Origin of the sequence: Streptomyces sp. NPDC051684 (assembly GCF_044453445.1) — a bacterium.
Classification (GTDB): domain Bacteria; phylum Actinomycetota; class Actinomycetes; order Streptomycetales; family Streptomycetaceae; genus Streptomyces.
In genome coordinates this window covers 328,747-438,711 of record NZ_JBITCS010000001.1, presented here as the reverse complement: position 1 = coordinate 438,711, position 109,965 = coordinate 328,747, and the positions used below count along the sequence as shown (strand labels likewise).

The following is a 109,965-nucleotide window of genomic DNA, read 5'->3' as shown; positions in this document are numbered from 1 at the left end:
CCCTTGCGGAGGGCGGTCATCAACTCTGAACGGCGGCCGTCCGCCTGGGCTTTCACTGTGTAGCTCTTCGAGTGCTTCTGCGGCCCGACCAGCCAGCGGACGCGGTAGGGCTTCGGGCGGTCGCGGCGGGTCTCGATGCTGTAGATGCGTACGTCGTATGTGAAAGACATGGCTCTCCGGACATGCGAAGGGGCCCGCCCCTGGAGGGGCGGGCCCGTGGCGGCGGGTGCTACTAGGCGGCGCGTTCCTCGCAGTTCGCCCACCAGGCGTCCAGGTCGGCTCGGCTGACGCGGAGTTGGCCGTTGGGGATCTTGTGGATGCGGGGGGCTTGGCCGCGGGCGCGCATGCGGTAGAAGGCGGCGCGGCTCATGTCGATCTCTTCGAGGACTTCAGCGAGCTTCAGCTTCTGGGGGCGGGCCATTTCGCTCCTCAGGGAGGTGGGGTCTGGCTGGGAAAAGTTCGGTGCACATTGCGTTGAGTCGCGACTCATCGGCACTCAGCGGCTCTCAGAGCGGCTTTGAGCGTCGATGAGTCGCGACTCAGGCAAATGTGGGTGGAGGTTGTTCAGCGTTCGGCGCGCACGGTGATGCCGTTGTAGGTGATCACCTGTCGGCCGTAGCCGTCGCGGGGTCGGGAGCGGTTGAGCTGGGGGACGACGGAGAGGAGGTTGCGGCCGAACATCTGCTTCGTGCCGGGGCGGACGCCGTTGTCGTCGGCCCAGTCCCGCCAGACCGCCCACAGCGTCTCTACGGGCACGCTGCACGTGGCTCCGGTCGAGCAGCACTCGCGCACGAACGCGGAGGTGGGGGAGGCGGTGTCCTGCATGGTCGCGACGGCGTCCCGGCTGGATGTGGGCTGGGTGATGCGGCCGGTGCGTTCCAGGCGGGCCAGTCCTTCCAGGGCCCAGTTGAGGATGCCGGGCATCTCGTTGGCGAGGCGGTCCATGAGGGTGGTGTCTTCCTTGCCGAGCCAGGAGACCGTCATGTTGAGGACGATGAAGCGGCGGGCGATGACGCCGGATGAGTCCCCGAAGTGCGGGAGTTCGTTGGTCAGGATGACCAGCCGGGTGGGGAGCTTGCCGGTCCACACGTCGCGGTACTTGCGGTCGATGTCGATGGTGTCCTCACCGGAGATGGTCAGCAGCCGCTCGACCACGGCGGTGCTGTCGTTGCCGGACAGTCGGGCGTCCGCGATGACTGCCAGCGGCTTGCCCAGCAGCGTGGACAGGCCGAAGTTCGTGCCCAGCCCCGCCAGCGTGGGCCCGGCCAGGTTCTCGCGGCCGACCAGCTCTTTGAGGACGCGTGCGATGGTGCCCTTTCCGGAGCGGGAGGGGCCGACCATGAGCAGGATCTTCTGTTGGTCGGTGCGGCCGGACAGGACGTAGCCGAACCACTCCTGAAGGGCTGCGATGGCCTGCGGGTCGTCGGGCCAGATCTGGTGCAGGAACGCTTCCCAGCTCGGCGCGGTCGCGTTCGGGTGGTAGGGGAAGGGGACGGAGACCAGGTTGAAGAAGCCGGGCCCGTGCGGCAGAAGCGCGCGGTCGCGGATGCGTAGCAGCCCGTTCTCGCAGGCCACGATCGGGCTGTCGTCGTGGTCTTCGGCGTCGGCGCCGATCCAGGCCGGCGCGTCGGTCTCGGTGGGCAGCAGCGTGATGGCTCCCATGGCGTCGAGCAGGTTGCCGATCTTCTGCTTCGTGGGCGCCCAGGGGCGTTCCTCGGTCTTGCCGTCCTTGCCGGGCGCCCGGAACACCACGTGCTCAAGCCGCTCGTACATGGCGGCCTTCATCTGTGCCTCGTCGACCTCGCGCCAGCACGAGCCGTTCCAGCGCATCCATGAGGCGCGCCAGCGGCGGCACACGAGCTGGCCGTTCTCCCGCTGCCAGTCCGGCAAGAGGCGGCGGGCGACGGCGAGCGGGTTGGACGGCGGGGGAAGTTCCTCCGTGTCGATGTTCTCGGTCATGCGGCGGCCCTTCCTTCCTCGTGTGGGGCGGGGGTTCCGGTGCAGGTGGAGCGGTGCAGGTTCCACAGGTCGACGAGTCGGGCGACCTGCCGGGCGCCCACCGCGCTGTCGGCGTAACCGCAGCCACAGGCACAGGCCGCGGTGGGGGCGTGGCTGTAGCGCTTGGACCAGCGGGCCCCGTCGTAGTGGTCGCGGTAGACGGGCGGGGCGTAGATGCGGATCCCGGGCCGGTCCGGGGTGGGGTCGTCCGCGTCGTGGCTGGGCTGGGCGCGCCGGAAGCGGTCAGGGCGAAGGGCAGTGACGACGCCCTGACAGGCGGCGCCTTTCGGCTCGCCCACGCACGTCGTGTCCACAGGCTGTGTGGCGTCCTGCGGCTGGTTCGGGGTGGGGATGCTCTTCAGTGGGGGATGGGGTTGGGGGTTCATGCCGCATCCCGCCTTGCGGGGTTGTGGGCGACGGACCAGTCCAGTGCGCTGCGCAGGGTCGAGCGGCACTGGGAGGACGGCAGTCCCGTCGACTCCCCCGCCTCCTGAAGAGCCTGCTCGACCACGTGCCGGGGGAGGTCGCCCCACGCGACGAACCGTCCCAGAGCGCGCGCCGCCCGGAACAACGCCGCCTCCCGGCAGCCCTGTTGAGCCGACGCAACGTTCCGCGTCTCGTTAGCGAGCGCTACATCCGCATAACCCCTGGATTGCCCCGGTACAGCCGTAGAAGGGGCCTGAGAGGGCTTGGAGGTGGGCTGCAGGATGCTTTGGAGCCAGGAGGGCAGTGGGGCTGCCTGAGGGGCGCTGAGCGCTTCGTAGGGTCCGGCGGGGAGGGTGCTGCCTGCCGCGACGACGTAGCCGCCCCATGCCCGGGTGTCGATCAACTTACCGATGGTGCCTGCGGTGTTGGTCATCCGGGCATCCGACGGGGCGGTGAAGTACAGGTGCCTTCCGCCGCTTGCGGTCCGCACTCGGTAGGTGTCGGGGACGGCGTGCCCGGAGCGCTCGCAGAGCGCACGGAAGGTTGCCGCGCCGTCAGGCGCGTCCGAAGTGCCTTTGTGTTTGGACAGGTCGAGATCGACCACGAGCAGCCCGGATGGCCCGGTCGCGATACCGATGTTGAACGGTGCGTGCGTCCAGGCGGCGCGGATGCGGTCGGGGTCGGTAGTGGCTCGCTGCTCCCACTTCAGATGGCCGCTCGCGCATGCTCCGGTGTGGTCGCAGGTGCGCTCGCCGTGCAGGGCCGGGCGCTTCGTGCCGGGGAACAGCGGGAAGACGTGCCAGCCGTGTTCGGCCGCGGTGAGGGCGGCGGCGAGCATCGGTAAGCACTCAGGGGAGACGGAGGGGATGGATTGCGTCATGCTGGTTGTCTCCAGTCCTGTTGCCGGGTGCTGGTGGACAAGGGCGGCCCCGCGTCATTGGCGTGAGGTGGGGGCCGCCCTTGGCGTAGCTAGCCGTGGAAGTGGTTGCGCTTGATCACTGCCTTGCGGATGTTGACCGTGGTCCCGCCGCGCGATGCCCCGAGCACCTGAACGGCGATGAACCCGCCGAACACGACGGCGGCCAGGATGATGAGTTGCTGGATGAGGGCGGCGAGTGCGGCGATGAACGTGGTGAGCAGCAGCAGGCCGCCGCAGACCGCGAGGAAGCCGACGCCTCCGAGGGCGACGTTCACCGCGGCCCGCGACACGGCCGGCTTGGTCGCGACCGGTTCGGGCTGGACGGGGTTGATGGCGTAGCCGGTGACCGCGCGACCGTCGGGCAGGACGATGGTCTGCACGGTGGGGATGTGCCCCGGCTGAACCGCGATGGGAGCGGTCTGGACGGGCTGTATCGGGGCGGGCTGGTGGACGATGACGGGCGCCTGCACGGCGGTGTGGTGAGCCTGTTCGGGCAGCATGTGGAATCCCTTCCGGTGCTCGGTTGGGGAGGTGGAAGCACACCCTTGCCGGTGCGCTCTGGAGGGGGTTTCAGGGGGTGTGAGCTGGGCGCCTCCCCGCCTCCCCGAAACAATGTTTGTCCTGATCAGGGCGGGGAGACGGGCCCGGGGAGGCGGTTGGGGAGTTCTCCCCGCCTCCCCGGCGCAGGGGCAGGTTTCTCCCCGCTACTCGGCGGCGGAAGCGGAACCGTCGTTGTCGCGGTTGGCGAGGGCGCGGGCCACGTCGTCGCGGCGGACGACCATGACGCCGTGGGACTTCTTGGGCTCCTCGCCGTGCTCTTCGAGCAGCCGCTTCAACTTGCCGTTGTTCCAGTCGCCGTAGGCGGCGGTGTCGAGCGCGTGCAGGAGCTTCAGCACCTCATCAGTGCGCAGCCGGGGCGCGTCGCCGATGACCGTGGCCACGTCCGCGAGGTTGTCGCGGTCCTCGGTGCGGTCGATGACGCGCAGGGTGGTGACGCCACTGCGCAGGGCCTTGGCCCGGGCGGCGATCTCCTTGGCAGGGTTGTCGTCGATGAAGTGCGTGCGCACCGTGATGAACGACTGGCCCTTGGGCAGGTCGATGCCATCGGAGGCGACCACCAGCGTGCCCTTGTCCAGGCCCTGGCGGAGCAGGTGTGGGGCGGCACCGTCGTCCACGGCCTTGTCACCGAGGGCCATGCGCGACTGGGTGTCGGTGCCCAGCACGAGAGAGGCGCGGGTGTGGGCGCCCTCGCGGACCAGCTTGGGAAGGTTCTGGTCGGTGGGGTCCTGCGTGCCCTGCCACATCAGCACGTCGACCGCCCGACCCTGGTTGTGAATCTTGCGCACCGCCATGAAGTAGCGGGAAGTAGCCTTGGCCCCGCCGTACGGGCGCTTGCTGTCGTCGACGACCGGGCACATGAACGCCACCTGCGCTTCGTCGACGTTGACGATGAGCGGCGGGAACGTCGCGGTCGGGTCGTCGCGGCGCACCTCGATCCGCCGGTTCATCTCCTCAACGGCGTCCTCGACCATCTCGGTCGCCTGGATCACGTGGTCATCGGACGGGCCCTCGATCAGCACCTGCGCGATGCCGTCGAACATGCTCCAGTCACCCACGCCCTTCAGGTCGGCGATCCAGAACTGCACCGACCGGTCGAGTGCGAGCCACAGGGCGAGTGCGCGCAGGGCGGCGGTCTTGCCCTGGTTCGAGCGGCCAGTGATGAGCAGGTGGCGCTGGTAGACGCTCAGTTCGGCGGCATCGCCGCGCAGGTCCTGGCCCCACGGGGCCTTGCCGGTCTTGTAGTTGGCGGTCATCGTCTCGTCGGTGACCAGCGGAGAGGGGCCGATCGGCTCATCGAGCGCGCCACTGTCGGCGATCCACAGGCGGACCGTGCGGGCCGCCTCGGGGATCGTGATGAACACCTCGTGCTCATGTCGGGTCAGGTTCTCGGCGAGCTTCTTGCGGCGCCCCTGCACCTCGTTGGTCGCCACTCCGGAGGGAAGTGTCACGTCGACCTCGACACCGCATCCGGCGATCCGGATCGGCCCGAGCATGGAAGCGCCGGCGTCTCCCATGTCCTTGATGGCGTTCTTCAGCGGGGAAACCCCCAGGTCGCGCAGGGCCTTGACCACGATCGACGGCGTGATCGGCTCACCCTCCGCGCTGCGGACGTTGTCCGGCAGTGCCCAGTACGGGGCCGCCTGTGCCCGCCGCCCGACCTCCCACAGCCCGAGCAGGGCGAGCAGCGGGCCGATCGTGATGAGCGGGCCCCAGGTGACCTGCACGATCGTGATGAGCAGGCGGATGAAGTTGATGACCGCCATCAGCGGCGTGACCACGTCGTCGACTTCCTTCGTGGCCACCGCCATAGCGATACCGAGTGCGAGCAGTCCGCCGATGCCGAGACCGACGCCGGCGGCGGCGCCCTTGGCCGCGTCGATCGGTGAGGTGAGGAGGTCCATGCGGCGGCGGTGGCGGGCCTCGCGGTAGCGCTGCCCTCGCTCTTCCCACTCGGCCGCGACCTCGTAGTTCCCGGCAGCCTCAGCAGCGCGGAGCATGCGTTCGTAGCGGGCGGCGGTGCGGCCGTCCCAGGTGCGGCGGGCCACGATCCGGGCGCCGCCGAGGACGTAGGTGGTGTGGCGGACGCCGATCCGGCCGGCGGTGCGGGCGTTGTCGACCGTGGTGACCTTGCGCACTGCACGGCCGGAGCGCACCCACCGGGGCACCGGACGCGGCTCGGGAACCACCTTCAGGGTGGTGACGTTGGCGGTGGTGTCGGGGTTCTTGTGCAGGTGAACGACGTTGTCACTCATGCGTGTTGACTCCAGACAGCCCAGATGAGGGCACGACGGGGCGGGGCCCGCCGCGCGGCGGACCCCGGAAGAAGAGGGGTGGGGTTAGAGCAGGCCGGTGGCGAGGCGTTCGGTGTCGTACGCCTCGCGCTCGTGGTCCTTCAGGGCCCGCTCGAACTCGCGGGCGTCACGGCGGGACTGGCGTTCCACGCCGTAGGCGGCGCGCAGGTCCCGCACGATCACGTCCCGGACGCCCCGGCGGGAGAACTGCATGGCGTGCGTCAGCTCGTGCACGAGGGTGGTGGCGATGTCCTCGCGGGTGCGGTGCTGCTCGCTGTTGACCAGGACCAGAACCGCCCCGTCAGCGCGGGGGATGGCGAGTCCGGCGGCGTCGCGTGCGTGCCGCAGGCTCTCCCTGCGGGCCTTATCGATCCGGCGGCGGTCGGTGCAGCCGGACAGCTCGACCTCGGCCTGAACACTCAGCTCCGCAAATCCCTTGGCGTTCGTGAGGGTGATCTCTACGGCGGGCATCCGGCCGTTCACGGTCCGGCTGACCTGCCGCATCGCGTGCGGGGTGAGCTGTTTGGTGTCGCGTTCCAGGTCGCGGCGGCCCCGGAGCTGGTGCGTGGTGATGGTGTGCTTCACAGCGTCTCCGATCACGAATCGCCGCAGCTCACGCGGCAAGAGAAGTGGGGTTGTCGTGGCAGGGCACGCACATGCCGAGCGAGACCGGGATGACGTATCCGGCCTCGCGTCGACACTTGGGGCAGGTGCGGCGGGCGGTGTTCGCCCGGTCCAGGGCCGCCCACCGCGCCGGCGTCATCGGACGGACCGGCACGGCCTGGTCGATGCGGTAGAGGTAGGCGACCAGCGGGCCCCGACGACGCCGGGGCCGCTCCAACTGGGCCGCCACGTCCTGACCTCCCGGGCGCAGGCCGCGCGCCCTGAGCTGTCGGCGTGTGGCCAGCCCGTCGGGTGCGAGACGCCACCGGTAGACGGGGAGGGTGGCCATCAGGCGACCATCCGCTTCCAGGCGGCCCGCAGGCGGACCTCGGAGGCGGAGTGGCCGGCGGCGCGGAAGCGCAGCGCCATCTCCCGGTACGACAGGGCCGGATGCTCGCTGGTGCGGATCTCCTCCACGAGGACGTCCAGGACGTCATCCGACAGAGCCGGGGCCGCCTCCAGGGCGGGGGCGCCGGTCGGCTCGCTCGGGCCCCACACGGGCAGTTCCCAGCGGGTCGTGACGTCGGCCGTGACGGGGCTCGTCACGCTGGTCAGCGCCCTACCCGTCTCCTCACCCTGGCGGGCACTTTCCAGCGTTGACCAGGCTCCGGCGAGGGTGCGGGCGGTGGTGGCTTGGACGCGGGCGACGCGGGCCCCTGCCGCCGTCACGGCTGTCAGGCGGGTCTCTTCGGTGGCCGCTTCCGCTCGTAGCCGGGCGCGGGCCACGGCCGCATCGTCGCGGGCCTCTTGCTGGATGCCTTTGATGGCAGTCAGGGCGTTGTCGGTGAGGGCGGTGCGCTCCCACAGGCTGTGGACCAGCCACAGGGCCTTGGCGGCGATGGGCAGCCAGGCCACGGCCAGCCATGCGCCGGCCGCATGGTCGACGGTCAGTGCGTGCGCGACCAGGACCCCAGTGGCCAGCAGGCCGAAGGACCAGCCGACCGCGGTGACGGCGCGGTTGTGGTCGCCCTGTGCGGCGAGACGGCGTTCGTAGGCGAGGGTGGCCAGCCATCCTCCGTCGATGCCGAGACCGACGACCAGCGCGACCGGCCATGGCACGGCGGTGCCGAGCCACATCATGACCACGGCCAGGGTGAGCACCATCGACACCGTCGTCATGGCGACGGCGGGCAGTGCGGTCTTGGCCTTCACAGTGCACCTCCGGCGGTGAGCAGGGCGGCGAGGATGAGCAGCGCGCCGCCGGTGGCGGTCAGGTCGACCGCGCGGCGCAGGCAGGTGAACTTGGCGACCGCCAGGCGGGACAGTCCGGCGATGTCGGCGGCCAGGTCCCGCTCGACCGCCGTGGTGATCTCGGCGGCGGTGAGCGTGGCCCACAGCGGGAAGCCGTGCCGGCCGCTCAGGTTGGGACGGACCGAGCGCAGCAGCAGCCCGGCCGCGCCGACCAGCAGCGCCATCCCGGCACCGCCGACGATGCAGGCGGCGGGGTTGAGCGGCAGGTCCCGGGCGACCGTCCATGTCCCGGCGAGGACCGCGCCGACGAACGCCAGGAGCAGCGCCGTCTTCGCGTCCGTGCGGGCGATCTCGGCCTTGACCTCGGTGTGCGCGGCGGTCAGGTTCGCTTCGGTGGCGCTCATGCGGCACCCCCGGACACGCCCTGTTCGGCGGTGCGGTTGATCAGCGCGACGCGCGCGGCCAGCGCCCGACGGCGGGCCCGGCGGATACGCCGGACGTCCAGCTCACTCGGCGTGCGGTCCAGGGTGACGATGTACGCGTCCAGCAGGTCGACGTCCGCGAGGATCACGGGCATCTCAATGTCGATGGCGTCCAGTTCCGCGCTCGTGGGCTCCATGGAGTCGAAGCACTCGGCGGCGGTAACAGCTTCCTGAACAGTGACGATGTGGTTCATGGGTCGTGTTCTCCCTAGCAGGTGGCAACGGCCCGAACAGCGGCCCCGGTGTTCCAGCACCGGGGCCGCGCGCCGTTGAAGTCGGTAGATCCGGCTCCCCTCAACCCCGCCCGTACGGGCCCGCCCCGCAGGGCGCCCGGACGGACGGAGGAGGCAACCGGCGCGGCGATAGCCACCGCGCAGCGATCGAAGATGGTGACCGGTTGGCCGTGACGCTCGATCGCGCTCACGGTCCGGAGGGTGAAGCGGCGCCGCCGTACCGGTCGATCACGGCCGCGCCCATCGCTTTCGTCGACTCACTTCCACTCCTTCAAGCCGGTGAACAGGGGATACGCACTGCAAGGGGGACTGCGTCCCCACACTCCGGCCGTTGCTCGCGGTCACCGGGCCACCTCGCCAGTCGGGCCGAAGCCCTGTCCCCTGGCCTTTAGCGGGATTGCAGCGTCCCCGCCCTATGCGTACGTGCAGGTCAAACAGGTTGCGCATGTCAGTCGAAGACCGTTTCGGCCTTGCTGATACGTCTCAGCATGTACTAGCACGTGACATTGCGCAAGGGTGTCGCGCAATGAACGTGCTAGGTCGTGCTAGTGGGTACGCTCGATGACGTGACGATCGCTGAGGACGACCCCAGACAGCCGTACGAACAGGCAGCCGAGACCCTGCGACGTGAGATCAGGGACGGAGTTATCAAGGCCGGCCACAAGGTGGGTTCCGTAAGGGACTTGGCGAGTCGCTTCAACATCTCGCCTACCACCGTGCAAAAGGCCCTCGGCGTCCTTCGTGACGAAGGGCTCCTGACGACCACCGGGCGAGGCAACTACGCCCGGGACCCGAAGCAGGTGGCCCAGGCCGGAAAGTCCGGCAGCGGTCCGGATCTCTCCGAAGTCCTGCTCAAGCTCGAACATGTCACCTCCCAGCTCTCGGAACTTCGCGACCGAGTCGAGAGGCTGGAAGCCAGTCACTCCGGTCGCGCTGACAAGAACTAGTAGGCCCGATTCCGCGCCGGTTGACAGTGGACAGGGGTTAACACCCCCTCTGTGTTACCTGTTAACTCCCCACGTCAGCGGTGCTATTGGGCAATCATGGGAGTCCGCTGCACCGACTGTTGGGGGACGCGATGGAGACCGCGCTTAAAGCCGCTCGCCGCGCTCGCGGGTGGACACAGGCTCAGCTGATGGACGCGATGGAGGACGCTGCCCTGCGGATCGGGATCGAACTTCCATCGCGGGCCAGCCTGAAGACGCAGATTTCCATGTTCGAGAACGGGCGCCGGCCACCGGGGCCCGAGTACCAGGCTCTCTTCTGCGAGGTCTACGAAGCGACCCGCAAGGATCTGGGATTCGCCTTGGAGGTCGCGCCCTCCCAGCTTGACGCCTTGCCGAAGTTGCCCATGCCGCAGGGGCCAGCGCCTACGGCGAACTCGGGGGTTCTCGACTACCTCAAGTCCGTATTCGTGCAGCACTCTCAAGCGGAACCGCTGGTCGGCCCGCGGTTCCTCGTTCCGCCAGTGCTGAGCCAAGTGCCGCTCATTGAGCAGTTATGCAGGGACGCCACGGGCCCCATGCGGGGCGACGTGCTTCGCGTCGGCTTGCGGTACGCGGAGTTTCTGGGGTGGCTCTACCAAGACTCCGGCGACTCGCAAGAGGCGATGCGCTGGACGAACCGGGCCCTGGACTACGGATACGAACTCGATGAACCGACCCTGAACGCGTACGTCCTTCAACGGCGAGCCAATATTGCGACGGAGGCGGGCCATGCGGGGTACGCCCAAGGTCTGGCCAACGCGGCGTTGAAGTACGCGGGCAAGATCCCCGGTCAAGTCGAAGCGGTCGCCTTACGCGCCCGGGCGAACGCCTTCGCCGTGTTGGGCAACGAAAGCGAGGCCACCCGAGCGCTCGATGAAGCCCGAGCGCTTGCTGACCGGGGCCCTGACGACGATGAGGGCTTGGCCTCTTACGTCTCCGTCTCGTACATCGACATGGAGGCAGCAAACTGTGCCATCGCGCTCAACCAGCCAGAAGACGCAGTGAAGACGCTGGAGGACAGCCTCACGAGGTGGCCCGCTCAGCAGCAGCGCGACCGCGGCTTGTGCCTTGCTCGGTTGGCCACGGCGTACGCACAGAACCAGGATCTAGAGGGCGCTGTCAGTGCAGCAACGCAGGCCGTGGGCATTGCTCAGGCAACAGGGTCGGCCCGGATCTTGGCGGAGCTGACCCGTCTGCAAACGCACCTGGAACCGTTCCGGAAGCTCGTGGAGATTGCGGAACTCAACCGGGCCGTGGGCAGTATGAAGGGGACCTGACCAGATGAAGGAGAACCGTGAACCTGCTTCCCGCGATCACAACCACTGACGTTCAGGAACAGGAACCCCAAGTCGCCATACTCCCGATCGGTTCGTACGAGCAGCACGGGGCCCACCTGCCGCTCATCACGGACACGGCCATCGCGTGCATCATCGCCCGCGAGATTGCCGCCGCCTACCCGGTTCTTCAGCTCCCGCCCGTGACAATCGCGTGCAGCCACGAACACGGCACCTGGCCGGGCACGGTGAGCATCAGCGCTCAGACCCTTCACGCCGTGGTCAACGACATCGCAGCATCACTCCAAGCCTCCGGCGTCCGTAAGCTCGTGCTTGTCAACGCCCACGGTGGGAACTACGTCCTCTCGAACATCGTCCAGGAGGCGAACCTCACCGAGCCGCGCATGACGCTCTTCCCGCAGGGGCGCGAGTGGAACCGCGCTCGCGAGGGCGCCGGCCTCGTTTCCGATGCGCATGGCGACATGCACGCGGGTGAGATCGAGACCTCCATCCTGCTCCATGCGGAACCGGATTTCGTTCGCGACGGATACGAGACCGCGGACCACGACGGTGGTGAGCGCCGCTTCCTCCTGACGCACGGCATGAAGGCGTACACCGAAACCGGGGTCATCGGCTTCCCTTCGTACGCCTCGGCGGACAAGGGGAAGGCCGTTCTCGCGAGCCTTGTCGACGACTTCGCGGAGCACCTCCGAGCGCTGGGAGAGTGACTCCGAACTGCCCTCTTCAAGGGCGGATTCCCCCAGGTGTCCCCCGAGGGCTCCCTAGCTGCCCACAGTCGCAGGTCAGATGGGGCAAGATCAGCCCGCTGTAAATCTGCCGGCTCAGCCTTCCCAGGTTCGAATCCTGGCGCCGCCACACTTGGGAAAGACCCCTCCGAACTGCGGAAACGCAGGGCGGAGGGGTCTTCTGCATGTGCGAGCGCGAATTCCGGGCGAGGGCGGAACGGGTGACGTGCGTCACGCGGGGCTCGGGCGAGTCCCGGATCCGGCCCTCGACTTGTTCGAGGGGCAAAGCCAGGTCGGTCATCCTCGCCTCCAGGGGGACGTGTCATCGGCAGCCGCATCACCTTGCCCCCACATGTGGCGATCCCGCACAGCCCGCCCGCACGCCCTTGTGTGACGGGTGGGACGACCATAAGGTGAGCCGCCTTGTGGGCTACGGGGTTCCGGCCCGGGGAGCGGGCGTGGAGGCGGCCGGCGTGGGCGCTGCGGGCAGCCGCGAGTGACGGTGCGCGGCAGCGCGTGGCGCGGCACATCGCAGAGAGCAGCGGCAAGAAGAGGCGGGGCGGCATGCGCGTTGGGCTGGTGACCATGCCTTGGCACCCGATCGACCTGCCCTCCCTCCAGGTGGGCCTGTTGCACCAACTGCTGCGGGACGTCCGCCCGGCGGACGACGTGCGCGAGTTCCACGGCTCCCTGCGCTGGGCGGAACTGTTGCTCGAACGCTCGGGCGGCCGACTGAGCCCCAGCGACTACGAGGCGATCGGCAGCGACTCGATCTTCCACGGGATCGGCGACTGGGTGTTCTCCGGAGTCCTCTACGACGACGAGGACTGGGGCGCCGCACAACTGCGGTCGTACGCGCGCGAGCGCGGTGTGCCGGGTGACACCCTGGACCTGGCCTTCGAGATGCGCCGGCACGCCGCCGCGTACATCGAGAGCTGCGCGACCGAGGTGCTGGCGCACGATCCCGACCTCGTCGGGTTCACGAGCACGTTCATGCAGAACGTGCCGTCCCTCGCCCTCGCCAAGGAGCTCAAGCTCCGGCGGCCGGAGCTGACCGTCGTCTTCGGCGGCAGCAACTGCGAAGGCCCCATGGGCCACGCCCTGCACCGCAACCACCCCTACGTGGACCATGTCGTGCGCGGCGAAGGCGAGTACGCCTTCCCGGCCCTCCTCGCCCACCTGGATGCCGGCACGCCCCCTGACGACGTTCCGGGCCTCTGCTGGCGGGACGGCGGCGTATCGCGGGCCAACACCGAACCCCACCGCACCGTGGCTCCGGCCCACATACCGTCTCCCGATTACGACCAGTGGCAGGCGGAGATCGAGGCGTCGTCGGTTCTCCAGTACGTGTATCCCAAGCTGGTTGTCGAGGGCGCCCGCGGCTGCTGGTGGGGCGAGAAGCACCACTGCACCTTCTGCGGGCTCAACGGCAGCACCATGGCGTTTCGCGCCAAGCCCGGCGAGCGGCTGTGGAGCGAGATCGAACGCCTCGTGCGCCGCCACCGCATCCTCGACGTCGTCACCGTCGACAACATCATCGACATGGCGTACTTCAAGGACTTCCTGCCGCTCGCCGCCGACAGCGGCTGGGACCTGCGGATCCACTACGAAGTGAAGTCCAACCTCAACCGGGAGCAGATCGCCCAGCTCGCCGCCGCGGGCGTCGTCCTCATCCAGCCCGGCATCGAAAGCCTCAGCAACCGCGTCCTCGACCTGATGGACAAGGGCGTCACCGGCGCCCGCAACATCCGCACGCTGCGCGAGTTCGACAACCACGAGATCACCTGCACCTGGAACTACCTCTACGGGTTCCCCGGCGAGACCGTGCGGGACTACGCGCGCGTGCTCGACCAAATGCCCGCCCTCGTGCACCTCCAGCCGCCCAGCGGCGCCTTCCGCATCCAGCTGGAGCGCTTCAGCCCGCACTTCACCGACCCCGCCCTGGGCTTCGGCAAGCGGCGCCCCGCCGACATGTACCAGCACGTGTACGAGCTGCCCGAGGCCGAACTCACCGACCTGGTCTACCTCTTCGACACCGAGGACGCCGGCATCGTCGGCGACACCGAGGACCGGTTGCAGCGGGCCGTGACCCAATGGCGCGCGCAGCACGCCACGTCGACCCTCGTCATGGAGCAGGCGGGCGAGGACGAGAACACGCTCCTCGTACGGGACCGCCGTGAGGGCTGGCCGCGCCGCACCTACTGGTTCAACGGCTGGGAGGCTGTTGCCCTGCGTCTCCTGGAGGAGGGCGGCAGCGAAGCCGCCCTGCAACGCAAACTCGCCGCGGCGGGGCACGACGTACCGGCCGAGGAGCTGGGGGAGTGGGTCGCGCAGGCCGTCACGTTCGGCCTCCTCTTCCGCGACACCCACACCTACGTGTCCCTGCCCACGCGTACCGCGCCGATCCGCGTCGGGAACGCGCCATCGAGCACCTCCGCCCCGGCGGCCTCTGGATGACCGAGCTCCCCGCCCTCGTCCCGCACCGCGTCATCGGCACCCGCGTCCGCGTGACCGAGCCGCTGCCCCTGCACGGCGACGGCCGCACCACCACGCGCGCGGTCCAGTTCCTGCGCGAGTGCCAGGCCTCGGGTCTGCACACCCACTGGGAAGCGAACACGGCGAACACGGCGGACACGGTCGACCGTCATACGTATGACCTCCGCACCCTGCACCACCTCCCGCCGCCGTCCCAACAGGCGGACGAACCAACCGAGTTGACGGCCTGGCGCGCCGCGCACGCCTACGGGATGCTCTATCACCGCCGCGGCCCGGGGTTCGTCACGGTCATGGACCGCCGGGAGCGCCCCGCCTCGGCGCGGTTCACGCTCGACCATCCCGACCTGCTCGCCGCCTTCGACACGCTGAGCGATGCCACACGGCTCGACACGCTCGCTCCCGCCCACCAAGAGGCGGCCCACCACCTGACGGAGGAGGGGCTCGCGCTGATCGTGGACGGGTGGGCGGTGGCGCTGCCCCCACGCATGCGCCGTTGGCCCGTGCCGTGCATGGGGATCTGACGCCGCGTCGCACCGCAAGAAACCCCCTCGGGGGTCCTCCCTGAGGGGGTTTCATCGTGTGCCCGCGACGATCACGACGCAGACTGAACCCATGCCGACGACATCCCGCCGCCGAAATTGCCCCGAATGCCGCCGCGACATCGCGGTCGTGGCGGGCCGCTTCGCCCGCCACGATCCTCCCGGCTCCCGCGACGCGGGCGAGCTGGTCTCCTGCCCCGGCTCACGCCGCCCCGCCCAGCTGGGCGCCGTCCAGGACGCACTCGACGGGTACGTGGTCCCGCACGTACCGGGCCAGATGCCGCTGTTCTGACTCGGACACGCGGGCGGCTCGCCCATCCGCGACCCGGCTCAGTTGCCCGCGACCGACTTCACCGCCACCACGACCGGCGTGGAACCGGAGATCAGCTCCAGCGTCAGCCCCGCCGTGGCAGGCGTGTCCACCAGTTCCGCGAGGACCGCCGCCACGTCGTCGCGCGGCACGGGCCCGCGCCCGGTCGAGGCCTCCAGGCGGACGAGCCCGGACCCCGCGTCGTTCGTCAGCTGACCGGGCCGCAGGATCGTCCAGTCGAGGCCGGTACGACGCCGTACGTCGTCGTCGGCCGCGCCCTTGGCACGCAGGTACACGTCGAAGACGTCGTCGCCCTGGTGTGCGGCGTCCGCCGCCATCGCCGACACCACGATGTAGCGGCGCACCTTGGCCCGCTCCGCGGCGTCCGCGAACAGCACGGCGGCGTCCCGGTCCACGGTGTCCTTTCGGCCGGCGCCGCTGCCCGGCCCCGCGCCCGCCGCGAAAACGGCCGCGTCCGCACCCTGAAGATGCGCCGCGACCTCCTCCACGGACGCGGACTCCAGGTCGCACAGAACGGGTTCCGCACCGGCGGCGCGCAGGGCGTCACCTTGCTCCGACCTGCGGATGATGCCCGCGACCTCGTCCCCGCGCGCGGAGAGCAGCCGCTCGAGCCGCAGCGCGATCTGACCATGACCCCCAGCGATGACAATGCGCATGCCTTCGACGGTACGCCCGAGGCGGACGGTTCACCGTGCAACCAAGCGTGCCCCGGCAGCGACCACCCGTTCGCTACCGGCGCTCAAGCGGGGCCGCCGCCCCCGTACTTGGCCGCCCGCCCCTGCCGCGGCAGATCGAGCGCGACCGCGACGGCCGAGTCGCAGTACTCCCGCACCGCGCTGGTCCGCGCCACGACACGGCCCCGGTGCACCACGATCCGGCTGTACGCGAGGGAGAGCGCCCCCGCGAGCCGGTCGCCCCGCACCGCGAGCAGCTCCGCGGGAAACCCCGCCTCCACGCGCACCTCCGGCAGTCCGAGCGCCGCCCTGGCCGTCGAACCGACCGCCTCGTAGGCGTCCTCCGGGCGCATCCCGTGGAGCGAAGCCAACAAGTAGGCGGCCTCCAACGGATCGCCGCGCCCCACCGGGTTCGACACGTCGCGCAGCGCGCCGCTGCCCGCCGCGACCGGAACCCCGGCCGCCCGCAGCAGCCGCACCGGCGCGACAGCCCGCTCGTCCGCCCCCGCGCACCCGCCCTGGGGCAGACACGTCACCGTCACCCCGGCGGCCGCGAGCCGGTCCACGACGGGCCCCGCCACGTCCTCCGGAAGCCGGGAGAGCCCGCCCAGCGGCCCGAGGGCGACACCCGCGCGCAGCCCGCCGACCGCCGCCGCGAGCCTCCCGAGCCGCGCCGGATCGGCCCCGTCCGTGTGCAGGTCGACAGGGCACCCGTGTTCGGCGGCGACCTCAAGCACCGCCTCCACGTAGCCCGTTGGGTCGGGGTCCAGGTCGGGGCAGCCGCCCACTACGGAGGCGCCCATTTTGACGGCGTCCCGCAACATGGCGAGCCCGTCGGCCCCGGCGAGCCCGGTCAGCAGCCGGGGCATCGCCACGGTTCGCAGATCCGCGAGCCCCACCAGCGAACGCCGCGCCTGGAGCACCGCCTCCATCGAGCCGAGCCCCTCCATGTCGCCGATCCGCACATGGGTGCGCAGGGCGGTGGCCCCGTGGCCGAGCTGCAGCAGGGTGCCCTCGGTGGCCCGGCGCTGGATGTCCTCCGGGGCGTACGGGACGGGGCCCTCGCAGTCGGCCGACAGGGCCGTGTCGCCGTGCGCGTGCGGCTCCACGGGGGCCGGGAGCAGGAGCCAGCCGGTGAGGTCCAGGCGCGAGCCGTGCGCGGTGAGGCTGCCGGCCGTGCCGACCGCCTCGATGCGCCCGCCGCCGAGCCGCACGTCCACGACCCTGCCGTCGGCGAGCCGGGCTCCGCTCAGCAGCAGCCCGGAGTCCTCGGGCACGCCGGGTGACGGTGGCTGCTGCGAGGGGCTGTGGGGCATCGCGCTCCTGAGGGCTCGGCGAGGACTCGGGGGACCCGTGACGCGTCACAAGATCATGCAGGGTGCGTCGAGCCTAGGACCGCGACAAGGCCGCTTCGAGGACCGCCGAAATAGTCGTACTGGTGGGGTCCGAGGGGCTCATGTGCCCCACGCGGGAAGGCGGCAGGCTTCCCGGCCGACGGGGGCGCGAAACGGATTTGGGCGATCGGCGCGCGACCGTGTAATGTCTTCATCGCTCGCCCCAATAGCTCAGTCGGTAGAGCGTCTCCATGGTAAGGAGAAGGTCTGCGGTTCGATTCCGCATTGGGGCTCTGGTGCAGACGTCGTTCGCGTCGCTTGCATCACAGCGGTGTAGCTCAGTCGGTAGAGCAAGCGGCTCATAATCGCTGTGTCACCGGTTCAAGTCCGGTCACCGCTACTGACAGTAGCCGATTCTGGGGTCGGTCCTTCGATCGGCTACTCTTCTATGCGTTAAACCTTTTGTCCCATCCGTTCGTCAAGGAGTGCACTCACGTGGCTGCCACCGACGTCCGCCCGAAGATCACGCTGGCCTGCGTGGAGTGCAAGGAGCGGAACTACATCACCAAGAAGAACCGGCGTAACAACCCGGACCGTCTTGAGATGAAGAAGCACTGCCCGCGTTGCAACGCGCACACCGCGCACCGCGAGACGCGATAAATCAGGCTCGTACACGAGGCCGTCCCCACTTCGGGGGCGGCCTCGTGTCGTTTCGTAGATCAGGCAGACCGAGAACACTTCCAGGAGGTGCCGAGCCCATGGCGCTCGACCAGTCCTTCGTGGGGCGGACCTATCCGCCCACCGCCCCGTACGAGGTCGGCCGGGAGAAGATCCGTGAGTTCGCGGAGGCGGTGGGGGACGCGAATCCCGCCTACCTCGACCGCGCCGCCGCCGAGGAGCTCGGGCACCCCGATGTGATCGCCCCGCCGACTTTTGTGTTCGCGATCACGTTCCAGGCCGCGGGCGAGGTGATCCACGACCCGGAGCTGGGTCTGGACTACAGCCGTGTCGTGCACGGCGACCAGAAGTTCGCCTACTCGCGTCCGGTGCGGGCCGGTGACCGGCTGACCGTGACCTCGACCATCGAGGGCATCAAGTCGCTCGCGGGCAACGACATCATCGACGTGCGGGGCGAGGTGCACGACGAGGCCGGTGAGCACGTCGTGACCGCTTGGACCAAGCTCGTCTCGCGCGCCGCTGAGGAGGCCTGATCGTCATGGCGACGACCATCAAGTACGCCGACGTCGAGGTCGGCACCGAGCTGCCCGCGCAGACCTTCCCTGTGACACGTGCCACTCTCGTGCAGTACGCCGGGGCCTCCGGGGACTTCAACCCGATCCACTGGAACGAGAAGTTCGCGCTCGAGGTCGGCCTGCCGGACGTGATCGCGCACGGCATGTTCACGATGGCCGAGGCGATCCGTGTCGTCACCGACTGGACCGGCGACCCGGCCGCGGTCGTCGAGTACGGCGTCCGCTTCACCAAGCCGGTCGTCGTGCCGAACGACGACAAGGGCGCCGAGATAGAGGTCGGCGCCAAGGTCGCGGCCAAGCTCGACGACAACCGCGTACGGGTCGACCTGATCGCGACGAGCGCGGGGCAGAAGGTCCTCGGGATGTCGCGGGCGGTCGTTCAGCTGGTCTGAGCGCTGTCTGCGCAATCGCCGCCTACGTAGCTGTGTGTAAGGGGCGCCCTCCATGGTGGGGCGCCCCTTACGTGTGCCGGATGCCTGCCGGTCCGCGAAAGGGTTGACGTAGGTAGTGATTGGCCACTAACTTGGCCGCATGGTCAGGATGAGTGCGGAGGAGCGGCGCGAGAGCGTCATCCGCGCGGCGGTCACGGAGTTCGCCCGCGGCGGCTACAACGGCACGTCCACCGAGGCGATCGCCAAGCGGGTCGGTGTCTCGCAGCCGTATCTCTTCCGTCTCTTCCCGGGCAAGCGGGCCATCTTTCTCGCGGCCGCCCAGCGCTGCTGTCAGGACATCACCAAGGTCTTCCAGCGGGCGTCCGAGGGCGCCGAGGGGGAGGAGGCGGTGCAGTGCATGGGGGGCGCGTACCAGGCGCTGATCGCCGAGGACCCCGAGAAGCTGCTCATGCAGATGCAGATCTACGTCGCCGTGGCCGCCGCCGAATCGGCGGGGGACCGGGAGTTCGGGGAGTCGCTGCGGGCCTCCTGGATGGAGATGTACGACGTGGCCAACCTGGCGATGGGGGCGGACGCCGGCGAGACGACGCAGTTCCTCGCCTCCGGGATGCTCATCAACGTCCTGGTGTCCATGGGCTTCAAGCCGGACCACCGGGTCTGGGTCGGGTTCCATGAGGCGACGCAGTCGCAGGCCGCCGAGAAGGAGTGAGTACGCGTGGCGCAGGGGTGTTTTTTTACCCGCACAAGTTAGTCATCAATAACTAACCAAGCGATCGCTGGGGGAAGCAATGGCACGGACAGCAGCAACACCAGCACCAGCACAGCGCGGAGGAGCCATCTGGGCCCTCCTCATCACCAGCGTCGCCGGATTCATGGCGGCCCTCGACAACCTCGTCGTCACCACGGCCCTGCCGTCCATCCGCCAGGACCTCGGCGGGGCGCTCGACGACCTGGAGTGGACGGTCAGCGCCTACACGCTCACCTTCGCCGTCCTGCTGATGTTCGGCGCGGCGCTGGGGGACCGCTTCGGCCGCAGGCGGCTCTTCCAGGTCGGGCTCGCGATCTTCACCGTGGCCTCCGCCGCCGCGGCCATGGCCCCCGGCATCGACTCGCTGATCGCCGCCCGCGCCGTGCAGGGCGTCGGCGCCGCGATCATGATGCCGCTCACCCTGACCCTGCTCACCGCGGCCGTCCCGGCGGCCAAGCGCGGTCTGGCGTACGGCATTTGGGGCGCGGTCAACGGGCTGGCGGTCGCCTCCGGGCCGCTCATCGGCGGCAGCCTGACCGAGCACGTCTCCTGGCACTGGATCTTCTGGCTGAACGTTCCGCTGGGACTCGCCCTGCTGCCGCTCGCCCGGCTGCGCCTGAAGGAGTCGTACGGAGCGGGCGCCCGGCTCGACATCGTGGGCACGCTGCTCGCCAGCGGCGGTCTGTTCGGCATCGTGTACGGCCTGGTGCGCGGGCCCGTCGTCGGCTGGACCGACACTCTCGTGCTGACCGGCCTGTTCGCGGGCACGGCGCTGCTCGTCGGGTTCGTACGCCACGGGATCCGCAACGAGCACTCCATGCTGCCCATGCGGCTCTTCCGCTCCCGCGCCTTCGCCGGGATCAACGCCGCGAGCCTGCTGATGTTCCTCGGCATGTTCGGTTCGATCTTCCTGCTCAGCCAGTTCCTCCAGGGCGTGCTCGGCTACTCGCCGACGGAGGCGGGCCTGCGGATGCTGCCCTGGACCGGCATGCCGATGCTCGTCGCGCCGATCGCCGGGATCCTCTCGGACCGCATCGGTGGCCGGCCCGTCGTCGCGGCGGGTCTCTTCCTCCAGGCCGTCGGGCTCGGCTGGTTCGCCGCCGTGGTCTCCGCCGACGTCTCGTACGCCGCCCAGCTGCCGGCCCTGATCGTCAGCGGCATCGGCATGGCCCTCTACTTCGCCCCGGCCGCCAACCTGGTCATGTCCAGCGTCCTGCCGCAGGAGCAGGGCATCGCCTCCGGCGCCAACAACGCGCTGCGCGAGGTCGGCGGTGCGCTCGGCATCGCGATCATGTCGTCGGTCTTCTCGGCGCAGGGCGGCTACGACTCCGCGCAGCGCTTCGTGGACGGGATCGAGCCCGCGCTGTGGGTGGGCGCCGGGATCGTGGCCGTGGCCGGTGTCGCCGCCCTGTTCATCCCGCGGGCGGGTCGCAAGGGGCCCGTCCCGCGGGACCCTGAGCCTGCTCCGGTCCTGGAAAACGCCTGATCACCGCAGCCCACCCAGGAGGAACGCCATGCCGACCCTGCCCTGGACCACCCCGAACACCCCACCCGCGCGCGTGGAGGCCCATGTCTTCGCCTCCCGCTTCGAGACCCGCACGTTGTGGGGCTCGCTCAGGTTCTTCGCCCGTACGCCCGCCATCTGGCGACAGGTGGGGCGGGCGCCGGGCGCCTACGGAGCGACCCTGAAGGCGGCGCCCCTGCGGCGCACCTTCTGGACCCTGTCCGTCTGGGAGTCGCCCAAGGCGCTGCGGGACTTCGCGGCCGGCGCGCCGCACGGGGGGATCTCCGCGGGCCTGCGGGGCCAGATGAAGGACTCGACCTTCCTCACCTGGAAGGCGTCGACCGACGAGCTGCCGCTCCACTGGACGGACGTCCTGTCGCGCTTCGAGTGAGCCCGGCCACGGCAGCAACGGCCCCGTCCGAGCGGCGGGGCCGTTCTCGTACCCTTGAGCGCGTGCAGGAACTCCACGACGCCCCTCTCGCCCCCCTGACCACCTTCCGGCTCGGCGGGCCCGCCACCCGGCTGCTCACCGCGACCACCGACGCCGAGGTGATCGACGCGGTGCGCGAGGCCGACGACGCAGGTACGCCGCTGCTGATCATCGGCGGCGGCAGCAACCTCGTCATCGGCGACAAGGGCTTCGCCGGCACCGCTCTGCGCATCGCCACCAAGGGCTTCGAACTCGACGGTACGAAGCTGGAGCTGGCGGCCGGCGAGGTTTGGACCGACGCCGTCGAACGCACCGTCGAAGCAGGGCTCGCGGGCGTCGAGTGCCTCGCCGGGATCCCCGGCTCCGCGGGCGCGACGCCGATCCAGAACGTGGGGGCGTACGGCCAGGAGGTCTCCGCCACGATCACCGAGGTCGTCGCCTACGACCGCACGGCCGGCGAGACCGTCACGATCCCGAACGCCGAGTGCGCCTTCTCGTACCGGCACAGCCGCTTCAAGGCCGACCCCGACCGATACGTAGTGCTGCGCGTGCGGTTCGAGCTGGAGGACGCGGGCGGCCTCAGCGCCCCCCTGAAGTACCCGGAGACCGCGCGCGCCCTCGGCGTCGAGGCGGGCGAGCGCGTCTCCGCCGTCCTCGCGCGCGAGACCGTCCTGAAGCTGCGCGGCGGCAAGGGCATGGTGCTCGACCCGGAGGACCGCGACACCTGGTCGGCGGGCTCGTTCTTCACCAACCCGATCCTCACGGACGAGGAGTTCGCGGCCTTCCACGCGCGCGTGGTCGAGCGTCTGGGCGCGGACGCGAAGGCCCCCGCGTTCCCCGCCGGTGAGGGTCTCACCAAGACCTCGGCGGCCTGGCTCATCGACAAGGCGGGCTTCACCAAGGGCTACGGGACCGGCCCCGCCCGCATCTCCACCAAGCACACCCTCGCCCTGACCAACCGCGGCGAGGCCACCACTGAGGACCTGCTCGCGCTCGCCCGCGAGGTCGTCGCCGGGGTCAGGGACGTCTTCGGGGTGACGCTGGTCAACGAGCCGGTGACGGTGGGCGTCAGCCTCTGAGGCGGGCTGCCCCGGTCGGCGGGCGCCCCCGGTCAGTAGGCGACGCCGACCCCCTGCTTCACCGTCGCCGGGTCGTCCACCGCCGCCAGCATCGCGTGCGCTACGTCCGCGCGGCCGGCGAAGCGCCCCGAGCGCGGGAAGCCGCCCACGACGGTGCGGTACGAGCCGGTCAGCGGCTTGTCCTGGAGCCGGGGCGGCCGCACGGACGTCCAGTCGGTCGCGCTGTGCGCCAACTCCGCCTCCATATTGGCCAGGTCGACGTAGACGGGCTTCAGGATCCGGTCGATCATGCCGATCATCGCGCGGTCGACGAGCGGCGAGTCGGCGGGCTGCGGCCCCACCGGGCCCGCGCTGACCACCACCAGGCGGCGCACGCCCTCCGCCTCCATCGCCTTCAGGACCGACCGCGTCAGCTCGGCGGCGATCCCCGCGTCCGCGCGCTTGCGGGCGCCGAGCCCGGACAGCACGGCGTCCCGGCCCGCGACTGCCGGGCGCAGCGACTCGGGGTCCGTCAGGTCGGCCCGGAACACCTCCAGGCCCTCACCGGTCACCGTGAACCGCGCGGGATCGCGGACCACCGCCGTGACCTGGTGCCCGGCCGCCAGGGCCTGCTTGACGATCTCCTGCCCGATCCCGCCCGTCGCACCGAAAACCGTGAGCTTCATGGCGTACCTCCAGGCACGTATCTCGTAGTGGGTGAGTGCTCACTCACCCCTCTGTCCCTTAGGGTGAGTGAGCACTCACCCCCGCGTCAAGCATGGTTGGAGCCCACATGGACCAGAAGCCGGCCCGTGTCCGCATCGTCGACGCGGCCCACGAACTCATGCTGAGCATCGGTCTCACTCGCACCACCACCAAGGAGATCGCCAAGGCCGCGGGCTGCTCCGAAGCGGCGCTCTACAAGTACTTCGCCAACAAGGAGGAGCTCTTCGTGACGGTGCTGGGCGAGCGCCTCCCGAAGCTGGGCTCCCTGCTCGGACGTCTCCTCGAGGAGGGCGCGGGGGACCCCGGCCGGACGGTCGAGCAGAACCTCACCGACATCGCCCACGAAGCGGCCCTCTTCTATGAGCAGACGTTCCCGATGGCCGCGTCCCTGTACGCGGAGCCCAAGCTCAAGCGCCGCCACGAAGAGGTGATGCGCGAACTGGGCACAGGACCGCACAAGCCGATCCAGGGACTGGACGCCTACTTGCGGGCCGAACAACAGGCCGGCCGCATCGGCCCCGAAGCCGACACCTACGCGGCCGCCTCACTCCTGCTGGGCGCGTGCTCGCAGCGAGCCTTCGCCTACGAGATGTCCCCGGACGGCAGGCCGCCGCAGCCGGTGGACGAGTTCGCGGCCCACATCGCACGCACCCTGCTCGTCGGGATCGCCTGAGCCTTCCCGCCCCTCGGACGGTCGGCACTCAAGCGGCCAGCCATTCCTCGATGCCGCCCAGGAGCTTCTCCTTGGTGTCGTGCGGGGCCGCGGAGCCGCGTACCGACTGGCGGGCCAGTTCGGCCAGTTCGGCGTCGGAGAAGCCGTGGTGGCGGCGCGCGATGTCGTACTGGGCGGCCAGCCGCGAGCCGAACAGGAGCGGGTCGTCGGCGCCCAGCGCCATCGGCACCCCGGCCTCGTACAGCGTGCGCAGCGGTACGTCCTCGGGCTTCTCGTAGACGCCGAGGGCGACGTTCGAGGCGGGGCACACCTCGCAGGTCACGCCCCCGTCCGCGAGGCGCTTCAGCAGCCGCGGGTCCTCGGCCGCCCGCACGCCGTGGCCGACCCGCGTGGCGTCCAGGTCGTCGAGGCAGTCGCGCACGGACGAGGGCCCGGTCAGCTCGCCCCCGTGCGGCGCGCTCAGCAGTCCACCCTCGCGCGCGATGTGGAAGGCCCGGTCGAAGTCCCGCGCCATGCCCCGGCGTTCGTCGTTGGAGAGCCCGAAACCGACGATGCCCCGGTCCGCGTACCGCACCGCGAGCCGCGCCAGCGTGCGGGCGTCCAGTGGATGCTTCATGCGGTTCGCCGCGACCAGCACGCGCATCCCGAGCCCGGTCTCGCGCGAGGCGCTGTCGACGGCGTCGAGGATGACCTCCAGGGCCGGGATGAGGCCGCCCAGCATCGGCGCGTACGACGTCGGGTCGACCTGGATCTCCAGCCAGCCGCCGCCGTCCGCGATGTCCTCCTCCGCGGCCTCCCGAACCAGCCGCTGGATGTCCTCGGGCTCCCGCAGACAGGAACGCGCCGCATCGTAGAGCCGCTGGAAGCGGAACCAGCCGCGCTCGTCCGTGGCCCGCAGCTTCGGCGGCTCGGCCCCGGTCAGCGCCTCGGGGAGCCGCACCCCGTACTTGTCGGCGAGTTCCAGCAGGGTCGTGGGCCGCATCGACCCGGTGAAGTGCAGATGCAGGTGGGCCTTGGGCAATTGACGTACATCACGTCCTACACGCTCCATCCCAAGATCCTGCCGTACACACCTGTCGTACCGGTAGCGCCTTTCCACCTTCGGGGCCCTGCCCGAACGAACAAGCGGGCCGCCTCCGTAAGGAGACGGCCCGCTTGCACACGCTTACGAAGAAGCTCAGTCGCGCGCCTCGGCGAGCAGCTTCTGGATGCGCGAGACGCCCTCGACGAGGTCCTCGTCACCGAGCGCGTACGACAGACGCAGGTAACCCGGCGTACCGAAGGCCTCGCCCGGCACCACCGCGACCTCGGCCTCCTCCAGGATGAGCGCGGCGAGCTCGACGGAGCTCTGCGGACGCTTGCCCCGGATCTCCTTGCCGAGCAGGCTCTTCACCGACGGGTACGCGTAGAACGCGCCCTCGGGCTCCGGGCACACGAAGCCGTCGATCTCGTTGAGCATCCGCACGATCGTCTTGCGACGCCGGTCGAAGGCCTCACGCATCTTCTCCACGGCCGTCAGGTCACCGGACACGGCGGCGAGCGCGGCCGCCTGCGCCACGTTGGAGACGTTCGAAGTCGCGTGCGACTGCAGGTTCGTCGCGGCCTTCACGACGTCCTTCGGCCCGACGATCCACCCGACACGCCAGCCGGTCATCGCGTACGTCTTCGCCACGCCGTTGACCACGATGCACTTGTCGCGCAGCTCGGGCAGGAGCGCGGGCAGCGACGTGAACTTCGCGTCCCCGTAGACGAGGTGCTCGTAGATCTCGTCCGTCATCACCCACAGGCCGTGCTCCACGGCCCAGCGGCCGATGGCCTCGGCGTCGGCCTCGCTGTAGACGGCACCCGTCGGGTTCGAGGGCGACACGAACAGGACGACCTTGGTGCGCTCGGTGCGCGCGGCCTCCAGCTGCTCCACGGAGACGCGGTAGCCGGTCGTCTCGTCGGCGACGACCTCCACCGGCACGCCGCCCGCGAGGCGGATCGACTCCGGGTACGTGGTCCAGTACGGGGCCGGGACGATGACCTCGTCGCCCGGGTCGAGGATCGCGGCGAACGCCTCGTAGATGGCCTGCTTGCCGCCGTTCGTCACCAGGATCTGCGAGGCGTCGACCTCGTAGCCGGAGTCGCGCAGCGTCTTCGCGGCGATCGCGGCCTTCAGCTCGGGCAGACCGCCGGCCGGGGTGTAGCGGTGGAACTTCGGGTTCTTGCACGCCTCGATGGCCGCTTCGACCACGTAGTCCGGCGTCGGGAAGTCGGGCTCACCGGCGCCGAAGCCGATCACCGGGCGCCCGGCGGCCTTGAGGGCCTTGGCCTTGGCGTCGACGGCGAGGGTCGCGGACTCGGAGATCGAGCCGACCCGGGCCGACACCCGGCGCTCGGTGGGAGAGGAACCTGCGGACGGAGAAGGAGTTGCAGCGCTCATGACCCCATCGTTCCAGACCGGAAAGCCGCCGGGCACACGGGTTTCGAAGAGCGAGAAACCGCTATTGATCCACTTGTTGATCCACTTGCGGATGTTGCTCGTTCGACGGAGGGCTCCGGAACACGTACACTCACTGCTCGTTGGCCTTCAACGGCCGCGCCTTCCGACTGCACTCCGTGCGTCCGGGCGGATGCGGTACGTTGGGGGAGACAAAGGGTCGTAGCTCAATTGGTAGAGCACTGGTCTCCAAAACCAGCGGTTGGGGGTTCAAGTCCCTCCGGCCCTGCTACACACTCCTTCGCCAGGATGTGTGCGCATGTACGTACTGCATAGCACCGCCGTGCGGCTCCACCGGGCGCGGCACGGCCACGACCCGGAATCAGGTGAGGACGAGTGACGGACGCCGTGGGCTCCATCGACAAGCCTGATGCTGAGGCGCCGGAGTCCAAGAAGGCCCGCAAGGGCGGAAAGCGCGGCAAGAAGGGCCCCTTCGGCCGTCTCGCGCTCTTCTACCGCCAGATCGTCGCGGAACTCCGCAAGGTCGTCTGGCCGACTCGCAGTCAGCTCTCGACGTACACCACAGTGGTGATTGTGTTCGTCGTCATCATGATCGGTCTTGTCACCGTGATTGACTATGGCTTCAACCACCTTGTCAAGTACGTATTCGGCTGAGCCGAAAAGCGGAGGGCGCCGTGTCCGGCGCCCCTTTCGCGCGTTCCACCCCTATGTATCCAGGAAGAAGCAGCCACAGTGTCTGACCCGAACCTGAACGAGGCGATCGAGCCGGTCGAGTCCGCTGAGGACGAGCTCGACATCGTCGAGGCGGCGGACGCCGAGGACCCGGACCAGGCAGAGGCTGCCGACATCGCCGCCGGCGAGCCCGCCGAGGAAGCCGCGGTCGAGACCGTGGTGGACGCCGACGCCGAGGCCGAGGAGGCCCAGGCGGAGGACGCCCCGGCCGAGGCCGAGGAAGCCGCCGAGACGGTCGAGGCCGTCGACGAGGAGCCGGTCGACCCGATCGCCGCGCTCCGTGACGAGCTGCGGTTCCTGCCGGGTGACTGGTACGTCATCCACACCTACGCGGGCTACGAGAAGCGCGTGAAGGCCAACCTGGAGCAGCGCGCCGTCTCGCTCAACGTCGAGGAATTCATCTACCAGGCTGAAGTCCCCGAGGAAGAGATCGTCCAGATCAAGAACGGCGAGCGCAAGAACGTCCGGCAGAACAAGCTGCCCGGTTACGTGCTCGTCCGCATGGACCTGACGAACGAGTCCTGGGGTGTTGTCCGCAACACGCCCGGCGTCACCGGCTTCGTGGGCAACGCCTACGACCCGTACCCGCTGACTCTGGACGAGATCGTCAAGATGCTCGCCCCGGAGGCCGAGGAGAAGGCCGCCAAGGAGGCCGCCGAGGCCGAGGGCAAGCCGGCTCCGGCCCGCAAGGTCACCGTCGAGGTCCTGGACTTCGAGGTCGGCGACTCGGTCACCGTCACCGACGGCCCGTTCGCGACGCTGCAGGCGACGATCAACGAGATCAACGCCGACTCGAAGAAGGTCAAGGGCCTCGTCGAGATCTTCGGTCGCGAGACCCCGGTCGAGCTGAGCTTCGACCAGATCCAGAAGAACTAGCCCTCACGGGCCCGAAGGTTCCTTCTGGGCACACGCTTCCGAACAGGTCAGACGGGCTGCAAAGCCTGTCTGACCTGCTCGGTTTTTAGCCGCGCATGGATACCCGTTATCGTTGTGCGGTATGCCTCCATCCGGATGATCTGGACGATCATCGATCAGCCTTGATCAGGATGGCGGCCGAACACTCTCACTAAGACCCGGAGAGAGAGCACATGCCTCCCAAGAAGAAGAAGGTCACGGGGCTCATCAAGCTCCAGATCCAGGCCGGCGCCGCCAACCCGGCCCCGCCTGTCGGCCCCGCGCTGGGCCAGCACGGCGTGAACATCATGGAGTTCTGCAAGGCCTACAACGCCGCGACCGAGTCGCAGCGCGGTTGGGTCATCCCGGTGGAGATCACGGTCTACGAGGACCGTTCCTTCACCTTCATCACCAAGACCCCGCCGGCCGCGAAGATGATCCTCAAGGCCGCTGGTGTCGAGAAGGGCTCCGGCGAGCCGCACAAGACCAAGGTCGCCAAGATCACCGAGGCGCAGGTCCGCGAGATCGCCACGACCAAGATGCCCGACCTCAACGCCAATGACCTGGACGCCGCGTCCAAGATCATCGCCGGCACCGCCCGTTCCATGGGCGTCACGGTCGAGGGCTGACCTCCACCTCGCAGATCCATCCGTGGCAGGGCCTGCTCGGCCCGCACCACGACTCCTCTAGAACTCAGGAGAAGCAAGTGAGCAAGCGCAGCAAGTCTCTCCGCGCTGCGGACGCCAAGGTCGACGGGGCCAAGCTCTACGCCCCGCTCGAGGCCGTCCGTCTCGCCAAGGAGACCTCCACCTCGAAGTTCGACGGCACCGTCGAGGTCGCCTTCCGCCTGGGCGTTGACCCGCGCAAGGCCGACCAGATGGTCCGTGGCACCGTGAACCTGCCGCACGGCACCGGCAAGACCGCCCGGGTCCTGGTCTTCGCGACCGGTGACCGTGCTGCGGCCGCGGAAGCCGCGGGCGCCGACATCGTCGGCTCCGACGAGCTCATCGCCGAGATCGCCAAGGGCGACCGCCTGAACGAGTTCGACGCCGTTGTCGCCACCCCGGACCTCATGGGCAAGGTCGGCCGCCTCGGCCGCGTGCTCGGTCCGCGTGGCCTCATGCCGAACCCGAAGACCGGCACCGTGACCCCGGACGTGGTCAAGGCCGTGAACGAGATCAAGGGCGGCAAGATCGAGTTCCGCGTCGACAAGCACGCGAACCTGCACTTCATCATCGGCAAGGTGTCCTTCGACGACGCCAAGCTGGTGGAGAACTACGGCGCGGCCCTGGAGGAGATCCTCCGCCTGAAGCCGTCCGCCGCCAAGGGTCGCTACATCAAGAAGGCCGCCATCAGCACCACGATGGGCCCCGGCATTCAGCTCGACTCCAACCGCACCCGGAACCTCCTCGTCGAGGAGGACCCGGCCGCGGTCTGAGCCTCACCGGCTCGCTGACTCACGTCGGCATCGGGCCCCGCACCTTTCGAGGTGCGGGGCCCGTTCCCTTTTTCCGGTCCCTACGAGGCCGTGACTGAGCTAGCTTCGCGGGGAACCGAGGCGACCGACTGGGGGAGTGGATGCGGCGGTACGCGCGCATGGTGGTGACCCTGGCCTTCGTGGGCGTTCTGCTGACCGCCTGCGGCGGGACGGGGGAGCACGAGGCCCGCGAGGCGCGACAGGCGCTGCGCACGGCCCGGCAGAAGGTCGTCGCGGCGGGCTCGGCCCACGTGGACGCGACGATGGTCACCGGGAAGCGGCTGACTTCGCGCAGCACGGGCCCGCTCGGCTGGTCCCACGGCGTCCAGGGCACCTTGACCGTACGCATCACGGGCGGCGAACTCGCGGCATCCACCAGGGAGTTGGGCGGCGACCCGTCCGAGACGCGCTTCCTGCCGGACGCCGGCTACACCCGCATGAGCGACCGGTTCGCCGATCTCCAGGGCGGCCGGCACTGGATCCGCCGCCCGTACGACACCTGCAGCGACCTCACCCCGGCGGACACGCTGAAGGCGCTCATCCGCGCCGAGGACGTCCACAGCGTGGGGCGGGAGACCGTGCGCGGCCAGCGGGCCACGCACTACCGGGGGACCTCCGGCCGCCAGCACATCGACGTATGGCTCGACGACCGGCACCTCCTGGTGCGGCGCACCCAGCGCGCGGGCGACTTCACCGGCACCGTGAACTACCGAGACTACGGCGTCCCCGCCGCTGCCGAGCGCCCGGCGAAGCGCGACACCGTCGACTTCGCCGACGTCACGGACGCCGGATGAAGCTGTGGGCGGGCTGTCCGAGCCGTCCGCTATCGTGCGGACAGATCAAGACGCACCAAGGGGTGGGAATCAAGATGACTGTTTCCGTACGACGAGTGGTCGGCGCCGCAGCCGTCACCGCGCTGCTGTGTTCGGCCGTCGCCGCCTGTGGTGGCGGGGACGACAAGGGCGACAAGGCCTCCGGGTCGGGCTCCCAGTCGGTCGCGCAGGCCGTCACGGCCGCGTACAAGAAGACCTCCGCGGCCAAGTCCGCCAAGGTCGAGATGACCATGAAGACGCCGACGGCGGCTCAGGGCGGCGGCGACATGAAGATGTCCGGCACCCTGGGCTGGGACCCGACCGTCATGGATATGACGATGTCGGGCTCCGCGCTCTCGGCCGGCGGCCCGGACGCGCCCAAGAACGTCCGGATGCTCATGCAGGACAACGTGATGTACATGGACATGGGCGCCAACGCGGCCAAGTCCATGGACGGCAAGCGCTGGATGAAGATGGACCTCGCCGCCATGGCGAAGAAGTCCGGCGACGAGAAGATGGCGCGCCAGATGACCGGCAGCCTGGACAGCATGAACCAGGACCCGGCCCAGCAGATCGCCGTTCTCCTGGACTCGCCCAACCTGAAGCACCTCGGCTCGGCCACCGTGGACGGCGCCGAGACGGAGCACTACAAGGGCAAGCTGACGGTCGACGAGATGATGGCGAAGAACGACTCGCTGAAGGTCCTCAGCAAGTCCGACCGCGACCAGCTGCTCAAGAACGTCAAGAAGGCCGGCATCAAGACGTACGACACCGAGCTGTGGATCAACAAGGACGATCTGCCGGTCCGGCTCGACGTCACGATGGACAGCTCGCAGGGCGCCATCCAGATGTCGGAGAAGTTCTCCGACTACGGCGCCGCGGTGAAGGCCGATGTGCCGCCCGCGAGCCAGACCTTCGACATGATGCAGATGCTCAAGGAGCTCGGCGGGGCCTCCTCCGGCGCCGGGAGCAGCGCCGGTTCCTCCGGTCTTGACAGCGGCGTCTGAGCGGATTTGCTCGACACGCCTCCTTTCACGTAATCTTCCACAGAAGCCAAAGACCGCTGGTCGTTGCCGTGCGCTCGCAAGAGAGTTCGGTGGCCGAAGGATCCGCTGAAACTGCGGACGACCCGCGCAGGTGACTGTGGAAGTGCTCCTGGACCCCCTCGGGGATCCGGTCGAGCTCACGCCCCGTGCGCCTGCGCCGGGGCGTTTCGTTTTCCCAGCCTCCTTGCGAGCGGTCCTCATCACCCGGAAGGAGGCTGACGCTCTATGCCGACGCCCGACAAGGCTGCCGCCGTAGCCGAGCTCACGGACAAGTTCCGCAGCTCGAGCGCCGCCGTGCTGACCGAGTACCGGGGTCTCACCGTGGCCCAGCTCAAGCAGCTGCGCCGTTCGCTCGGTGAGAACTCCGAGTACGCCGTGGTGAAGAACACGCTGACCAAGATCGCGGCCAACGAGGCCGGGATCAACACGCTCGACGACCTGTTCAACGGTCCGACGGCGGTTGCCTTCGTCACCGGTGACCCGGTGGAGTCGGCGAAGGGTCTTCGTGACTTCGCCAAGGACAACCCGAACCTCGTCATCAAGGGCGGTGTCCTTGACGGCAAGGCGCTGTCCGCCGACGAGATCAAGAAGCTTGCGGACCTCGAGTCCCGCGAGGTTCTGCTCTCCAAGCTGGCCGGTGCCTTCAAGGCGAAGCAGTCGCAGGCTGCCTCCGTCTTCAACGCGCTGCCGACGAAGCTCGTCCGCACCCTGGACGCGCTCCGCGCCAAGCAGGACGAGCAGGGCGGTGCCGAGTAACTCGGCTCGCTTTTTGATCCTCGCCGCCTGAGAGGGCGGCAGGGATCGCAGCGGGCCGCACGTCTACGACGTAATGCCGACAGGCATACGCCCGCCTCACCCAGTACATCCGGCACCTGCCGATTTAGTGGAAGGACCGCCATCATGGCGAAGCTCACCCAGGACGAGCTGCTTGCGCAGTTCGAGGAGATGACCCTCATCGAGCTCTCCGAGTTCGTGAAGGCCTTCGAGGACAAGTTCGACGTCGAGGCTGCCGCTGCCGCCCCGGTCGTCGTCGCCGGTGGTGCCGCTGGTGGCGCCGCCGCCGAGGCCGCCGAGGAGCAGGACGAGTTCGACGTCATCCTCACCGGCGCCGGTGACAAGAAGATCCAGGTCATCAAGGTCGTGCGCGAGCTCACCTCCCTGGGCCTCAAGGAGGCCAAGGACCTCGTCGACGGCACCCCGAAGCCGGTCCTCGAGAAGGTCGCCAAGGACGCTGCCGAGAAGGCCAAGGAGCAGCTCGAGGGCGCCGGCGCGGCCGTCGAGGTCAAGTAAGACCTCTTCGAGTCTGTCGACTCTCCCTGAGGCGAAACTGCTCCCCCGGGAGCTGTAACGCCGAGGTACCGAAGGGCGATCACCCAGTTGGGTGGTCGCCCTTCGGCGTTGTCCGGATCGCAGGCCGAGGGTGCCTTGCGCTGTCGGGCGCGCAGAGTATGGTGATCTTCGTTGTGCCTGGCGCCACCCCTGTTCGGCCAAGAGGGGGCCTTGACGAACAGCACGCAGCGCGCAATTCTCAGGACGCGTCGTCACAACGATCCGGATCCGAGGCATGGATCGACGGCGAAGAGGGCAGTAAGGATGTGCGCTCAGCGCACAGGGAACGCCGCAGACGGTGAACGGTTGAGAACAACGAGGGTCTCAAAAAACCCGCACTGGACATCAGTGGGCCTTCTGGCTACACTGTCCCTTTGCGCTGCCTGTTAGCTGCTCCCTGCCCGTCACCAGGGGCATGCCCTCGCCTCAGCACCGTGGATTGAACCGGCTCTGACCTGGCCATACGCCAGATCAGTGGCTCTGTCCCGGGTATGGCTTGGGACCGGTACGCGCGTAGTGAGTCCGAGCCCTCGGAAGGACCCCCTCTTGGCCGCCTCGCGCAACGCCTCGATCGCGAATACGAACAACGGCGCCAGCACCGCCCCGCTGCGCATCTCCTTTGCAAAGATCAAGGAGCCTCTCGAGGTTCCGAACCTGCTCGCGCTGCAGACCGAGAGCTTTGACTGGCTGCTCGGCAACACCGCTTGGCAGAGTCGGGTCGAGGAGGCTCTGGAGTCGGGTCACGACGTCCCCACGAAGTCCGGTCTGGAGGAGATCTTCGAGGAGATCTCCCCGATCGAGGACTTCTCCGGGTCGATGTCCCTGACCTTCCGCGACCACCGCTTCGAACCGCCGAAGAACTCCATCGACGAGTGCAAGGAGCGCGACTTCACGTACGCGGCTCCGCTCTTCGTCACCGCCGAATTCACCAACAACGAGACCGGCGAGATCAAGTCCCAGACGGTCTTCATGGGCGACTTCCCGCTCATGACGAACAAGGGCACCTTCGTCATCAACGGCACCGAGCGTGTCGTTGTCTCCCAGCTGGTCCGCTCGCCGGGTGTCTACTTCGACTCCTCCATCGACAAGACGTCCGACAAGGACATCTTCTCCGCCAAGATCATCCCGTCCCGGGGTGCCTGGCTGGAGATGGAGATCGACAAGCGCGACATGGTCGGTGTCCGCATCGACCGCAAGCGCAAGCAGTCCGTCACCGTTCTCCTGAAGGCTCTCGGTTGGACGACCGAGCAGATCCTCGAGGAGTTCGGCGAGTACGAGTCCATGCGCGCCACCCTGGAGAAGGACCACACCCAGGGCCAGGACGACGCGCTGCTCGACATCTACCGCAAGCTGCGTCCGGGCGAGCCGCCCACGCGCGAGGCCGCGCAGACGCTGCTCGAGAACCTCTACTTCAACCCGAAGCGCTACGACCTCGCGAAGGTCGGCCGCTACAAGGTGAACAAGAAGCTCGGTGCCGAGGAGCCGCTGGACGCCGGCGTGCTCACGACCGACGACATCATCGCCTCCATCAAGTACCTCGTGAAGCTGCACGCGGGCGAGACGGAGACGGTGGGCGAGTCGGGCCGGGAGATCGTCGTCGAGACCGACGACATCGACCACTTCGGCAACCGTCGTATCCGTAACGTCGGCGAGCTCATCCAGAACCAGGTCCGTACGGGTCTCGCCCGCATGGAGCGCGTCGTGCGCGAGCGCATGACGACCCAGGACGTCGAGGCGATCACGCCGCAGACCCTGATCAACATTCGCCCGGTCGTGGCGTCGATCAAGGAGTTCTTCGGTACCTCGCAGCTGTCCCAGTTCATGGACCAGAACAACCCGCTGTCGGGGCTGACGCACAAGCGTCGTCTGAACGCCCTCGGCCCGGGTGGTCTGTCCCGTGAGCGGGCGGGCTTCGAGGTCCGAGACGTGCACCCCTCGCACTACGGCCGCATGTGCCCGATTGAGACCCCTGAAGGTCCCAACATTGGTCTCATCGGCTCGCTCGCCTCGTACGGCCGGATCAACCCCTTCGGCTTCATCGAGACGCCGTACCGCAAGGTCGTCGAGGGCGTCGTCACCGACGACGTCGACTACCTGACGGCCGACGAGGAGGACCGCTTCGTCATCGCGCAGGCCAACGCGCCGCTGACGGACGAACTCCACTTCGCCGAGGCCCGCGTCCTGGTCCGCCGTCGTGGCGGAGAGGTCGACTACGTCCCCGGTGACGACGTCGACTACATGGACGTCTCGCCGCGCCAGATGGTGTCGGTCGCGACCGCGATGATTCCGTTCCTCGAGCACGACGACGCCAACCGTGCCCTCATGGGCGCGAACATGATGCGTCAGGCCGTGCCGCTGATTAAGTCCGAGGCGCCGCTCGTCGGCACCGGCATGGAGTACCGCTGCGCCACCGACGCCGGCGACGTGCTCAAGGCCGACAAGGACGGTGTGGTCCAGGAGGTCTCCGCGGACTACATCACCACCGCCAACGACGACGGCACGTACAGCACGTACCGCCTGCACAAGTTCTCCCGCTCGAACCAGGGCACTTCTGTCAACCAGAAGGTCGTCGTGGACGAGGGCGCGCGGATCATCACCGGCCAGGTGCTGGCCGACGGTCCCGCGACCGAAGAGGGCGAGATGGCCCTCGGCAAGAACCTGCTCGTGGCGTTCATGCCGTGGGAGGGTCACAACTACGAGGACGCGATCATCCTGTCGCAGCGCCTCGTGCAGGACGACGTCCTCTCCTCGATCCACATCGAGGAGCACGAGGTCGACGCCCGTGACACCAAGCTCGGCCCGGAGGAGATCACCCGGGACATCCCGAACGTCTCCGAGGAGGTCCTCGCCGACCTCGACGAGCGCGGCATCATCCGTATCGGTGCCGAGGTCGTCGCCGGCGACATCCTCGTCGGCAAGGTCACGCCCAAGGGTGAGACCGAGCTGACGCCGGAGGAGCGCCTGCTCCGCGCGATCTTCGGTGAGAAGGCGCGCGAGGTCCGTGACACCTCCCTGAAGGTGCCGCACGGTGAGATCGGCAAGGTCATCGGCGTCCGCGTCTTCGACCGTGAAGAGGGCGACGAGCTGCCGCCGGGCGTGAACCAGCTGGTTCGTGTCTACGTGGCGCAGAAGCGCAAGATCACCGATGGTGACAAGCTCGCCGGCCGGCACGGCAACAAGGGCGTCATCTCGAAGATCAACCCGATCGAGGACATGCCGTTCCTGGAGGACGGCACCCCGGTCGACATCATCCTCAACCCGCTGGGTGTGCCGTCCCGAATGAACCCGGGACAGGTCCTGGAGATCCACCTCGGCTGGCTCGCCAGCCAGGGCTGGGACGTCTCCGGTCTGAGCGACCAGTGGGCCCAGAGCCTGCAGTCGATCGGCGCCGACCAGGTCGAGCCGCGTACGAACGTCGCGACCCCGGTCTTCGACGGTGCGCGTGAGGACGAGCTCGCGGGTCTGCTCGAGAACGCCCGGCCGAACCGCGACGGCGACCGCATGGTCCTCCCGTCCGGCAAGGCGCGGCTGTTCGACGGCCGCTCCGGTGAGCCGTTCCCGGACCCGATCTCCGTCGGGTACATGTACATCCTCAAGCTGCACCACCTGGTCGACGACAAGCTGCACGCCCGGTCGACCGGTCCGTACTCGATGATCACCCAGCAGCCGCTGGGTGGTAAGGCTCAGTTCGGTGGTCAGCGCTTCGGTGAGATGGAGGTGTGGGCGCTGGAGGCGTACGGCGCCGCTTACGCCCTCCAGGAGCTGCTGACGATCAAGTCCGACGATGTCACCGGCCGAGTGAAGGTCTACGAGGCCATCGTCAAGGGCGAGAACATCCCCGAGCCCGGCATTCCCGAGTCCTTCAAGGTGCTCATCAAGGAAATGCAGTCCCTGTGCCTCAACGTGGAGGTGCTGTCCTCGGACGGCATGTCCATCGAGATGCGCGACACCGACGAGGACGTCTTCCGCGCAGCGGAGGAGCTCGGCATCGACCTGTCGCGGCGCGAGCCGAGCAGCGTCGAAGAGGTCTGACGGGAGTCGTCGGCCTGGGGTCCTCTCACCGAGAGGCCCCCGGCCGGCACCCCTCGACCCCCGTTTCAGACCACAGACTTACAACCCTGAGAGGGATTGACGCATAGTGCTCGACGTCAACTTCTTCGATGAGCTCCGGATCGGTCTGGCCACCGCTGACGACATCCGTCAGTGGAGCCATGGCGAGGTCAAGAAGCCCGAGACCATCAACTACCGCACCCTCAAGCCGGAAAAGGACGGGCTCTTCTGCGAGAAGATCTTCGGTCCGACCCGGGACTGGGAGTGCTACTGCGGCAAGTACAAGCGTGTCCGCTTCAAGGGCATCATCTGCGAGCGCTGTGGCGTCGAGGTCACGCGCGCCAAGGTGCGCCGTGAGCGGATGGGCCACATCGAGCTCGCCGCTCCCGTCACCCACATCTGGTACTTCAAGGGCGTACCGTCGCGTCTGGGCTACCTGCTCGACCTCGCCCCGAAGGACCTCGAGAAGGTCATCTACTTCGCGGCGTACATGATCACGTTCGTCGACGAAGAGCGCCGTACCCGCGACCTGCCCTCCCTCGAGGCGCACGTCCAGGTCGAGCGTCAGCAGATCGAGAACCGTCGCGACTCCGACCTGGAGGCCCGCGCCAAGAAGCTCGAGACCGACCTGGCCGAGCTCGAGGCCGAGGGTGCCAAGGCCGACGTGCGCCGCAAGGTGCGCGAGGGTGCCGAGCGCGAGATGAAGCAGCTGCGCGACCGTGCGCAGCGCGAGATCGACCGCCTGGACGAGGTCTGGTCGCGCTTCAAGAACCTCAAGGTCCAGGACCTCGAGGGCGACGAGCTGCTCTACCGCGAGCTCCGTGACCGCTTCGGCACGTACTTCGACGGTTCGATGGGTGCCGCGGCGCTGCAGAAGCGCCTCGAGACCTTCGACCTCGAGGAGGAGGCCGAGCGTCTCCGCGAGATCATCCGTACCGGCAAGGGCCAGAAGAAGACCCGTGCGCTCAAGCGCCTCAAGGTCGTCTCCGCGTTCCTGCAGACCAGCAACAGCCCCAAGGGCATGGTGCTCGACTGCGTGCCGGTCATCCCGCCGGACCTGCGTCCGATGGTGCAGCTGGACGGTGGCCGCTTCGCGACCTCCGACCTGAACGACCTGTACCGCCGCGTCATCAACCGCAACAACCGCCTGAAGCGCCTTCTCGACCTCGGTGCGCCCGAGATCATCGTGAACAACGAGAAGCGCATGCTCCAGGAGGCCGTGGACGCCCTCTTCGACAACGGTCGTCGTGGTCGCCCGGTGACCGGCCCGGGTAACCGCCCGCTGAAGTCCCTGAGCGACATGCTCAAGGGCAAGCAGGGTCGTTTCCGTCAGAACCTTCTCGGTAAGCGTGTGGACTACTCCGCGCGTTCCGTGATCGTCGTCGGTCCGCAGCTGAAGCTGCACCAGTGCGGTCTGCCGAAGGCCATGGCGCTGGAGCTCTTCAAGCCGTTCGTGATGAAGCGTCTGGTCGACCTGAACCACGCGCAGAACATCAAGAGCGCCAAGCGCATGGTGGAGCGCGGCCGCACGGTCGTGTACGACGTCCTCGAAGAGGTCATCGCCGAGCACCCGGTTCTGCTGAACCGTGCTCCCACCCTGCACCGCCTCGGCATCCAGGCCTTCGAGCCGCAGCTGGTCGAGGGCAAGGCCATTCAGATCCACCCGCTCGTCTGCACCGCGTTCAACGCGGACTTCGACGGTGACCAGATGGCCGTGCACCTGCCGCTGTCCGCGGAGGCGCAGGCCGAGGCCCGCATCCTGATGCTGTCCTCGAACAACATCCTCAAGCCCGCCGACGGCCGTCCGGTGACGATGCCGACCCAGGACATGGTCCTCGGTCTGTTCTTCCTCACCACCGACGGTGAGCTCCGTGACGTCAAGGGCGAGGGCCGTGCGTTCGGCTCCACGGCCGAGGCGACCATGGCGTTCGACGCCGGCGAGCTGGCGCTCCAGTCGGCCGTCGACATCCGCTTCCCGGTGGGCACCATGCCGCCGCGCGGCTGGACCCCGCCGCCCGTCGAGGAGGGTGAGCCCGAGTACCAGCCGGGTGACTCCTTCCGCCTGCGGACGACCCTGGGCCGCGCGCTCTTCAACGAGCTGCTGCCCGAGGACTACCCGTTCGTCGACTACTCGGTCGGCAAGAAGCAGCTCGGCGAGATCGTCAACGACCTCGCGGAGCGCTACCCCAAGGTCATCGTGGCGGCGACGCTCGACAACCTGAAGGCGGCCGGCTTCTACTGGGGTACCCGCTCGGGTGTCACTGTGGCCATCTCCGACGTCGTCGTTCCCGAGGCGAAGAAGGAGATCGTCGCCGGGTACGAGGCTCAGGACGAGAAGGTCCAGAAGCAGTACGAGCGCGGTCTCATCACGAAGGAAGAGCGCACTCAGGAGCTCATCGCGATCTGGACCAAGGCGACCAACGAGGTCTCCGAGGCGATGAACGCGAACTTCCCGAAGACCAACCCCATCTTCATGATGGTTGACTCGGGTGCCCGAGGAAACATGATGCAGATGCGTCAGATCGCGGGTATGCGTGGTCTGGTGTCGAACGCCAAGAACGAGACGATCCCGCGCCCGATCAAGGCTTCGTTCCGCGAAGGCCTCTCGGTGCTCGAGTACTTCATCTCGACTCACGGTGCTCGTAAGGGTCTCGCCGACACCGCCCTGCGTACCGCCGACTCGGGTTACCTGACCCGTCGTCTGGTGGACGTCTCGCAGGACGTCATCATTCGCGAGGAGGACTGCGGCACCGACCGTGGCCTCAAGCTCCAGATCGCGGAGCGCGGCGCCGACGGCGTCCTGCGCAAGACCGAGGACGTCGAGACCAGCGTCTACGCCCGCATGCTCGCCGAGGACATCGTCGTCGACGGCAAGGTCATCGCGCCGGCCAACGTCGACCTGGGTGACGTGCTCATCGACGCCCTCGTCGCCCACGGCGTCGAGATCGTCAAGACCCGCTCGGTGCTCACCTGTGAGTCCGCGGTCGGCACCTGTGCCTTCTGCTACGGCCGCTCGCTCGCCACCGGCAAGCTGGTCGACATCGGTGAGGCGGTCGGCATCATCGCCGCCCAGTCCATCGGTGAGCCCGGTACCCAGCTGACGATGCGTACCTTCCACACCGGTGGTGTGGCAGGTGACGACATCACCCAGGGTCTGCCCCGTGTCGTCGAGCTCTTCGAGGCTCGTACGCCGAAGGGTGTCGCCCCGATCTCCGAGGCCGCGGGCCGTGTCCGCATCGAGGAGACCGAGAAGACCAAGAAGCTCGTCGTCACCCCGGACGACGGCAGCGACGAGACGGCGTTCCCGATCTCGAAGCGTGCCCGTCTCCTGGTGGGCGAGGGCGACCACGTCGAGGTCGGCCAGAAGCTGACCGTGGGTGCCACCAACCCGCACGACGTGCTGCGCATCCTCGGCCAGCGTGCGGTTCAGGTGCACCTGGTCGGCGAGGTCCAGAAGGTCTACAACTCGCAGGGTGTGTCGATCCACGACAAGCACATCGAGATCATCATCCGGCAGATGCTGCGCCGCGTGACGATCATCGAGTCGGGCGACGCCGAGCTGCTGCCCGGCGAGCTGGTCGAGCGCTCGAAGTTCGAGGGCGAGAACCGTCGTGTGGTCACCGAGGGCGGTCACCCCGCCTCCGGCCGTCCGCAGCTGATGGGTATCACCAAGGCCTCGCTGGCGACGGAGTCCTGGCTGTCGGCCGCCTCCTTCCAGGAGACGACCCGAGTCCTGACGGATGCGGCGATCAACGCCAAGTCCGACAGCCTCATCGGCCTCAAGGAGAACGTCATCATCGGTAAGCTCATCCCGGCCGGTACGGGTCTGTCCCGCTACCGCAACATCCGGGTGGAGCCCACCGAGGAGGCCAAGGCCGCGATGTACTCGGCCGTCGGCTACGACGACATCGACTACTCGCCGTTCGGCACCGGCTCCGGCCAGGCCGTTCCGCTGGAGGACTACGACTACGGTCCGTACAACCAGTAAGCGAGTCGCTTGAGTTGAAGGGCGGTCACCCCTCGGGGTGGCCGCCCTTCGGCATGTTCAGCGACCTTTCTCCAGGTACGCCTGGAGGTGATGGATCCGGGTGTGCATGTCCGGGTGCGAGTCGAGGAGCCGTGTCATCACGCCCTGCTTCTCGAAGCGGGTTCCGGACGTGGTCGCCGCCCCGGCGACGGCCTCGTCGGCGTGCTCCCGCTGCAGTACGGCCATCAGCTGGCTCGCGAACCCGAGGCTCGCCGCGTGTTCGTCCGCCCGCAGTTCCGCGCGCCGGGACAGGGCCGCTGCCAGGTACGGAGTGGCCAGCGGAAGGAACACGAGCCCGTACGTGACCGTGGTCAGTGTGATGAGTACGGCGGCCGCCAGAGCGACGACCGCTGCCGTGGCGCCCGGGGAGAGTCGGTGGACTCGGGACGCCAGCAGTCGCAGCAGTTGCCAGGTGGCGCGCCCGGGCAGCGCGTACCAGAAGACGAGCAGTGTGGCCCAGGCATGCCCCCGGGTGTGGTGGCCCAGCTCGTGGGCCAGCACGCCGGCCAGCTGGGCGGGCGGCAGAGCGGCGAGCGAATGGCTGGTCACGCCCACGATGTGCCCGGCGGCCGCGGCCGCGTTGACCATGTGGCTCTCCTCGACCCACAACTGGTAGGCGCCGCCGTCCACACCCGCTCGGGCGGTCACCTCACGCCAGACCGACCGCAGAGTCCGGTCCTCGTCCGGGGTGGGATGACGAAGCTCGAAGAGCCGGCGCGCGATCAGCCGCTCGAAGGGCCGGTGGAAGACGAGTGCTCCGCTCACTGCCCAGCAGCCGAGTGGTATCCACCAGGGCGGCCCCCCGAGCTGATCGACGGCGTACGACGCCACGAAGACCACGGTCAGACTCGCTGCCATGTGCGGGAGGTGGAGTGCAACGGTGGCCAGTGCGGCGGCGTCGGCTCCACGCTGACGTGCCCTGATGTGGATGCGGCCGGTGCGGTGGGGGAGATCCTCGCGCGGCCTTGGACCGGATGTGCCGGTCGGGGGGCGGTTCTCGGGTTCTGTCGGTTCGTACGGCAGGTCCATGGCTGATTCCTCCAGGTTGTCCAGGTCGTCAGACCTTCGGTGGCCTCCGGCGAGGGCAAGGCCGTCCGCTCAGGCGAACAACAGCGATCCGGTGAGCAGGACCGCCGCGCAGGCGAAGACGGCCACGCCGGCCCGGATCCAGAAGTGCTTGCGGGTGGCGATGCGGCTCGTCTCCGCGAGGGAGAGCAGCAAGCCGTGCGCGGGGTCGTGCCCGGTGTCCGCGAGTGCGGTGGTGAGTTGGGCCGTCCGGACCGCGTGGTGGACGTCGCCGAAGTAGGTCAGGGGCTGGCCCGGTGACCAGCTCTTGCCGTAGCGCGGCATGACGGCCAGGAGCAGACAGAGAAGCGCGGCGACGAGCATGATTGCTCCCGACCACCGCAACAGGGTGGCCGACGGCCCCAGCGCACCGGGTGTCCACGGATGGTCGGTCAGCAGTGTGCTCATGCCTCCGGCCGCGATGCCGAGCGCTCCGACCAGGACCGCCGCCTTGGTGTCGGCCCGGGCGATCTCGGCGCGCAGGTCGGTCAGGAGCTGGACGCCTGCCTGCAGCCGTGGGTCCTCAGGGGCGGGAGCAGGGGTCATTCGCCGGGCTCCTGTTCCTTGCGCAGGCGAGGGGCCGGCAGGCCTGCGGGAGCGGACCCGTCCGACAGCCCGGGGGACGGCGGTGGTTCGTCGTCGGTGGGGTCCGCAGCACCGCGCAGGATCGTCGTCATCCGCTCGATGATCAGGCGGCGGGGCTCCTCGAGCTCGAAGCTCTCCAGCTTCTCGCTGTTCAGGACATGGTCGATCAGATGGAGCTGGTGGGTGACGACCTCACGCTGCTCGTCCTTCAAGTGGTTCAGGACGGATCCCGTCTCGTCGGGGTGGGCCACGAGGTGCAGAGCAAGTGCGGTGGTGCCTCCTTGCGCCAACTGGTTCTCGTAGAACTTGATCTTCTCGGCCTGGCGTTCTGCTTCGTACTTCTCACGCAGCAGGGCAGCCTCGTGCTCGGGCCCCGCGGCCTCCGCCTCGTGCCGGGCCGTGCGCAGGCGGGCCTGGTGGGAGCGTGCGTCGGCGTCGCGGCGGAGCCGCACGGTGCAGGTGACGTCCAGGCCTTGTGCCTGTCCGACCGGGGAGGCTTCGTCCACCACGCGCTGCATGGCGCGCTCCGCCTCGGCACTCGCCTCCACGGGGTGGTCGCGGCTGACGGTCTGCATGCGGGGCAGCAGTCGGCGAGTCACGAAACCGGGTACGTCGCGCTCCTGGCTCCGCACGAATGCCTCTGGATCCAAGACCCGCCAAGTGATGTCGGCGGTGACCTCGAACTCGAAGCTGTCGACCTGGCTGGGCAGCGGAACGCGCAACTGGAAAGCGTGAGGGTCGGTGTTCACCTCGTACAGAGCCACATAGCGCCGCACGCTGAAGGGGCGCGCGGGCGGACGGAACGTCTCGTAGGTGCCTTTGCGGGTGATGAAGACGAGGGCGTGGTCGGCCTGGCCGATGAATCGGCGACTGCCGAGGCGGAACAGCGGCAGCTGCCAGACCCGCTGTACGGGGTCGGCATCGGCTTCGTCGTGAGTGTCCGGGTGCTGCCGTTCCTGGTGCAGCCAGTGGAGTTCTTCCGGCGGGGTGCTGGTCATGACGGGCCTCCTGGGCGCGTCGGGATCCTCGACAGGGGAAGGGGCGTGAACGTCACGCCGCGGTGAGGCTTGCTTCCAGGCGGAGGCCCGCGGGGGAGCGTTCGCCATCGGAGTTGCGCACCGTGCGCAGCAGGTGGCTGATGCGTCGGTAGTCGTTGTCGTTGCCGACCAGGCGGGGCAGGAGGGAGGCGAGCGCGGACTCGGCCCACGGTTTGTCGTCGGCGATGAGCACCCAGCTGCCCAGCACATGCAGGGCTTGCGCTGTGCGGTCGCGGTCGTTCAACACAGCCCGCCAGAACGTGGTGAGGGCGTGGGTGACTGCGGCGTCCCCGGATTCCGTTGCGCGCGCGTACCAGTCGAGGACGAAAGGACGGTCGCTGCCCTCGGTCGTCTGCCCGCAGGCCCGGAGGAAGGCGAACACCGCGTGGGCGCGGACCTTCTTGTCGTCCAGACGATCGGCCAGGGCGGTCAACACGGGACCCTCGACCGCCAGGAGCAACAGCTGCAGGGCGTCGGCGAGTTGGCTGGCCTCCTCCTTCGTGTCCTCCTCGTCCGTGTCGGCCAGGTCGCCGTCCTCGTAGACCTGCTGGTGAATGGCATCGAGAAGGGCTTTCAAAGCGTCCTCGTGATACAGGGGCCCCAGCAGGCCGTACGTGCGGATGGCAGTCCAGCGCCGGCCCTTGCGCTCACCGGTGCACCAGCCGTGGAGGATCTGGGGGATGGTCGGCACGCCCAGCAACTGGGCCATGGTGAGGGCGTTGGCCGCGGTCAGCCAGGCGTTGGCGTCGTTGGAGTCGGCCCACGGCTCGACGAGGTGGGCCATGACGGCCGTCAGGTCGGCGGTCGCGAGCTGCGCGGCCGCGGAGGCCGCTCGGGTCCGCACCAGCGGGCGGCGGTCCTGGGCGAGATGCCGGATCCACTCCGCGAGGGCGGGGCGGGCGGAGGGGTGGAGATTCCAGACCTGTGTCAGCAGGGTGTTCGCCGTGTCCTTGTCGCGGAACTCGGCGACGAACTGGCCTTGGAGCGGGCCCCACTCGGTGACCACCGTGGTCACGGAACCCACCGCCTCTGCCAGGCGGATGCGTTCCTCCCGAGGGCTTCCGAAGACGGGGATGCACGGTGCCACACGGGGCTCCTCGATCGCGTGCAGCAGGACGAACAGGTCGTCGCTCAGCTCGGCGGTGACCGCGTACGGCGCCTTGTCGAAGACGGCTATGGAGACGAGGAACGCCTTGTCGCGCAGAATCGGCTTCTCCTCGGTGAGCCATCGGGAGACCCGCTCGGCCAGTGCCTGCTCCCCGAACGCCGCGAGCTGCTCCTCGTCCGTTTCACCGCGGTGCAGAGCGACGAGATGCTGTGCGAACTGCTTGATCTCGCCCGGAGAGGGCCGACGAGCGAGGAACTCCCGGACCGGCGGGCGTCCGCACACCGTGTCCCAGCCGGCCGGGCCGATGGCCGGGACGACATGCGCGTGCAGGATGTCCTCGGCGCCCGGCGGCTCCCAGCGTTCGCACGGGACGCCGTTCAGGGCCGCGGAGGGGTCCACCGTGACCACCAGGTACGCGTCCGTGCGCTCCAGTTGCTCCCGCAAGGCATGGAGATGGGTTTCGTGCAGCGGGCGGTTCCTGCTGACAGTCAGGTCGCGTGCGACGTATCCGCCTGCTGCCTCCACGTGCTCGGGCAGCGCAGCGAAGGCGATGCCCGGCGCGAGGGAGCGCAACCCGGCGACGCCCAGCTGGTGCAGCAGCATCACGGCGGCGGCACGACGGCCCGTTTCCCGTCCGCCGACGAGGAGGACGACCCGGTCGGTCCGTAGGCGGGCCAGGGCCTTGCGGAAGGCAGGGGGCTCGCGGAAGACGTCGGCCAGTTCCACGACGTGTGCCTGCGGGATCGGTCCCGATCGCTGACGCGGGGCCTGGACATCCGAGCGGCCGCCGATGTGGAGGATCGTGTCTCCGACGTGCACGCCGCCGCTTTGGCCGAACTGATCTCCGCCGACCAGGGTGGAGATGAAGTCGGGGCCGTGCGTGATGAGTGCCTGGCGCGCGGCCCATGCCTTCTGGCGCTGCTGTTCCGGGGACTCCGCCGATTCTTCCTGCTGCTTCTGCTCGCCATCCTGCGCGTTGTCCGCCGCGGCGGTCGTCTCGGCCGGGCTCACCGGGACTCGCCCCGTTCGCGGTCGCCGAACGTGAAGGTCATGTTGCCGTGGTTGGTGCCGCCCGCCTGCCCGTACTGATTGCCGCCGATCAGCGTCTGGCCGTGCGGGGGGTCGGGTACAGGGGACGCGGCGCTGGAGACGGCGGTGTCCTCGGATGTACCCGGCTGCCCGTGCAGCCAGGCCACCGTCGGCCCCTCCTTCGTCTCCACTGTGATGCGGTGGAAGTCGTCCGGCCGTACGCCCAGCGGTCCGTGCCGTACCACGCCCTGGTAGATGCCGTCGGACACGCACAGGACACTCGCGTCCTCGTTCTGTTTGAGTGCGGCGCGCAGCGGGTCCGAGTTCAGCAGCCGCACGGCGTGGTTGAGGTCCGAACCCACCCAGCCGTCCAGGTCGTCGATGGCGACGTACCCGGCGGAGACGACGATGCGCAGGCGCATCTGCGCGCTCGCCGCCATCAACCGGTTCTTGCTGTGCAGCAGGGCGGGTGTCTCGGTCAGCAGCATCTTCACCATGGACGGCACCGAGGCCTGTGCGTCCACCAGCTCCATGACGGAGTCGCCACGGTCGGCCCGCAGACGGGCGGACTCGTGGATGCCGGCAGCGAGCAGCGTGGAGTCCACGACCTCGTACAGGAGCCTCCGCAGGATCCCCTGCTCCACGTCGTCCCGGGTGCCGAACTGTTCGATGTCGAAGAGCAGGATGGTGCGGTGCATGGGGTCGGTCATGGTCTGCCTCTCGCCGGTCGCCGTCGTGTAGGCAGCACGATGGCGCGGCGGGGCGATGCGGCCGAGGACCGATGACACGGACGAACTGTGACCACGTGCACAGAGTGGAAGGGAAGGTCAGGCGTGCTGCTCGCCGACGATGCGGCGCAACACCTCCGGCCGCAGAACGACGATGCGGCGGCGCTCCGTGACCACCACGCGTTTGTCCCGTAATTCCTTCAGGAGCCGGGCCACCGCTTCGCGGGAGGAACCGACGGAGCCCGCGAACTCCTGCTGACTGAGCCGGACCGTGAGCTCGATGCCGTCGGTGGTGCGGTGGCCGTGTGTGCGGACGAGTTCCAGAAGGAGTACGGCCAGCCGTTCGCGCACCGTCAGAGCCGCCCATTCCAGCCGACGTCGGTCGGTCGCGCGCTGCCGGTCGGTGGTCAGGCTCAGCAGACGGAGCGCGACCTGCGGGTTGCCGCCGAGGAAAGCGGTGAAGCGCGCCTTGTCCAGTACCACGGCCTCGACAGGCTCCAAGGTGGATACCGTCGCCGAGCGATGCCGACCACTGAGGGCCGCGCCCTCGCCGATGATGTCTCCGGGGCCGCGCAGCGCCAGGAGCGCTTCGTAGCCGTTCGCCGCGATGGCCGTGACCTTGGTCCAGCCGTGCAGCAGGAGCAGAACGTGGGTGGACGGCTCTTCCTGGTGCATGAGCACGCTGCGCGCCGGATAGCGCATGAGGCGCCCTGCCTCCAGCAGAGCCGCGCGGTCCCCCTTCTCCAGCCGTGCCAGGAACGGCACGCCGTCATCGAAACCGTCGTCGTCCCATGCGCGCGTACGCCCCGCCGACATCCACCGCCCCCGTGATCACCATGTTGGATTCGCAACCAGTCAACGTACTTGAGGCCCGGCGCGCGGAGACTGGCAACAATCAGCCGTAGTGGGAGCGACCTGGGAACCGGTGGCGGATAATCGGCGTTGAAGCATTATTGAGGGCAGCAGGCTTGTGCAGAGGCGTCCGGGGGAGTGGTCTCGTGTCGAATCCGTCGTGGCAGCCGGTCCCGTGGCCGGGCCAGCAGGGTCATCAGCCGTCGATGCTGGCCGCGCATGCGGACCGGGAGCGCGCCGTCGATGTGCTGCGCGCCGGGTTCGCCGAGGGGCGGCTGCAGCAGAGCGAGTACGAGCGGCGGATCGAGCGGGCCTACCAGGCGCGCACGGTGGGGGAGCTGACCATGCTGGTCGCCGATCTGCCGCAGGGGCCGGCGCCGCAGCAGCAGCCGATGATGGGCGTGCCGCGGACGTTCCTGCCGCCGCCGCCCGCCACGAACGGGAAGGCGATCGGCGCCCTGGTCTGCGGTGTCGGCACGTTCTTCAGCGCGGGGGCCTCGGCGATTCCCGCGGTCATCCTCGGTCACATGGCCCGCAAGGAGATCCGGGAGCGGGGCGAGACCGGCGACGGGATGGCGGTCGCGGGGCTGGTGATCGGGTGGCTCGCGGTGGCGTTCTGGACCCTGCTCATCGTCGGGATGGTCGTCGCGGGGGTCAGTAACGGCTAGCGAGGCGCCCGGCGTGTCCTGGCTCCGGGGTATTTGTTTTGACCACAGCGTATGAGATAGGTACGCTCAGACCTTGTGCCTGGGGTGTGCCTGGGCTCGTGTGCGTGTCAACAGCCGCACGGCGAGTTCGATCATGGCCACCGCAATCTGCCGCCTTCCCGCCTTCGGCGGGGGTCTGCAGTATTCGACACACCCGACCGCGTGGGTCGGGAAACGTTCCAGGTTAGCTTTACTACTCGGCACACAGAAACCGGAGAAGTAGTGCCTACGATCCAGCAGCTGGTCCGGAAGGGCCGGCAGGACAAGGTCGAGAAGAACAAGACGCCCGCACTCGAGGGTTCGCCCCAGCGCCGTGGCGTCTGCACGCGTGTGTTCACGACCACCCCGAAGAAGCCGAACTCGGCCCTCCGTAAGGTCGCGCGTGTGCGTCTGACCAGCGGTATCGAGGTCACGGCCTACATTCCGGGTGAGGGACACAACCTGCAGGAGCACTCCATCGTGCTCGTGCGCGGCGGCCGTGTGAAGGACCTGCCCGGTGTTCGTTACAAGATCATCCGCGGCTCGCTTGACACTCAGGGTGTCAAGAACCGCAAGCAGGCCCGCAGCCGCTACGGCGCCAAGAAGGAGAAGTAAGAATGCCTCGTAAGGGCCCCGCCCCGAAGCGCCCGGTCATCATCGACCCGGTCTACGGTTCTCCTCTGGTGACCTCCCTCATCAACAAGGTGCTGCTGAACGGCAAGCGCTCCACCGCTGAGCGCATTGTGTACGGCGCCATGGAGGGCCTGCGTGAGAAGACCAGCAACGACCCGGTCATCACGCTGAAGCGCGCGCTTGAGAACATCAAGCCGACCCTCGAGGTCAAGTCCCGCCGTGTCGGTGGCGCGACCTACCAGGTTCCGGTTGAGGTCAAGCCCGGCCGCGCCAACACCCTCGCGCTCCGCTGGCTCGTCGGCTACTCCCGCGCTCGCCGCGAGAAGACGATGACCGAGCGTCTGACGAACGAGCTGCTCGACGCCTCCAACGGCCTCGGTGCTGCCGTCAAGAAGCGCGAGGACACGCACAAGATGGCCGAGTCCAACAAGGCCTTCGCGCACTACCGCTGGTAGTCGCAACCCACATCGAGACCGAGAGAAGACTGAAGCCTTATGGCTACCACTTCGCTTGACCTGGCCAAGGTGCGCAACATTGGCATCATGGCCCACATCGACGCGGGCAAGACGACCACCACCGAGCGGATCCTGTTCTACACCGGCGTTTCGTACAAGATCGGTGAGGTCCACGACGGCGCCGCCACGATGGACTGGATGGAGCAGGAGCAGGAGCGTGGCATCACGATCACGTCCGCTGCCACCACCTGCCACTGGCCGCTCGAGGACAACGACTACACGATCAACATCATCGACACCCCGGGGCACGTCGACTTCACCGTTGAGGTGGAGCGCTCCCTGCGTGTGCTCGATGGTGCCGTGACGGTGTTCGACGGTGTCGCCGGTGTCGAGCCGCAGTCCGAGACGGTGTGGCGTCAGGCCGACCGTTACGGCGTGCCGCGCATCTGCTTCGTCAACAAGCTGGACCGTACCGGCGCCGAGTTCCACCGCTGCGTGGACATGATCTCGGACCGCCTGGGCGCCCAGCCGCTCGTCATGCAGCTCCCCATCGGGGCCGAGGCCGACTTCCAGGGTGTCGTCGACCTCGTCACGATGAAGGCGTACGTCTGGTCGGCCGAGGCCGCCAAGGGCGAGGCCTACGACACCGTCGAGATCCCCGACACGCACAAGGAGGCTGCGGACGAGTACCGCGGCAAGCTCCTTGAGGCCGTCGCGGAGAACGACGAGGACATGATGGAGCTGTACCTGGAGGGCACCGAGCCCACCGAGGAGCAGCTGTACGCCGCGATCCGTCGCATCACCATCGCGTCCGGCAAGTCCGCCGACACCACGGTCACCCCGGTGTTCTGCGGTACCGCGTTCAAGAACAAGGGCGTTCAGCCCCTGCTCGACGCGGTCGTGCGCTACCTGCCGACCCCCCTTGACGTCGACTCCATCGAGGGTCACGACGTGAAGGACCCGGAGAAGGTCATCGCGCGCAAGCCGTCCGAGGACGAGCCGCTCGCGGCCCTCGCGTTCAAGATCGCGAGCGACCCGCACCTGGGCAAGCTCACCTTCATCCGGGTTTACTCGGGTCGCCTGGAGGCCGGCACCGCGGTGCTGAACTCCGTCAAGGGCAAGAAGGAGCGCATCGGCAAGATCTACCGCATGCACGCGAACAAGCGTGAGGAGATCGCGTCGGTGGGCGCCGGTGACATCGTCGCCGTCATGGGCCTGAAGCAGACCACCACCGGTGAGACGCTGTCCGACGACAAGAACCCGGTCATCCTGGAGTCCATGGACTTCCCGGCGCCGGTCATTCAGGTCGCCATCGAGCCCAAGTCCAAGGGTGACCAGGAGAAGCTGGGTGTCGCCATCCAGCGTCTCGCGGAGGAGGACCCCTCCTTCCAGGTGCACTCGGACGAGGAGACCGGCCAGACCATCATCGGTGGTATGGGTGAGCTCCACCTCGACGTCCTTGTCGACCGCATGAAGCGGGAGTTCAAGGTCGAGGCCAACGTCGGCAAGCCGCAGGTCGCGTACCGCGAGACCATCCGCAAGACGGTCGAGAAGGTCGACTTCACGCACAAGAAGCAGACTGGTGGTACCGGCCAGTTCGCCAAGGTGCAGATCTCGATCGAGCCGATCGAGGGTGGCGACGCGAGCTACGAGTTCGTGAACAAGGTCACCGGTGGTCGTATCCCGAAGGAGTACATCCCTTCGGTCGACGCCGGCTGCCAGGAGGCCATGCAGTTCGGCATCCTCGCCGGTTACGAGATGACCGGTGTCCGCATCACGCTGCTCGACGGTGCCTTCCACGAGGTCGACTCCTCCGAGCTCGCCTTCAAGATCGCCGGTTCGCAGGCGTTCAAGGAGGCCGCGCGCAAGGCCGGTCCCGTGCTCCTCGAGCCGATGATGGCCGTCGAGGTCACCACGCCCGAGGACTACATGGGCGAGGTCATCGGTGACATCAACTCCCGCCGTGGCCAGGTTCAGGCCATGGAGGAGCGGATGGGCGCCCGCCTCGTCAAGGGCCTGGTCCCGCTCTCGGAGATGTTCGGCTACGTCGGCGACCTCCGCAGCAAGACGTCGGGTCGCGCGAGCTACTCGATGCAGTTCGACTCCTACGCCGAGGTTCCGCGGAACGTCGCCGAGGAGATCATCGCGAAGGCCAAGGGCGAGTAACTCACTAGAGTTCACGCTTTAGGCTTGACTCCGGAGCTCTTGGGGCAATTCGCGGCAACAGCCGCGAATTGCCCCGGGAACCCGGCTTTCCAGCAAAGATCACCTGGCGCCGATGAAGCAAGGCGTACAGAACCACTCCACAGGAGGACCCAGTGGCGAAGGCGAAGTTCGAGCGGACTAAGCCGCACGTCAACATCGGCACCATCGGTCACATTGACCACGGTAAGACGACCCTCACGGCCGCCATTACCAAGGTGCTGCACGACGCGTACCCCGACCTGAACGAGGCCTCGGCCTTCGACCAGATCGACAAGGCTCCTGAGGAGCGCCAGCGCGGTATCACGATCTCCATCGCGCACGTCGAGTACCAGACCGAGGCGCGTCACTACGCCCACGTCGACTGCCCCGGTCACGCGGACTACATCAAGAACATGATCACGGGTGCCGCGCAGATGGACGGCGCCATCCTCGTGGTCGCCGCCACCGACGGCCCGATGCCGCAGACCAAGGAGCACGTGCTCCTGGCCCGCCAGGTCGGCGTTCCGTACATCGTCGTCGCCCTGAACAAGGCCGACATGGTGGACGACGAGGAGATCCTGGAGCTCGTCGAGCTCGAGGTCCGTGAGCTCCTCTCCGAGTACGAGTTCCCGGGCGACGACGTTCCGGTCGTCAAGGTCTCGGCGCTCAAGGCGCTCGAGGGCGACAAGGAGTGGGGCGACTCCGTCCTCAAGCTCATGCACGCCGTCGACGAGGCCATCCCGGCCCCGGAGCGCGACGTCGACAAGCCGTTCCTGATGCCGATCGAGGACGTCTTCACGATCACCGGTCGTGGCACGGTCGTCACCGGTCGTATCGAGCGTGGTGTCCTCAAGGTCAACGAGACCGTCGACATCATCGGCATCAAGACCGAGAAGACCACCACCACGGTCACCGGCATCGAGATGTTCCGCAAGCTGCTCGACGAGGGCCAGGCCGGTGAGAACGTCGGTCTCCTCCTCCGTGGCATCAAGCGCGAGGACGTCGAGCGCGGCCAGGTCATCATCAAGCCCGGTTCGGTCACGCCGCACACCGAGTTCGAGGCCCAGGCCTACATCCTGTCCAAGGACGAGGGTGGCCGCCACACGCCGTTCTTCAACAACTACCGTCCGCAGTTCTACTTCCGTACGACGGACGTGACGGGCGTTGTGACCCTCCCCGAGGGCACCGAGATGGTCATGCCGGGCGACAACACCGAGATGTCCGTCCAGCTCATCCAGCCGGTCGCCATGGAAGAGGGCCTGAAGTTCGCCATCCGTGAGGGTGGCCGGACCGTGGGCGCCGGCCAGGTCACGAAGATCAACAAGTAAGTCTCGCTTACCTGTTGGGCTTTGGTGCCTGGTAGCTCATAGAGCTCCTGAGAGGGCCCGTACGACTTCGGTCGTACGGGCCCTTTCGCATGCGCCGGGGGCGTCAGTGCGGGGTGCGCCGGAGAGCGTCCCCGGGGCCGGTTAGCCAGTTGAAGTGGTCGACCAGACGGCCGACCAGGATCGAGTCACGGACCAACAGGCCCATTTCGATGTTCGCGGCGAGGGCGCGATCGGTGAGGTTGGCGCTGCCGAGAAGGGCGGTGTGCCGGTCCGCGGCAAGGGCTTTTGCGTGGACCACGCCAACGCCCGTCGGGCGCTGCCATAGACGTACGAATTCCCCACGGAGCTGTCGGAAGGCGGTGGGTGCCGACGTCGAGGCCTCCAGCACGAGGTCAATACGGACGTGACGCTCGGCTGCTTGCTGGAGCGCCGCCACGACGTCGACAACTCCGAGCGCGGCGAAGCTGGAGACGAGCAGCGAGTCGTGTGCGGCATTTATGACGTCGATGACCACCGTGCTGGTCAGCCGTGTGGGTACGGAGGGGCTTGTCGGGCCGCTGACCACCAGCTCCAGGGACGGTTGTGTCGGTCCGCTGTGGTGGGTGGCAGCCGCGCTGCGCAGAGCCAGCGCCATGGCTCTTCCTGCCAGACCCGGTTGGTCGTTGCGCCAGGCTGCCACCAGAGTTTCCAGTTCATGGGTCAGGCCGGCCGCGGGACGGGTGTGAAGAGCGTCAAGGATTTGGTCGTCCGGGCCGTGGGCTTGCTCCAGTATGCGAGCCCACGCCTCCAGCCGACTGGCCGGCAAGCGTCCAGCGAGGCGTGCGAGCACACCTGGGAGAGAGGAGATCACGACAGAAACGCGCCCCGGTCCCCGGCCAAAGTCTCCACGAGCAGTGCCCGGTCCAGGTAATGGTTGCCGCGTTCGCACGATGTCTCAGCGGCGAACAGACAGGCGTGGCACGCAGCTCCGTGCAGTCGGCCATGGACTCGCGGATCGTGTTCCGAACACATGGGGTCCGAGCTACAGAGGCGGGCTTCCGAGAGAGCTTGGGAGATCATCGGACCGAGGCGCTCCTTGCGCCCCAAGGAGACGAGGCCACCGAGGGTGCCCTCGCTGTCGGGCGCTGCCGTGTAGAGCAGGATGCCTGCCATCGGGTTCTTGCCCGGACGGGCGTAGATGCGTTCCGCTATGCCCGAGGCGCCGTAGCCGCATTCCAGAGCGAATTGCCGGATGAGGGTGTGGGAAAAAGTGTGCAGGAGAACGTAGCGGATGCCGGGCCACTGGGGCTCGATGCCGCGGGCGAGGCACCAACGGCGGTGGGCGTCCTTCAGTTCCTTCTCGCGTGCCGTGACCTCAGGACGCTTTTCCCAAGCCGAGACTCGGTCTTCCTTGAAGGCGAGGAAGACGCCTTCGCCGCGCAGCTCGGCGCAGGGGACCCAGGCAGGCGCTTCCCTGCTGAGCGGAGCTGCCTGCTGAGTGGAGGGGTCGTCGTCTTGAGGAAGCCACTCGGGGGCGTCGATGCGTGTGAAGCCGGTGAGCGCCGAGACTTCGCGGAGCCGGTTGACCAGGACCACCTTGTCCAGCCAGGCCCGGGCGCTGTCCGGTACACGCTCTGTCAGGGTGGTGAAATCGGGCAGCTCATACCGATGGTGGGCGGTGAAAGCCTGCCATTCCGGCGTGGTGAGGTCGAAGTCGTCGTCCGAGTCGTCGGTGGGCGCAGCGGACGATTCTCCCTCGGCGAGGATTGCCTTCCACACGGCCTCCACTCCGTAGGCTTCCAGGTCGGGCCAGCAAGCCTGGGTGGGGAGCAGCATCTTCGCGGCCTCCGGCGGCACAGCGGCCAGCAGCTGGAGGGCCCGCCAGTGTTCGCGCACGGCTTGTGCGAGGGGCTCGTCAGCTCGGGGCAGGCTGAAGACACGCAGCTGTGAAGCGAACCAACTGTTGGTGGCGCCGAGGGCGATGGTGCGGACGGCTTCACCGCATTTCTCGAAGGTGCCCAGGTGGGGGTGGTGGCCACGGCATGCGGGGAGTTCGCGCTCGCCCCGGCGGCCCATGGCCTCCGCCATCGAGCGTGCGTTGACGTTCTTGCAGGTGCACTGGACGAGGACGTTGGCGGCTTCGCCCGTGGTGCCGCGCTCGACGAGCGTCAGAGTGTTGCAGGAGTCAGGGGCCGGTGCTCCTCGGTGGACGAAGTACTGCCAAGGGAAGTCGTCCATGTGGCCGTCCGGGCAGGCGACGAGGAAACGTGCCGGAACAGCTGTGGGCCGACGCCGTCCGGTGCCGAAGCAGTTGTGGACGTAGCGCGTGTTCTCCGGACGGAAGTAGTGCTCCTCCAGTTCGAAGAGGCCGGAGGAAGCAGGGGCGAGTTGGTTGCACTGCTCGCGTGAGCAGCGTAGCCAGCGGGGGAAGAGCGCCACAGGGACGCCCACTCTGGACCATTCGCCGAAGGGGTCGGTGGTTTCTTGAAGATGCGGAGGGGTGCGCAGGGCCGACACCTGGGGGCCGAGGCGGCGGCGGACCGCAGCGAGCAGTCGATCCTCCGTCAGGGTTCTGGCCTTTTCCAGCTCCCAGTGGTCGAGGCCGAGCACCATCGTGGAGAGGTTCGGCAGGTCGGTGATCGAGCCGACGCCGTAGGTGTGCAGCAGTTGGCTGGGCCGCAGCTCGCCCACGCGCAAAGGCCCGTTCTCCATCACGGTCACGGCATCTCCTGGTCGGTCGTGTCCGACGCGTCGGGCTGGGCGCGGGGGACGAAGGGCGGTTCGCTGGTGGGGTCCTGGCTCAGGTCGCCGACGAACATCAGGCGGACGGGCGGTTCGACCTCACGAAGGGACGTGGGGGTGGTGGTGAGCTGCCAACGGGAGCCGTCAGGTTCGCGCAGGAGCGGGGTCACATCTCCTTGGCGGCGGGGCGCTCGGTAACCGAGGACGGCTCCGGGGGCCTTTCGGCGGCGTTCCCAGTAGTCGAGCCGCTGGTTGAGATGGGCGCCGAGGTCCTGGCCGACACGGCGGTCGTCGGTCACGGTCTCGGCCCGGCGCTGCAGGTAGCGCACGACGTGGTCGGCCAGTTCGCCCCGAGTGTCGAAGAACTGGGCTCCTCGGTTGGCGTTGTACTCCTGTTTGAGGTCCCGGACCAGTGTGGCGAGGACTCCTGTGAGGCCACGGTCCACGGCCCGTTGGGCGAAGGGGGTGACCGAGAGCGCCTCCACGTGTTGGTAGAGGGTGGCGTGGAAGGACTCGAACGTCTCGTAGTGCGACAGGTCCCGGGGCCTGGCCCAGTTGAGCACGGTGAAGACCAGGCCAGGTGCCTGGCGGCCGACGCGGCTGGTGGCCTGGATGTACTCGGCTGTCGACTTGGGTTGGTTGTTGACGACCATGGCACCGAGGCGGGAGACGTCTACCCCTACGGCGATCATGTTCGTGGCGAGGAGGACATCGATGGGCCGTGGGTCTCCCTTCTTCCGCTCGGTGTGCGGTAGTTCGAGCTTTTCGAGGATGTCCGGGATGGCGTCGGACGACATACGGGACGTGAGCTCGGCAGGCTCTCCCAGGAAGCGCACGGCGAGGTTGCGGCGGTCGACGCGGGTCAGGCGAGTGGACACGTCGTCCTCGACGAGACGCCGCATGCCGCCGAGGTCGCGCAGGCTGTTGAAGTAGCCGACGAGTGTCATGTACGGATCGGTCAGCGGGCTCTGTCCGTAGCGCTTGTGCAGGAGTTGGGCGGCCGCGAGCTGGGCGACGTACACGCGGATCGCGACCGATTTGGTGCGGACGCCTTGTGCGCAGATGCCGACATAGCGACGTCCCGGTTTCCTGTCTGTGGGGCGTCGGCGCGCGAAGAAGTTGTCGTCCACGGTGAGGCCGGGGGGCGGGAAGACGGCGGTACGGCGGGCGAAGAGGTCGTTGATCTGGCGCTCGGCGCGGCGGACGGTCGCGGTGGAGGCGATGACCTTGGGACGTACGGTCCGGCCCGGTTCGATGTCCCAGGTGGCAAGTCGGTCGATCGCCGCCTCGTACAGGCCCGTGAGTGATCCGAGTGGGCCGGAGATGAGATGGAGCTCGTCCTGGACGATCAGGTCGGGTGGACGGACGCGAGATGCGTCGACCGTGCGAGCCGCAGGGTGGTTCCCATGTGCCGGATGGCTGAGCCGCTCCCATTCGCTGTCCACGGCGTCGGCCGTGACGTAGCCGTGGCGAGTGCAGCGGCGTGCGACCTGGCCAAAGAGTGTCTGAGTCTCGCCCTTCCAGGGGAGTTGAGCGAACTTGTCCACGGTGGCGATGACAAGGCCGGGTGGGAACCGGTAGATCTCTTCGTCGACGACCAGGACGGGCAGGCCACGCTCGTCTGGCTGTGCGCCGAAGTGCCCTTCGCCGAAGGGGCAGGAGAATAGGTCGGGGCATGTGATGAACGTGCGGCGCAGCGTGGTGTCGACGGTGATGTCCCGACCGGAGTCCAGCTTGGTGCCGCACCAGGGGCAACTCGTGAGCTGGTGCGGCGAACCGGTGCGCATCCGCCGTCCACGGCCTTTGCCCTTGCGGCGCTCCTTCAGCCAGTCGCCTGCTTGTTCTGTCGTGTTGGGGGTCACCCCGCCGCCGACCCACAGGCCGATGCGGAACGGGGTTTCTCCCCACAAGGCGGGGTCGCCGCGGCGGATGTGCTCGCAGGCACAGATGAGCGCCGTCGCGCGTTGGAACTGCTGGATGGTGAGGAGCCGCAGGGTGTACCGCATGAGCACGGCCATGCCGTGTTCGGCGTCCAGATCTCCCAGATCGGGCAGTCGGCGCCTTATGGCCAGAGTGAAGGCGGTGAGGCCCAGATAGGCCTCGGTTTTGCCGCCACCGGTGGGGAACCACAGCAGATCCGTGAGTGCGTCCTCGCTGTCGGAGCGCTCTGGGTGGGCAGGGTCGGCCAGGGACGGAAGGTTCAGCAGCAGGAAGGCGAGCTGGAAGGGGCGCCAACTGCGGTTCTTGGGCTTGTCGAAGTCTTCGAATGCCTGCTCAAGGGGCAGATCGGGGTCATGGCGCCGGGCGGCCGCCGCGAGGGTGTGCACGCGCTGATACCACATCGCCTCGTTGGCAAACCGGAAGGACTCCAGGACGGGCCCGTCCCGCAGGAGATCGATGCCGGCGGCGATCCGGTCTGCCGTGGCGTCGGCCTGGGTCAGGTTCTGGCGGGCTTCCTGCTGGAAGGCGTCCAGTCGGGCGGCGGGGTCGGACGAGGCCTCGCCGGTGCGCTCGATCCATGCGCGGTAGCCGTCGACGAGTGGGAGCAGGGCCGTGCGGAGGTCGTCCGCGGCAAGTCCGGCCAGGGCCTTCATGTCCAGGACGAGGTCTCGGAGTTCGACGAGGTCCGCGTCGTCCTCCTGACTCGGGTCGGGCACGTCGGTGTGCGGGATCTCGTACGTGGGAGCGGCCGTCGTGGTGACGCGGACCGCGCGGAGTGCGTCCGCCTCGCTCGCCTCGGCGTGGACTCCGGTGCCATGTCCGACGGCGAACTCGGGGTGGAAGCGGTGCGTCATGGCGAGCGCGCGGCGTTCCCGGCGCTCGTCGGGATCCGCCCCCGTGCCGTGCGGAGCGGTCCGGGGCAGGAACGGGGCGGTGTTCGGCTCGCCGCTGACGGACATCCCGACCTGGAACATCCAGGCGCCGGCGCCGCCCCTGTCCTCCTGCCCATTGACGAGGAACAGGGAGACCAGCCAGTCGCCTTGGTGCCGACGGGCCCGTCCCCGTACGACGATGCCGGGGAACTCGGTGGGCAGGACTTGGCGGGGTTCGATCAGCCCGTCCTCCAGGAGCTTGATCATCACCGGCTCGGGAGCATGGTGGATCCGGTGCTGGACGCTGCCGCCGGAATGCTCGGGGTCCTTGGAGTGCCCCACCTCGTAGTGAGCCCAGTCGCAGGCGACGTACAGGGTGTCGACCTGCCCGTCGAGTCGCACGGTGAGTCCGAGTGACGAGGGCTGGAGGCTGGGCACGTTCGGCCCGTCGGGGTCGGGGTCGCCCTCTTCGGGGGCGGGCACCGCGGCAAGGGCCGCCTCGTCCGCCGTGGCGGGATCGACGGGCATGCCCGTCAGGCGGACGCGCCCCTCGTGTGTGGCGCCTCCCGGGGCCAGCCGACCGATGATGTAGTGGTCGACCGGGCTGCCGGTGAGCTCCTCGTCGTCGCCGCCGATGGGGCCGAGGAGATCCGTGACCACCAACTGGGCGAGCTCGTCGCGCAGTTGCTGTCCGGTCGGCATGTCGAGGATCTGCGCGGCGTGGGAGCTGTCCGCACTGTCCGTGGGCTGGGGCGTGCTCTCGTTCGGGCTCACGATGCACACGATAAGGCGGCCCACTGACACAGGGCAGGAGCTTTGGCCCTTGGTGCGTGTGCGCACGCTCCAAGGGCCGTGAATGGAGGCCGGAATGTGGACTACCGGTTTCATGCCGCAGGCATTCTCGCTACCCTGTGTCGCCGGTCACATGCAGGGAGATGCGGGGGAAGCGATCGATGCGGGAGCCGTCGGCTCAAGGCGAGCGGGGTGAGGGGCGCGCGTTATCGCCGCGGTCCGGGACTTACGGGGTGCCGCTCGCAGGGGCGGGGGCCGGTTCGCAGTCCGGGCGGGAGCACCCGCGGGTGGACGGGGTGCCGCAACAGGTGCGCCCCTACGGCACGGTGGAGCCGTGGGAGTTGGGTGACCGGAACCACCAGGGCGACTTCGGCGAGACGTTTATCCGGACTCTGGCGGTCGCCGCCGATCTCGACATCGCGGAGAAGGCGCATCGTGACCGGCGCGGTGTGGACTGGGAGATCACGTTTCCGGGGCGGGACGGTCGATACAAGCAGCCTCGCATCGTCGTACAGGTCAAGTGCTGGGCTCCGTCGGAGCAGGCCCTGGCAGCCGATGCCCCGGCCTGGAGCTATCGCCTGGAGCGGCACAACCTCAATCTTCTGGCGGGCCGCGACTGGTACGACCCCCGGTTCCTGTTCCTCGTCGTCGTGCCGAGGGACGTCGAGGAGTGGACGCGCATCGATGATGGCGGCATGCTGCTGCGGTACGGCGCGTACTGGGCCTGTTTCCACGACCGGGAGCCGCTGGAGATCGAGTACAAGGGCCAGCTGGACACGGTCCATGTCCCGAAGGACCAGCTGCTGACCATCGCGTCGTTGCGCGAACTCTTCGATCCGGCGTTCCGTGACCAGTTGGGGGAGTCGTGACCGTCATCTCCGACGCGGAGTTCGACCGCGCCGCCGAGCTCACTCCGCGCCATCTGTTGCGCTACCTGCGGGGCCGTGGCTGGTCCGCGATGCGCGGGTACGGTCGGGGCGAGTTGTGGGGACTCGTCGCGCAGGAGGCCGGTCCGGACGCGGAGCCGGACTACGAGGTGATGGTCCCGCTCGACCGGGGGCCGCGAGACTACGCGGACCGGGTCGCTGACTTGCTTGCGACTCTTTCCATGGTCGAAGGGCGCGTCCCGGCCGACGTGCTGCGCGAGATGACGCTGCCACCCGCCGACTGGCAGTATCTGCGCCTGCTTCCCGACGGGCCACCGGGCACGGCGCCGTTGGTGGAACTGGTGCCGGCGCTGTCCGGCCTGAAGGAGTTGATGACCGCTGCCGCCGCGGCCGAGTACGCGCCCGAGCCGCGGCCGGTTCAGCCGGCGCAGAAGCCGCAGCGGGTGAAGGACTTCGTGGCGTCGGTGAGGCTGGACCAGACGCGGGTGGGCAGTTACGTGATCGCCGCGCACACGCCGATTCCGGAGGTGACGCAGGGGCAACCCGCCCAGGAGCCACTGCCCTTCGACGACACCGGAGACGGCAGCGCCTCCGAGCCCTTCGCGCGTCGCGTCTCCAGGAGGCTCTACGCGGGAGTGTTCTCCGCACAGCGGGCCGCGGAGACGTCGTTGCGGCAGGATTCACTGGAGGCCTTCTCCCGGTATGCGGGCGCCGGTGCCCTGACGGCGAATCTCTGCGAGGCGCTGGCCCGGATCGGTGGGGACGATACGCGGCCGTACGAGCTGAGCTTCGACTGGACGGCCGAACTGCCGATGGATCAGCGCACTCCACCGGTGGCCATCGGTCGCGAGTTGCTGCCGGTTCTGATCGAAGGGGCCAGGGACCTGCGCGATCGTCTGGGACAGTCCGACGTCGTGCTCCGCGGGACGGTGGTCCGGCTCCATCGCGAGCGGGGGGAGGGCCCTGGCGAGGCCACGGTGCAGGGGTACGTGACGGAGGACTTCGAGTCGACCACTCGGCGAGTACGCATGCAGTTGGGTGCCGAGGACTACGCCAAGGCGGGTTTCGCGCACAGCGAGAACCACGAGGTGTTCGTCCGGGGGGATCTGGTGCGGCACGGGCGGGTTACGCGCATGGAGGCCGTCACTTCGTTCACCGTGCGGCACGTGTACGGCTGAGGCACGCGCCGCGGAGCGCCTCAGCCGGGTCCGCGCAGCCGCTGTTCCAGGTCGGGTACGGCGTGCCAGACGAAGGCCTTGCCCATGCGGTGCTTGATGAGCAGCCCTCGCTCCTCCAGGTCGGTCAGGTCGCGGCGCGCGGTCTCGTACACCACGTTGTGGGACGTCCTGTGGGACTGGGCGGTCACGTCCGCGTCCGGGTGCTTGAGTACGTGACTGAGCAGTGCGCTCTGCCGGTGATTGAACGCCATCGCAGGGTCGGTCAGGCGGTGTTGGAGGTCGCGGGTCTCCTGGGACTTGCGGGCCAGGTACTCGTGAAGGCGGGTGATGGACCGCCGCAGAACGTCGAGTTGGTGGATGTGGAAGTACGTCAGGTCTCCCGCGTCGTCCTCGGTGTAGAGGTAGGCGCGTGCGTACCGGGCAGGTGCCTGTTTGAGGATTGGGGAGATCGCCACGAACTCGGTGAGCCAGTACCCCTGGTTCAGCATCGACCAGTAGAAGAGGGCGCGGGCCGTGCGGCCGTTGCCGTCCTCGAAGGGGTGGTCGTAGCCGAGCATGAAGTGCAGGGTGATGGCGCGCAGGACCGGCGGCACGAAGGTGTCGTCGAGCTCTCCGTTGGCGAACGCGCACAGCCGTTCCATACGCTCGGGCAGTTGCTCGGCGGGCGGCGGGGTGTGCAGCGAGAGGCCGGTGTCGGCGAATACTCCGATGCGTTCTTCGTGAGGCAGCTGGAAGCGCCCCGCGGAGTCCGGGTTGTCCAGTGTCCCCTCCGTCACCACACGGTGGATCTCGCGGACGAGGTCGGGAGTCAGCCTCTCGCGGCGCAGGTCTCCGATCATCCGCATCGCCGCGTAGTTGTTGACGATCATGCGCTCGTCGCGGGTGCGCGGGCTGCGGCCGGCGCGAAGCATCTCTTTGGCGACGCGGCGGGTGGTCGAAGCGCCTTCCAGCTGGCTGGAGTTGATCGCCTCCTCGATGAGGGAACTGATCAGGTACTCGTCCCGGCTCGCGGGGTTCACGGACGGGGCGCTGGCCGCGATCTTGCCGCTGGCATCACGGGTGACGTCCTCCAGTGCCTTGAGAACGATGTCCGGGAGCGCGTAGGCGAAGGGCCGGCCGTCGATGTCGGTGAGGGGAAGCTGGCGGAGCATGCCCTGCCGGGCGAGCTTGATCTTGGCCCACCACTCTTCGAGGGTCAGCCCGTCCGGGGGCGTCTTGAAGCGGACCCGGTCCCAGGGCAGGTAGGGGTCGGCGGGGCCGTCGCCGGGGCTCGTCGGGAGGATCAGTCGCATCTTGGCGGAGTCGTACGTCGAGAGTCGCTGCCAGACGTGGTTGACGTCGGGCGGGGGAGCGGGACGCTTCATGGGATCCGCCTGCCTACTAGCGCTGGATGCGATCTACCAGTCACCTACTATTTTCTCCCAGATTAGTAGATGGGGTGGCTGATGTCTTTTCCGTAGCCGGCCCGCCCTCCGGCATCTACTACCGATCTACTCATTACTGCTGGATTAGTAGATCCTTGGTGAGATGGCGTACGAAATGCTCGGCGATCCAAGGGCCGCAGGCCACGCTCTCGCCCTGGACGACCACTCGGCCGTCCAGCAGTGATGCCGCGGCGAGGGCGGCCAGGGTGGCGTGCCGGGGGCCGAGGACGGGAGCGAGCCGGTCGTGGAGTCCCAGCAGCTGGGCCGCGCCGCGCCGGATCACCTCGCTGTCGACGTGCCAGTCGGGGTCCTCCTCGCAGAGCTCGATCAAGCCTCGCAGGAGTTCGCCGGTCTCCTCCGGTTCCCACGCGTCGGGGTGGCTGTGCAGGAGGGCGAGGCTGCCGTCGATGCCTTCGGGGCATGGCGCGGTTCCGCGCGCGGCCGGTGGGAGGGCGGCGGACACGTCGGTCAGCGAGGTGGTGAGGGGCGGCTGGTCCAGAACGCCGTAGAAGAGAACGCGGGTCATGGCGGCCAGTCCCAGGCCGGCGATCTCGCTGAACGGCTTGGGGGTCCAGTCGGACTCCTCGCAGGCCCGCTGGGCCAAGGACTCGAACCGGTTCAGCGCGTGCGTCGTCATGTTGGCCCGCGGCGCCCGGGGGTGCTTCTGCGCCCCCTCCGCCGCGGCTCTGGTCGCCTGCCATACGAGGTTGTAGACCTGGCCGAGCGACCGGGCGCCGGCTACCCGGTACGCCGCGTCCTTGAGCCGGTTCTGCTGGTTCTCGGGGATGTCCGGGAGGTTGAGCTCGACGAGGCGGTGGTCGAAGTAGCGCAGGGCCTCCTCGGCGATCAGCTCTGTGGCGAGGACGAGAAGGTCCTCCTGGCGCCCTGTGGTGAGGGCGGCGGGCGCGAGCGCGGCGGTCAGGCGGGTGTCCATCAGTTCGGCGGCGGTGCCCATGCTGGTGCCGTACGGGGCGTAGAACCGGGCCCGTCGCGGGTAGTAGCCGTCGCCGAGTGCCGGGGTGGGCAGGGTGTCGAGGTCGCCCCCGGCTTCCTGGACGGCCTCCTCGAAGGAGGCCGGTTCCCAGACGAAGGCGACGTGCGGGGTACTGGAGTGGACCCGCAGGAGCCCGGCGGTCCGCGTGCCGTGGATCAGGTTGTCGGCGGTGCGAAGGTCTGGGTGCAGAGGGTCGGGCCAGTCGGTCAGGGCGGTCAGTGGTGTCGCCGACGGTGCGTAGCGCAGCAGGGCGAGTGCGGTGAGCAGTTCGCGCACTCCGGCGGCGTGGAGGAGGCCGGGCAACTCGGCCTCCTCCGAGAACAGCAGCGGGTACTGGTCCGCCACCGCCGCCTGGCGCTCTTGCTCCCAGGTGGCGTGGGCCTCCTCGTACGCGGACCGCTTGCGGGCGGCTTCCCTCGTGGCCTCGCGTTTGGCTGTGCGCTTGGGGTCGGTCAGCAGCCGTACGTGCTCCGCGAGCGACGGGGTGCAGTCGGCGCACGGCGGCGCCTCCTCGCCCAGGCACACCTGCTGCAGGCTCGTGCGTGACGCGAGGCTGAGCGGGCCGCCGCAGGACGGGCACGCGTGCCCGTCGAGGTACGCGCGGGTCCCGGCCGCCGCGATCACGTAGTGGCGGCGGCCCCAGCCGCCGGTGTCGATGGCCGAGGTCTTCTCGCTCCATCTCGGCAGGCCGGTCTCCGCGTCGAAGCCGGCGAGGGACCAGTAGCGCTCGCCGAGCGCGACCAGTTCGGGATCCGCGTCTTCGAGCGGCTCGATCCTGGGGAACAGCTGGGACAGTTCTGTCTGGGGTGTCACGCGATCACCTTACGAGCCGGGTCTGACAACGGGGGATGCCCGAAGTTCCGTGCGTGGTCCGCTCGTTCACGCGGCGCGGGCGGCCATCTCGGCGCGGCAGTCGCGGCAGTGCATGCCGGGCGCGGGGGTGCGGATGGCCCGCTCGCAGCCTTCGCAGCTGTGGAGCGGTGAGCGTGGAGGTGCGGCTGGTGCGGGGGCGGTGTCGGTTCGGGGTGGCTGTACCGGTGCGGGCGGTGGCAGGAGGGCGGTCAGGCGGTGGGCGAGCAGGGCTGCCGGGTTGCGGAGTGGTTCGCGCGGCAGGTTCGCGGTGAGGGCGTGGCGTACGGCTTCGGGGCCTGCGCCGCGCTCCAGCCAGGCGGCCACGGCGGGGGAGAGGTGGCGGACCGCGTGCTCGGGGAGGAGCAGGCGCGGGTCGTGGCGGTGGAGGGTGGCGAGGAGGGCGGACGCCGTGCGGTGGCGGGCGAGGTCGGGGGTTTCCGGTTCGGGTAGCGCGGGGCGGGGGGCGGTGGGGAGGCCGGGCCGGTTCTCGGGCGGCTCGGGCGGCGTGGGCTGTGGAGTTTCTTCGGCGTGCTCGGCTTCGGCGGACGCGGGCGGATCCGCTGGTGGAGGTGCCGGGGGCTCGTCCGGTGGTGGTGCGTCGACGGGGACGGCGACGGGTTCGTTGAACGACACCGTGTACGTGACGATCCGCCCGCTGGGGAGGCGCTCGCGGATGCGGGAGAGGTAGCCGTGGGCCTCAAGTTCGCGCAGGGCGGCGGCGATCCGCGTCTCACCTTCGGGGAAGCGGGCGGCGAGCGTCTTGATGTCGGCGCGGGCCCCGGGCGGCAGCGACTGGATGTGCACGGCGAGGCCGATGGCGAGACCGGAGAGTTCGCGGTGCTGGGCGAGGTGGTTGCCGACGACCGTGAAGCGGCTCGTCTGGGGCGTGTTGATGTGGGTGATGCCGCGCGGATTCAGCGGCACCGGGGGTGCGGCGGGCATGCGCCCGCTAGGGTTCTGCGTATCCATCGGGAAGCTCCTACTTCCTCGGTGGTCAGGCCCTCGCATTGGGATGCCAGTCCCGGCGGGGGCCGTCGCATGTCTGGTGTTGTTACGCGCTGTGATTGCCGTGAGCATATGGCATTCAACTGGCTGCGAATCCAGCCGAGTTGGCTGGCTTCACTCGCGCGAGTGACGGGGTGGTCCCGTTTCAAGCGGTGGGGTGGGTGGGGTTTGGTTGGTCATTTCCGCCGGTCGTTAGAGGTTTTGATCACGCGTTGGGCCGTGCGGTGGCGCACCGGGGCGGGGTGCGTCGCGATGCGGTGGGCGGGAGATCGATCTCGGCCCAGACGGTCTTGCGCGGGGCCGGGCCACCGGTGACTCCCCAGCGGTCGGTGAGGGCTTCTACGAGGACCAGCCCCCGGCCCGATTCGGACTCGGCGGGTGCGGGGTGTGGAGTGGTCCTCGTCGGCAGGCGGTCCGGGCGGGTGTCGGTGACCTCGACCCGCAGGGTCGCGGGCGAAACGTGGAGGTCCAGACGGAAGTCGCGGCCGGGGAGGCGGGCGTGGGTGACCGCGTTCGCGGCGAGTTCCGCGATGACGTGGGCCGCGCGCTCGATGGTCGCGGGAGGCAGGTCCCAGGTGCGGAGTTGTTCCGTACCGAGTAGACGTGCGAGGCGGGCTCCGCGTGACGTGGGGGACAGTTGCACGCCGAAGTGACGGGTGGGGGAGTGGAGTTGGTCCAGTTGCTGGTTCATGTCACCCAGCGTGGCCGTGCTTGCTTACCGTGACACGTGACATGCCGCGTGTGCCCGGTGACTGTCCGGAGCTTGTCCGGCCCTGTCCGGGCTGTCCGGTGGGCGGTTCGGGTAGGGCGCGCGGTGTGTGATCGGCCGGGATCGGTGCGGACGGCGTGGAGGTGGCGCGGGTGGACAAGGTCGCGGAGAGTTCGGACGAGCCGGGCTGGGACGTTGATCCTGACGACGAGCAGGGCGCCGCTGTCGTCGCCATGGTCGGGCAGATGATCCGGATGCGGCGTGAACAAATGGGCGTGAGCGCGGGTGAGTTGGGTGCGGCCATCGGGTACGGCGAGGACCAGGTCTACAAGGTCGAGTCGGGCAAGCGGATTCCCAAGCCGGAGTTCTTGGACGGCGCGGATCGGGTGTTGGAGGCGGGTGGGTTGGTCTCGGCGACCAGGGAGCGGGTGGCGGAGGTTCGGTATCCGAAGAAGGTTCGCGGGCTGGCCCGGATGGAGGCCAAGGCCGTTGACCTTCAGTGGTACGGCGCCCACGACATCCATGGCCTGTTGCAGACCGAGGAGTACATGCGCTCGCTGTTCGAGATGCGGCAGCCCGCGAATGATGAGGCAGGGATCGAGCGAGGTGTCGCCGGACGGCTGGCTCGGCAGGTGATCTTCGATAGGGCTCCAGCACCCGCGCTCAGTTTCGTTCTGGAGGAGGTGACGTTGCGGCGCCCACTCGGAGGCAGAATGGTTCTGCGTCGACAACTCGAACGCCTGCTGGACGTCGGGAGGTTGCGCGCCGTCTCGCTCCAAGTCATGCCGACCGATCGGGAAGAGCATGCGGGGGTGGACGGCAGTATCGAACTGCTGAAGTTCAGGGACGGATCGGCGATCGGGCGCTCGCCCGGTATCGCTGGTGGGCGGCCCGTGGACAGCCCTCGGCAGCTCCGGGTACTTGAACTGACGTACGGCATGATCCGGGCGCAGGCTCTCACCCCGAGGGAGTCGCTGGCCTTCATCGAGCAACTGCTGGGAGAAACATGAACCGCAAGGTCTCCGCCGGGGCCAGCGCCGAATTGGAGTGGCGCAAGAGCAACTTCAGCAGCAACGGCAGCGATCCTGACTGCGTCGAGGTTGCCCTCGCCCCTGGCACGGTCCACGTCCGCGACTCCAAGAACGCGCAGGGCCCCCGGTTCGCCGTCGGCGGTTCGGCGTGGGCGGACTTCGTGGCGTACGCCTCCGGGAACTGACCCCTCAACTGGCTCCGCCCCTACCCTCGTTGATGCCGAGGGCGGGGGCGCAGGTCTGTCTGGATCAGAACAGTGCGTCGGGCTCCGGGAACAGTCCGTCGTCCTCGAAGCCGCCCCCCTGGGTGGCTGCTCGACTCCGGCGGCGCCGGGCCGCGTATGCCTTGACCTTTTCTTTGCGGGCGGCGGCTCGGCGCTTCTTCGCGTCCGGGTTGTGCAGGCCCGCCTCCAGCTCCGCTTGGTAGCGGGCGTGGTTGAGTTCGAGGAGCCGGTCCAGGACCTCGGTCTGTACGTCGGGGGCGATGGTGTAGCGGGGGCCCTGCCGGGTGTCGTAGAACCCGTGCTTCAGGTCAAGGTCTTGCCAGCTGTACGACTCGGCCACCGCCTGGTCGACCTCGACGTGGGCGTCGCGGACGGCCTGGATGTCGGGGGCGGTCTCGGACTCGTCGTGGACGAGGTTGTACAGCTTGGTCAGGCCGATGGTCCGGGTGGACATGGACGTGTGCTGGGCGGATTCGAGGGCGTCACCTGCGGCGTGGAGGCGGGGGGTTTCGTCGGGGCGGGGGAAGGTTTCGTAGGCGTCGGAGGGTGTGTAGCGGAGGTCGCCTCGCATGTCCCCCGAGTGCTTGAGGGTCCACCAGTAGTGGAGCGAGCTGGATAGCGCGGACAGCTGAGCGGTGTTCGACAAGGGGAACACGATGATCTGCTCGCTCACGACCTGGTCAGTTGGGATCAGAGCTGGCATCGCCGTCTTGCTGACACGGGCGATCACGATCACCCGTTCCAGATCCGCGATCATCGCGTACAACTCCGGCCGCTTGTCCGCGTAGTGCCACCACCGCTGCGGCAACGGCGTACGCAGCGCGTACGTCCCGTCGTCCTTCTTCCGCTGCCGGACCGGCTTGACGTCCCGCTCCGCGATCTCGAAGACCTCCTCGTACTCGGCGGCCTCTTCCTCGGACCAGTCGTGGAAGTTGATGACCCAGCGGCTGGCCGTGGAGCCGGGCCGCTGATTGAGGTCCTCCCCGTTCAGATACGGGAACAGTACGTCCTTGTTACGCGGGTCCTTCGCGATGAGAGCCTCAGCCACCTCGGGCTCCAGCACGAAGCCCTTACCCAGCACAATCGACCCCTGGTACGACTGGGCCTCGTTAGCCGCAAGCCGGTATGGCTTCCCGCTTACCCGCGACCGCGGATCCAGCCCCGATGTGATCCCCTGCACCGGCTTCCCATCCAAGTACGGTTCCTCACCCGCCCCTTGCTCCCCGCCCAGCCACACCAGCGACACAACAACCGACGCCGTCCCCGGCCACTCCTGCGTCTTCACCGCCCGGTACACCGTCCAGCCGGCCTCCGTCGCCCGGTCGAGGCCGACCTCCCGCGTATCGCCCTGCGCAATCGTGTTCGTGGCGATGATCCCCGTGCGGCGTCCCGGCGCGATCGACAGGTTCCGCAGCAGGAAGTACGCGCACAGGTCGGCGTGCCCCCGCGTGCCGCCCGCGATCCGGTTGACCAGGTACTCCCGGTAGTCCTGGCCCAGAGCTCCCGTGAGCTTCTTGCCTCCGATGAACGGCGGGTTGCCGACCACCGCGTCGAACCCGCCGGATCCCCCCACCCCCACAATCTCCGGAAACTCCAACGGCCAGTGCAACGGCCGCACCGCCGCCGCCCGGGGTCCCTTCAGCCACCCGTCCACGATCCCCCGGGCCTCCGTGGCCGCCGCCTCCGAACCGGGGCCCCCGCCCACCGCCGTAGCGACAAGTCCCGCCACCGACTCCAGGCAGTACCGGTAGGCACGCGCCTTCGCGTCCTCCTTGGCGTCGGCGAAACGGGCCCGGCCCCGCGTCCCGCCCGTGTTCTCCTCACCCGTGAGCTCCGCGGCCTCCTCGTCGGAGATGCCCTCGGCGGCCAGCGCCGCGCCCACCACCGCGTCGGCGGCCAGCCGCAGCCGCTCCGACAGCGCCTCCGCCTCGTGGAGCTTCGCCGACTTGGCCCGGACGTCCCGGATGTCGTCGACGGGCGTCGCCTCGATCTCCGTACGGAGAGTCGCCGCGTCCGACAGGACTGTCTGCGTGACCTCCAGGGCGCGCGAGACCTCCTCGCTCAACTGCCGTCCCCGCCAGTCGAGATGGAACGCCTCGACCTGCGCCACGTCCGTCACGCCGAGCAGCGAGTCGCCGCAGCGCAGCGCGTGGTCCAGGAACGAGAACGGGTGGTCCTTGGACAGCGTCACCAGCCACAGCGACAGCTTCGCCAGTTCCACCGCCATCGGGTCGCGGTCGACCCCGTACAGGCAGCTGTTGGCGACCAAGCGGCGGGCCACGCGGCGCAGCGCCTCATGGTCGTCCTCGCCCACGTCCTGGGCGATCTCCCGCGGCAGTCCGTCCCGCAGCCACGCCTCCACCACCCGCTCCGACAGGTAACGGCAGGCCGAGACGAGGAACGCGCCCGAACCCATCGCCGGGTCAAGCACGCGCAGCTTGAGCAGCTCGTCCGCCGACTTGGCCTGCCGTACGCCCTGTTCCGCGCCGTCCGCCGGGACCGGGGAGAAGCACATTGGGGCGAGGGTGTGTTCGACGACCTCCTCCGCCAGCTCCTTGGGCGTGTAGTGCGTGCCGGTGTTGCGGCGGTCGCCGGAGCGGACCATCACCACCGAACCCGCCGGGTACACCATCGGCGCGTCGCGCAGGTCCTCGCCGACCAGGGGCAGGAAGGCGGCGACGCGGGCCGCGAGTGCCTCGTCGTTGTCGGCGGCGGCGTGCAGTTCCGCGGTGACCGTGCCGGTCGCGCGGGACATCGCCGACGTGACCTGGCTCGCGGTGACGCCGCCCGTCGCCGCCTTCAGGGCCGTGGCCAGGGCTGTACCGCCCTGTGCGTGCCAGGCTTCCAGGTCGGCGAGCGGCAGCACCGCGTCGTACTGTCTGTCGCGGCCGAGGACGACTCCGACGTAGGGCTCGGTCGCGCGGGTGCAGCCGTACTCCAGCAGGCCCTCGTAGACGTGGCCGATCTGCTCGACGTCCAGGCCCTTGTAGGAGAGCGCTTCTTCTCCGCGAACCCCCTTGCGGCGCAGGGTGAGCAGGGCGTGCAGGATCTCGTACACGACCTGGTCGGTGACCGTGGCGTCGGTCAGCCACGGGAAGCGCGCCGGGTCGAAGAGGGAGCCGCCGTACGCGGGGATCCACAGCTCGTCGTGGAGACAGCCGCCATGGATCGCGCCGAACAGGGCGAGCAGGCGCGGCCAGGCCGCGGCCCGCCGGTCGATCGTCTCGTCCGTGTCCAGTGCACGAGCCGCCTTCAGCTCCTCGTGCAGCGGGCCGACGCCGTACGAGTCGTCGTACAGGTCGGCGCCGTACGGGAGCAGGTGTTGTTCCTCCGCGTAGAGGAGGAAGACCAGGCGCATCATCACCGTCAGCGCCGACTCGTAGACCCGCTTGTCGTCCTCGACGGCGGCGAGGAGTTCGCCACGGGACTCGCGGTCCAGGCGGGAGAGTTCCGCGACGAGGAGGGACACGGCCGCGCGGACCTGGCGGCCGAGGGTGTCGGTGACCTCGGCGTGCTCGTCGGCCGTCCGCGCGAACAGGGCCGCGAGCGACGACGTGTGCTCGCCCTGGGGGTCGGTGGCGGGCAGCGCGGCGCGGCGTGCGTGCAGCAGGCTTGCGAAGGCGCGCAGCAGGAGGGGTTCCTCGAACCACAGGTCCGCGTCGAAGAGCGCGACCGTCTGTGCCTCCTTCGGGCGGGCGTGGACCAGCGCCCACACGCGGCCGTTGGTGACGACGGCTAGCGGGACCTCGCGCCAGCGCGCCAAGTCCGCTGCCCGGTCGAGGAGGGAGGGCTGGTCGCCCTTGCCCTGGTCGAGGGCGTCGGCCCAGCCCTCCGTACGGAAGAGGATGACGCGCGGACGCAGGCCCTCGGGAGACGGGCCGAGCAGCGCCGCGTCCGGGGTGTTCGCGCCGGCGCGCAGGGTCGGCGGCAGCTCGGCTCCCTCCTTCAACCCGCCGCGCCAGCCGAGGAGTTCGGACAGGACCAGGTTCTCCCAGCCGTGCCGCAGCTCCTGCGGTGACGCCTGCACCTCGGCCCAGGCCTGCCGCAGCCGGGCCTTCGTGTCCTTCGGTACGTCGTCCAGGCCCTGCGGGAACACCTGCTTGAGCACGGGCAGCGACACGAACGGGCCGTCGGGCCGCAGTAGCTTCAGCCACTCCTCGTGCTGCTCCTCCGGGGAGGGGATGTGCCCGTGCGGGACCTTGGTGCGGGTGGCGGGCGGCATCAGGACTGAGCTCCTCGGACGAGGTCGGACGGGACAAGGAAGGTGACACAGACGGGGAACCAGCGCGGTGTCGGATCGGCCCAGCGGCGGCGCAGCGCCTCGGTCTCGGACTCGATCAGGGACGGGATCTTGCGCACCCGTTCTTTGAGGGCTTCCTTGTCGGTGTTGAGCTGGGTGCGCTCGTCGTCGATGTCGAAGAGCGAGCCCTGACTCCAGTAGTCGCTGTTGTCGAGCCGGTCGCGGATGGAGCGCTCCAGGTCGGTCAGGACCTGGGTGACACCGTCCACCTCCTGCTCGCAGCGTTCCTCCATCGTGCGCCGCAGCGTCTTGAAGCGCTGGTTCGCGCGGGTGCGCAGCGCGCGGCCGAGACGGTCCTCTATGCCGGACTCCCACAGTGCCGCCAGCCGTTCGGTGACGGGCTCCGGCGGCTCTTGGCCGGTGGCGGCGGCCAGCCATGCGTCCACCTCGTCCTGGCGGGCGCGCTGCAACTGCCCGCCCTCGACGGTGCCGCCCGCCGCGATGACCTCTTCGTGCAGCCGGGCACCGCTGCCGCCGGAGATGACCACGCGGCCGTGCGCCACGACGGCCGGCGTGCGCAGCAGCTCGGAAGGGACCACTCGGGCCGTCACGCGGGCCAGCTTCGCCTTGCGGCCGTGCGGCCACAGTTCGGCGCGCAGCAGCCGCAGGCACATCTGCACGAGGCGGTGGCCCAGGTGCAGCAGGACCACGTCGGTGCGGCCGCGGGCCTCCGACTCCTCGAAGACGACCGGGCGCTCGACGCCGGTCAGCGGGTGGCGCAGGCCGTCGTTGCGGGCGTGCGCCCAGGTACCGGGCAGCTGGGGCAGCCGGTAGCAGCGGGCCGGGGACTTGGGGGCGGCCGGGGGATGGGGGTCCGGGACCTCGGTCAGGTCCTTGTTGTGGGCCAGGTCGAGGGCGGTCCGGACGACCCGCTTGAGGGTGTCCGCGTTGAGGTGCAGGGCGGTGCGGCTGGAGGACAGCTCCTCTACCAGCTTCTCCATCTCGCGGGCCAGGTCCCGGTCGAACTTGAGCATCTCGCGGCCCGACCGCTTGGCGATCTCCGCGTCGGCAGTCGACCAGTCCGAGCGCCGCCCCAGCATCTTCTGCTCGACCTGGGCGGCGATCACCTGGCCCGCGTTGCCGAGGTCTTCCCTGATCTGCTCCGTCTTGCGAGCGGCCACGGCGAGGAAGTGCAGCTCGTCCTCCAGCGTGCCGCTGTCGTGCGCGGAGTCGGTGTCCTCGGCCGTGAACCCTTGCCAGCCCTCGGGGACGAAGTGGAACACGTCCACCGTCTCGGCCCGCTGGCCGTGCCGGTCGATGCGGCCGTTGCGTTGCTCCAGGCGGTTCGGGTTCCACGGGATCTCCCAGTGGAGCAGGCTGTGACAGTGTGCCTGGAGGTTGATGCCCTCGCTCGCGGCATCAGTGGCCAGCAGGATCCGGACGTCAGACAGGCTGGGATCCTCCTGGAACACGGCCTTGACGTGCTCCCGCTCCTCCAGCTTCTGGCCGCCGTACAGGAGAGTGATCCGCTCCTTGGGGAAGCCGTCGGCGAGCAGCCGCTCGTGCAGCCAGCGCTGTGTGTCCCGGTACTCGGTGAACACGATCACGCGGGTCGGCTCCCATTCGCCCTTGGGGCCCTGCTTGCAGACCTGCCGGCCGAGCCAGTCACGCAGCGCCGCGAACTTCGCGTCCGGACGCAGCGCGGCCTGCCGCGCCCAGCCACTCAGTTCTTTCAGCTGGGCGCGCTCGGTGTCGGACAGCGGGCGGGTCGCCCGGCGTACGGCGGTCAGGGCCTGCTCGGCGGCTTGGGTGTGCTGTTCGTCGGACTCCGCCGTCTCCTCGACCTGCTCGATCAGGGGACGCAGGACGCGCTCGCTGGGGGCTTCGGGCAGCGGGGCGGGAGAATCCCGCTTTTCCATCGTTTCCAGATGTACGTCGATGGTCTCCGCGAAGGCCTTCGGCGATGACAGGAAGCGTTTCTTCAGCAGAGTCGTCACGAAGTCCGACGCGGTCCGCTCGGCTTTACCGGAACCGGACTCCCGGCGCGAGCGCGCGTACTTGGCCAGCGTCGCGTACGCGCGACGCGCCTCGTCCTCGTACCTGACTTCCAGGGCGTGCGGAACGCGCCGGGGGAAACGGGACTTGCCCTCCCAGTCCGGCGGTAGCTCCGACTTCAGGCGGCGCACCATGACGCGGCGCAGCTGCTCCCGTGACGGCTGGACCCCGCGCGCGAAGCGGTGATCGTCGAGCAGTTCCAGGAGTGCGGTGAAGGAATTCAGATAGCCGTTGTGCGGGGTGGCCGACAGGAACAGACGGTGCTCGCAGTGCGGAGCGAGCGCACGCACCGCCCGGGTACGGTCCGAGTCGACCGCGTACTGCCCGTTGCCCGACGGCGCGCAGGTGTGCACCTCGTCCACGACCAAAAGGTCGAAGGCGCGCGGGTAGCCCGGGACCTGAGGCAGCACCTCGCGCAGCATGCGCAGCGGGCGCTCCCGCTTCAGCCAGTCCACGGAGACGATCAGGCGTGGAAAGTGGTTCCAGGGGTTCGCGTAGGGGCCGCGCTCGCGCCGCAACTCGCGCAACAGCTTGGTGTCCACGATGCGGAAGTCCAGGCCGAACTTGTCCCGCATCTCGTCCCGCCACTGCAGTGTGAGCCCGGCGGGGCAGACGATCAGCATGGTGCGGGCACGGTGGCGCAGCATGAGCTCCTGCATCACCAGACCGGCTTCGACCGTCTTGCCGAGACCCACGTCGTCCGCGATGAGCAGGTTCGTCCGAGGCATCGACAGCGCCCGGACCACCGGGTCCAACTGATACTCCTGGAACTCGACGCCCGACCGGAAAGGCGCCTGAAGAGCCGTCTTCTCGGCGGACGTGATGGCGCCCCAGCGCACCGCGTCCAGGAACGAGTCCAAGCGGTCCGGATCGTCGAACCCGTCGGCGGGGGTGGGCAGCTCGTCGCTGTCACTGACCGCAGTGCCCTGTTCCAGCTCCCACACCACGCGAAGCTCCTCGTCGCGGGCGTCGGGCTCGTAGGAGACGAGCGAGACGAGGTGGGGCGCGTTCGCGTCCGCCGCACGGGTGGGATCGTCGGAGGCCATACCTGAGCGGGTCACGTCGGACACGATCCATGGCCGGTTGCGTACGGTCACGACCTGCCCCGGGGACGGGAGCCCGTGAACATGGACCGGCAGGGCCGCATCTTCGTCGTCGGTGCTTACGAGTGCGGTCGGACCGGTCATTTGTGCGTGCTCCCGTCACTCCATCGGCGGCTGTGCCCCCGCGTCCCTGCTGTCCATGCAGCTTACGGCCGTAAGAGGGAGGACTGGGGCGTTCCGCTCAAGCCTTGGCCTGCTCCGGCCGCCACAGCCACGGCCGTGCGTCGGGGGGAGAGAGAGGCCCGCCGCTGCCGGGCCTGCGCGCGGTCGAGGCCGAGGTCCCGCTGCATGGCGTTCAGCAGGGCGGGCGGGGCCTCGTCGGTGCGGAGCGTCTCGGCGGCCGGGGGTGCGGGCGCGGCCGTCGCGGAACTGCCGAGCCCCGCGACGATCAGTGCGGCCGACGTCGTCAGGGCCGCGCACACGGCCCTGGTGCGTCTGTGGAGCATGGCGTCTCCTCGGTTTCGGTCGTGTCGGTGGGGAGGTGCCGAAACCGTAGGAGCCGGGGCCGGGCCGCATAAGACGTCAGCCGACCCCGGGGCCCGGCGTTATGGAAGCTCAGCGGCGGTGCGCGCGGCGTCCGCGTGCGCGGCCCTGGCCTGCGCGAACAGCAGCGCGGCGGTGTCCGGGTGCTGGGCGCCGGGGTGCAGCCCCAGCAGATGCCGCCACAGCAGCGGGGCCCCGGCGAGCGGGCGCACGGTGATGCCGGGCGTCGGCGGGAACGTGGCCCGGCACAGGCCCACCGCCCGGCCGACCCGCACCAGGTGCGCGCAGGACGCGGTGTCCGTCTCGTACATGCGGCGCGGGGTGAAGCCGGCGCGGGCGCACGCCGCCGTGAAGCAGTCCGCGAAGCAGCCGTCGCCGGGCACGCAGGCCCAGGCCTCGGCGGCGAGCGCGGCCAGGTCGACCTCGCCGCGGTGTGCTTCCGGATGCCCGTCGGGCAGCATCACGCAGACCGGGTCCAGGGCGATCTCCCGCCACTCCAGGTGGGCGGGGCCCGGCGGGGGAGCGGCGCCGCAGGTGCCGAGCAGGGCGAAGTCGAGCAGGCCCTGGTCCACGTGGTCCGCGAGCTCCCGCTCGGACCAGGAGGCGCGGGTCGTCACGGCGGTGTCCGGCAGCTCCTCTGCGAGCCGGTCGACCAGGGCGCCGAGCAGCGGGCCGTGCGTGCCGCCGAGCCGCAGCCGCTCACGGGTCCGCCGGGCGCGGGCGAACCGGGTCGCCTCCTGTTGCAGCCCGGACACGGCGGGGAGGACGATCCCGGCGCGCTCCAGGACCAGCTCGCCGAGTGCGGTGGCGCGCACCCCGTGCCGCCCGCGCTCGAACAGTTCTCCGCCGAGTGTTCGTTCGATGCGCCTGGGCTGGGCGCTCAGTGCGGGCTGTGCGAGCCCCAGCGCGGTCGCCGCCCTGGTGAGGCTGTCCGCATCGGAGATCGCCCGGACCGTCCTGAGATGCCGCAACTCCAGCTCCATGAAGGGAGCTTGAGGCGTGCGGGCAGCGGGAGCAAGGGGCTGGTACAGGCCAATGCGGGGCGTACGGTGAGCGGGTACGGGAGCGCGACACGGACACCCCTGGTTTGACCTTCGTCACTGAGGGGGTACTCTCTTCGGCTCGATTGGCCCTGGACATGCCCTGTGTGGCAGACTGTCGGGGTTGCTCGGTTGAGTGCCGATGCTGCGCGCCTCCCGCCGGGAGGACCGGAAGCGAGTCCCACAGTACTCGTCGGCTGTATCTATCCCTCGGGGTAGCAATCGGCCGGACGTACGGGAATCTTCCGGGAAGTGTCAGCGCGGCTCCTTGGCCAGGCGCTCGGTGGGTTTCTTCCCCCGTGTACATGCGGTCTTGGCCGCAGACCCCTTAGCAGGGACATCCATGCGGATATTTCTGTCAGCGGGACTGCGACACGCCCGACCGCGTGGGGCGGAGGAAGTGTGAAACAGGGCCCCCGAGCTCCAGAGCGTTACGAGAGACAGGACTACTAAGTAGCCATGGCGGGACAGAAGATCCGCATCCGGCTCAAGGCCTACGACCACGAGGTCATCGACTCCTCGGCGAAGAAGATCGTCGAGACGGTGACCCGCACTGGTGCGTCGGTCGCGGGCCCGGTGCCGCTGCCTACCGAGAAGAACGTGTACTGCGTCATCAAGTCGCCGCACAAGTACAAGGATTCTCGCGAGCACTTCGAGATGCGCACGCACAAGCGCCTCATCGACATCCTCGACCCGACTCCGAAGACCGTTGACTCCCTGATGCGACTCGACCTTCCGGCCGGCGTCGACATCGAGATCAAGCTCTGAGGGCCGGTGATCTGAAGATGACTAAGCAGATCAAGGGCATCCTGGGCGAGAAGCTCGGCATGACGCAGGTGTGGGACGAGAACAACCGTGTTGTTCCGGTCACCGTCGTCAAGGCCGGTCCGAACGTGATCACCCAGGTTCGTACCAACGACGTCGACGGTTACGACTCCGTCCAGCTCGCCTTCGGCGAGATCGACCCGCGCAAGGTGAACAAGCCCCTCAAGGGCCACTTCGCCAAGGCCGATGTCACCCCCCGCCGCCACCTCGTCGAGATTCGTACGCCGGACGCGTCCGAGTACTCCCTCGGCCAGGAGATCACCGCTGAGGTGTTCGACGGCGGCGTCAAGGTGGACGTGACCGGCCAGAGCAAGGGCAAGGGCTTCGCCGGTGGCATGAAGCGGCACAACTTCAAGGGCGGCAAGGCCTCCCACGGTGCCCACCGCATCCACCGCAAGCCGGGCTCGATCGGCGGCTGCGCCACCCCCGGCCGTGTGTTCAAGGGAACCCGCATGGCGGGTCGCATGGGCAACGAGCGGGTCACCACCCAGAACCTGACCGTCCACGCCGTTGACGCGGAGAAGGGTCTGCTGCTCATCAAGGGCGCGGTTCCTGGTCCGAACGGCGGCCTCGTCCTGGTCCGTACCGCGACCAAGGGGGCCTGAGGTAACCGATGAGCACTGTTGACATCCTTTCGCCGGCAGGCGACAAGACCGGGACCGTCGAGCTCCCCGCGGAGATCTTCGACGTAGAGAAGATCAGCGTTCCGCTGCTTCACCAGGTCGTCGTCGCTCAGCTGGCCGCTGCCCGTCAGGGCACGCACAAGACCAAGCGCCGCGGTGAAGTCCGCGGTGGTGGCAAGAAGCCTTACCGCCAGAAGGGCACCGGCCGCGCGCGCCAGGGTTCGACCCGTGCGCCGCAGTTCGCCGGCGGTGGCGTCGTCCACGGCCCCGTGCCGCGCGACTACTCGCAGCGGACCCCGAAGAAGATGAAGGCTGCCGCGCTGCGTCACGCCCTCACCGACCGGGCCCGCAACGCTCGCATCCACGTCGTCTCCGGCGTGGTCGAGGGCGAGGTCTCCACGAAGGCCGCCAAGACGCTGTTCGGCAAGGTCTCGGAGCGCAAGAACCTGCTCCTGGTCGTCGACCGCGCCGACGAGGCCGCGTGGCTCTCCGCCCGCAACCTGCCCCAGGTCCACATCCTGGAGCCGGGCCAGCTGAACACGTACGACGTTCTCGTCTCGGACGACGTGGTCTTCACCAAGGCCGCTTTCGAGTCCTTCGTGTCTGGCCCCAAGGCCGCTGACACCGAAGGGAGCGAGGCCTGATGGCTACGCGTCACCCGAGCATTGCCTCCAAGGCTGCGAAGGCCGCCAAGGCCGCGCGCGTCGCCAAGGCGAAGCGCATCGCAACCGAGGGCAAGGTCGCCGTTGAGCCGACCCCGCTGAGCAAGTCCTTCTCGGACCCGCGCGACGTCCTCGTCAAGCCGGTCGTCTCCGAGAAGTCGTACGCGCTTCTCGACGAGGGCAAGTACACGTTCGTCGTGGCCCCCGGCGCCAACAAGACCCAGATCAAGCAGGCCGTCGAGGCGGTCTTCTCGGTCAAGGTCACCGGCGTCAACACGATCAACCGTCAGGGCAAGCGGAAGCGTACGCGCACCGGGTTCGGCAAGCGTGCCGACACCAAGCGCGCCATCGTGACCCTCGCTGAGGGCGACCGTATCGACATCTTCGGCCAGGCCTCCTAACGGAGACCCTGGTCCGAATATCGGACGAGGACTGAGAAATGGGAATCCGCAAGTACAAGCCGACTACGCCGGGCCGTCGTGGCTCCAGCGTCGCCGACTTCGTCGAGGTAACGCGGTCCACGCCGGAGAAGTCGCTGGTCCGCCCGCTGCACAGCAAGGGCGGCCGTAACAACGCCGGTCGGATCACCGTTCGCCACCAGGGTGGCGGACACAAGCGCGCCTTCCGAGTGATCGACTTCCGTCGTCACGACAAGGACGGCGTGCCGGCGAAGGTCGCTCACATCGAGTACGACCCGAACCGCACTGCGCGCATCGCGCTCCTGCACTACGCGGACGGCGAGAAGCGCTACATCCTGGCTCCGCGCGGTCTCGCGCAGGGCGCCAAGGTGGAGAACGGCCCCGCTGCCGACATCAAGCCCGGTAACAACCTGGCGCTCCGCAACATCCCGGTCGGTACCACGATCCACGCGATCGAGCTCCGTCCCGGTGGTGGCGCCAAGTTCGCCCGCTCCGCGGGTGCCTCCGTGCAGCTGCTCGCGAAGGAGGGCTCGATGGCCCACCTTCGTATGCCCTCCGGCGAGATCCGCCTGGTCGACGTGCGCTGCCGCGCCACCGTCGGCGAGGTCGGCAACGCCGAGCAGAGCAACATCAACTGGGGCAAGGCCGGCCGCATGCGCTGGAAGGGCGTCCGCCCGACCGTGCGTGGTGTCGTCATGAACCCGGTTGACCACCCGCACGGTGGTGGTGAAGGCAAGACCTCCGGTGGTCGCCACCCGGTCTCGCCGTGGGGCCAGAAGGAGGGTCGTACTCGTGATCGCAACAAGGCGAGCAACAAGTACATCGTCCGCCGCCGCAAGTCGAACAAGAAGCGCTAGGAGCGGGTTTAGATGCCGCGCAGTCTCAAGAAGGGACCCTTCGTCGACGGCCACCTCGTGAAGAAGGTGGACGCTCAGAACGAAGCCGGTTCCAAGAACGTCATCAAGACCTGGTCCCGCCGCTCGATGATCATCCCCAGCATGCTGGGTCACACGATCGCGGTGCACAACGGCAAGACCCACATCCCGGTGTTCGTCACCGAGTCGATGGTCGGCCACAAGCTCGGCGAGTTCTCGCCGACGCGCACCTTCCGGGGTCACGTCAAGGACGACCGGAAGTCGAAGCGCCGCTAAGGCGGGGTGGAATCGACTATGACTAACACCGAAGGGACAACCATGGAAGCCAGGGCCCAGGCGCGGTACATCCGCGTCACGCCCATGAAGGCCCGCCGCGTGGTGGACCTCATCCGTGGCATGGATGCCACGGAGGCTCAGGCGGTCCTGCGTTTCGCCCCGCAGGCCGCTAGCCAGCCGGTGGGCAAGGTGCTCGACAGCGCCATCGCCAACGCCGCGCACAACTACGACCACCCTGACGCCTCTTCGCTGTTCATCAGCGAGGCGTACGTGGACGAGGGCCCGACCCTGAAGCGGTTCCGTCCGCGTGCTCAGGGCCGTGCCTACCGGATCCGTAAGCGGACCAGCCACATCACCGTGGTCGTCAGCAGCAAGGAAGGAACCCGGTAATGGGCCAGAAGGTAAACCCGCACGGGTTCCGGCTCGGTGTCACGACCGACTTCAAGTCGCGTTGGTACGCCGACAAGCTGTACAAGGACTACGTCAAGGAAGACGTCGCCATCCGTCGGATGATGACGTCCGGCATGGAGCGCGCCGGCATCTCGAAGGTTGAGATCGAGCGCACCCGTGACCGCGTGCGTGTGGACATCCACACCGCTCGTCCCGGCATCGTCATCGGCCGCCGTGGCGCCGAGGCCGACCGCATCCGCGGTGACCTCGAGAAGCTCACGGGCAAGCAGGTCCAGCTCAACATCCTCGAGGTGAAGAGCCCGGAGACCGACGCTCAGCTGGTGGCCCAGGCCGTCGCCGAGCAGCTGTCCTCCCGCGTCTCCTTCCGTCGCGCCATGCGTAAGAGCATGCAGGGCACGATGAAGGCCGGCGCCAAGGGCATCAAGATCCAGTGTGGCGGTCGTCTCGGCGGTGCCGAGATGTCCCGTTCGGAGTTCTACCGCGAGGGCCGTGTGCCCCTGCACACGCTCCGCGCCAACGTGGACTACGGCTTCTTCGAGGCCAAGACGACCTTCGGCCGCATCGGCGTGAAGGTCTGGATCTACAAGGGCGACGTCAAGAACATCGCCGAGGTTCGCGCCGAGAACGCCGCAGCCCGCGCCGGTAACCGTCCGGCCCGTGGCGGCAACGACCGCCCGGCCCGTGGTGGCCGTGGTGGCGAGCGTGGCGGTCGCGGTCGCAAGCCGCAGCAGCAGTCCGCGCCGGCTGCGGAGGCCCCCAAGGCCGACGCTCCCGCCGCAGCTGCCGCTCCGGCTGAGAGCACCGGAACGGAGGCCTGACCGAAATGCTGATCCCCCGTAGGGTCAAGCACCGCAAGCAGCACCACCCGAAGCGCAGCGGTATGTCCAAGGGTGGCACGCAGGTTGCGTTCGGTGAGTACGGCATTCAGGCCCTCACCCCGGCGTACGTGACGAACCGTCAGATCGAGGCCGCTCGTATCGCCATGACGCGTCACATCAAGCGTGGCGGCAAGGTCTGGATCAACATCTACCCGGACCGCCCCCTCACCAAGAAGCCTGCCGAGACCCGCATGGGTTCCGGTAAGGGTTCGCCGGAGTGGTGGGTCGCCAACGTCAAGCCCGGACGCGTCATGTTCGAGCTGTCGTACCCCAACGAGAAGACCGCGCGCGAGGCGCTGACTCGTGCAGCTCACAAGCTGCCGATGAAGTGCAAGATCGTCAAGCGCGAGGCAGGTGAAGCGTGATGTCGGCCGGAACCAAGGCGTCTGAGCTGCGCGAGCTGGGCAACGAGGAGCTTGTCGCCAAGCTCCGCGAGGCCAAGGAAGAGCTGTTCAACCTCCGCTTCCAGGCGGCGACGGGTCAGCTCGAGAACCACGGCCGGCTCAAGGCCGTCCGCAAGGACATCGCGCGGATCTACACCCTCATGCGCGAGCGCGAGCTGGGCATCGAGACGGTGGAGAGCGCCTGATGAGCGAGAAGACTGTGACTGAAGAGACCGCCGCCCGCGGCTTCCGCAAGACCCGTGAGGGCCTTGTTGTCAGCGACAAGATGGACAAGACCGTCGTCGTCGCTGTCGAGGACCGCGTCAAGCACGCCCTGTACGGCAAGGTCATCCGCCGTACGAACAAGCTCAAGGCGCACGACGAGCAGAACGCTGCCGGTGTCGGCGACCGCGTCCTCCTGATGGAGACGCGTCCGCTGTCGGCGAGCAAGCGCTGGCGCATCGTCGAGATCCTCGAGAAGGCCAAGTAATTCTCTGAGGCATCCCTCAGAGTTCGTTCCGCCAGGCTCGGCAGGGGCCCTCTCGTAAGAGAGAAGCCCCTGCCGGGAACCGGCAGACAAACAGGAGATAGACGTGATCCAGCAGGAGTCGCGACTGCGCGTCGCCGACAACACGGGTGCGAAGGAAATTCTCACCATCCGTGTTCTCGGTGGCTCGGGTCGCCGCTACGCGGGCATCGGTGACGTCATCGTCGCCACCGTGAAGGACGCGATCCCCGGTGGCAACGTGAAGAAGGGTGACGTCGTCAAGGCGGTCATCGTTCGCACCGTCAAGGAGCGTCGCCGTCCGGATGGCTCGTACATCCGCTTCGACGAGAACGCCGCCGTCATTCTGAAGAACGACGGCGACCCCCGCGGCACCCGTATCTTCGGCCCGGTCGGCCGTGAGCTGCGCGAGAAGAAGTTCATGAAGATCATCTCGCTCGCGCCGGAGGTGCTGTAAGCATGAAGATCAAGAAGGGCGACCTGGTCCAGGTCATCACCGGTAAGGACAAGGGCAAGCAGGGCAAGGTCATTGCCGCTTACCCGCGCGACGAGCGCGTCCTGGTCGAGGGTGTCAACCGGGTCAAGAAGCACACGAAGGCCGGCCCGACCGCCAGCGGCTCGCAGGCCGGCGGCATCGTGACCACCGAGGCCCCCGTCCACGTCTCCAACGTCCAGCTGGTCGTGGAGAAGGACGGCAACAAGGTTGTCACGCGCGTCGGTTACCGCTTCGACGACGAGGGCAACAAGATCCGCGTTGCCAAGCGGACGGGTGAGGACATCTGATGACGACCACCACCACTCCGCGTCTCAAGACGAAGTACCGCGAGGAGATCACGGCGAAGCTGCAGGACGAGTTCTCGTACGAGAACGTCATGCAGATCCCCGGTCTCGTGAAGGTCGTCGTGAACATGGGTGTCGGCGACGCCGCCCGTGACTCGAAGCTCATGGACGGTGCCGTCCGTGACCTCACGACGATCACCGGCCAGAAGCCGGCCATCACCAAGGCTCGCAAGTCCATCGCGCAGTTCAAGCTGCGTGAGGGTCAGCCGATCGGTGCCCACGTCACGCTCCGTGGCGACCGCATGTGGGAGTTCCTGGACCGCACCCTGTCGCTCGCGCTCCCGCGCATCCGCGACTTCCGTGGTCTGTCCCCCAAGCAGTTCGACGGCCGTGGCAACTACACCTTCGGTCTCACGGAGCAGGTCATGTTCCACGAGATCGACCAGGACAAGATCGACCGCGTCCGGGGTATGGACATCACCGTGGTCACCACGGCGACCAACGACGATGAGGGCCGTGCCCTTCTGCGTCACCTCGGCTTCCCGTTCAAGGAGGCGTAAGCGAGATGGCGAAGAAGGCTCTTATTGCCAAGGCTGCTCGTAAGCCGAAGTTCGGTGTCCGGGGCTACACGCGCTGCCAGCGCTGCGGCCGCCCGCACTCCGTGTACCGCAAGTTCGGCCTCTGCCGCGTGTGCCTTCGTGAGATGGCTCACCGTGGCGAGCTGCCGGGCGTGACCAAGAGCTCCTGGTAGTCCCTTAGTTGGGATTGCCCGGATCTCTCGGTAAGTAGAGGGTCGGCAGAGGCCCCAGCTCTCATGGCTTACGCTAGGAGGGTTGGGCGCTTCTGCCGCCCTGACCGACTTACTACGCCGTAGGTCCCCGCGCCGCACCCGTCCCGCCCCTGTGTGGGGAGAGGGATGGCGCATACAGGAAACCCCGGCGAGAGAGGCCGAAGGCCAATTCATGACCATGACTGATCCGATCGCAGACATGCTTACGCGTCTGCGGAACGCGAACTCGGCATACCACGACTCCGTGTCGATGCCGCACAGCAAGATCAAGTCGCACATCGCGGAGATCCTCCAGCAGGAGGGTTTCATCACCGGCTGGAAGGTCGAGGACGCCGAGGTCGGCAAGAACCTCGTCCTGGAGCTGAAGTTCGGCCCGAACCGTGAGCGTTCGATCGCCGGCATCAAGCGCATCTCCAAGCCGGGTCTGCGTGTTTACGCGAAGTCCACCAACCTGCCGAAGGTTCTCGGTGGCCTCGGCGTGGCGATCATCTCCACGTCGCACGGTCTCCTGACCGGCCAGCAGGCAGGCAAGAAGGGCGTGGGTGGGGAAGTCCTCGCCTACGTCTGGTAGCGGAAGGAATCGGAGGAAACAGCTATGTCGCGTATTGGCAAGCTCCCCATCACGGTTCCCGCCGGCGTGGACGTCACCATCGACGGCCAGACGGTCGCGGTCAAGGGCCCCAAGGGTTCCCTGAGCCACACCGTTGCGGCGCCGATCGAGATCGCCAAGGGTGAGGACGGCGTTCTGAGCGTCACCCGCCCGAACGACGAGCGTCAGAACAAGGCCCTCCACGGCCTGTCCCGCACGCTGGTGGCGAACATGATCACCGGCGTGACCACGGGTTACGTGAAGAAGCTCGAAATCAGCGGTGTCGGTTACCGCGTCCTGGCGAAGGGCTCCAACCTGGAGTTCTCGCTCGGCTACAGCCACCCGATCCTGGTCGAGGCGCCCGAGGGCATCTCGTTCAAGGTCGAATCGGCGACCAAGTTCTCGGTCGAGGGCATCGACAAGCAGAAGGTCGGCGAGGTTGCGGCCAACATCCGCAAGCTGCGCAAGCCCGACCCGTACAAGGCCAAGGGCGTCAAGTACGAAGGCGAAGTCATCCGCCGCAAGGTCGGAAAGGCGGGTAAGTAAGCCATGGCATACGGTCAGAAGATCGCTAAGGGCGACGCTTACAAGCGTGCGGCCATCAAGCGCCGCCACATCCGTATCCGCAAGAACATGTCGGGTACGGCCGAGCGTCCGCGCCTGGTCGTGACGCGCTCGAACCGGAACATCGTGGCGCAGGTCATCGACGACGTTAAGGGTCACACCCTGGCGTCGGCGTCGACCCTGGACACGTCGATCCGCGGCGGCGAGGGCGACAAGTCCACGCAGGCCAAGTCGGTCGGCGCCCTGGTCGCCGAGCGCGCCAAGGCCGCCGGTGTCGAGGCTGTCGTGTTCGACCGTGGTGGTAACCAGTACGCCGGGCGCATCGCTGCCCTGGCGGACGCCGCCCGCGAAGCCGGACTCAAGTTCTGAGTCTTGCCCGTTCGCGTAGCGACTTCATTGACGCTGCGTAGCTAGCGGAAACAGAGAGAGGTAATTCCAATGGCTGGACCCCAGCGCCGCGGTGGCGGTGCCGGTGGCGGCGAGCGGCGGGACCGGAAGGGTCGCGACGGTGGCAACGCCGCCGAGAAGACCGCGTACGTTGAGCGCGTTGTCGCGATCAACCGCGTCGCCAAGGTTGTGAAGGGTGGTCGTCGCTTCAGCTTCACTGCGCTCGTCGTAGTGGGCGACGGTGACGGCACCGTGGGTGTCGGTTACGGCAAGGCCAAGGAGGTGCCGGCCGCCATCGCCAAGGGTGTTGAGGAGGCCAAGAAGCACTTCTTCAAGGTCCCCCGTATCCAGGGCACCATCCCGCACCCGATCCAGGGTGAGAAGGCTGCCGGCGTCGTGCTGCTCAAGCCCGCGTCCCCGGGTACCGGTGTTATCGCCGGTGGTCCGGTGCGCGCCGTGCTCGAGTGCGCCGGCGTTCACGACATCCTGTCGAAGTCGCTCGGCTCCGACAACGCGATCAACATCGTGCACGCCACGGTGGAGGCCCTGCGTGGTCTGCAGCGTCCCGAGGAGATCGCGGCTCGCCGTGGTCTGCCCCTCGAGGACGTCGCTCCCGCGGCCCTGCTGCGTGCGCGTGCCGGGGCTGGTGCGTAATGGCACAGCTCAAGATCACGCAGACGAAGTCGTACATCGGCAGCAAGCAGAACCACCGTGACACCCTGCGTTCCCTTGGTCTCAAGGGGATCAACACGCAGGTCGTCAAGGAGGACCGCCCCGAGTTCCGCGGCATGGTGCAGACCGTGCGCCACCTCGTGACGGTTGAGGAGGTCTGATCATGGGTGAGCAGAACCCGCTCAAGATCCACAACCTCCGTCCGGCCCCCGGCGCCAAGACCGCCAAGACCCGTGTCGGTCGTGGTGAGGCGTCGAAGGGTAAGACGGCCGGTCGTGGTACCAAGGGCACCAAGGCCCGTTACCAGGTTCCGGAGCGCTTCGAGGGTGGCCAGATGCCCCTCCACATGCGTCTCCCGAAGCTCAAGGGCTTCAAGAACCCGTTCAAGACCGAGTTCCAGGTCGTGAACCTGGACAAGCTGGCTTCGCTCTACCCCGAGGGTGGCGAGGTCACGGTCGAGGGCCTCGTGGCCAAGGGTGCCGTGCGCAAGAACAGCCTCGTCAAGGTCCTGGGCCAGGGCGAGATCTCCGTGGCGCTGCAGGTGACGGTCGACTCCGTCTCCGGCTCCGCCAAGGAGAAGATCACCGCCGCGGGCGGTACGGTCACCGAGCTCGTCTGAGCCAATCAGGCGTCTTGATGACGTGAACGTCCCTACCGGGGATGCCCCACATATGGGGCATCCCCGGTTGGTCGTTCCAAGGGGGGCAGTTACGCCGGTAAGGTGGCGTCCGCTGTTAAGTTCCGGGCTTTGTGTGCCCCCGGCACCAATCCCGGCCCTTGGCCGTTAGACCGTTTACGTATTTGTCGAATCCTCAAGACCGTCACCTCTGACGCACGCGCGCGGGGGTCGCAGGAGGCACCGTGCTCACCGCGTTCGCCCGGGCGTTCAAGACGCCCGACCTGCGCAAGAAGCTGCTCTTCACGCTGGGCATCATCGTGATCTATCGGCTCGGGGCGCACATCCCGATCCCCGGCGTGGATTACCAGAACGTCCAAACGTGCATGAACCAGGCCAACTCCAGCTCCGGCCTGTTCGGTCTGGTCAACATGTTCAGCGGTGGCGCGCTGTTGCAGATCACGGTCTTCGCGCTCGGCATCATGCCGTACATCACCGCGAGCATCATTCTGCAGCTGCTCACCGTGGTGATCCCCCGGCTCGAAGCCCTCAAGAAGGAGGGCCAGGCCGGCACGGCGAAGATCACGCAGTACACGCGCTACCTGACCGTGGCGCTCGCCATTCTTCAGGGCACCGGCCTCGTCGCCACCGCCCGCACCGGCGCGCTCTTCCAGGGGTGCCCGGTCGCCAGCGAGATCGTTCCGGACCAGTCGATCTTCATCACGATCACGATGGTCATCACGATGACCGCCGGTACCTGCGTGATGATGTGGCTCGGCGAGCTGGTCACCGACAAGGGCATCGGCAACGGCATGTCGATCCTGATGTTCATCTCGATCGCCGCCACCTTCCCGTCCGCCCTGTGGGCCATCAAGAAGCAGGGCTCGCTGGCCGACGGCTGGATCGAGTTCGGCACCGTCATCCTCGTCGGCCTGGTCATGGTCGCCCTGGTGGTCTTCGTCGAACAGGCCCAACGTCGTATTCCGGTGCAGTACGCGAAGCGCATGATCGGGCGCCGTTCCTACGGCGGAACGTCCACGTACATCCCGCTCAAGGTGAACCAGGCGGGTGTGATCCCTGTCATCTTTGCCTCCTCGCTGCTCTACATTCCGGCTCTGGTCGCCCAGTTCGCCGGTGGAGATTCGCAGTGGAAGGTGTGGATCGACGACCACCTGACCAAGGGAAATCACCCGATTTACATCGTCACGTACTTCCTCCTGATCGTTTTCTTCGCGTTCTTCTACGTGGCGATCTCGTTCAACCCCGAGGAAGTCGCCGACAACATGAAGAAGTATGGTGGCTTCATCCCGGGCATCCGGGCTGGCCGACCGACCGCTGAGTACCTCTCGTACGTGCTCAACCGGATCACCTGGCCGGGTTCGCTGTACTTGGGCCTGATCGCTCTCGTGCCGACGATGGCGTTGGTTGGTTTCGGGGCAAACCAGAACTTCCCGTTCGGTGGCACGAGCATCCTGATCATCGTGGGTGTCGGCCTGGAGACGGTGAAGCAGATCGAGAGCCAGCTCCAGCAGCGCAATTACGAAGGGTTCCTCCGCTGATGCGAATCGTCCTCGTCGGGCCGCCCGGTGCTGGCAAGGGAACGCAGGCCGCGTTCCTGGCCAAGAACCTGTCGATTCCGCACATCTCCACGGGCGACCTCTTCCGTGCCAACATCAGCCAGGGCACGGAGTTGGGCAAGAAGGCCAAGTCCTACATGGACGCCGGCCAGTTGGTCCCGGACGAGGTCACCATCGGGATGGCGAAGGACCGCATGGAGCAGCCGGACGCCGTGAACGGCTTCCTGCTCGATGGATTCCCGCGCAACGTCTCGCAGGCCGAGGCGCTCGACGTCGCCCTCAAGGCGGACGACGTCACGCTGGACGCGGTCCTCGACCTGGAGGTCCCCGAGGACGAGGTGGTCAAGCGCATCGCCGGCCGCCGCATCTGCCGTAACGACTCGGCACACGTCTTCCACGTCGCGTACAAGCAGCCCGAGACCGAGGGTGTCTGCGACACCTGCGGCGGCGAGCTGTACCAGCGCGACGACGACAAGGAAGCGACCGTGCGCAAGCGGCTCGAGGTCTACCACACGCAGACCGAGCCGATCATCGACTACTACCGGGAGCAGGGGCTCGTCGTGACGATCTCCGCCCTGGGCAAGGTCGAGGAAGTCACGGGCCGGGCCATGGAGGCCCTGGAGCGCTAGTCGCGTTCTTCCCGCTGTACGTGCCTGAGGCCGCGGTTCCCCGTCGGGGGGACCGCGGCCTTAGTGTTGGTGGGGACTGGACGTACGTAACCCTCGTACTCGTACCGGATGACGGAGAGCGCAGGCCCCCATGGTGCAGATCAAGACCCCCGACCAGATTCGCAAGATGCGGGAGGCGGGGCTTGTCGTCGCGGCGATCCACGCGGCGACCCGTGAGGCGGCCGTGCCGGGCGCGACCACCAAGGATCTGGACGAGGTCGCCCGCAAGGTGCTCGCCGAGCACGGGGCGAAGTCGAACTTCCTCGGGTACGGGGGGTTCCCCGCGACCATCTGCACCTCGAAGAACGAGGTCGTGGTGCACGGCATCCCGAGCGACGAGGTCGTCCTGGAGGACGGCGACATCATCTCGATCGACGCGGGCGCCATCGTGGACGGCTGGCACGGCGACGCGGCGTACACCGCGTTCGTGGGGTCCGGTCACGCTCCGGAGCTGATCGAGCTGTCCCGGGTCACCGAGGAGTCGATGTGGGCGGGCCTGGCCGCCATGAAGCAGGGCAACCGGCTGGTCGACATCTCCCGTGCCATCGAGTCGTACATCCGCCGTCAGCCGAAGCCCGGCGGCGGTAAGTACGGGATCGTCGAGGACTACGGCGGCCACGGCATCGGCACCGAGATGCACATGGACCCGCACCTGCTGAACTACGTGGAGCGGCGCCGCGGCAAGGGCCCGAAGCTGGTGCCCGGTTTCTGCCTCGCCATCGAGCCGATGGTCTCCCTCGGTACGCCGAGGACAGAGACGCTCTCGGACGACTGGACGGTCATCACGACCGACGGCACCTGGTCCTCGCACTGGGAGCACTCCGTGGCCCTGACGGAGGACGGCCCCCTGGTCCTGACATCCCCCGACGGCGGCAAGGCCAAGCTCGCCGAACTGGGCGTGACGGCGGCGCCGGATCCGCTGGGCTGAGACCGGGGCGGGGCCGGCACGGGGGAGTGGGGCGGCGGCAAGGCCAAGCTCGCCGGACTGGGCCTGACGGCGGCGCCGGATCCGTTGGGCTGAAAGCGGGGCTGAAGGCGGCCTGGTGGGGTGGGTCGGGGGCTTAGTGATCTTCCTGGTGGGGCAGAATCACGAGATTCGTCTTTCCGGGGGTACTGACGTAGACTGACTCGTCGGCTCTCGTGTATGCGCATGTCTCCATGCGGGCACGGAAGTCGATCAAGGTAGTCGATTCGAAGGGCGAAGCGTGGCCAAGAAGCAAGGTGCCATCGAGATCGAGGGCACTGTCGTCGAGTCTCTGCCGAACGCCATGTTCAAGGTCGAGCTCCAGAACGGCCACCAGGTCCTGGCACACATCAGCGGCAAGATGCGCATGCACTACATCCGCATCCTCCCTGACGACCGGGTCGTGGTGGAGCTGTCTCCGTACGACCTCACGCGTGGCCGGATCGTCTACCGGTACAAGTAGATCTTGCCCTAGTCCCGCCTCGGCGGGCCGCCGGCAACTGACCCGGAGAACCTCACCCATGAAGGTCAAGCCGAGCGTCAAGAAGATCTGCGACAAGTGCAGGGTGATCCGCCGTCACGGTCGGGTCATGGTGATCTGCGACAACCCGCGCCACAAGCAGCGCCAGGGCTGACGTAGACCCGTTCACTGCAGTTCGTTCGTAGATCTCGCGCGACGCAGCACATTAAGTACATATGCAGAGCCCGCCGGCGACGGTTCGTCGTGGCGACACCTTCGGTCGGAGGCCGAGGACTCAGCTCGTACCAACCCTTTGGAACAAAGGGGACGGCGACTGGGAGTGGTTCTGCTGCAGACCTCCGAAGAATCAACAGGAGCCATGAATGGCACGCGTTGAAGGTGTTGACCTCCCGCGCGAGAAGCGCATCGAGGTCGCCCTCACCTACGTGTTCGGCATCGGCCGCACGCGCGCCCAGCAGACGCTGGACGCGATCGGTGTCGACCGCAACATCCGCGTTCGCGACATCTCCGAGGACGACCTCGTGAAGATCCGCGAGTACGTGGACCAGAACTTCCAGACCGAGGGTGACCTCCGTCGCGAGATTCAGGCCGACATCCGCCGCAAGGTCGAGATCGGCTGCTACCAGGGTCTGCGCCACCGTCGCGGCCTGCCGGTCCACGGCCAGCGCACCAGCACGAACGCTCGTACCCGCAAGGGCCCGCGTCGCGCCATCGCCGGTAAGAAGAAGCCGGGCAAGAAGTAGTCCTCAGCGGACACTCACCAGCGGTCTTCGCTGTAGGACCGACCACCTCCCTGTAGGAGAACGACATGCCCCCCAAGGGTCGTCAGGGCGCTGCCAAGAAGGTGCGCCGCAAGGAAAAGAAGAACGTCGCTCACGGCCACGCGCACATCAAGAGCACGTTCAACAACACGATCGTGTCCATCACGGACCCGACCGGCAACGTGATCTCGTGGGCCTCCGCCGGCCACGTCGGCTTCAAGGGCTCCCGCAAGTCCACGCCGTTCGCCGCGCAGATGGCCGCCGAGTCGGCCGCCCGTCGCGCGCAGGAGCACGGCATGCGCAAGGTCGAGGTCTTCGTCAAGGGCCCGGGTTCCGGTCGTGAGACCGCCATCCGCTCCCTGCAGGCGACCGGCCTCGAGGTCGGCTCGATCCAGGACGTCACGCCGACGCCGCACAACGGCTGCCGTCCCCCCAAGCGTCGCCGCGTCTGACCCTCGGGTCGTCGCAGACCGCTTGGTCTGAGGTTTTTCGGGCGGTGCGGCCTTCGTCTTTTGTGCGAGGCCGTGCCGCCCGTACCCTTGTAACAACATCAGGGCATCAAATAGTGGGTGCCCCTGACTGAAGGAATCACTTCATGCTGATTGCTCAGCGTCCCTCGTTGACCGAAGAGGTCGTCGACGAATTCCGCTCCCGGTTCGTGATCGAGCCGCTGGAGCCGGGCTTCGGCTACACCCTCGGCAACTCCCTCCGCCGCACCCTCCTCTCGTCGATCCCCGGCGCTGCTGTCACCAGCATCCGCATCGACGGTGTCCTGCACGAGTTCACCACTGTGCCGGGCGTCAAGGAGGACGTCACCGACCTCATCCTGAACATCAAGCAGCTGGTCGTCTCCTCGGAGCACGACGAGCCGGTCGTGATGTACCTGCGCAAGCAGGGTCCGGGTCTGGTCACCGCCGCCGACATCGCGCCCCCGGCCGGTGTCGAGGTGCACAACCCCGACCTCGTCCTCGCCACGCTCAACGGCAAGGGCAAGCTGGAGATGGAGCTGACCGTCGAGCGCGGTCGCGGCTACGTCTCCGCCGTCCAGAACAAGCAGGTCGGTCAGGAGATCGGGCGCATCCCGGTCGACTCGATCTACTCGCCGGTTCTCAAGGTCACGTACAAGGTCGAGGCCACGCGTGTCGAGCAGCGCACCGACTTCGACAAGCTGATCGTCGACGTCGAGACCAAGCAGGCGATGCGTCCCCGCGACGCCATGGCCTCCGCGGGTAAGACGCTGGTCGAGCTGTTCGGTCTCGCCCGCGAGCTGAACATCGACGCCGAGGGCATCGACATGGGTCCGTCCCCGACGGACGCCGCGCTCGCCGCCGATCTGGCGCTGCCGATCGAGGAGCTCGAGCTCACCGTTCGGTCGTACAACTGCCTCAAGCGCGAGGGCATCCACTCCGTGGGTGAGCTCGTCGCCCGCTCCGAGGCCGACCTGCTCGACATCCGCAACTTCGGTGCGAAGTCGATCGACGAGGTCAAGGCGAAGCTGGCCGGCATGGGCCTGGCCCTCAAGGACAGCCCGCCCGGATTCGACCCGACCGCCGCCGCGGACGCCTTCGGCGCCGACGACGACGCGGACGCGGGCTTCGTGGAGACCGAGCAGTACTGAGACGCTCCGCTTCGGCGGACGGATCGCTTGCTGCGGGACCGTGGTTGCGGTTTGCGCAGTTCCCCGCGCCCCTGATCGGGGCGCGGGTCTCCGACGGGCAAACCCGCCCGCTCGGATACTGACCCTGGTACCTGGTACGGCCAGGGCAGACACCTAGGAGAAACATCATGCCGAAGCCCGCCAAGGGTGCCCGTCTGGGCGGCAGCGCCGCGCACGAGAAGCTGCTCCTCGCGAACCTCGCGAAGTCGCTCTTCGAGCACGGCAAGATCACGACGACCGAGGCCAAGGCCCGTCGTCTGCGTCCGTACGCGGAGCGCCTGGTCACCAAGGCGAAGAAGGGCGACCTTCACAACCGCCGTCAGGTGCTCCAGGTCATCTCGGACAAGGGCGTCGTCCACACGCTCTTCACCGAGATCGCCCCGCGCTACGAGAACCGTCCGGGTGGTTACACCCGTATCACCAAGATCGGTAACCGCCGTGGCGACAACGCGCCCATGGCTGTCATCGAGCTGGTCGAGGCCCTGACGGTCCAGCAGCAGGCCACCGGTGAGGCCGAGGCCGCCACCAAGCGTGCCGCCAAGGACGCCGAGGCCGCCGAGGCGCAGACCGAGGCTCCGGCCGAGGCTGCCGCCGAGGAGTCGAAGGACGCCTGAGGCTGACGCCTTGTGTGTGAGCGGGTCCGCCCTTTCGGGGCGGGCCCGCTTTCCGTTTCTCCCTAAGGATTGTTTGTTGTGAGTGATGAGGTGGCCGACGGCTTCGTCCGGCTGCGGCTCGACGTGAGCTACGACGGCAAGGACTTCTCCGGCTGGGCCAAGCAGGCCTCCGGGCGGCGGACCGTGCAGGGCGAGATCGAGGACGCGCTGCGTACGGTGACGCGGTCCGCACAGTCGTACGACCTGACGGTCGCCGGGCGCACCGACGCGGGGGTGCACGCGCGGGGACAGGTCGCGCACGTGGACCTGCCGGCGGAGGTCTGGGGCGAGCACGGGGAGAAGCTCCTGAAGCGGCTCGCCGGGCGGCTGCCGAAGGATGTGCGGGTGTGGTCGGTGGCCGAGGCGCCGAGCGGCTTCAACGCGCGTTTCTCGGCGATCTGGCGGCGGTACGCGTACCGGGTGACGGACCACCCGGGCGGGGTCGATCCGCTGCTGCGGGGGCATGTGCTGTGGCACGACTGGCCGTTGGACGTCGACGCCATGAACGAGGCCGCCGAGCGGCTGCTGGGTGAGCACGACTTCGCCGCCTACTGCAAGAAGCGCGAGGGTGCGACCACCATTCGTACGCTCCAGGAGCTGAGCCTGGTGCGCGGCGAGGACGGGATCGTCACCGCGACCGTGCGGGCCGACGCCTTCTGCCACAACATGGTGCGGTCCCTGATCGGGGCGCTGCTGTTCGTGGGGGACGGCCACCGGCCGGCCGACTGGCCGGGCAAGGTGCTCGCCGCCGGTTTGCGGGACTCCGCCGTCCACGTGGTGCGGCCGCACGGGCTGACCCTTGAGGAAGTCGGGTACCCCGCCGACGAGTTGCTCGCCGCGCGCAACAAGGAGGCGCGCAACAAGCGGACGCTCCCGGGCGCCGGCTGCTGCTGAGGAGAGCGGCGCCCGGGACGGCGGTCAGCCCGCGGTCGCCGCCGCGGACGCCTGGACCTCGCCGCGCCGCTTGATCTGCTGGAAGACGAACTCCTGGAGGTCGTCGCCGAGGGAGAACACCATGGTGTCCTTCTTCGTGGCGTCCTGGCCGTCGGTGCGGCCACCGTTGGTGAAGTACGTGTAGCGGCCCACGGAGTTCGCGGTGAAGCGGCACGTCGTGGTCCGGCAGAACGTGGGCACGCCGGAGCCGGGCAGCGAGACGACCGAGCCGTCGAAGTCGTACTGCTCCTTGGCCTTCGTCGCCTGCGCCTTCGTCTTGAAGACGGCGACACCGATGGTGACCGCGGAGTTGCCCTTGTAGTACGTGGCCCGGATCAGTTGCTCGCAGTCGTTGCCCTTCAGCACCCCGGACAGGCCCTTCTGCGCGGCCGACGCGCAGTTGGTCGTGCGGGCCGTGGCGCCCTTCGTGTAGGCCCGGTCACCGGCGGTGAACTGCTTGCCGGGGAAGAGCGAGTCCGCGCTGAGCGGGGCCCTGTCCTTCGCGGCGCTGTTGATGAAGTCGTTCGGGTCGAGCGGGGGCGGCGGGGTCGTCGCGTCGAAGGACGGCCCTCCCGACTTGCCCTCGCTGGGGATGTCCGCCGTGCTCGGCAGCTGGTCGGCCGGCTTGTTGGCGGCCTCGTTCTTGCTGTTCGTCGAGACGATGCCCCACGCGACCGCCGAGCCGACGGCCAGCGTGGCCACGATCGCCCCGCCGATCACCATCCAGCGCTTCTTGCGCGCGCGTGCCTCTGATGCCTCCGCGAGCGACGCCCAGTCCGGGGTCGACCCGCCGTCATTGGGCCCCCACGGGGATCCCCCTTGCCCGAAACTCATGGGGCGCATCTTAGAGGTACCGCCCGGTGTGGCACGGGCCTCGTCCAGTGGTGGAGGTGTGAGGGGTTCCGCCGCGTTACCGTGAAGGGACACGGCGCTGTGGGATACAGGGTCTCCGGTTCACCAGGGCCCACGCGTTTTGACCCGTACGGGGCGGCGCGGGTATTCTCGGCAGCTGTTATGCGTATCGGCTCGGTCGCTCTCATGCGAAGAGCCCCTACGTAGGTTCCCTGGAGCAGTTACCAGTGGCTCGCATACGGGTTAGCGTTCCCGGCTTCTGTGAGCCCCAGCTGCATGATCGCTTCAGCGGTGCCGTGTGTCAGCACCCCATTCACTGAGAAGCGAAGGCATACGACCGTGCGTACGTACAGCCCCAAGCCCGGCGACATCACTCGCCAGTGGCACGTCATTGACGCTCAGGACGTCGTCCTGGGTCGTCTGGCGACCACCGCTGCCACCCTTCTGCGTGGCAAGCACAAGCCGATCTACGCGCCGCACGTCGACGCTGGCGACTTCGTCGTCATCATCAACGCCGACAAGGTGCACCTGTCCGGCAACAAGAAGACCCAGAAGATGGCGTACCGCCACTCCGGCTACCCGGGCGGTCTGCGCTCCGTGCGCTACGACGAGCTTCTGGAGAAGAACCCGGAGAAGGCCGTCGAGAAGGCCATCAAGGGAATGCTTCCCAAGAACACGCTCGGCCGTCAGATGCTCTCGAAGCTGAAGGTCTACTCGGGCGACCAGCACCCGCACGCTGCCCAGCAGCCGGTGCCGTTCGAGATCACCCAGGTCGCGCAGTAGTTCCGGCCACACCCCCTAAGACAGAAAAGAATCTGAGGAGAATCGTGGCCGAGACCACTGCCGAGACGCCGGTCGAAGAGATCGCCGACGTCGAGAGCTACACCACCGAGTCCGACGCCCCCGTCGAGGGCGAGTACACCTCGGAGTCCAACCCGGCGCGCTTCGGTGACCCGCAGCCGGCCGCCGGCCTGGGCCGCCGCAAGAACGCCATCGCGCGCGTTCGCATCGTGCCCGGCACCGGCAAGTGGAAGGTCAACGGGCGCACGCTCGAGGACTACTTCCCGAACAAGGTGCACCAGCAGGAAGTCAACGAGCCCTTCAAGGTGCTCGAGCTCGACGGCCGCTACGACGTCATCGCCCGCATCTCGGGTGGCGGCGTCTCCGGTCAGGCCGGCGCCCTGCGCCTCGGCGTGGCCCGCGCGCTGAACGAGGCCGACGTGGACAACAACCGCGGCGCCCTCAAGAAGGCCGGCTACCTCCGCCGCGACGACCGTGCGGTCGAGCGCAAGAAGGCCGGTCTCAAGAAGGCCCGCAAGGCCCCGCAGTACAGCAAGCGCTAAATCCCGCTGCCTGCTTCTTTTCCCGTTCGCCCCGGCGGCACGTATCGTGCCGCCGGGGCGTTCGGCTTATGACGATGTGAAGGTTCGGAGGACACCAAGGTGGGACGACTCTTCGGCACGGACGGCGTGCGCGGCGTCGCCAACGCGGATCTGACGGCGGAGCTCGCGCTCGGTCTGTCGGTGGCGGCGGCACATGTTCTGGGCGAGGCAGGCAGTTTTGAGGGCCATCGTCCGGTGGCCGTGGTCGGCCGTGATCCGCGTGCCTCGGGCGAGTTCCTGGAGGCCGCGGTCGTCGCGGGCCTGGCCAGCGCCGGAGTCGACGTGCTGCGGGTGGGCGTGCTGCCCACGCCCGCGGTCGCGTACCTGACGGGCGCGCTGGGCGCCGACCTCGGTGTGATGCTCTCCGCGAGCCACAACGCCATGCCGGACAACGGCATCAAGTTCCTCGCCCGCGGCGGCCACAAGCTGGACGACGCCCTTGAGGACCGCATCGAGGCGATCTACGAGGAGCACAGCACCGGCGCCCCGTGGAACCGCCCGACGGGCGCGGGCGTCGGCCGCGTGAAGTCGTACGGCGAGGGCCTCGACCAGTACATCGCGCACCTCGCGGGCGTGCTGCCGAACCGGCTCGAGGGCCTGAAGATCGTCCTCGACGAGGCGCACGGCGCGGCCGCGCGGGTCTCCCCGGAGGCCTTCACCCGCGTCGGCGCCGAGATCGTCACGATCGGTGCGGACCCCGACGGGCTGAACATCAACGACGGGTGCGGTTCGACCCACCTGGACCTGCTGAAGGCCGCCGTCGTCGAGCACAAGGCCGACTTCGGCATCGCGCACGACGGGGACGCCGACCGCTGCCTGGCCGTGGACCACACCGGCTCCGAGGTCGACGGCGACCAGATCATGGCGGTGCTCGCGCTCGACATGAAGGCGCGCGGCGTGCTGCGCGACGACACACTGGTCGCGACCGTCATGTCGAACCTGGGCCTGAAGCTGGCGATGGAGCGCGAGGGCATCAACCTCGTGCAGACCGCTGTCGGCGACCGGTACGTCCTGGAGAACATGAAGGAGAACGGGTTCGCGCTAGGCGGCGAGCAGTCCGGGCACGTCATCGTCCTCGACCACGCGACGACCGGTGACGGCACGCTGACGGGCCTGCTGCTCGCGGCGCGCGTCGCGCAGACCGGGCGGACGCTGAAGGACCTGGCGAGCGTCATGGAGCGGCTGCCGCAGGTGCTCATCAACGTGCCGGACGTGGACAAGTCCCGTGTCACCACGTCCGCGGACCTGCAGGCGGCCGTGTCCGACGCCGAGCGTGAACTCGGTGCGACCGGGCGGGTGTTGCTGCGTTCCTCCGGAACCGAGCCGCTGGTGCGCGTGATGGTCGAGGCCGCGGACATCGCGCAGGCCCGGTCCGTCGCGGAGCGCCTGGCCGACGTCGTGAAGTCGGCGCTCGGCTAAGCCTGTTGCTTGGCGGTACGTTCGCGCTGCTTGGCCCAGAAGAACTTCTGGGCGAGGAGCGTGGAGGTACCGGCCAGGACGATGCCCAGGAGGTTCAGCAGGAGCTGTTCGGCCGAGCCCCACGCCTGGCCGTACTCGCTGTAGCTGAGGGCCACCGCCGCGTTCGCCGCGGCCGGGACCGTCGTGACCGAGATCGCGACGCCCACCAGCGCGCCGGACTTCGCCGAGGTGAGGGAGAGGGTGCCCGCGGCGCCGGCGAGCAGCGCCACGACGAAGGAGAACCAGTCGGGCGCGTAGATGAAGTTTGTGTTGGGGCGGTGTCCCGGCTGCAACAGGGTGTCGTTGAACAGCCCCACGGAGTCCATGAACCAGCTGAACGCGACCGTCACCACCATCGCCGCCGCGAACCCGGCGAGCAGCGCGATCACCGCGCGGACCGCGAGGCGCGGGGCGCGGCGCACCAGCGCCGTGCACAGACCGGCGACCGGCCCGAAGTCCGGGCCCACGGCCATCGCGCCCACGATGAGGATCGCGTTGTCGAGCACCACACCGCAGGCCGCGATCATGGTGGCGAGCACCATGAAGGCCACGTAGGTCGCCGACAGGGTCGACTCCTCGTGGGTCGCCTCGACCAACTGCTCCCACAGCACCGCGTCCGCGCCCTCGCCCGGCGCCTCCTCCTCCGCCTTGTCGGCGCGAAGCGAGAGCGACAGGTCGATGTTCTCGACCGAGATCGAGCCCGACCTGTCGATGCCCAACTTCCGCAGCCCGCCGATGAGTTCGTCACCGGCTTCGCGGGCGACGTCGCACATGACGACATCGCCGGACGGATTGTGGGCGCAGTTCGGCAGCACCACGAGGTGCGTCGTGCCGGTCGTCTTCTCGATGAGGCGCACCACGCCGTCCGTCGTGTCGGACGGCGTGATCAGGCGCAGATGCAGCATGGCGTCTTTCTAGCAGCTACAGCTTGCGCAGGCGCAGCCGCTGCACCTTGTGGTCGGGGCCCTTGCGGATGACGAGCCCGGCGCGGCCGCGGGTGGGCGCCACGTTCTCCAGGAGGTTGACCTTGTTGATGGTGCGCCAGGTGGTGCGCGCGTAGTCCAGGGCCTCCTCCTCGGAGACCTGGGTGTACTTCCTGAAGTACGAGGACGGGTCCTGGAAGGCCGTCGCGCGCAGCTTGCGGAAGCGGTTGAGGTACCAGGCCTCGATGTCCTCGGCGCGCGCGTCGACGTACACGCTGAAGTCGAAGTAGTCGGCGAGGCCGACGCGGGTGCGGCCGTCCTTGCCGGGCAGCGCGGGCTGGAGCACGTTCAGGCCCTCGACGATGAGGATGTCGGGGCGGCGCACGACGAGCTTCTCGCCGGGCACGATGTCGTAGATCAGATGCGAGTAGACGGGCGCGGTCACCTCGTCCTTGCCCGCCTTGATGTCGGCGACGAAGCGGGTCAGGGCCCGGCGGTCGTACGACTCGGGGAAGCCCTTCCTCGACATCAGGCCGCGGGCCTGGAGCTCCTTGGTGGGGAGCAGGAAACCGTCGGTCGTGACGCGCTCGACGCGCGGGTGCTCCGGCCAGCGGGAGAGCAGGGCCTGGAGGAGACGCGCGACGGTCGACTTGCCGACGGCCACGGAGCCGGCGACCCCTATGACGAAGGGCGTGCCGGACTGGGCGGCTTTCTTGTTCGTCTCGCCGAGGAACGTGTTGAGCGCGCCGCGCAGGCCGTCGGTCGCGCCCACGTACAGATTCAGCAGACGAGACAGCGGCAGATAGATGTCGCGGACCTCGTCCAGGTCGATCACGTCACCGAGGCCGCGCAGCCGCTCCAGCTCCTCCGCGGTCAGCGGCAGTGGCGTCTTGTCGCGCAGTGCGCTCCATTCGGTGCGGGTGAGGTCGACGTAGGGAGTCACCTCCGGCTTCTGCCGGTGGGTGCTCCGGGAGGTCGCTTGTGCCTTGGACTCGGAGACCGGAGAGATCACAGTCCATTGTTACGGCAGTGTGGCCCGCGGCGGCAGGTGGGGTGTGTCACGCCGGGAGTTTCGGGAACCCCGTTCGTCACAGCTTCGCCACAGGTATGGACCTTGCGTGGGGGTGGCGATACATTCCGTGCACCCGTGGGACGCAACGCTGTCCGCGGGGCGGGAGGGGAACCGTGATGGCCGCGCTTCGTGTGCCGAAATTCGTCCGCCGCAGGCCGGCGGCCGACTACCCCATGGACGACTGCGCCATGGACGACTGGGCGAGCCGGGTCCGCAGCGAACTCGCGCTCGAACTGCCCGACGAGGACATCGGCGAGGATCTGGACGACTGCCTCGACTTCTACCGGCTCGGCAGCAAGCCGCGCTGCGAGGAGGTCGAGTACCTGGCGCTCGTGCGGGACGCGCGGGACCGGATCGACCGCGGAGGGACGGCCTGAGGCCGTCCCGGCGACCGTGAGGGCCTGTTCACAGGCTTTAAGGTCTGGTGCATGAGCATCATCGGGGTCGGTATCGACGTGGCCGAGATCGAGCGGTTCGCGGCGTCGCTGGAGCGCACGCCGGGCATGGCCGGGCGGCTTTTCCTGGACGACGAGCTGCTGCTGCCCAGCGGGGAGCGGCGCGGGATCGCCTCGCTCGCCGCCCGGTTCGCCGCGAAGGAGGCCGCCGCGAAGGCGCTCGGCGCGCCCGCCGGGCTGCGCTGGACCGACGCGGAGGTGCTGGTCGAGGAGAGCGGGCAGCCGCGCCTCCGGGTCACGGGGACCGTGGCCGCGCGCGCCGCCGAGCTGGGCGTCCAGGAGTTCCATGTGTCGCTCAGCCATGACGCGGGCGTCGCGTCCGCCGTGGTGGTGGCCGAGGGGTAGGCCGGCGCCCCGTCGGCCACCACGGTCGGGCCCTACGACCGGTAGCGGAACACGATCCGGCCCCGGGTCAGGTCGTACGGAGTGATCTCCACCTGGACCCGGTCCGCCAGCAGGATCTTGATGTAGTTCTTGCGGATCTTGCCGCTGACGTGCGCGAGCACCCGGTGCCCGTTGTCGAGCTCCACGGTGAACATGGCGCTGCGCAGACACTCGACGACGGTGCCCTCGGCGTGCACACCGCTGCCTCCGGTGTTCTTCACCGTCCTCCTCGCCTCGCTCATCGGACCAGCTCCAGTGCGCGGTTCACGCGCCGCGCGCCGATGCCGTCGAAGAGGTCCTTCGCCGCTTCGTTCGCCTCGTCGACCTCGGCCGACGCCGTCCGCACGCCGGTGCGGTGCAGCGTGTCCAGTACGTCGGCGAGGAGGGCCCGGGCGATGCCGCGGCGGCGCGCGTCGGCGCGGACCGCGAGCAGGCCGATGCGGGGGCGCCGGGTGGCCGTCGCCAGGCGCAGGAGGCCCAGGTAGGTGCCGTCGGGGGCCTCGGCCACGGTGTACTTCGCCGGGTCGACGACCGTGACGCCCGGCGGCAGCGGCCGCACCTCGGCCGGCATGGTGCGCCAGCCGACCGTGGCCTCGATCTCGTCGCGGACCACCCGGTCGAGGGCGCGCAGCCGTGCCTCGTCCGCCGCGCCGTAGGGGACGACGGCGACGCCCGCGGGCGGGCGCGCCGTGCCGAGTCCCGTGACGGCGGGGTCGGTGGGGACCGCGTACTCCCACTCGCCGCGGCCGACCGTGAAGCCGAACTCCCGCCACTTCGACGTCAGTTCGGTGTCGTTCTCGTCGACGACGGTGTGCAGCGGGCCCGGCAGGTCCGCGAGCAGCGTCCCGGCCAGGGCGTCGAACGCGGTGTCGTGCCAGGCGTCGACGCTGATGAAGAGGCGGCCGTCGGGCCGGTGCGCGGCGTGGCCGCGGCCGATCACCTCGTCGTCCTCCAGGGCGTGCCATTGATGGTCGGCCACGCGGGTGACGACGAGCGCCGGTGGGGCGGTGGGGCGGGTGCGTTCAGTGTTCATCGGTGTCTCCTCTCGGGAGCCCTCGATCGTGAGATCTTCGGAGCGCTCCCGGCGACACCTGCTGTCAGCCGCCGGACCGTGACGAGCTGAGGGAGCACCCATGGGTGACTGCGTTCACGGGTCTCACCTCCCAGTTGTGACTGCACGGCCGTCGATGACGGTAGCAAGGGGAGGGCGTCAGGCGAAGCGGTTTTCCGTGACGTCCTGCCAGGCGCTGCGCAGCGCCCCCGCCACGTCCTGTGCCGAGATCGGCGCCCCGTCCGCCGCGTGCCGCGCCGCGAGCCCGTGCAGATGGGCGCCGACCGAGGCCGCGTCCAGCGGGGCGAGGCCCGCCGCGAGCAGGGAGCCGGTCAGGCCGGAGAGGACATCGCCGCTGCCGGCCGTGGCGAGCCACGGGGTGCCGGTGGGGTTCACGCGGGCCGGGCGGGTCTCGTCCGGCGGCGCGACCAGGGTCGTCGAGCCCTTCAGGAGGACCGTGGCGGCGTAGCGGGCCGCCAACTCCCGTACGGATGACAGGCGTTCGGCCTCCACCGCGTCGCGCGTCACACCGAGGAGGGCTGCCGCCTCCCCGGCGTGCGGGGTCAGCACGGTGGGTGCCGTGCGCTCGCGGACCGTCGCCGGGTCCGCGAGGCGCAGCCCGTCCGCGTCGATCAGGACCGGGACGTCCGAGGCCAGGACGTCGTGCAGCCCCGATGTGTCGTCGCCGAGGCCCGGGCCGAGCACCCACGCCTGCACCCGGCCCGCCTTCGCCGGCGGCCCGGCCGACACGAGCGTCTCCGGGAACCGGGCGAGCACCGCGTCCGCCGCGGGACCCACGTACCGCACGGCCCCGGCCCCACCGTGCAGCGCGCCCGCCACCGCCAGCACCGCCGCGCCGGGATAGCGCGCCGAGCCCGCGACGATGCCGACGACACCGCGCCGGTACTTGTCGCTCTCGCCGGTCGGCCGGGGGAGCAGCGCCGCCACGTCCGCGTACTGGAGCGCCTCCAACCCCGTGTCCGCCGGGGCGAGTTCGAGGCCGATGTCGACGAGGCGGAGCGCGCCCGCGTACTCCCGCGCCGGGTCGACGAGCAGGCCCGGCTTGTACGTTCCGAAGGTGACGGTCGCGTCCGCGCGCACCGCCTCGCCGCGCACCTCGCCGGTGGCGGCGTCGACCCCGCTCGGGAGGTCGACGGCTACGACGGTGCCCCGTGCCGCGGCGGCCAGTTCGGCCGCGCGGGGGCGCAGGCCGCCCTTGCCGCCGATGCCCACGATGCCGTCGACGACGAGGTCGGCGCGGCCCACGAGTTCCGTGGCGTGCTCCGTCTGCGCGTCGAGGACCGTGCCGCCCGCCGCGCGCAGCGCCGCCAGGCCCCCGGGGTGGGCGCGCTCCGGGGAGAGCAGCAGCGCCGTGACGCCCGCGCCGCGCCGCGCCAGGCGGGCGCCCGCGTACAGGGCGTCGCCGCCGTTGTCCCCCGAGCCGACGAGCAGCGCGACGCGGGCGCCGTACACCTTGCCGAGCAGGCCGGCGCAGGCGGTGGCGAGGCCGGCCGCCGCGCGCTGCATCAGCGCGCCCTCGGGCAGCCGCGCCATGAGGGCGCGCTCGGCGGACCTGACGGTCTCTACGTCGTGAGCGAGTCGCATGCGTTCGAGTCTCCCTCAAGGTCGCCGTCCCGGCCGGGGCGAGCCGCGGGCCGGGCCGAAGCGCACCGCGGCCCCGGCCGAAACGCAGGTGTGCCGGATCGGGCAACGGAATGCGTGTCACAGCCCTCTGAGACACTGACATCACCATGAACGAGAACGTGACTGCCCCGCTCCGCGCCCGCGCCGAGATCGATCTCGCCGCGCTCAAGGCCAACGTGAGAACCCTGCGCGCGCACGCGCCCGGGGCCGCGTTCATGGCCGTGGTGAAGGCGGACGCGTACGGGCACGGGATGCTCCCGGTCGCCCGGGCCGCCAAGGAGGCGGGCGCCGAGTGGCTGGGGGCCGCCACCGCCGAGGAGGCGCTGGAGCTGCGCGCGGCGGGGCTGCCGGGGCGGATCATGTGCTGGCTGTGGGTGCCGGGCGGCCCCTGGCGGGAGGCGATCGAGGCCGACCTCGACATGTCGGTCAGCGGCATGTGGGCACTGCGCGAGGTCGTCGACGCCGCGCGCGCGACGGGCCGGGTCGCCCGCATCCAGCTCAAGGCCGACACCGGGCTCGGGCGCAACGGATGCCTGCCCGGCGACTGGCCCGAGCTCGTCCGCGAGGCGGTGCGGGCGCAGCGGGACGGGTTCGTGAACGTCACCGGCCTCTGGTCGCACTTCGCGTGTGCCGACGAACCGGGGCACCCGTCCATCGCCGCCCAGCTCACCGCCTTCCGGGAGATGGTCGCGCATGCGGAGGGCGCGGGCGTCACCCCCGAGGTCCGGCACATCGCCAACTCGCCGGGGACGCTGACCCTGCCCGAGACGCACTTCGACCTCGTGCGCCCCGGCATCGCGATGTACGGGATCTCGCCGAGCCCCGAGGTGGGCGCGCTCGGCGACTTCGGCCTTCGCCCCGTGATGACGCTGAAGGCGAATCTCGCGCTCGTGAAGCACGCGCCGGGTGGACTCGGCGTCAGTTACGGGCATCACTACGTCACGCCTGGCGAGACGACGCTCGGCCTCGTCCCGCTCGGCTACGCGGACGGCATCCCGCGGCACGCGTCCGGCACGGCCCCGGTCCTGATCGGCGGCAAGCGGCGCACGATCGCGGGCCGCGTGGCGATGGACCAGTTCGTCGTCGACCTCGGCGGCGACGAGCCGGCCGCGGGGGACGAGGCGGTGCTCTTCGGCCCCGGTGACGGCGGCGAGCCGACCGCCGAGGACTGGGCGGTCGCGGCGGGCACCATCGCGTACGAGATCGTGACGCGCATCGGATCCCGCGTGCCGCGCGTCTACGTGGACGAGGCGGGCGCCACGCGCGCGTGACCGGCGTCACGGGCGGAAGGTCCACCGGCGCGGCCGTCCGAGCCGCCACCATGTGAAGCGGCAACGGAACGGGTAACCCGACACCGTCACGACAGGCACGACGGGGAGCAGGGGAGCGGCACGTGAGCGAGAGCAGCGCACCGGCCACGGCGGCCGTCGTCGAAGCGGCGGAGCGGGCCGCCTCGGGGAACTGGCGGCGGGCCGGCCTCGCGGGCGCCGCCATAGGCGTGGTCGCGGCGGGCGCCGCCGCGGGTGTCGCCATCGAGCGGCTGACCGTGGGGCGCGGCATGCGCAAGAAGGCGCGGCTCGCCCTCGACGCGTCGGGGCCCTACGGATCGCTGCGCGGCGTCCCCGGAAAGGCGTACGCGGAGGACGGCACAGAGCTGTACTACGAGGTCGACGAGGCGGACCCGGAGGCCGGTGGTTCGAGCCCGCGCCGACGCCGTCTGTTCGGCCGCAAGAACCCGGCGCCCGTCACCGTCGTCTTCAGCCACGGCTACTGCCTGAGCCAGGACTCCTGGCACTTCCAGCGCGCGGCCCTGCGCGGCGTCGTGCGCTGCGTGTACTGGGACCAGCGCAGCCACGGGCGCTCGGGGCGCGGTGCCGAGCAGGTCGAGGACGGGGTGCCCGTCTCCATCGACCGGCTCGGCGGCGACCTGAAGGCGGTCATCGACGCGGCCGCGCCCGAGGGGCCGCTCGTCCTCGTCGGTCACTCCATGGGCGGCATGACCGTGATGGCGCTCGCCGACCGGTGTCCCGAGCTGATCCGCGACCGGGTCGTGGGCGTCGCCCTCGTCGGGACGTCCTCGGGGAATCTCGGCGAGGTCAACTACGGGCTTCCGGTGGCCGGGGTGAACGCGGTGCGGCGGGTGCTGCCCGGCGTCCTGAAGGCGCTCGGGCAGCGCGCCGACCTGGTGGAGAAGGGGCGCCGTGCGACGGCCGACCTGTTCGCCGGGATCATCAAGCGGTACTCGTTCGCCTCGCGGGACGTCGACCCGGCCGTCGCCCGGTTCGCCGAGCGGATGATCGAAGGAACGCCGATCGACGTGGTCGCGGAGTTCTACCCGGCGTTCGAGGACCACGACAAGGCGGACGCCCTGGCGGGCTTCGCGGACCTGCCCGTGCTCGTCCTCGCCGGGGAGCGCGACCTGGTCACGCCGAGCGACCACAGCGAGGCGATCGCGGCGCTGCTGCCGGACTCCGAGTACGTCCTGGTGCCGGACGCCGGGCACCTCGTGATGCTGGAGCACCCCGAGGTCGTCACGGACCGGCTCGCGGACCTTTTGGTGCGTGCGGGAGCCGTCCCCACAGCCGCTACCGTGGGGATTTATGGAGACACCGGCAACACCGCACAGCCCGGCGGCTGAGCCCGCCACCCCCGTCAGCACGGTCACCGTCACCGTCAACTCCCCGGACGAAATGCGGGCGTTGGGTCTCGCCCTGGCCAAACAGCTGCGCCCCGGCGACCTCGTCATGCTCACCGGCGAGCTGGGTGCGGGCAAGACGACGCTGACCCGCGGGCTCGGCGCGGGCATGGGCGTGCGCGGCGCGGTGACCTCACCGACCTTCGTGATCGCCCGCGTGCATCCGCCGCTCGGCGAGGGGCCGGCCCTGGTGCACGTCGACGCGTACCGGCTCGGCGGCGGGCTCGACGAGATGGAGGACCTCGACCTCGACGTGTCCCTGCCGGACTCGGTGGTCGTCGTGGAGTGGGGCGACGGCAAGGTCGAGGAGCTGTCCGACGACCGGCTGCACGTGATCATCGACCGGGCCACCGGCGACACCACGGACGAGGTGCGGATCGTGACGCTCAACGGCATCGGCGAGCGGTGGACCGAGGCGGACCTGGGGTCGCTCGCGGGCTGACCCCGCGTCCCGCGGAGCCCCTCAGATGTTCCGGACGGATCCCGACAGGGCGTCGGCAAATTCTTGCGCGGCGTGGCTCCGGCGTGTTCACATGGAGGCCGGAGCTGGTTAGGTCTACCTAACCACGTCCCCTCGACCGCCGCCGGGAGGCATCATGTCGACTTCGGAACGTGAAGGTGCGCGCGCAGTGTCGATGCGGGATCTTTTGGCGTCGTGTGCGGCGGCGCGGGCTGTTTCCACGCCGCCGGCTCCGCCGTCCACCCGGGGGTCGTTGCGGCGCGACGGCGTTGCGGACTCGGGGCGCTGCCCCGGACCCCGCGCCTCAATCGCCGGCGGGGCTTGAATTGCCGGTCCTCGCCCGTCGGAGGGCTTGAATTACTTGACGACGACGACCTTCACGCCGATCGTCGCGAACTGCCACATGTCGTCGGCGTCCTCGCGGGACTCGCGGATGCCGCCGGTCTGCTTGCCGGGGTCGGGCTCGGCCGTCGAACCGTTGACCGCGGCGCTGAAGCCGATCGCCACGCCGTTCGTGGTGGCGAAGCGGACCACGTGCTCGATCGGGACGCCGTCCGTGCCGGTGACCGAGCCGGAGCGGGAGGTCACCGCATAGGAGCCGGGCGCCGGGTCGACCGTGCCGGGCGTCACCCGGAACGTCGACGTGGTCTTGTTGCCCGAGCCGACCAGCCACACCCGGTCCCCGCCCAGCGAGTACACGACACGCTCGCCCTTGCCGGAGCCCGTGGGCAGCGCCTTGGGGTCCGCCTTCTTCTTGGGTGTCTTCGACGCCGAGGCGGAGGGCGAGGAGCCCTCCTTCTTCTCGGCGAGGTCGGACGGCGCGTTCGCCGACGCCTGGTAGGCGAGGAAGCCGACCACGACGAGTGAACCCGCCGTGAGCGCGGTCACGAATCCGGTGCTGCTCCGTGCCACCAGGTGCCTGCCTCTCAAGTACGAACTTCAGGTTGACGGTAGCAGTCGAGGCCCGTCCGACCGGCCTTGCGGGAAGTACGGACGTGTCCGCCTTCAGGTGGTCGTAGGCTGTTCGCGTGCTGTTGCTCGCTCTGGATACCGCCACCCCCGCCGTCACCGTCGCCCTGCACGACGGGACCTCCGTCGTAGCCGAGTCGAGTCAGGTGGACGCCCGCAGGCACGGGGAACTGCTGCTGCCCGCCGTCGACCGGGTGCTCGCCGAGGCCGGCCTGAAGCTCGACGCCGTCACCGGGATCGTCGTGGGCGTGGGCCCAGGACCGTACACGGGGCTGCGCGTCGGTCTGATGACCGCCGACACGTTCGGGCTCGCGCTCGGCGTGCCGGTGCACGGCGTCTGCACGCTCGACGGGCTCGCTTACGAGGCCGAGGACGTCGAGGGCCACTTCGTCGTCGCCACCGACGCGCGGCGCAAGGAGGTGTACTGGGCGCGCTACGCGGACCCGCGGACCCGGGTCACCGAGGCCGCCGTCGACCGGCCCGCCGACATCGCCGAGGCCGTCGCCGGGCTGCCCGCCGTCGGTGCCGGAGCACGGCTCTACCCGGACACGTTCCCGGGCGCGCGCGGGCCCGAGAACGTGTCGGCCGCGGCGCTCGCCGCCCTCGCCGCCGAGAAGCTGGCCGCGGGCGAGGAGCTCCTCGAACCGCGCCCCCTCTACCTGCGCCGTCCCGACGCGCAGGTCCCCAAGAACTACAAGGTGGTCACCCCCAAGTGACAGCCCACCCGTCACCCGACCACCGCCCCTCAACGACACCGCTGCGCGGCGGCACCTCCCACTCGGTATCGCTGCGCGAGATGCGCTGGTGGGACATCGACCCCGTGCTCGCCCTGGAGAAGGAGCTCTTCCCGGACGACGCCTGGTCGCGCGGCATGTTCTGGTCCGAGCTCGCGCACGCCCGCGGCGTCGGTTCCACGCGGCGCTACGTGGTCGCGTACGAGGGCGAGCGGCTCGTCGGGTACGGGGGCGTCGCCGCCTCCGGTGACCTCGCCGACATCCAGACCATCGCCGCCGCCCGCGACCACTGGGGCACCGGGCTCGGCGCCCGGCTGCTCACCGAGCTGCTGCGGCACGCCACGGCCTTCGAGGTCGACCAGGTGATGCTCGAGGTGCGCGTCGACAACACGCGGGCCCAGAAGCTGTACGAGCGCTTCGGCTTCGAACCGATCGGCTTCCGGCGCGGCTACTACCAGCCGGGCAACATCGACGCGCTCGTCATGCGCTTTACCACCACCACCGTGAACGACCCTGTGAACGAAGAGAAGACCCATGGCTGACGAACCGCTCGTCCTCGGCATCGAGACCTCCTGCGACGAGACCGGCGTCGGCATCGTCCGCGGCACCACCCTCCTCGCCGACGCCGTCGCCTCCAGCGTCGACGAACACGCCCGCTTCGGCGGCGTCGTCCCCGAGGTCGCCTCCCGCGCGCACCTGGAGGCGATGGTGCCCACGATCCAGCGCGCCCTGAAGGACGCGGGCGTCACGGCGAAGGACCTCGACGGCATCTCCGTCACGGCCGGGCCAGGACTCGCGGGCGCGCTCCTGGTCGGTGTCTCGGCCGCCAAGGCGTACGCGTACGCGCTCGACAAGCCGCTCTACGGCGTCAACCACCTCGCCTCGCACATCTGCGTCGACCAGCTGGAGCACGGCACGCTGCCCGAGCCGACGATGGCGCTGCTCGTGTCGGGCGGCCACTCCTCGCTCCTGCTGTCCACGGACATCACCTCCGACGTGCGGCCCCTGGGCGCGACCATCGACGACGCGGCGGGCGAGGCCTTCGACAAGATCGCGCGCGTGCTGAACCTCGGCTTCCCGGGCGGTCCCGTCATCGACCGGTACGCGAAGGAGGGCGACCCGAACGCGATCGCCTTCCCGCGCGGGCTCACCGGGCCGCGCGACCCCGCGTACGACTTCTCCTTCTCCGGCCTGAAGACCGCGGTGGCCCGCTGGATCGAGGCCAAGCGGGCGGCGGGGGAGGACGTGCCGGTGCGCGACGTGTCGGCGTCCTTCCAGGAGGCCGTCGTGGACGTGCTGACCCGCAAGGCCGTGAAGGCCTGCAAGGACCAGGGCGTCGACCACCTCATGATCGGCGGCGGCGTCGCCGCCAACTCGCGCCTGCGCGCCCTCGCCGAGGAGCGCTGCGAGCGGGCCGGGATCGTGCTCCGCGTGCCGCGCCCCAAGCTGTGCACGGACAACGGTGCGATGGTCGCCGCGCTCGGCGCGGAAATGGTGGCCCGCAACCGGACGCCGTCCTCCTGGGACCTGCCGGCCGACTCCTCGCTCCCGGTGACGGAACCGCACGTGCCGGGCCACGGGGGGCACCACCACGACCACGTGCACGAGGTCAGCAAGGAGAACCTCTACTCATGACGGTCGCGCTGATGTGGGAGGCCAGGGCCGTCGACGGTCGTGGCGAGGAACTGCTGGCCTGGGCCAAGTCCCAGGTCCTCGACCGCGAACCCGAGCGCCGCGAGACGTTCCGCGCGCCGCGGGACCGGGTCCTCGTCATCACGTGGTGGGACGCGCAGTACGACGCGGACCTCCCCGAACTCCCGGAACCGACCGACGAGTTGGTGTCCCGCGCGGTCCACCGCTGGCGCTTCGAGTCCGCCTAGGGCCTGGGGGGGGGGGGGGGGGGCCCCCCCCCCCCCCCCGCCCAAAACCACCCCCCCCCCCCCCCCCGGGGTAGAAAA

Annotated in this window: 117 protein-coding genes and 3 tRNA genes (1 of these 120 only partly in view); 80 read left to right on the top strand and 40 right to left on the bottom strand. The window is 68.9% G+C overall.

Annotated elements, in window-relative coordinates:
* From xerC to ACIA8D_RS02065, 12 genes are all read right to left on the bottom strand, one after another.
* Positions 1–170: the beginning of a tyrosine recombinase XerC gene (gene xerC, locus ACIA8D_RS02120; RefSeq protein WP_399227972.1), read on the bottom strand. The gene continues 1,243 nt to the left of window position 1, outside the view; 170 of the gene's 1,413 nt are visible here — the first part of the coding sequence; the start codon lies at positions 168–170; its stop codon lies off the left edge, out of view.
* Between the two features lie 62 nt (positions 171–232).
* Positions 233–421 (bottom strand): helix-turn-helix transcriptional regulator, encoded by a 189-nt coding sequence (locus tag ACIA8D_RS02115; protein WP_399227971.1) that lies wholly within the window; start codon positions 419–421, stop codon positions 233–235.
* A gap of 143 nt (positions 422–564) precedes the next feature.
* Positions 565–1,959, bottom strand: a complete 1,395-nt coding sequence (locus tag ACIA8D_RS02110) for a phage/plasmid primase, P4 family (protein ID WP_399227970.1) — start codon at positions 1,957–1,959, stop codon at positions 565–567.
* Complete coding sequence (locus ACIA8D_RS02105; RefSeq protein ID WP_399227969.1) at positions 1,956–2,384, bottom strand: hypothetical protein; 429 nt, start codon at positions 2,382–2,384, stop codon at positions 1,956–1,958. The genes ACIA8D_RS02110 and ACIA8D_RS02105 overlap by 4 nt, the downstream gene beginning before the upstream one ends.
* Positions 2,381–3,304, bottom strand: a complete 924-nt coding sequence (locus ACIA8D_RS02100; protein WP_399227968.1) for a bifunctional DNA primase/polymerase — start codon at positions 3,302–3,304, stop codon at positions 2,381–2,383. The genes ACIA8D_RS02105 and ACIA8D_RS02100 overlap by 4 nt, the downstream gene beginning before the upstream one ends.
* Before the next feature lie 89 nt (positions 3,305–3,393).
* Entirely contained in the window at positions 3,394–3,843 is a 450-nt protein-coding gene (locus ACIA8D_RS02095) for a hypothetical protein (RefSeq protein WP_399227967.1), read from the bottom strand.
* A 204-nt stretch (positions 3,844–4,047) separates the two neighbouring features.
* Entirely contained in the window at positions 4,048–6,156 is a 2,109-nt protein-coding gene (locus ACIA8D_RS02090) for an FtsK/SpoIIIE domain-containing protein (RefSeq protein WP_399227966.1), read from the bottom strand.
* Between the two features lie 84 nt (positions 6,157–6,240).
* The gene (locus ACIA8D_RS02085; protein WP_399227965.1) at positions 6,241–6,780 is read right to left on the bottom strand and encodes a hypothetical protein; all 540 of its coding nucleotides are present in this window, start codon (positions 6,778–6,780) and stop codon (positions 6,241–6,243) included.
* 28 nt (positions 6,781–6,808) lie between these two features.
* Positions 6,809–7,147 carry an RRQRL motif-containing zinc-binding protein gene (locus tag ACIA8D_RS02080; RefSeq protein ID WP_399227964.1) on the bottom strand — a complete coding sequence of 113 codons (339 nt, stop codon included), beginning with the start codon at positions 7,145–7,147 and terminating at the stop codon, positions 6,809–6,811.
* Positions 7,147–8,010, bottom strand: coding sequence for a protein spdB (locus ACIA8D_RS02075; RefSeq protein WP_399227963.1), 864 nt, complete (start codon positions 8,008–8,010; stop codon positions 7,147–7,149). The genes ACIA8D_RS02080 and ACIA8D_RS02075 overlap by 1 nt, the downstream gene beginning before the upstream one ends.
* Positions 8,007–8,453, bottom strand: a complete 447-nt coding sequence (locus ACIA8D_RS02070) for a Pycsar system effector family protein (protein ID WP_399227962.1) — start codon at positions 8,451–8,453, stop codon at positions 8,007–8,009. Before ACIA8D_RS02070 ends, ACIA8D_RS02075 begins: the two co-directional genes overlap by 4 nt.
* A complete protein-coding gene (locus ACIA8D_RS02065; RefSeq protein ID WP_399227961.1) occupies positions 8,450–8,725 on the bottom strand; it encodes a DUF6284 family protein in 276 nt (91 codons plus the stop codon). The genes ACIA8D_RS02070 and ACIA8D_RS02065 overlap by 4 nt, the downstream gene beginning before the upstream one ends.
* Positions 8,726–9,330: 605 nt before the next feature.
* On the opposite strand from ACIA8D_RS02065, the gene ACIA8D_RS02060 reads away from it, so the two are divergent.
* The 6 genes from ACIA8D_RS02060 (at position 9,331) to ACIA8D_RS02035 (ending at position 15,097) form a co-directional block, all read left to right on the top strand.
* Positions 9,331–9,711 carry a GntR family transcriptional regulator gene (locus ACIA8D_RS02060; protein ID WP_399227960.1) on the top strand — a complete coding sequence of 127 codons (381 nt, stop codon included), beginning with the start codon at positions 9,331–9,333 and terminating at the stop codon, positions 9,709–9,711.
* A 188-nt stretch (positions 9,712–9,899) separates the two neighbouring features.
* The gene (locus ACIA8D_RS02055; RefSeq protein WP_399227959.1) at positions 9,900–11,027 is read left to right on the top strand and encodes a tetratricopeptide repeat protein; all 1,128 of its coding nucleotides are present in this window, start codon (positions 9,900–9,902) and stop codon (positions 11,025–11,027) included.
* 17 nt (positions 11,028–11,044) lie between these two features.
* Positions 11,045–11,752 (top strand): creatininase family protein, encoded by a 708-nt coding sequence (locus ACIA8D_RS02050; protein ID WP_399227958.1) that lies wholly within the window; start codon positions 11,045–11,047, stop codon positions 11,750–11,752.
* Between the two features lie 603 nt (positions 11,753–12,355).
* A complete protein-coding gene (locus tag ACIA8D_RS02045) occupies positions 12,356–14,227 on the top strand; it encodes a RiPP maturation radical SAM C-methyltransferase (RefSeq protein WP_399227957.1) in 1,872 nt (623 codons plus the stop codon).
* Positions 14,224–14,787: a DUF5825 family protein gene (locus ACIA8D_RS02040; RefSeq protein ID WP_399227956.1), complete on the top strand. Its 564-nt coding sequence runs from the start codon at positions 14,224–14,226 to the stop codon at positions 14,785–14,787. Before ACIA8D_RS02045 ends, ACIA8D_RS02040 begins: the two co-directional genes overlap by 4 nt.
* Positions 14,788–14,878: 91 nt before the next feature.
* Entirely contained in the window at positions 14,879–15,097 is a 219-nt protein-coding gene (locus tag ACIA8D_RS02035) for a hypothetical protein (protein ID WP_399227955.1), read from the top strand.
* Between the two features lie 38 nt (positions 15,098–15,135).
* Here ACIA8D_RS02035 and ACIA8D_RS02030 read toward each other — a convergent pair whose 3' ends face one another.
* Complete coding sequence (locus ACIA8D_RS02030) at positions 15,136–15,792, bottom strand: SDR family oxidoreductase (protein ID WP_399227954.1); 657 nt, start codon at positions 15,790–15,792, stop codon at positions 15,136–15,138.
* An 83-nt stretch (positions 15,793–15,875) separates the two neighbouring features.
* Positions 15,876–17,126 (bottom strand): amidohydrolase family protein, encoded by a 1,251-nt coding sequence (locus ACIA8D_RS02025; protein WP_399227953.1) that lies wholly within the window; start codon positions 17,124–17,126, stop codon positions 15,876–15,878.
* Between the two features lie 238 nt (positions 17,127–17,364).
* On the opposite strand from ACIA8D_RS02025, the gene ACIA8D_RS02020 reads away from it, so the two are divergent.
* From ACIA8D_RS02020 to ACIA8D_RS01980, 9 genes are all read left to right on the top strand, one after another.
* Positions 17,365–17,437, top strand: a tRNA-Thr gene (locus ACIA8D_RS02020).
* A gap of 34 nt (positions 17,438–17,471) precedes the next feature.
* A tRNA-Met gene (locus ACIA8D_RS02015) sits at positions 17,472–17,544 on the top strand.
* A 95-nt stretch (positions 17,545–17,639) separates the two neighbouring features.
* The gene (gene rpmG, locus ACIA8D_RS02010) at positions 17,640–17,804 is read left to right on the top strand and encodes a 50S ribosomal protein L33 (RefSeq protein ID WP_003948671.1); all 165 of its coding nucleotides are present in this window, start codon (positions 17,640–17,642) and stop codon (positions 17,802–17,804) included.
* 98 nt (positions 17,805–17,902) lie between these two features.
* Positions 17,903–18,355, top strand: coding sequence for a MaoC family dehydratase N-terminal domain-containing protein (locus ACIA8D_RS02005; protein WP_399227952.1), 453 nt, complete (start codon positions 17,903–17,905; stop codon positions 18,353–18,355).
* Between the two features lie 5 nt (positions 18,356–18,360).
* On the top strand, positions 18,361–18,789 hold the full coding sequence (locus tag ACIA8D_RS02000; protein ID WP_399227951.1) for a MaoC family dehydratase: 429 nt from the start codon (positions 18,361–18,363) through the stop codon (positions 18,787–18,789).
* A 139-nt stretch (positions 18,790–18,928) separates the two neighbouring features.
* Positions 18,929–19,498, top strand: a complete 570-nt coding sequence (locus ACIA8D_RS01995; protein WP_399227950.1) for a TetR/AcrR family transcriptional regulator — start codon at positions 18,929–18,931, stop codon at positions 19,496–19,498.
* A 79-nt stretch (positions 19,499–19,577) separates the two neighbouring features.
* Positions 19,578–21,023: a DHA2 family efflux MFS transporter permease subunit gene (locus ACIA8D_RS01990; RefSeq protein WP_399227949.1), complete on the top strand. Its 1,446-nt coding sequence runs from the start codon at positions 19,578–19,580 to the stop codon at positions 21,021–21,023.
* A gap of 28 nt (positions 21,024–21,051) precedes the next feature.
* Complete coding sequence (locus ACIA8D_RS01985; protein WP_399227948.1) at positions 21,052–21,432, top strand: DUF3291 domain-containing protein; 381 nt, start codon at positions 21,052–21,054, stop codon at positions 21,430–21,432.
* Entirely contained in the window at positions 21,429–22,550 is a 1,122-nt protein-coding gene (locus ACIA8D_RS01980; RefSeq protein WP_399227947.1) for a UDP-N-acetylmuramate dehydrogenase, read from the top strand. The genes ACIA8D_RS01985 and ACIA8D_RS01980 overlap by 4 nt, the downstream gene beginning before the upstream one ends.
* A 32-nt stretch (positions 22,551–22,582) precedes the next feature.
* On the opposite strand, the gene ACIA8D_RS01975 is transcribed toward ACIA8D_RS01980, so the two are convergent.
* Positions 22,583–23,215: an NAD(P)-dependent oxidoreductase gene (locus ACIA8D_RS01975; protein WP_399227946.1), complete on the bottom strand. Its 633-nt coding sequence runs from the start codon at positions 23,213–23,215 to the stop codon at positions 22,583–22,585.
* 107 nt (positions 23,216–23,322) lie between these two features.
* Here ACIA8D_RS01975 and ACIA8D_RS01970 point away from each other — a divergent pair, with 107 nt between their 5' ends.
* Positions 23,323–23,928 (top strand): TetR/AcrR family transcriptional regulator, encoded by a 606-nt coding sequence (locus ACIA8D_RS01970; protein ID WP_399227945.1) that lies wholly within the window; start codon positions 23,323–23,325, stop codon positions 23,926–23,928.
* A gap of 28 nt (positions 23,929–23,956) precedes the next feature.
* Here the strand turns inward: ACIA8D_RS01970 and ACIA8D_RS01965 are convergent, their stop codons facing one another.
* Positions 23,957–24,979, bottom strand: a complete 1,023-nt coding sequence (locus ACIA8D_RS01965) for an adenosine deaminase (RefSeq protein ID WP_399227944.1) — start codon at positions 24,977–24,979, stop codon at positions 23,957–23,959.
* Positions 24,980–25,105: 126 nt separating this feature from the next.
* Positions 25,106–26,353 carry a pyridoxal phosphate-dependent aminotransferase gene (locus ACIA8D_RS01960; RefSeq protein WP_399227943.1) on the bottom strand — a complete coding sequence of 416 codons (1,248 nt, stop codon included), beginning with the start codon at positions 26,351–26,353 and terminating at the stop codon, positions 25,106–25,108.
* A gap of 213 nt (positions 26,354–26,566) precedes the next feature.
* Here ACIA8D_RS01960 and ACIA8D_RS01955 point away from each other — a divergent pair.
* The 11 genes from ACIA8D_RS01955 (at position 26,567) to ACIA8D_RS01905 (ending at position 40,699) form a co-directional block, all read left to right on the top strand.
* Positions 26,567–26,639, top strand: a tRNA-Trp gene (locus ACIA8D_RS01955).
* 107 nt (positions 26,640–26,746) lie between these two features.
* On the top strand, positions 26,747–27,025 hold the full coding sequence (secE, locus tag ACIA8D_RS01950) for a preprotein translocase subunit SecE (RefSeq protein WP_399227942.1): 279 nt from the start codon (positions 26,747–26,749) through the stop codon (positions 27,023–27,025).
* Between the two features lie 78 nt (positions 27,026–27,103).
* A complete protein-coding gene (gene nusG / locus ACIA8D_RS01945) occupies positions 27,104–27,979 on the top strand; it encodes a transcription termination/antitermination protein NusG (protein ID WP_399227941.1) in 876 nt (291 codons plus the stop codon).
* A 212-nt stretch (positions 27,980–28,191) separates the two neighbouring features.
* Positions 28,192–28,626: a 50S ribosomal protein L11 gene (rplK, locus tag ACIA8D_RS01940; RefSeq protein WP_040252631.1), complete on the top strand. Its 435-nt coding sequence runs from the start codon at positions 28,192–28,194 to the stop codon at positions 28,624–28,626.
* Between the two features lie 77 nt (positions 28,627–28,703).
* Complete coding sequence (gene rplA / locus ACIA8D_RS01935) at positions 28,704–29,435, top strand: 50S ribosomal protein L1 (protein WP_399227940.1); 732 nt, start codon at positions 28,704–28,706, stop codon at positions 29,433–29,435.
* A gap of 140 nt (positions 29,436–29,575) precedes the next feature.
* Positions 29,576–30,268: a hypothetical protein gene (locus tag ACIA8D_RS01930; RefSeq protein WP_399227939.1), complete on the top strand. Its 693-nt coding sequence runs from the start codon at positions 29,576–29,578 to the stop codon at positions 30,266–30,268.
* Between the two features lie 74 nt (positions 30,269–30,342).
* Positions 30,343–31,293: a hypothetical protein gene (locus ACIA8D_RS01925; protein ID WP_399227938.1), complete on the top strand. Its 951-nt coding sequence runs from the start codon at positions 30,343–30,345 to the stop codon at positions 31,291–31,293.
* Between the two features lie 264 nt (positions 31,294–31,557).
* Complete coding sequence (gene rplJ / locus ACIA8D_RS01920; RefSeq protein WP_399227937.1) at positions 31,558–32,088, top strand: 50S ribosomal protein L10; 531 nt, start codon at positions 31,558–31,560, stop codon at positions 32,086–32,088.
* Positions 32,089–32,232: 144 nt separating this feature from the next.
* The gene (rplL, locus tag ACIA8D_RS01915; RefSeq protein WP_385755860.1) at positions 32,233–32,622 is read left to right on the top strand and encodes a 50S ribosomal protein L7/L12; all 390 of its coding nucleotides are present in this window, start codon (positions 32,233–32,235) and stop codon (positions 32,620–32,622) included.
* Between the two features lie 585 nt (positions 32,623–33,207).
* Complete coding sequence (gene rpoB / locus ACIA8D_RS01910) at positions 33,208–36,693, top strand: DNA-directed RNA polymerase subunit beta (protein ID WP_399227936.1); 3,486 nt, start codon at positions 33,208–33,210, stop codon at positions 36,691–36,693.
* A gap of 106 nt (positions 36,694–36,799) precedes the next feature.
* A complete protein-coding gene (locus tag ACIA8D_RS01905; RefSeq protein ID WP_385755864.1) occupies positions 36,800–40,699 on the top strand; it encodes a DNA-directed RNA polymerase subunit beta' in 3,900 nt (1,299 codons plus the stop codon).
* Positions 40,700–40,756: 57 nt separating this feature from the next.
* Here the strand turns inward: ACIA8D_RS01905 and ACIA8D_RS01900 are convergent, their stop codons facing one another.
* The 6 genes from ACIA8D_RS01900 to ACIA8D_RS01875 all read right to left on the bottom strand — a co-directional run bounded on the left by ACIA8D_RS01900 (position 40,757) and on the right by ACIA8D_RS01875 (position 47,106).
* Positions 40,757–41,767 carry a M48 family metalloprotease gene (locus tag ACIA8D_RS01900; protein ID WP_399227935.1) on the bottom strand — a complete coding sequence of 337 codons (1,011 nt, stop codon included), beginning with the start codon at positions 41,765–41,767 and terminating at the stop codon, positions 40,757–40,759.
* Between the two features lie 69 nt (positions 41,768–41,836).
* Positions 41,837–42,349 carry a Pycsar system effector family protein gene (locus ACIA8D_RS01895; RefSeq protein WP_399227934.1) on the bottom strand — a complete coding sequence of 171 codons (513 nt, stop codon included), beginning with the start codon at positions 42,347–42,349 and terminating at the stop codon, positions 41,837–41,839.
* Complete coding sequence (locus tag ACIA8D_RS01890; RefSeq protein WP_399227933.1) at positions 42,346–43,386, bottom strand: hypothetical protein; 1,041 nt, start codon at positions 43,384–43,386, stop codon at positions 42,346–42,348. Before ACIA8D_RS01890 ends, ACIA8D_RS01895 begins: the two co-directional genes overlap by 4 nt.
* A 52-nt stretch (positions 43,387–43,438) precedes the next feature.
* On the bottom strand, positions 43,439–45,544 hold the full coding sequence (locus ACIA8D_RS01885) for a hypothetical protein (protein ID WP_399227932.1): 2,106 nt from the start codon (positions 45,542–45,544) through the stop codon (positions 43,439–43,441).
* Entirely contained in the window at positions 45,541–46,272 is a 732-nt protein-coding gene (locus tag ACIA8D_RS01880; protein ID WP_399228058.1) for a hypothetical protein, read from the bottom strand. Before ACIA8D_RS01880 ends, ACIA8D_RS01885 begins: the two co-directional genes overlap by 4 nt.
* A gap of 117 nt (positions 46,273–46,389) precedes the next feature.
* Positions 46,390–47,106: a Crp/Fnr family transcriptional regulator gene (locus tag ACIA8D_RS01875; RefSeq protein ID WP_399227931.1), complete on the bottom strand. Its 717-nt coding sequence runs from the start codon at positions 47,104–47,106 to the stop codon at positions 46,390–46,392.
* A 182-nt stretch (positions 47,107–47,288) separates the two neighbouring features.
* Here ACIA8D_RS01875 and ACIA8D_RS01870 point away from each other — a divergent pair, with 182 nt between their 5' ends.
* The 5 genes from ACIA8D_RS01870 (at position 47,289) to tuf (ending at position 52,428) form a co-directional block, all read left to right on the top strand.
* Positions 47,289–47,810: a DUF1707 and DUF4190 domain-containing protein gene (locus ACIA8D_RS01870; RefSeq protein ID WP_399227930.1), complete on the top strand. Its 522-nt coding sequence runs from the start codon at positions 47,289–47,291 to the stop codon at positions 47,808–47,810.
* Between the two features lie 261 nt (positions 47,811–48,071).
* Positions 48,072–48,443: a 30S ribosomal protein S12 gene (gene rpsL, locus ACIA8D_RS01865; protein ID WP_003948652.1), complete on the top strand. Its 372-nt coding sequence runs from the start codon at positions 48,072–48,074 to the stop codon at positions 48,441–48,443.
* 2 nt (positions 48,444–48,445) lie between these two features.
* Positions 48,446–48,916: a 30S ribosomal protein S7 gene (rpsG, locus tag ACIA8D_RS01860; RefSeq protein WP_399227929.1), complete on the top strand. Its 471-nt coding sequence runs from the start codon at positions 48,446–48,448 to the stop codon at positions 48,914–48,916.
* Positions 48,917–48,955: 39 nt separating this feature from the next.
* Positions 48,956–51,082: an elongation factor G gene (gene fusA, locus ACIA8D_RS01855; protein ID WP_399227928.1), complete on the top strand. Its 2,127-nt coding sequence runs from the start codon at positions 48,956–48,958 to the stop codon at positions 51,080–51,082.
* 152 nt (positions 51,083–51,234) lie between these two features.
* Entirely contained in the window at positions 51,235–52,428 is a 1,194-nt protein-coding gene (tuf, locus tag ACIA8D_RS01850) for an elongation factor Tu (RefSeq protein WP_399227927.1), read from the top strand.
* A gap of 103 nt (positions 52,429–52,531) precedes the next feature.
* Here the strand turns inward: tuf and drmC are convergent, their stop codons facing one another.
* The 3 genes from drmC to drmA are packed head-to-tail and all read right to left on the bottom strand — an operon-like array spanning position 52,532 to position 58,736.
* The gene (gene drmC, locus ACIA8D_RS01845) at positions 52,532–53,257 is read right to left on the bottom strand and encodes a DISARM system phospholipase D-like protein DrmC (RefSeq protein ID WP_399227926.1); all 726 of its coding nucleotides are present in this window, start codon (positions 53,255–53,257) and stop codon (positions 52,532–52,534) included.
* A gap of 17 nt (positions 53,258–53,274) precedes the next feature.
* The gene (gene drmB, locus ACIA8D_RS01840; protein WP_399228057.1) at positions 53,275–55,119 is read right to left on the bottom strand and encodes a DrmB family protein; all 1,845 of its coding nucleotides are present in this window, start codon (positions 55,117–55,119) and stop codon (positions 53,275–53,277) included.
* 5 nt (positions 55,120–55,124) lie between these two features.
* A complete protein-coding gene (gene drmA, locus ACIA8D_RS01835; protein WP_399227925.1) occupies positions 55,125–58,736 on the bottom strand; it encodes a DISARM system helicase DrmA in 3,612 nt (1,203 codons plus the stop codon).
* 251 nt (positions 58,737–58,987) lie between these two features.
* Between drmA and ACIA8D_RS01830 the strand changes: the two genes are divergently transcribed.
* Positions 58,988–59,623 carry a DUF4365 domain-containing protein gene (locus tag ACIA8D_RS01830; RefSeq protein ID WP_399227924.1) on the top strand — a complete coding sequence of 212 codons (636 nt, stop codon included), beginning with the start codon at positions 58,988–58,990 and terminating at the stop codon, positions 59,621–59,623.
* On the top strand, positions 59,620–60,819 hold the full coding sequence (locus ACIA8D_RS01825) for a hypothetical protein (RefSeq protein WP_399227923.1): 1,200 nt from the start codon (positions 59,620–59,622) through the stop codon (positions 60,817–60,819). The genes ACIA8D_RS01830 and ACIA8D_RS01825 overlap by 4 nt, the downstream gene beginning before the upstream one ends.
* A 20-nt stretch (positions 60,820–60,839) precedes the next feature.
* Here ACIA8D_RS01825 and ACIA8D_RS01820 read toward each other — a convergent pair whose 3' ends face one another.
* The 4 genes from ACIA8D_RS01820 to ACIA8D_RS01805 all read right to left on the bottom strand — a co-directional run bounded on the left by ACIA8D_RS01820 (position 60,840) and on the right by ACIA8D_RS01805 (position 65,785).
* Positions 60,840–62,183: a Fic family protein gene (locus ACIA8D_RS01820; RefSeq protein ID WP_399227922.1), complete on the bottom strand. Its 1,344-nt coding sequence runs from the start codon at positions 62,181–62,183 to the stop codon at positions 60,840–60,842.
* 133 nt (positions 62,184–62,316) lie between these two features.
* Entirely contained in the window at positions 62,317–64,050 is a 1,734-nt protein-coding gene (locus tag ACIA8D_RS01815; RefSeq protein ID WP_399227921.1) for a hypothetical protein, read from the bottom strand.
* A 66-nt stretch (positions 64,051–64,116) separates the two neighbouring features.
* Positions 64,117–65,031: a helix-turn-helix domain-containing protein gene (locus ACIA8D_RS01810; RefSeq protein ID WP_399227920.1), complete on the bottom strand. Its 915-nt coding sequence runs from the start codon at positions 65,029–65,031 to the stop codon at positions 64,117–64,119.
* Positions 65,032–65,299: 268 nt separating this feature from the next.
* Complete coding sequence (locus ACIA8D_RS01805; RefSeq protein ID WP_399227919.1) at positions 65,300–65,785, bottom strand: ATP-binding protein; 486 nt, start codon at positions 65,783–65,785, stop codon at positions 65,300–65,302.
* Positions 65,786–65,946: 161 nt separating this feature from the next.
* Here ACIA8D_RS01805 and ACIA8D_RS01800 point away from each other — a divergent pair, with 161 nt between their 5' ends.
* Positions 65,947–66,813: a helix-turn-helix transcriptional regulator gene (locus ACIA8D_RS01800; RefSeq protein ID WP_399228056.1), complete on the top strand. Its 867-nt coding sequence runs from the start codon at positions 65,947–65,949 to the stop codon at positions 66,811–66,813.
* Entirely contained in the window at positions 66,810–67,019 is a 210-nt protein-coding gene (locus ACIA8D_RS01795) for a DUF397 domain-containing protein (RefSeq protein WP_399227918.1), read from the top strand. Before ACIA8D_RS01800 ends, ACIA8D_RS01795 begins: the two co-directional genes overlap by 4 nt.
* Before the next feature lie 64 nt (positions 67,020–67,083).
* Here ACIA8D_RS01795 and ACIA8D_RS01790 read toward each other — a convergent pair whose 3' ends face one another.
* From ACIA8D_RS01790 to ACIA8D_RS01780, 3 genes are all read right to left on the bottom strand, one after another.
* A complete protein-coding gene (locus ACIA8D_RS01790) occupies positions 67,084–71,280 on the bottom strand; it encodes an Eco57I restriction-modification methylase domain-containing protein (RefSeq protein WP_399227917.1) in 4,197 nt (1,398 codons plus the stop codon).
* Positions 71,280–74,540 carry a DISARM system SNF2-like helicase DrmD gene (gene drmD / locus ACIA8D_RS01785; RefSeq protein WP_399227916.1) on the bottom strand — a complete coding sequence of 1,087 codons (3,261 nt, stop codon included), beginning with the start codon at positions 74,538–74,540 and terminating at the stop codon, positions 71,280–71,282. The genes ACIA8D_RS01790 and drmD overlap by 1 nt, the downstream gene beginning before the upstream one ends.
* A gap of 461 nt (positions 74,541–75,001) precedes the next feature.
* Positions 75,002–75,922 (bottom strand): LysR family transcriptional regulator, encoded by a 921-nt coding sequence (locus ACIA8D_RS01780; protein WP_399227915.1) that lies wholly within the window; start codon positions 75,920–75,922, stop codon positions 75,002–75,004.
* A gap of 516 nt (positions 75,923–76,438) precedes the next feature.
* Here ACIA8D_RS01780 and rpsJ point away from each other — a divergent pair.
* The 31 genes from rpsJ (at position 76,439) to truA (ending at position 93,889) form a co-directional block, all read left to right on the top strand.
* Positions 76,439–76,747, top strand: a complete 309-nt coding sequence (gene rpsJ, locus ACIA8D_RS01775) for a 30S ribosomal protein S10 (RefSeq protein ID WP_003948644.1) — start codon at positions 76,439–76,441, stop codon at positions 76,745–76,747.
* Between the two features lie 17 nt (positions 76,748–76,764).
* Complete coding sequence (gene rplC, locus ACIA8D_RS01770; protein ID WP_399227914.1) at positions 76,765–77,409, top strand: 50S ribosomal protein L3; 645 nt, start codon at positions 76,765–76,767, stop codon at positions 77,407–77,409.
* Positions 77,410–77,417: 8 nt separating this feature from the next.
* The gene (gene rplD, locus ACIA8D_RS01765; RefSeq protein WP_385755881.1) at positions 77,418–78,071 is read left to right on the top strand and encodes a 50S ribosomal protein L4; all 654 of its coding nucleotides are present in this window, start codon (positions 77,418–77,420) and stop codon (positions 78,069–78,071) included.
* Positions 78,071–78,490, top strand: a complete 420-nt coding sequence (gene rplW / locus ACIA8D_RS01760) for a 50S ribosomal protein L23 (protein WP_399227913.1) — start codon at positions 78,071–78,073, stop codon at positions 78,488–78,490. Before rplD ends, rplW begins: the two co-directional genes overlap by 1 nt.
* 38 nt (positions 78,491–78,528) lie before the next feature.
* Positions 78,529–79,365 carry a 50S ribosomal protein L2 gene (gene rplB, locus ACIA8D_RS01755; RefSeq protein WP_266713074.1) on the top strand — a complete coding sequence of 279 codons (837 nt, stop codon included), beginning with the start codon at positions 78,529–78,531 and terminating at the stop codon, positions 79,363–79,365.
* Positions 79,366–79,377: 12 nt separating this feature from the next.
* Entirely contained in the window at positions 79,378–79,659 is a 282-nt protein-coding gene (rpsS, locus tag ACIA8D_RS01750) for a 30S ribosomal protein S19 (RefSeq protein ID WP_018528354.1), read from the top strand.
* A 42-nt stretch (positions 79,660–79,701) separates the two neighbouring features.
* On the top strand, positions 79,702–80,049 hold the full coding sequence (gene rplV / locus ACIA8D_RS01745; RefSeq protein ID WP_385755885.1) for a 50S ribosomal protein L22: 348 nt from the start codon (positions 79,702–79,704) through the stop codon (positions 80,047–80,049).
* Positions 80,049–80,888 carry a 30S ribosomal protein S3 gene (gene rpsC, locus ACIA8D_RS01740; RefSeq protein ID WP_055418365.1) on the top strand — a complete coding sequence of 280 codons (840 nt, stop codon included), beginning with the start codon at positions 80,049–80,051 and terminating at the stop codon, positions 80,886–80,888. Before rplV ends, rpsC begins: the two co-directional genes overlap by 1 nt.
* A gap of 5 nt (positions 80,889–80,893) precedes the next feature.
* On the top strand, positions 80,894–81,313 hold the full coding sequence (gene rplP / locus ACIA8D_RS01735) for a 50S ribosomal protein L16 (protein WP_018528356.1): 420 nt from the start codon (positions 80,894–80,896) through the stop codon (positions 81,311–81,313).
* Positions 81,313–81,537 (top strand): 50S ribosomal protein L29, encoded by a 225-nt coding sequence (rpmC, locus tag ACIA8D_RS01730; RefSeq protein ID WP_017949657.1) that lies wholly within the window; start codon positions 81,313–81,315, stop codon positions 81,535–81,537. The genes rplP and rpmC overlap by 1 nt, the downstream gene beginning before the upstream one ends.
* Positions 81,537–81,821, top strand: coding sequence for a 30S ribosomal protein S17 (gene rpsQ / locus ACIA8D_RS01725; protein ID WP_266713085.1), 285 nt, complete (start codon positions 81,537–81,539; stop codon positions 81,819–81,821). Before rpmC ends, rpsQ begins: the two co-directional genes overlap by 1 nt.
* 103 nt (positions 81,822–81,924) lie before the next feature.
* Positions 81,925–82,293, top strand: a complete 369-nt coding sequence (gene rplN / locus ACIA8D_RS01720; RefSeq protein WP_003974257.1) for a 50S ribosomal protein L14 — start codon at positions 81,925–81,927, stop codon at positions 82,291–82,293.
* Positions 82,294–82,295: 2 nt separating this feature from the next.
* A complete protein-coding gene (gene rplX, locus ACIA8D_RS01715; RefSeq protein ID WP_016645174.1) occupies positions 82,296–82,619 on the top strand; it encodes a 50S ribosomal protein L24 in 324 nt (107 codons plus the stop codon).
* A complete protein-coding gene (gene rplE / locus ACIA8D_RS01710) occupies positions 82,619–83,176 on the top strand; it encodes a 50S ribosomal protein L5 (RefSeq protein WP_306320972.1) in 558 nt (185 codons plus the stop codon). The genes rplX and rplE overlap by 1 nt, the downstream gene beginning before the upstream one ends.
* 5 nt (positions 83,177–83,181) lie before the next feature.
* Entirely contained in the window at positions 83,182–83,367 is a 186-nt protein-coding gene (locus ACIA8D_RS01705; RefSeq protein ID WP_003948630.1) for a type Z 30S ribosomal protein S14, read from the top strand.
* A gap of 211 nt (positions 83,368–83,578) precedes the next feature.
* Positions 83,579–83,977: a 30S ribosomal protein S8 gene (rpsH, locus tag ACIA8D_RS01700; RefSeq protein WP_158989430.1), complete on the top strand. Its 399-nt coding sequence runs from the start codon at positions 83,579–83,581 to the stop codon at positions 83,975–83,977.
* Between the two features lie 24 nt (positions 83,978–84,001).
* Positions 84,002–84,541: a 50S ribosomal protein L6 gene (rplF, locus tag ACIA8D_RS01695; protein ID WP_399227912.1), complete on the top strand. Its 540-nt coding sequence runs from the start codon at positions 84,002–84,004 to the stop codon at positions 84,539–84,541.
* 3 nt (positions 84,542–84,544) lie between these two features.
* Positions 84,545–84,928: a 50S ribosomal protein L18 gene (rplR, locus tag ACIA8D_RS01690; protein ID WP_266713095.1), complete on the top strand. Its 384-nt coding sequence runs from the start codon at positions 84,545–84,547 to the stop codon at positions 84,926–84,928.
* 69 nt (positions 84,929–84,997) lie between these two features.
* The gene (rpsE, locus tag ACIA8D_RS01685; protein WP_306320975.1) at positions 84,998–85,600 is read left to right on the top strand and encodes a 30S ribosomal protein S5; all 603 of its coding nucleotides are present in this window, start codon (positions 84,998–85,000) and stop codon (positions 85,598–85,600) included.
* Positions 85,600–85,779 carry a 50S ribosomal protein L30 gene (gene rpmD, locus ACIA8D_RS01680; RefSeq protein WP_326020845.1) on the top strand — a complete coding sequence of 60 codons (180 nt, stop codon included), beginning with the start codon at positions 85,600–85,602 and terminating at the stop codon, positions 85,777–85,779. The genes rpsE and rpmD overlap by 1 nt, the downstream gene beginning before the upstream one ends.
* 2 nt (positions 85,780–85,781) lie before the next feature.
* On the top strand, positions 85,782–86,237 hold the full coding sequence (gene rplO / locus ACIA8D_RS01675) for a 50S ribosomal protein L15 (protein ID WP_385755893.1): 456 nt from the start codon (positions 85,782–85,784) through the stop codon (positions 86,235–86,237).
* Between the two features lie 242 nt (positions 86,238–86,479).
* A complete protein-coding gene (secY, locus tag ACIA8D_RS01670; protein ID WP_385755895.1) occupies positions 86,480–87,793 on the top strand; it encodes a preprotein translocase subunit SecY in 1,314 nt (437 codons plus the stop codon).
* Positions 87,793–88,440 carry an adenylate kinase gene (locus ACIA8D_RS01665; protein WP_399227911.1) on the top strand — a complete coding sequence of 216 codons (648 nt, stop codon included), beginning with the start codon at positions 87,793–87,795 and terminating at the stop codon, positions 88,438–88,440. Before secY ends, ACIA8D_RS01665 begins: the two co-directional genes overlap by 1 nt.
* Positions 88,441–88,570: 130 nt before the next feature.
* Entirely contained in the window at positions 88,571–89,407 is an 837-nt protein-coding gene (map, locus tag ACIA8D_RS01660) for a type I methionyl aminopeptidase (RefSeq protein ID WP_399227910.1), read from the top strand.
* Between the two features lie 277 nt (positions 89,408–89,684).
* Positions 89,685–89,906, top strand: coding sequence for a translation initiation factor IF-1 (gene infA / locus ACIA8D_RS01655; protein WP_003948620.1), 222 nt, complete (start codon positions 89,685–89,687; stop codon positions 89,904–89,906).
* Between the two features lie 58 nt (positions 89,907–89,964).
* Entirely contained in the window at positions 89,965–90,078 is a 114-nt protein-coding gene (gene rpmJ / locus ACIA8D_RS01650) for a 50S ribosomal protein L36 (RefSeq protein WP_003974245.1), read from the top strand.
* 208 nt (positions 90,079–90,286) lie between these two features.
* On the top strand, positions 90,287–90,667 hold the full coding sequence (rpsM, locus tag ACIA8D_RS01645; protein WP_385755903.1) for a 30S ribosomal protein S13: 381 nt from the start codon (positions 90,287–90,289) through the stop codon (positions 90,665–90,667).
* Positions 90,668–90,732: 65 nt separating this feature from the next.
* Positions 90,733–91,137 carry a 30S ribosomal protein S11 gene (gene rpsK / locus ACIA8D_RS01640; RefSeq protein ID WP_399227909.1) on the top strand — a complete coding sequence of 135 codons (405 nt, stop codon included), beginning with the start codon at positions 90,733–90,735 and terminating at the stop codon, positions 91,135–91,137.
* A 143-nt stretch (positions 91,138–91,280) separates the two neighbouring features.
* Positions 91,281–92,303, top strand: a complete 1,023-nt coding sequence (locus tag ACIA8D_RS01635; protein ID WP_003966937.1) for a DNA-directed RNA polymerase subunit alpha — start codon at positions 91,281–91,283, stop codon at positions 92,301–92,303.
* Positions 92,304–92,470: 167 nt separating this feature from the next.
* Complete coding sequence (rplQ, locus tag ACIA8D_RS01630; RefSeq protein ID WP_399227908.1) at positions 92,471–92,956, top strand: 50S ribosomal protein L17; 486 nt, start codon at positions 92,471–92,473, stop codon at positions 92,954–92,956.
* A 78-nt stretch (positions 92,957–93,034) separates the two neighbouring features.
* Entirely contained in the window at positions 93,035–93,889 is an 855-nt protein-coding gene (gene truA / locus ACIA8D_RS01625; protein ID WP_399227907.1) for a tRNA pseudouridine(38-40) synthase TruA, read from the top strand.
* 24 nt (positions 93,890–93,913) lie between these two features.
* Here the strand turns inward: truA and ACIA8D_RS01620 are convergent, their stop codons facing one another.
* Positions 93,914–94,762: a hypothetical protein gene (locus tag ACIA8D_RS01620; RefSeq protein WP_399227906.1), complete on the bottom strand. Its 849-nt coding sequence runs from the start codon at positions 94,760–94,762 to the stop codon at positions 93,914–93,916.
* 357 nt (positions 94,763–95,119) lie between these two features.
* Here ACIA8D_RS01620 and rplM point away from each other — a divergent pair, with 357 nt between their 5' ends.
* From rplM to glmM, 3 genes are all read left to right on the top strand, one after another.
* Complete coding sequence (rplM, locus tag ACIA8D_RS01615) at positions 95,120–95,563, top strand: 50S ribosomal protein L13 (RefSeq protein ID WP_399227905.1); 444 nt, start codon at positions 95,120–95,122, stop codon at positions 95,561–95,563.
* 44 nt (positions 95,564–95,607) lie between these two features.
* On the top strand, positions 95,608–96,123 hold the full coding sequence (rpsI, locus tag ACIA8D_RS01610) for a 30S ribosomal protein S9 (RefSeq protein WP_327661994.1): 516 nt from the start codon (positions 95,608–95,610) through the stop codon (positions 96,121–96,123).
* A gap of 99 nt (positions 96,124–96,222) precedes the next feature.
* On the top strand, positions 96,223–97,581 hold the full coding sequence (gene glmM, locus ACIA8D_RS01605; RefSeq protein WP_399227904.1) for a phosphoglucosamine mutase: 1,359 nt from the start codon (positions 96,223–96,225) through the stop codon (positions 97,579–97,581).
* Here the strand turns inward: glmM and ACIA8D_RS01600 are convergent.
* Entirely contained in the window at positions 97,578–98,525 is a 948-nt protein-coding gene (locus ACIA8D_RS01600) for a DUF389 domain-containing protein (protein WP_399227903.1), read from the bottom strand. The genes glmM and ACIA8D_RS01600 overlap by 4 nt on opposite strands.
* Positions 98,526–98,541: 16 nt before the next feature.
* The gene (coaA, locus tag ACIA8D_RS01595) at positions 98,542–99,555 is read right to left on the bottom strand and encodes a type I pantothenate kinase (protein WP_385755918.1); all 1,014 of its coding nucleotides are present in this window, start codon (positions 99,553–99,555) and stop codon (positions 98,542–98,544) included.
* Positions 99,556–99,731: 176 nt separating this feature from the next.
* Between coaA and ACIA8D_RS01590 the strand changes: the two genes are divergently transcribed.
* Positions 99,732–99,992 (top strand): hypothetical protein, encoded by a 261-nt coding sequence (locus ACIA8D_RS01590; RefSeq protein WP_399227902.1) that lies wholly within the window; start codon positions 99,732–99,734, stop codon positions 99,990–99,992.
* A gap of 51 nt (positions 99,993–100,043) precedes the next feature.
* The gene (locus tag ACIA8D_RS01585; RefSeq protein WP_399227901.1) at positions 100,044–100,415 is read left to right on the top strand and encodes a holo-ACP synthase; all 372 of its coding nucleotides are present in this window, start codon (positions 100,044–100,046) and stop codon (positions 100,413–100,415) included.
* Positions 100,416–100,447: 32 nt separating this feature from the next.
* On the opposite strand, the gene infA (ACIA8D_RS01580) is transcribed toward ACIA8D_RS01585, so the two are convergent.
* The 3 genes from infA (ACIA8D_RS01580) to ACIA8D_RS01570 all read right to left on the bottom strand — a co-directional run bounded on the left by infA (ACIA8D_RS01580) (position 100,448) and on the right by ACIA8D_RS01570 (position 103,110).
* On the bottom strand, positions 100,448–100,696 hold the full coding sequence (infA, locus tag ACIA8D_RS01580) for a translation initiation factor IF-1 (protein WP_399227900.1): 249 nt from the start codon (positions 100,694–100,696) through the stop codon (positions 100,448–100,450).
* Positions 100,693–101,487, bottom strand: a complete 795-nt coding sequence (locus ACIA8D_RS01575) for a GNAT family N-acetyltransferase (protein ID WP_399227899.1) — start codon at positions 101,485–101,487, stop codon at positions 100,693–100,695. The genes infA (ACIA8D_RS01580) and ACIA8D_RS01575 overlap by 4 nt, the downstream gene beginning before the upstream one ends.
* A 177-nt stretch (positions 101,488–101,664) precedes the next feature.
* Positions 101,665–103,110 (bottom strand): NAD(P)H-hydrate dehydratase, encoded by a 1,446-nt coding sequence (locus tag ACIA8D_RS01570; RefSeq protein WP_399227898.1) that lies wholly within the window; start codon positions 103,108–103,110, stop codon positions 101,665–101,667.
* Between the two features lie 146 nt (positions 103,111–103,256).
* Here ACIA8D_RS01570 and alr point away from each other — a divergent pair, with 146 nt between their 5' ends.
* The 4 genes from alr (at position 103,257) to ACIA8D_RS01550 (ending at position 106,629) form a co-directional block, all read left to right on the top strand.
* Positions 103,257–104,420, top strand: a complete 1,164-nt coding sequence (alr, locus tag ACIA8D_RS01565; RefSeq protein ID WP_399227897.1) for an alanine racemase — start codon at positions 103,257–103,259, stop codon at positions 104,418–104,420.
* Positions 104,421–104,542: 122 nt separating this feature from the next.
* Positions 104,543–105,787: an alpha/beta fold hydrolase gene (locus ACIA8D_RS01560; protein ID WP_399227896.1), complete on the top strand. Its 1,245-nt coding sequence runs from the start codon at positions 104,543–104,545 to the stop codon at positions 105,785–105,787.
* Positions 105,750–106,286, top strand: coding sequence for a tRNA (adenosine(37)-N6)-threonylcarbamoyltransferase complex ATPase subunit type 1 TsaE (gene tsaE / locus ACIA8D_RS01555; RefSeq protein WP_399227895.1), 537 nt, complete (start codon positions 105,750–105,752; stop codon positions 106,284–106,286). The genes ACIA8D_RS01560 and tsaE overlap by 38 nt, the downstream gene beginning before the upstream one ends.
* 154 nt (positions 106,287–106,440) lie before the next feature.
* Positions 106,441–106,629, top strand: coding sequence for a hypothetical protein (locus ACIA8D_RS01550; RefSeq protein WP_399227894.1), 189 nt, complete (start codon positions 106,441–106,443; stop codon positions 106,627–106,629).
* Positions 106,630–106,661: 32 nt separating this feature from the next.
* On the opposite strand, the gene ACIA8D_RS01545 is transcribed toward ACIA8D_RS01550, so the two are convergent.
* Positions 106,662–107,216 (bottom strand): hypothetical protein, encoded by a 555-nt coding sequence (locus tag ACIA8D_RS01545; RefSeq protein WP_399227893.1) that lies wholly within the window; start codon positions 107,214–107,216, stop codon positions 106,662–106,664.
* 116 nt (positions 107,217–107,332) lie between these two features.
* On the opposite strand from ACIA8D_RS01545, the gene tsaB reads away from it, so the two are divergent.
* The 4 genes from tsaB to ACIA8D_RS01525 all read left to right on the top strand — a co-directional run bounded on the left by tsaB (position 107,333) and on the right by ACIA8D_RS01525 (position 109,887).
* Positions 107,333–107,989, top strand: a complete 657-nt coding sequence (gene tsaB / locus ACIA8D_RS01540; RefSeq protein ID WP_399227892.1) for a tRNA (adenosine(37)-N6)-threonylcarbamoyltransferase complex dimerization subunit type 1 TsaB — start codon at positions 107,333–107,335, stop codon at positions 107,987–107,989.
* Between the two features lie 80 nt (positions 107,990–108,069).
* Positions 108,070–108,549, top strand: a complete 480-nt coding sequence (rimI, locus tag ACIA8D_RS01535) for a ribosomal protein S18-alanine N-acetyltransferase (protein ID WP_399228055.1) — start codon at positions 108,070–108,072, stop codon at positions 108,547–108,549.
* A complete protein-coding gene (tsaD, locus tag ACIA8D_RS01530) occupies positions 108,542–109,642 on the top strand; it encodes a tRNA (adenosine(37)-N6)-threonylcarbamoyltransferase complex transferase subunit TsaD (protein ID WP_399227891.1) in 1,101 nt (366 codons plus the stop codon). The genes rimI and tsaD overlap by 8 nt, the downstream gene beginning before the upstream one ends.
* Positions 109,639–109,887, top strand: a complete 249-nt coding sequence (locus ACIA8D_RS01525) for a hypothetical protein (protein WP_399227890.1) — start codon at positions 109,639–109,641, stop codon at positions 109,885–109,887. Before tsaD ends, ACIA8D_RS01525 begins: the two co-directional genes overlap by 4 nt.
* Positions 109,888–109,965: the final 78 nt, after the last annotated feature.

What these genes read in the sequence shown, in the direction of transcription:
- rpsC (WP_055418365.1), top strand. Translation starts at nt 80,049, where the DNA reads ATGGGCCAGAAGGTAAACCCGCACGGGTTCCGGCTCGGTGTCACGACC.
- rplK (WP_040252631.1), top strand. Translation starts at nt 28,192, where the DNA reads ATGCCTCCCAAGAAGAAGAAGGTCACGGGGCTCATCAAGCTCCAGATC.
- ACIA8D_RS01975 (WP_399227946.1), bottom strand. Translation starts at nt 23,215, where the DNA reads ATGAAGCTCACGGTTTTCGGTGCGACGGGCGGGATCGGGCAGGAGATC.
- ACIA8D_RS01790 (WP_399227917.1), bottom strand. Translation starts at nt 71,280, where the DNA reads ATGCCGCCCGCCACCCGCACCAAGGTCCCGCACGGGCACATCCCCTCC.
- rpsM (WP_385755903.1), top strand. Translation starts at nt 90,287, where the DNA reads ATGGCACGCGTTGAAGGTGTTGACCTCCCGCGCGAGAAGCGCATCGAG.
- rplX (WP_016645174.1), top strand. Translation starts at nt 82,296, where the DNA reads ATGAAGATCAAGAAGGGCGACCTGGTCCAGGTCATCACCGGTAAGGAC.
- rplD (WP_385755881.1), top strand. Translation starts at nt 77,418, where the DNA reads ATGAGCACTGTTGACATCCTTTCGCCGGCAGGCGACAAGACCGGGACC.
- alr (WP_399227897.1), top strand. Translation starts at nt 103,257, where the DNA reads ATGAACGAGAACGTGACTGCCCCGCTCCGCGCCCGCGCCGAGATCGAT.
- rplJ (WP_399227937.1), top strand. Translation starts at nt 31,558, where the DNA reads ATGCCGACGCCCGACAAGGCTGCCGCCGTAGCCGAGCTCACGGACAAG.
- ACIA8D_RS01525 (WP_399227890.1), top strand. Translation starts at nt 109,639, where the DNA reads ATGACGGTCGCGCTGATGTGGGAGGCCAGGGCCGTCGACGGTCGTGGC.
- ACIA8D_RS01965 (WP_399227944.1), bottom strand. Translation starts at nt 24,979, where the DNA reads ATGGAGCGTGTAGGACGTGATGTACGTCAATTGCCCAAGGCCCACCTG.
- ACIA8D_RS02025 (WP_399227953.1), bottom strand. Translation starts at nt 17,126, where the DNA reads ATGCCCCACAGCCCCTCGCAGCAGCCACCGTCACCCGGCGTGCCCGAG.
- ACIA8D_RS02030 (WP_399227954.1), bottom strand. Translation starts at nt 15,792, where the DNA reads ATGCGCATTGTCATCGCTGGGGGTCATGGTCAGATCGCGCTGCGGCTC.
- infA (WP_399227900.1), bottom strand. Translation starts at nt 100,696, where the DNA reads ATGAGCGAGGCGAGGAGGACGGTGAAGAACACCGGAGGCAGCGGTGTG.
- rplO (WP_385755893.1), top strand. Translation starts at nt 85,782, where the DNA reads ATGGGTGAGCAGAACCCGCTCAAGATCCACAACCTCCGTCCGGCCCCC.
- fusA (WP_399227928.1), top strand. Translation starts at nt 48,956, where the DNA reads ATGGCTACCACTTCGCTTGACCTGGCCAAGGTGCGCAACATTGGCATC.
- ACIA8D_RS01795 (WP_399227918.1), top strand. Translation starts at nt 66,810, where the DNA reads ATGAACCGCAAGGTCTCCGCCGGGGCCAGCGCCGAATTGGAGTGGCGC.
- ACIA8D_RS02045 (WP_399227957.1), top strand. Translation starts at nt 12,356, where the DNA reads ATGCCTTGGCACCCGATCGACCTGCCCTCCCTCCAGGTGGGCCTGTTG.
- ACIA8D_RS02055 (WP_399227959.1), top strand. Translation starts at nt 9,900, where the DNA reads ATGGACGCGATGGAGGACGCTGCCCTGCGGATCGGGATCGAACTTCCA.
- ACIA8D_RS01880 (WP_399228058.1), bottom strand. Translation starts at nt 46,272, where the DNA reads ATGACCGACCCCATGCACCGCACCATCCTGCTCTTCGACATCGAACAG.
- ACIA8D_RS01900 (WP_399227935.1), bottom strand. Translation starts at nt 41,767, where the DNA reads ATGGACCTGCCGTACGAACCGACAGAACCCGAGAACCGCCCCCCGACC.
- ACIA8D_RS01970 (WP_399227945.1), top strand. Translation starts at nt 23,323, where the DNA reads ATGGACCAGAAGCCGGCCCGTGTCCGCATCGTCGACGCGGCCCACGAA.
- ACIA8D_RS01805 (WP_399227919.1), bottom strand. Translation starts at nt 65,785, where the DNA reads ATGAACCAGCAACTGGACCAACTCCACTCCCCCACCCGTCACTTCGGC.
- rpsE (WP_306320975.1), top strand. Translation starts at nt 84,998, where the DNA reads ATGGCTGGACCCCAGCGCCGCGGTGGCGGTGCCGGTGGCGGCGAGCGG.
- rpsH (WP_158989430.1), top strand. Translation starts at nt 83,579, where the DNA reads ATGACCATGACTGATCCGATCGCAGACATGCTTACGCGTCTGCGGAAC.
- ACIA8D_RS01590 (WP_399227902.1), top strand. Translation starts at nt 99,732, where the DNA reads ATGGCCGCGCTTCGTGTGCCGAAATTCGTCCGCCGCAGGCCGGCGGCC.
- rpsJ (WP_003948644.1), top strand. Translation starts at nt 76,439, where the DNA reads ATGGCGGGACAGAAGATCCGCATCCGGCTCAAGGCCTACGACCACGAG.
- rpsS (WP_018528354.1), top strand. Translation starts at nt 79,378, where the DNA reads ATGCCGCGCAGTCTCAAGAAGGGACCCTTCGTCGACGGCCACCTCGTG.
- ACIA8D_RS01995 (WP_399227950.1), top strand. Translation starts at nt 18,929, where the DNA reads ATGGTCAGGATGAGTGCGGAGGAGCGGCGCGAGAGCGTCATCCGCGCG.
- rimI (WP_399228055.1), top strand. Translation starts at nt 108,070, where the DNA reads ATGCGCTGGTGGGACATCGACCCCGTGCTCGCCCTGGAGAAGGAGCTC.
- ACIA8D_RS02100 (WP_399227968.1), bottom strand. Translation starts at nt 3,304, where the DNA reads ATGACGCAATCCATCCCCTCCGTCTCCCCTGAGTGCTTACCGATGCTC.
- ACIA8D_RS01575 (WP_399227899.1), bottom strand. Translation starts at nt 101,487, where the DNA reads ATGAACACTGAACGCACCCGCCCCACCGCCCCACCGGCGCTCGTCGTC.
- ACIA8D_RS01550 (WP_399227894.1), top strand. Translation starts at nt 106,441, where the DNA reads ATGTCGACTTCGGAACGTGAAGGTGCGCGCGCAGTGTCGATGCGGGAT.
- ACIA8D_RS01875 (WP_399227931.1), bottom strand. Translation starts at nt 47,106, where the DNA reads ATGTCGGCGGGGCGTACGCGCGCATGGGACGACGACGGTTTCGATGAC.
- rpmD (WP_326020845.1), top strand. Translation starts at nt 85,600, where the DNA reads ATGGCACAGCTCAAGATCACGCAGACGAAGTCGTACATCGGCAGCAAG.
- rpmJ (WP_003974245.1), top strand. Translation starts at nt 89,965, where the DNA reads ATGAAGGTCAAGCCGAGCGTCAAGAAGATCTGCGACAAGTGCAGGGTG.
- rplW (WP_399227913.1), top strand. Translation starts at nt 78,071, where the DNA reads ATGGCTACGCGTCACCCGAGCATTGCCTCCAAGGCTGCGAAGGCCGCC.
- ACIA8D_RS01665 (WP_399227911.1), top strand. Translation starts at nt 87,793, where the DNA reads ATGCGAATCGTCCTCGTCGGGCCGCCCGGTGCTGGCAAGGGAACGCAG.
- ACIA8D_RS01925 (WP_399227938.1), top strand. Translation starts at nt 30,343, where the DNA reads ATGACTGTTTCCGTACGACGAGTGGTCGGCGCCGCAGCCGTCACCGCG.
- rplV (WP_385755885.1), top strand. Translation starts at nt 79,702, where the DNA reads ATGGAAGCCAGGGCCCAGGCGCGGTACATCCGCGTCACGCCCATGAAG.
- ACIA8D_RS02005 (WP_399227952.1), top strand. Translation starts at nt 17,903, where the DNA reads ATGGCGCTCGACCAGTCCTTCGTGGGGCGGACCTATCCGCCCACCGCC.
- rpsQ (WP_266713085.1), top strand. Translation starts at nt 81,537, where the DNA reads ATGAGCGAGAAGACTGTGACTGAAGAGACCGCCGCCCGCGGCTTCCGC.
- rplQ (WP_399227908.1), top strand. Translation starts at nt 92,471, where the DNA reads ATGCCGAAGCCCGCCAAGGGTGCCCGTCTGGGCGGCAGCGCCGCGCAC.
- ACIA8D_RS02105 (WP_399227969.1), bottom strand. Translation starts at nt 2,384, where the DNA reads ATGAACCCCCAACCCCATCCCCCACTGAAGAGCATCCCCACCCCGAAC.
- ACIA8D_RS01620 (WP_399227906.1), bottom strand. Translation starts at nt 94,762, where the DNA reads ATGAGTTTCGGGCAAGGGGGATCCCCGTGGGGGCCCAATGACGGCGGG.
- ACIA8D_RS01585 (WP_399227901.1), top strand. Translation starts at nt 100,044, where the DNA reads ATGAGCATCATCGGGGTCGGTATCGACGTGGCCGAGATCGAGCGGTTC.
- ACIA8D_RS01780 (WP_399227915.1), bottom strand. Translation starts at nt 75,922, where the DNA reads ATGGAGCTGGAGTTGCGGCATCTCAGGACGGTCCGGGCGATCTCCGAT.
- ACIA8D_RS01890 (WP_399227933.1), bottom strand. Translation starts at nt 43,386, where the DNA reads ATGACCAGCACCCCGCCGGAAGAACTCCACTGGCTGCACCAGGAACGG.
- ACIA8D_RS01705 (WP_003948630.1), top strand. Translation starts at nt 83,182, where the DNA reads ATGGCGAAGAAGGCTCTTATTGCCAAGGCTGCTCGTAAGCCGAAGTTC.
- ACIA8D_RS01930 (WP_399227939.1), top strand. Translation starts at nt 29,576, where the DNA reads ATGCGGCGGTACGCGCGCATGGTGGTGACCCTGGCCTTCGTGGGCGTT.
- ACIA8D_RS01820 (WP_399227922.1), bottom strand. Translation starts at nt 62,183, where the DNA reads ATGAAGCGTCCCGCTCCCCCGCCCGACGTCAACCACGTCTGGCAGCGA.
- drmD (WP_399227916.1), bottom strand. Translation starts at nt 74,540, where the DNA reads ATGACCGGTCCGACCGCACTCGTAAGCACCGACGACGAAGATGCGGCC.
- tsaD (WP_399227891.1), top strand. Translation starts at nt 108,542, where the DNA reads ATGGCTGACGAACCGCTCGTCCTCGGCATCGAGACCTCCTGCGACGAG.
- rpsK (WP_399227909.1), top strand. Translation starts at nt 90,733, where the DNA reads ATGCCCCCCAAGGGTCGTCAGGGCGCTGCCAAGAAGGTGCGCCGCAAG.
- ACIA8D_RS02090 (WP_399227966.1), bottom strand. Translation starts at nt 6,156, where the DNA reads ATGAGTGACAACGTCGTTCACCTGCACAAGAACCCCGACACCACCGCC.
- rpsG (WP_399227929.1), top strand. Translation starts at nt 48,446, where the DNA reads ATGCCTCGTAAGGGCCCCGCCCCGAAGCGCCCGGTCATCATCGACCCG.
- map (WP_399227910.1), top strand. Translation starts at nt 88,571, where the DNA reads ATGGTGCAGATCAAGACCCCCGACCAGATTCGCAAGATGCGGGAGGCG.
- rplL (WP_385755860.1), top strand. Translation starts at nt 32,233, where the DNA reads ATGGCGAAGCTCACCCAGGACGAGCTGCTTGCGCAGTTCGAGGAGATG.
- ACIA8D_RS01810 (WP_399227920.1), bottom strand. Translation starts at nt 65,031, where the DNA reads ATGCCCGCCGCACCCCCGGTGCCGCTGAATCCGCGCGGCATCACCCAC.
- ACIA8D_RS01570 (WP_399227898.1), bottom strand. Translation starts at nt 103,110, where the DNA reads ATGCGACTCGCTCACGACGTAGAGACCGTCAGGTCCGCCGAGCGCGCC.
- ACIA8D_RS01635 (WP_003966937.1), top strand. Translation starts at nt 91,281, where the DNA reads ATGCTGATTGCTCAGCGTCCCTCGTTGACCGAAGAGGTCGTCGACGAA.
- rpmC (WP_017949657.1), top strand. Translation starts at nt 81,313, where the DNA reads ATGTCGGCCGGAACCAAGGCGTCTGAGCTGCGCGAGCTGGGCAACGAG.
- ACIA8D_RS01960 (WP_399227943.1), bottom strand. Translation starts at nt 26,353, where the DNA reads ATGAGCGCTGCAACTCCTTCTCCGTCCGCAGGTTCCTCTCCCACCGAG.
- rplF (WP_399227912.1), top strand. Translation starts at nt 84,002, where the DNA reads ATGTCGCGTATTGGCAAGCTCCCCATCACGGTTCCCGCCGGCGTGGAC.
- ACIA8D_RS02115 (WP_399227971.1), bottom strand. Translation starts at nt 421, where the DNA reads ATGGCCCGCCCCCAGAAGCTGAAGCTCGCTGAAGTCCTCGAAGAGATC.
- rplB (WP_266713074.1), top strand. Translation starts at nt 78,529, where the DNA reads ATGGGAATCCGCAAGTACAAGCCGACTACGCCGGGCCGTCGTGGCTCC.
- rplP (WP_018528356.1), top strand. Translation starts at nt 80,894, where the DNA reads ATGCTGATCCCCCGTAGGGTCAAGCACCGCAAGCAGCACCACCCGAAG.
- rplC (WP_399227914.1), top strand. Translation starts at nt 76,765, where the DNA reads ATGACTAAGCAGATCAAGGGCATCCTGGGCGAGAAGCTCGGCATGACG.
- ACIA8D_RS02040 (WP_399227956.1), top strand. Translation starts at nt 14,224, where the DNA reads ATGACCGAGCTCCCCGCCCTCGTCCCGCACCGCGTCATCGGCACCCGC.
- ACIA8D_RS02000 (WP_399227951.1), top strand. Translation starts at nt 18,361, where the DNA reads ATGGCGACGACCATCAAGTACGCCGACGTCGAGGTCGGCACCGAGCTG.
- rplE (WP_306320972.1), top strand. Translation starts at nt 82,619, where the DNA reads ATGACGACCACCACCACTCCGCGTCTCAAGACGAAGTACCGCGAGGAG.
- tsaE (WP_399227895.1), top strand. Translation starts at nt 105,750, where the DNA reads ATGGAGACACCGGCAACACCGCACAGCCCGGCGGCTGAGCCCGCCACC.
- ACIA8D_RS01895 (WP_399227934.1), bottom strand. Translation starts at nt 42,349, where the DNA reads ATGACCCCTGCTCCCGCCCCTGAGGACCCACGGCTGCAGGCAGGCGTC.
- ACIA8D_RS02110 (WP_399227970.1), bottom strand. Translation starts at nt 1,959, where the DNA reads ATGACCGAGAACATCGACACGGAGGAACTTCCCCCGCCGTCCAACCCG.
- ACIA8D_RS02080 (WP_399227964.1), bottom strand. Translation starts at nt 7,147, where the DNA reads ATGGCCACCCTCCCCGTCTACCGGTGGCGTCTCGCACCCGACGGGCTG.
- rplR (WP_266713095.1), top strand. Translation starts at nt 84,545, where the DNA reads ATGGCATACGGTCAGAAGATCGCTAAGGGCGACGCTTACAAGCGTGCG.
- drmB (WP_399228057.1), bottom strand. Translation starts at nt 55,119, where the DNA reads ATGGAGAACGGGCCTTTGCGCGTGGGCGAGCTGCGGCCCAGCCAACTG.
- ACIA8D_RS02095 (WP_399227967.1), bottom strand. Translation starts at nt 3,843, where the DNA reads ATGCTGCCCGAACAGGCTCACCACACCGCCGTGCAGGCGCCCGTCATC.
- ACIA8D_RS02035 (WP_399227955.1), top strand. Translation starts at nt 14,879, where the DNA reads ATGCCGACGACATCCCGCCGCCGAAATTGCCCCGAATGCCGCCGCGAC.
- ACIA8D_RS01990 (WP_399227949.1), top strand. Translation starts at nt 19,578, where the DNA reads ATGGCACGGACAGCAGCAACACCAGCACCAGCACAGCGCGGAGGAGCC.
- ACIA8D_RS01985 (WP_399227948.1), top strand. Translation starts at nt 21,052, where the DNA reads ATGCCGACCCTGCCCTGGACCACCCCGAACACCCCACCCGCGCGCGTG.
- ACIA8D_RS02065 (WP_399227961.1), bottom strand. Translation starts at nt 8,725, where the DNA reads ATGAACCACATCGTCACTGTTCAGGAAGCTGTTACCGCCGCCGAGTGC.
- ACIA8D_RS01600 (WP_399227903.1), bottom strand. Translation starts at nt 98,525, where the DNA reads ATGCTGCATCTGCGCCTGATCACGCCGTCCGACACGACGGACGGCGTG.
- ACIA8D_RS02070 (WP_399227962.1), bottom strand. Translation starts at nt 8,453, where the DNA reads ATGAGCGCCACCGAAGCGAACCTGACCGCCGCGCACACCGAGGTCAAG.